The 112690-nt window shown below is 59.5% G+C and carries 122 protein-coding genes and 4 pseudogenes (1 of these 126 cut by a window edge); 67 read left to right on the top strand and 59 right to left on the bottom strand.

Going from position 1 to position 112690, the window contains the following annotated elements:
• A protein-coding gene (locus tag B4F27_RS13665; protein ID WP_037941732.1) for a DUF305 domain-containing protein crosses the window boundary here: on the top strand, nt 1-559 show its 3' portion. The gene continues 314 nt to the left of window position 1, outside the view; 559 of the gene's 873 nt are visible here — the last part of the coding sequence; its start codon lies off the left edge, out of view; its stop codon occupies nt 557-559.
• 22 nt (nt 560-581) lie between these two features.
• Nucleotides 582-1346, top strand: a complete 765-nt coding sequence (locus tag B4F27_RS13660; RefSeq protein ID WP_184583059.1) for a MauE/DoxX family redox-associated membrane protein — start codon at nt 582-584, stop codon at nt 1344-1346.
• A 103-nt stretch (nt 1347-1449) separates the two neighbouring features.
• Here B4F27_RS13660 and B4F27_RS13655 read toward each other — a convergent pair whose 3' ends face one another.
• The 17 genes from B4F27_RS13655 to B4F27_RS13575 all read right to left on the bottom strand — a co-directional run bounded on the left by B4F27_RS13655 (nt 1450) and on the right by B4F27_RS13575 (nt 11844).
• Nucleotides 1450-2190 (bottom strand): cytochrome c biogenesis CcdA family protein, encoded by a 741-nt coding sequence (locus B4F27_RS13655; protein WP_037941734.1) that lies wholly within the window; start codon nt 2188-2190, stop codon nt 1450-1452.
• Nucleotides 2187-2678 carry a hypothetical protein gene (locus B4F27_RS13650; protein ID WP_051843822.1) on the bottom strand — a complete coding sequence of 164 codons (492 nt, stop codon included), beginning with the start codon at nt 2676-2678 and terminating at the stop codon, nt 2187-2189. Before B4F27_RS13650 ends, B4F27_RS13655 begins: the two co-directional genes overlap by 4 nt.
• On the bottom strand, nt 2675-3370 hold the full coding sequence (locus B4F27_RS13645) for an SCO family protein (protein ID WP_235183688.1): 696 nt from the start codon (nt 3368-3370) through the stop codon (nt 2675-2677). Before B4F27_RS13645 ends, B4F27_RS13650 begins: the two co-directional genes overlap by 4 nt.
• A 61-nt stretch (nt 3371-3431) precedes the next feature.
• Nucleotides 3432-3704, bottom strand: coding sequence for a hypothetical protein (locus tag B4F27_RS13640; RefSeq protein ID WP_132998288.1), 273 nt, complete (start codon nt 3702-3704; stop codon nt 3432-3434).
• 44 nt (nt 3705-3748) lie between these two features.
• The gene (locus tag B4F27_RS13635) at nt 3749-4030 is read right to left on the bottom strand and encodes a hypothetical protein (protein ID WP_037941737.1); all 282 of its coding nucleotides are present in this window, start codon (nt 4028-4030) and stop codon (nt 3749-3751) included.
• 82 nt (nt 4031-4112) lie between these two features.
• On the bottom strand, nt 4113-4625 hold the full coding sequence (locus tag B4F27_RS13630) for a TlpA family protein disulfide reductase (protein WP_037941738.1): 513 nt from the start codon (nt 4623-4625) through the stop codon (nt 4113-4115).
• Nucleotides 4622-5218, bottom strand: a complete 597-nt coding sequence (locus tag B4F27_RS13625; RefSeq protein WP_037941739.1) for a DsbE family thiol:disulfide interchange protein — start codon at nt 5216-5218, stop codon at nt 4622-4624. Before B4F27_RS13625 ends, B4F27_RS13630 begins: the two co-directional genes overlap by 4 nt.
• Complete coding sequence (locus B4F27_RS13620; protein WP_240558221.1) at nt 5215-5592, bottom strand: c-type cytochrome; 378 nt, start codon at nt 5590-5592, stop codon at nt 5215-5217. Before B4F27_RS13620 ends, B4F27_RS13625 begins: the two co-directional genes overlap by 4 nt.
• Before the next feature lie 202 nt (nt 5593-5794).
• Nucleotides 5795-5929: a hypothetical protein gene (locus B4F27_RS13615; protein ID WP_268874242.1), complete on the bottom strand. Its 135-nt coding sequence runs from the start codon at nt 5927-5929 to the stop codon at nt 5795-5797.
• A 66-nt stretch (nt 5930-5995) separates the two neighbouring features.
• The gene (locus B4F27_RS13610; protein WP_235602561.1) at nt 5996-6469 is read right to left on the bottom strand and encodes a DUF411 domain-containing protein; all 474 of its coding nucleotides are present in this window, start codon (nt 6467-6469) and stop codon (nt 5996-5998) included.
• A gap of 19 nt (nt 6470-6488) precedes the next feature.
• On the bottom strand, nt 6489-7928 hold the full coding sequence (locus B4F27_RS13605) for a multicopper oxidase family protein (protein ID WP_081858738.1): 1440 nt from the start codon (nt 7926-7928) through the stop codon (nt 6489-6491).
• A gap of 90 nt (nt 7929-8018) precedes the next feature.
• Nucleotides 8019-8372 carry a hypothetical protein gene (locus tag B4F27_RS13600; protein ID WP_037941746.1) on the bottom strand — a complete coding sequence of 118 codons (354 nt, stop codon included), beginning with the start codon at nt 8370-8372 and terminating at the stop codon, nt 8019-8021.
• Between the two features lie 221 nt (nt 8373-8593).
• Nucleotides 8594-8956, bottom strand: coding sequence for an STAS/SEC14 domain-containing protein (locus B4F27_RS13595; RefSeq protein WP_037941747.1), 363 nt, complete (start codon nt 8954-8956; stop codon nt 8594-8596).
• Nucleotides 8928-9893: a cation diffusion facilitator family transporter gene (locus B4F27_RS13590; protein WP_037941750.1), complete on the bottom strand. Its 966-nt coding sequence runs from the start codon at nt 9891-9893 to the stop codon at nt 8928-8930. Before B4F27_RS13590 ends, B4F27_RS13595 begins: the two co-directional genes overlap by 29 nt.
• Entirely contained in the window at nt 9883-10638 is a 756-nt protein-coding gene (locus B4F27_RS13585) for a transglutaminase-like domain-containing protein (RefSeq protein ID WP_037941861.1), read from the bottom strand. Before B4F27_RS13585 ends, B4F27_RS13590 begins: the two co-directional genes overlap by 11 nt.
• A 95-nt stretch (nt 10639-10733) precedes the next feature.
• Complete coding sequence (locus tag B4F27_RS13580; protein ID WP_037941752.1) at nt 10734-11312, bottom strand: cation transporter; 579 nt, start codon at nt 11310-11312, stop codon at nt 10734-10736.
• A gap of 103 nt (nt 11313-11415) precedes the next feature.
• Entirely contained in the window at nt 11416-11844 is a 429-nt protein-coding gene (locus B4F27_RS13575) for a MerR family transcriptional regulator (RefSeq protein ID WP_037941862.1), read from the bottom strand.
• Between the two features lie 207 nt (nt 11845-12051).
• On the opposite strand from B4F27_RS13575, the gene B4F27_RS13570 reads away from it, so the two are divergent.
• From B4F27_RS13570 to B4F27_RS13510, 13 genes are read left to right on the top strand one after another with little or no spacing between them, the layout of a single operon-like run.
• A complete protein-coding gene (locus tag B4F27_RS13570; RefSeq protein WP_037941863.1) occupies nt 12052-12618 on the top strand; it encodes an SCO family protein in 567 nt (188 codons plus the stop codon).
• A 5-nt stretch (nt 12619-12623) separates the two neighbouring features.
• Entirely contained in the window at nt 12624-13046 is a 423-nt protein-coding gene (locus B4F27_RS13565) for a disulfide bond formation protein B (RefSeq protein ID WP_037941754.1), read from the top strand.
• Complete coding sequence (locus B4F27_RS13560; protein ID WP_037941756.1) at nt 13043-13702, top strand: DsbA family protein; 660 nt, start codon at nt 13043-13045, stop codon at nt 13700-13702. The genes B4F27_RS13565 and B4F27_RS13560 overlap by 4 nt, the downstream gene beginning before the upstream one ends.
• A gap of 23 nt (nt 13703-13725) precedes the next feature.
• The gene (locus tag B4F27_RS13555) at nt 13726-14193 is read left to right on the top strand and encodes a copper chaperone PCu(A)C (RefSeq protein ID WP_037941757.1); all 468 of its coding nucleotides are present in this window, start codon (nt 13726-13728) and stop codon (nt 14191-14193) included.
• Complete coding sequence (locus tag B4F27_RS13550) at nt 14193-14810, top strand: SCO family protein (protein ID WP_037941758.1); 618 nt, start codon at nt 14193-14195, stop codon at nt 14808-14810. Before B4F27_RS13555 ends, B4F27_RS13550 begins: the two co-directional genes overlap by 1 nt.
• Entirely contained in the window at nt 14807-16180 is a 1374-nt protein-coding gene (locus tag B4F27_RS13545) for a M23 family metallopeptidase (protein ID WP_037941759.1), read from the top strand. The genes B4F27_RS13550 and B4F27_RS13545 overlap by 4 nt, the downstream gene beginning before the upstream one ends.
• Nucleotides 16181-16183: 3 nt before the next feature.
• On the top strand, nt 16184-16639 hold the full coding sequence (locus B4F27_RS13540; protein ID WP_037941765.1) for a DUF411 domain-containing protein: 456 nt from the start codon (nt 16184-16186) through the stop codon (nt 16637-16639).
• A 12-nt stretch (nt 16640-16651) separates the two neighbouring features.
• Nucleotides 16652-17434 carry a ZIP family metal transporter gene (locus B4F27_RS13535; protein WP_037941766.1) on the top strand — a complete coding sequence of 261 codons (783 nt, stop codon included), beginning with the start codon at nt 16652-16654 and terminating at the stop codon, nt 17432-17434.
• 28 nt (nt 17435-17462) lie between these two features.
• Nucleotides 17463-17921 (top strand): signal peptidase II, encoded by a 459-nt coding sequence (gene lspA / locus B4F27_RS13530; protein WP_037941767.1) that lies wholly within the window; start codon nt 17463-17465, stop codon nt 17919-17921.
• A complete protein-coding gene (gene lnt, locus B4F27_RS13525; protein WP_037941768.1) occupies nt 17888-19501 on the top strand; it encodes an apolipoprotein N-acyltransferase in 1614 nt (537 codons plus the stop codon). Before lspA ends, lnt begins: the two co-directional genes overlap by 34 nt.
• Nucleotides 19492-19659, top strand: coding sequence for a hypothetical protein (locus B4F27_RS13520; protein WP_037941770.1), 168 nt, complete (start codon nt 19492-19494; stop codon nt 19657-19659). The genes lnt and B4F27_RS13520 overlap by 10 nt, the downstream gene beginning before the upstream one ends.
• A 24-nt stretch (nt 19660-19683) precedes the next feature.
• On the top strand, nt 19684-21621 hold the full coding sequence (locus tag B4F27_RS13515; RefSeq protein ID WP_037941771.1) for a penicillin acylase family protein: 1938 nt from the start codon (nt 19684-19686) through the stop codon (nt 21619-21621).
• Nucleotides 21618-22619, top strand: a complete 1002-nt coding sequence (locus tag B4F27_RS13510) for a cytochrome c oxidase assembly protein (RefSeq protein WP_037941772.1) — start codon at nt 21618-21620, stop codon at nt 22617-22619. The genes B4F27_RS13515 and B4F27_RS13510 overlap by 4 nt, the downstream gene beginning before the upstream one ends.
• Before the next feature lie 219 nt (nt 22620-22838).
• Here B4F27_RS13510 and B4F27_RS13505 read toward each other — a convergent pair whose 3' ends face one another.
• The 3 genes from B4F27_RS13505 to B4F27_RS13495 form a co-directional block, all read right to left on the bottom strand.
• Nucleotides 22839-23351: a L,D-transpeptidase family protein gene (locus tag B4F27_RS13505; RefSeq protein ID WP_035367119.1), complete on the bottom strand. Its 513-nt coding sequence runs from the start codon at nt 23349-23351 to the stop codon at nt 22839-22841.
• 181 nt (nt 23352-23532) lie between these two features.
• Nucleotides 23533-23820, bottom strand: coding sequence for a zf-TFIIB domain-containing protein (locus B4F27_RS13500; RefSeq protein ID WP_037941812.1), 288 nt, complete (start codon nt 23818-23820; stop codon nt 23533-23535).
• A 34-nt stretch (nt 23821-23854) separates the two neighbouring features.
• A complete protein-coding gene (locus B4F27_RS13495; RefSeq protein WP_037941813.1) occupies nt 23855-26209 on the bottom strand; it encodes a heavy metal translocating P-type ATPase in 2355 nt (784 codons plus the stop codon).
• Between the two features lie 182 nt (nt 26210-26391).
• On the opposite strand from B4F27_RS13495, the gene B4F27_RS13490 reads away from it, so the two are divergent.
• Nucleotides 26392-26676 (top strand): hypothetical protein, encoded by a 285-nt coding sequence (locus B4F27_RS13490; RefSeq protein ID WP_037941814.1) that lies wholly within the window; start codon nt 26392-26394, stop codon nt 26674-26676.
• Between the two features lie 25 nt (nt 26677-26701).
• Here B4F27_RS13490 and B4F27_RS13485 read toward each other — a convergent pair whose 3' ends face one another.
• The gene (locus tag B4F27_RS13485; RefSeq protein ID WP_037941815.1) at nt 26702-27367 is read right to left on the bottom strand and encodes a L,D-transpeptidase; all 666 of its coding nucleotides are present in this window, start codon (nt 27365-27367) and stop codon (nt 26702-26704) included.
• A gap of 248 nt (nt 27368-27615) precedes the next feature.
• Between B4F27_RS13485 and B4F27_RS13480 the strand changes: the two are divergent.
• Nucleotides 27616-27986 (top strand): annotated as a pseudogene (locus tag B4F27_RS13480) (IS5/IS1182 family transposase); the annotation flags it as partial.
• 122 nt (nt 27987-28108) lie between these two features.
• Here B4F27_RS13480 and mntR read toward each other — a convergent pair.
• A complete protein-coding gene (mntR, locus tag B4F27_RS13475) occupies nt 28109-28561 on the bottom strand; it encodes a manganese-binding transcriptional regulator MntR (protein WP_037941817.1) in 453 nt (150 codons plus the stop codon).
• Nucleotides 28562-28677: 116 nt separating this feature from the next.
• Between mntR and B4F27_RS13470 the strand changes: the two genes are divergently transcribed.
• Complete coding sequence (locus B4F27_RS13470; protein WP_235183691.1) at nt 28678-29886, top strand: multicopper oxidase domain-containing protein; 1209 nt, start codon at nt 28678-28680, stop codon at nt 29884-29886.
• Entirely contained in the window at nt 29883-31064 is a 1182-nt protein-coding gene (locus B4F27_RS13465) for a metal transporter (protein ID WP_037941822.1), read from the top strand. Before B4F27_RS13470 ends, B4F27_RS13465 begins: the two co-directional genes overlap by 4 nt.
• A 337-nt stretch (nt 31065-31401) precedes the next feature.
• On the opposite strand, the pseudogene B4F27_RS13460 reads toward B4F27_RS13465, so the two are convergent.
• From B4F27_RS13460 to B4F27_RS13440, 5 genes and pseudogenes are all read right to left on the bottom strand, one after another.
• Nucleotides 31402-31680 (bottom strand): annotated as a pseudogene (locus tag B4F27_RS13460) (hypothetical protein); the annotation flags it as partial.
• A gap of 442 nt (nt 31681-32122) precedes the next feature.
• Nucleotides 32123-32857: a DsbA family protein gene (locus tag B4F27_RS13455; RefSeq protein ID WP_235183692.1), complete on the bottom strand. Its 735-nt coding sequence runs from the start codon at nt 32855-32857 to the stop codon at nt 32123-32125.
• Between the two features lie 12 nt (nt 32858-32869).
• Complete coding sequence (locus tag B4F27_RS13450; protein WP_037941826.1) at nt 32870-33448, bottom strand: L,D-transpeptidase; 579 nt, start codon at nt 33446-33448, stop codon at nt 32870-32872.
• Between the two features lie 83 nt (nt 33449-33531).
• On the bottom strand, nt 33532-34122 hold the full coding sequence (locus B4F27_RS13445) for a L,D-transpeptidase (RefSeq protein WP_064217181.1): 591 nt from the start codon (nt 34120-34122) through the stop codon (nt 33532-33534).
• Nucleotides 34123-34337: 215 nt separating this feature from the next.
• Nucleotides 34338-35337: pseudogene (locus B4F27_RS13440) on the bottom strand (hypothetical protein).
• A gap of 228 nt (nt 35338-35565) precedes the next feature.
• Here B4F27_RS13440 and B4F27_RS13435 point away from each other — a divergent pair.
• The 4 genes from B4F27_RS13435 (at nt 35566) to repC (ending at nt 40277) form a co-directional block, all read left to right on the top strand.
• Nucleotides 35566-36474, top strand: coding sequence for a recombinase family protein (locus B4F27_RS13435; RefSeq protein WP_009824448.1), 909 nt, complete (start codon nt 35566-35568; stop codon nt 36472-36474).
• Nucleotides 36475-36815: 341 nt separating this feature from the next.
• On the top strand, nt 36816-38015 hold the full coding sequence (gene repA, locus B4F27_RS13430; protein ID WP_009807965.1) for a plasmid partitioning protein RepA: 1200 nt from the start codon (nt 36816-36818) through the stop codon (nt 38013-38015).
• Nucleotides 38015-38983, top strand: a complete 969-nt coding sequence (repB, locus tag B4F27_RS13425; protein WP_244269040.1) for a plasmid partitioning protein RepB — start codon at nt 38015-38017, stop codon at nt 38981-38983. Before repA ends, repB begins: the two co-directional genes overlap by 1 nt.
• Nucleotides 38984-39221: 238 nt before the next feature.
• Nucleotides 39222-40277, top strand: a complete 1056-nt coding sequence (gene repC / locus B4F27_RS13420; RefSeq protein WP_074637407.1) for a plasmid replication protein RepC — start codon at nt 39222-39224, stop codon at nt 40275-40277.
• A gap of 212 nt (nt 40278-40489) precedes the next feature.
• Here the strand turns inward: repC and B4F27_RS13415 are convergent, their stop codons facing one another.
• On the bottom strand, nt 40490-41692 hold the full coding sequence (locus tag B4F27_RS13415; protein ID WP_009824445.1) for a Fic family protein: 1203 nt from the start codon (nt 41690-41692) through the stop codon (nt 40490-40492).
• Nucleotides 41693-41971: 279 nt separating this feature from the next.
• Between B4F27_RS13415 and B4F27_RS13410 the strand changes: the two genes are divergently transcribed.
• The 9 genes from B4F27_RS13410 to B4F27_RS13370 all read left to right on the top strand — a co-directional run bounded on the left by B4F27_RS13410 (nt 41972) and on the right by B4F27_RS13370 (nt 48684).
• Complete coding sequence (locus B4F27_RS13410; protein ID WP_009824443.1) at nt 41972-42457, top strand: hypothetical protein; 486 nt, start codon at nt 41972-41974, stop codon at nt 42455-42457.
• A gap of 40 nt (nt 42458-42497) precedes the next feature.
• Nucleotides 42498-43439 carry an ArdC family protein gene (locus B4F27_RS13405; protein ID WP_074637405.1) on the top strand — a complete coding sequence of 314 codons (942 nt, stop codon included), beginning with the start codon at nt 42498-42500 and terminating at the stop codon, nt 43437-43439.
• Between the two features lie 23 nt (nt 43440-43462).
• The gene (locus B4F27_RS13400) at nt 43463-43672 is read left to right on the top strand and encodes a DUF6330 family protein (RefSeq protein ID WP_074637404.1); all 210 of its coding nucleotides are present in this window, start codon (nt 43463-43465) and stop codon (nt 43670-43672) included.
• 87 nt (nt 43673-43759) lie between these two features.
• Nucleotides 43760-44149 carry a DUF3768 domain-containing protein gene (locus B4F27_RS13395; RefSeq protein WP_074637402.1) on the top strand — a complete coding sequence of 130 codons (390 nt, stop codon included), beginning with the start codon at nt 43760-43762 and terminating at the stop codon, nt 44147-44149.
• Nucleotides 44150-44306: 157 nt separating this feature from the next.
• Nucleotides 44307-46289, top strand: a complete 1983-nt coding sequence (locus tag B4F27_RS13390) for a ParB/RepB/Spo0J family partition protein (RefSeq protein ID WP_074637400.1) — start codon at nt 44307-44309, stop codon at nt 46287-46289.
• Nucleotides 46290-46365: 76 nt separating this feature from the next.
• Nucleotides 46366-46959, top strand: coding sequence for a regulator (locus B4F27_RS13385; protein WP_074637398.1), 594 nt, complete (start codon nt 46366-46368; stop codon nt 46957-46959).
• A gap of 103 nt (nt 46960-47062) precedes the next feature.
• Complete coding sequence (locus tag B4F27_RS13380) at nt 47063-47716, top strand: DUF6927 domain-containing protein (RefSeq protein WP_074637396.1); 654 nt, start codon at nt 47063-47065, stop codon at nt 47714-47716.
• 126 nt (nt 47717-47842) lie between these two features.
• Complete coding sequence (locus B4F27_RS13375; RefSeq protein ID WP_074637394.1) at nt 47843-48169, top strand: type II toxin-antitoxin system PrlF family antitoxin; 327 nt, start codon at nt 47843-47845, stop codon at nt 48167-48169.
• The gene (locus B4F27_RS13370) at nt 48166-48684 is read left to right on the top strand and encodes a type II toxin-antitoxin system YhaV family toxin (RefSeq protein WP_286759898.1); all 519 of its coding nucleotides are present in this window, start codon (nt 48166-48168) and stop codon (nt 48682-48684) included. Before B4F27_RS13375 ends, B4F27_RS13370 begins: the two co-directional genes overlap by 4 nt.
• Before the next feature lie 290 nt (nt 48685-48974).
• On the opposite strand, the gene B4F27_RS13365 is transcribed toward B4F27_RS13370, so the two are convergent.
• The gene (locus B4F27_RS13365) at nt 48975-49325 is read right to left on the bottom strand and encodes an ArsR/SmtB family transcription factor (RefSeq protein ID WP_014132722.1); all 351 of its coding nucleotides are present in this window, start codon (nt 49323-49325) and stop codon (nt 48975-48977) included.
• 63 nt (nt 49326-49388) lie between these two features.
• Here B4F27_RS13365 and B4F27_RS13360 point away from each other — a divergent pair, with 63 nt between their 5' ends.
• The 5 genes from B4F27_RS13360 to B4F27_RS13340 all read left to right on the top strand — a co-directional run bounded on the left by B4F27_RS13360 (nt 49389) and on the right by B4F27_RS13340 (nt 57471).
• Nucleotides 49389-50240: a cation diffusion facilitator family transporter gene (locus B4F27_RS13360; RefSeq protein ID WP_038068544.1), complete on the top strand. Its 852-nt coding sequence runs from the start codon at nt 49389-49391 to the stop codon at nt 50238-50240.
• Between the two features lie 213 nt (nt 50241-50453).
• Entirely contained in the window at nt 50454-51596 is a 1143-nt protein-coding gene (locus B4F27_RS13355) for an HPP family protein (RefSeq protein ID WP_074637390.1), read from the top strand.
• 426 nt (nt 51597-52022) lie between these two features.
• A complete protein-coding gene (locus tag B4F27_RS13350) occupies nt 52023-56297 on the top strand; it encodes a strawberry notch family protein (RefSeq protein WP_074637388.1) in 4275 nt (1424 codons plus the stop codon).
• Nucleotides 56298-56311: 14 nt separating this feature from the next.
• Entirely contained in the window at nt 56312-56617 is a 306-nt protein-coding gene (locus B4F27_RS13345) for a hypothetical protein (protein ID WP_074637386.1), read from the top strand.
• 125 nt (nt 56618-56742) lie between these two features.
• Nucleotides 56743-57471, top strand: a complete 729-nt coding sequence (locus B4F27_RS13340; protein WP_074637384.1) for a DUF736 family protein — start codon at nt 56743-56745, stop codon at nt 57469-57471.
• Nucleotides 57472-57638: 167 nt separating this feature from the next.
• On the opposite strand, the gene B4F27_RS13335 is transcribed toward B4F27_RS13340, so the two are convergent.
• Nucleotides 57639-60104, bottom strand: a complete 2466-nt coding sequence (locus B4F27_RS13335) for a S8 family peptidase (protein WP_139283839.1) — start codon at nt 60102-60104, stop codon at nt 57639-57641.
• Complete coding sequence (locus B4F27_RS13330) at nt 60010-61092, bottom strand: AAA family ATPase (RefSeq protein ID WP_074637382.1); 1083 nt, start codon at nt 61090-61092, stop codon at nt 60010-60012. Before B4F27_RS13330 ends, B4F27_RS13335 begins: the two co-directional genes overlap by 95 nt.
• A gap of 680 nt (nt 61093-61772) precedes the next feature.
• On the opposite strand from B4F27_RS13330, the gene B4F27_RS13325 reads away from it, so the two are divergent.
• The 6 genes from B4F27_RS13325 (at nt 61773) to B4F27_RS13300 (ending at nt 70430) form a co-directional block, all read left to right on the top strand.
• Nucleotides 61773-62702 carry a DUF2493 domain-containing protein gene (locus B4F27_RS13325; protein WP_074637380.1) on the top strand — a complete coding sequence of 310 codons (930 nt, stop codon included), beginning with the start codon at nt 61773-61775 and terminating at the stop codon, nt 62700-62702.
• Between the two features lie 543 nt (nt 62703-63245).
• Nucleotides 63246-63452, top strand: a complete 207-nt coding sequence (locus B4F27_RS13320) for a hypothetical protein (protein WP_007120662.1) — start codon at nt 63246-63248, stop codon at nt 63450-63452.
• Nucleotides 63453-64012: 560 nt separating this feature from the next.
• Nucleotides 64013-64606: a helix-turn-helix domain-containing protein gene (locus tag B4F27_RS13315; protein ID WP_183530907.1), complete on the top strand. Its 594-nt coding sequence runs from the start codon at nt 64013-64015 to the stop codon at nt 64604-64606.
• Nucleotides 64593-66926 (top strand): relaxase/mobilization nuclease domain-containing protein, encoded by a 2334-nt coding sequence (locus tag B4F27_RS13310; RefSeq protein ID WP_286759897.1) that lies wholly within the window; start codon nt 64593-64595, stop codon nt 66924-66926. Before B4F27_RS13315 ends, B4F27_RS13310 begins: the two co-directional genes overlap by 14 nt.
• Nucleotides 66927-66934: 8 nt before the next feature.
• Complete coding sequence (locus B4F27_RS13305) at nt 66935-68935, top strand: type IV secretory system conjugative DNA transfer family protein (RefSeq protein ID WP_286759905.1); 2001 nt, start codon at nt 66935-66937, stop codon at nt 68933-68935.
• Nucleotides 68936-69044: 109 nt separating this feature from the next.
• Complete coding sequence (locus B4F27_RS13300) at nt 69045-70430, top strand: IS1182 family transposase (protein ID WP_286759896.1); 1386 nt, start codon at nt 69045-69047, stop codon at nt 70428-70430.
• 315 nt (nt 70431-70745) lie between these two features.
• Here B4F27_RS13300 and B4F27_RS13295 read toward each other — a convergent pair whose 3' ends face one another.
• Together B4F27_RS13295 and katG are read right to left on the bottom strand one after the other, a co-directional pair.
• On the bottom strand, nt 70746-71420 hold the full coding sequence (locus tag B4F27_RS13295; RefSeq protein WP_286759895.1) for a hypothetical protein: 675 nt from the start codon (nt 71418-71420) through the stop codon (nt 70746-70748).
• A 52-nt stretch (nt 71421-71472) separates the two neighbouring features.
• Nucleotides 71473-73650: a catalase/peroxidase HPI gene (gene katG / locus B4F27_RS13290; RefSeq protein WP_286759894.1), complete on the bottom strand. Its 2178-nt coding sequence runs from the start codon at nt 73648-73650 to the stop codon at nt 71473-71475.
• Nucleotides 73651-73757: 107 nt separating this feature from the next.
• Between katG and B4F27_RS13285 the strand changes: the two genes are divergently transcribed.
• Nucleotides 73758-74684, top strand: a complete 927-nt coding sequence (locus B4F27_RS13285; RefSeq protein ID WP_286759893.1) for a hydrogen peroxide-inducible genes activator — start codon at nt 73758-73760, stop codon at nt 74682-74684.
• A 221-nt stretch (nt 74685-74905) separates the two neighbouring features.
• Here the strand turns inward: B4F27_RS13285 and B4F27_RS13280 are convergent, their stop codons facing one another.
• The 5 genes from B4F27_RS13280 to B4F27_RS13260 are packed head-to-tail and all read right to left on the bottom strand — an operon-like array spanning nt 74906 to nt 78560.
• The gene (locus B4F27_RS13280) at nt 74906-75346 is read right to left on the bottom strand and encodes a hypothetical protein (RefSeq protein WP_286759892.1); all 441 of its coding nucleotides are present in this window, start codon (nt 75344-75346) and stop codon (nt 74906-74908) included.
• A 28-nt stretch (nt 75347-75374) separates the two neighbouring features.
• Nucleotides 75375-75485, bottom strand: coding sequence for a DUF2474 family protein (locus B4F27_RS13275; protein ID WP_286759891.1), 111 nt, complete (start codon nt 75483-75485; stop codon nt 75375-75377).
• Nucleotides 75485-76486 (bottom strand): cytochrome d ubiquinol oxidase subunit II, encoded by a 1002-nt coding sequence (gene cydB / locus B4F27_RS13270; protein ID WP_286759890.1) that lies wholly within the window; start codon nt 76484-76486, stop codon nt 75485-75487. The genes B4F27_RS13275 and cydB overlap by 1 nt, the downstream gene beginning before the upstream one ends.
• Nucleotides 76487-76496: 10 nt before the next feature.
• Nucleotides 76497-77906 (bottom strand): cytochrome ubiquinol oxidase subunit I, encoded by a 1410-nt coding sequence (locus B4F27_RS13265; protein ID WP_286759889.1) that lies wholly within the window; start codon nt 77904-77906, stop codon nt 76497-76499.
• Nucleotides 77907-77933: 27 nt separating this feature from the next.
• Nucleotides 77934-78560, bottom strand: coding sequence for a peroxiredoxin (locus B4F27_RS13260; protein ID WP_286759888.1), 627 nt, complete (start codon nt 78558-78560; stop codon nt 77934-77936).
• Between the two features lie 105 nt (nt 78561-78665).
• On the opposite strand from B4F27_RS13260, the gene B4F27_RS13255 reads away from it, so the two are divergent.
• From B4F27_RS13255 to B4F27_RS13200, 12 genes are all read left to right on the top strand, one after another.
• Nucleotides 78666-79130 carry an RrF2 family transcriptional regulator gene (locus B4F27_RS13255; protein ID WP_286759887.1) on the top strand — a complete coding sequence of 155 codons (465 nt, stop codon included), beginning with the start codon at nt 78666-78668 and terminating at the stop codon, nt 79128-79130.
• On the top strand, nt 79127-79798 hold the full coding sequence (locus B4F27_RS13250) for a Crp/Fnr family transcriptional regulator (RefSeq protein ID WP_286759886.1): 672 nt from the start codon (nt 79127-79129) through the stop codon (nt 79796-79798). Before B4F27_RS13255 ends, B4F27_RS13250 begins: the two co-directional genes overlap by 4 nt.
• An 85-nt stretch (nt 79799-79883) precedes the next feature.
• Nucleotides 79884-80096, top strand: a complete 213-nt coding sequence (locus B4F27_RS13245; RefSeq protein ID WP_286759885.1) for a YgaP family membrane protein — start codon at nt 79884-79886, stop codon at nt 80094-80096.
• Complete coding sequence (locus B4F27_RS13240; protein WP_286759904.1) at nt 80096-80530, top strand: YeeE/YedE family protein; 435 nt, start codon at nt 80096-80098, stop codon at nt 80528-80530. Before B4F27_RS13245 ends, B4F27_RS13240 begins: the two co-directional genes overlap by 1 nt.
• A gap of 3 nt (nt 80531-80533) precedes the next feature.
• Entirely contained in the window at nt 80534-80965 is a 432-nt protein-coding gene (locus B4F27_RS13235; protein WP_286759884.1) for a DUF6691 family protein, read from the top strand.
• On the top strand, nt 80962-81129 hold the full coding sequence (locus tag B4F27_RS13230; RefSeq protein ID WP_286759883.1) for a hypothetical protein: 168 nt from the start codon (nt 80962-80964) through the stop codon (nt 81127-81129). Before B4F27_RS13235 ends, B4F27_RS13230 begins: the two co-directional genes overlap by 4 nt.
• Before the next feature lie 38 nt (nt 81130-81167).
• Nucleotides 81168-82052 carry an MBL fold metallo-hydrolase gene (locus B4F27_RS13225; protein WP_286759882.1) on the top strand — a complete coding sequence of 295 codons (885 nt, stop codon included), beginning with the start codon at nt 81168-81170 and terminating at the stop codon, nt 82050-82052.
• A 33-nt stretch (nt 82053-82085) separates the two neighbouring features.
• Nucleotides 82086-82571: a bacterioferritin gene (locus tag B4F27_RS13220; protein WP_286759881.1), complete on the top strand. Its 486-nt coding sequence runs from the start codon at nt 82086-82088 to the stop codon at nt 82569-82571.
• Nucleotides 82572-82691: 120 nt separating this feature from the next.
• Complete coding sequence (locus B4F27_RS13215) at nt 82692-83579, top strand: MBL fold metallo-hydrolase (protein WP_286759880.1); 888 nt, start codon at nt 82692-82694, stop codon at nt 83577-83579.
• A 16-nt stretch (nt 83580-83595) separates the two neighbouring features.
• The gene (locus B4F27_RS13210) at nt 83596-85269 is read left to right on the top strand and encodes a bifunctional protein tyrosine phosphatase family protein/NAD(P)/FAD-dependent oxidoreductase (RefSeq protein ID WP_286759879.1); all 1674 of its coding nucleotides are present in this window, start codon (nt 83596-83598) and stop codon (nt 85267-85269) included.
• A 53-nt stretch (nt 85270-85322) separates the two neighbouring features.
• The gene (locus B4F27_RS13205; RefSeq protein ID WP_414717702.1) at nt 85323-87041 is read left to right on the top strand and encodes a SulP family inorganic anion transporter; all 1719 of its coding nucleotides are present in this window, start codon (nt 85323-85325) and stop codon (nt 87039-87041) included.
• 17 nt (nt 87042-87058) lie between these two features.
• Nucleotides 87059-87658, top strand: a complete 600-nt coding sequence (locus B4F27_RS13200) for an SAM-dependent methyltransferase (protein WP_286759878.1) — start codon at nt 87059-87061, stop codon at nt 87656-87658.
• Nucleotides 87659-88284: 626 nt separating this feature from the next.
• Here the strand turns inward: B4F27_RS13200 and B4F27_RS13195 are convergent.
• The 4 genes from B4F27_RS13195 to B4F27_RS13180 are packed head-to-tail and all read right to left on the bottom strand — an operon-like array spanning nt 88285 to nt 91183.
• Entirely contained in the window at nt 88285-89223 is a 939-nt protein-coding gene (locus B4F27_RS13195) for a glutathione S-transferase family protein (protein WP_271689133.1), read from the bottom strand.
• A gap of 10 nt (nt 89224-89233) precedes the next feature.
• A complete protein-coding gene (locus B4F27_RS13190; protein ID WP_166125640.1) occupies nt 89234-90097 on the bottom strand; it encodes a VOC family protein in 864 nt (287 codons plus the stop codon).
• 60 nt (nt 90098-90157) lie between these two features.
• On the bottom strand, nt 90158-90580 hold the full coding sequence (locus B4F27_RS13185; RefSeq protein ID WP_166125638.1) for a DoxX family protein: 423 nt from the start codon (nt 90578-90580) through the stop codon (nt 90158-90160).
• A gap of 27 nt (nt 90581-90607) precedes the next feature.
• On the bottom strand, nt 90608-91183 hold the full coding sequence (locus B4F27_RS13180) for an NADPH-dependent F420 reductase (RefSeq protein ID WP_166125636.1): 576 nt from the start codon (nt 91181-91183) through the stop codon (nt 90608-90610).
• Between the two features lie 131 nt (nt 91184-91314).
• Here B4F27_RS13180 and B4F27_RS13175 point away from each other — a divergent pair, with 131 nt between their 5' ends.
• Nucleotides 91315-92205 (top strand): LysR family transcriptional regulator, encoded by an 891-nt coding sequence (locus B4F27_RS13175; RefSeq protein WP_180828223.1) that lies wholly within the window; start codon nt 91315-91317, stop codon nt 92203-92205.
• Nucleotides 92206-92557: 352 nt separating this feature from the next.
• Here the strand turns inward: B4F27_RS13175 and B4F27_RS13170 are convergent, their stop codons facing one another.
• Nucleotides 92558-92944, bottom strand: coding sequence for a hypothetical protein (locus B4F27_RS13170; protein WP_286759877.1), 387 nt, complete (start codon nt 92942-92944; stop codon nt 92558-92560).
• Between the two features lie 386 nt (nt 92945-93330).
• Here B4F27_RS13170 and B4F27_RS13165 point away from each other — a divergent pair, with 386 nt between their 5' ends.
• Together B4F27_RS13165 and B4F27_RS13160 are read left to right on the top strand one after the other, a co-directional pair.
• Nucleotides 93331-93744: a c-type cytochrome gene (locus B4F27_RS13165; RefSeq protein ID WP_286759876.1), complete on the top strand. Its 414-nt coding sequence runs from the start codon at nt 93331-93333 to the stop codon at nt 93742-93744.
• A gap of 399 nt (nt 93745-94143) precedes the next feature.
• Complete coding sequence (locus B4F27_RS13160; protein ID WP_286759875.1) at nt 94144-94704, top strand: hypothetical protein; 561 nt, start codon at nt 94144-94146, stop codon at nt 94702-94704.
• A gap of 178 nt (nt 94705-94882) precedes the next feature.
• Here B4F27_RS13160 and B4F27_RS13155 read toward each other — a convergent pair whose 3' ends face one another.
• The 15 genes from B4F27_RS13155 to B4F27_RS13085 form a co-directional block, all read right to left on the bottom strand.
• Complete coding sequence (locus B4F27_RS13155; RefSeq protein ID WP_286759874.1) at nt 94883-95959, bottom strand: type IV secretion system protein; 1077 nt, start codon at nt 95957-95959, stop codon at nt 94883-94885.
• Between the two features lie 12 nt (nt 95960-95971).
• Nucleotides 95972-96385 carry a hypothetical protein gene (locus tag B4F27_RS13150; protein ID WP_132998428.1) on the bottom strand — a complete coding sequence of 138 codons (414 nt, stop codon included), beginning with the start codon at nt 96383-96385 and terminating at the stop codon, nt 95972-95974.
• Nucleotides 96382-96576, bottom strand: coding sequence for a DUF4177 domain-containing protein (locus B4F27_RS13145; protein ID WP_243252198.1), 195 nt, complete (start codon nt 96574-96576; stop codon nt 96382-96384). The genes B4F27_RS13150 and B4F27_RS13145 overlap by 4 nt, the downstream gene beginning before the upstream one ends.
• Nucleotides 96573-97559, bottom strand: a complete 987-nt coding sequence (locus B4F27_RS13140; RefSeq protein WP_243252208.1) for an ATPase, T2SS/T4P/T4SS family — start codon at nt 97557-97559, stop codon at nt 96573-96575. The genes B4F27_RS13145 and B4F27_RS13140 overlap by 4 nt, the downstream gene beginning before the upstream one ends.
• A gap of 4 nt (nt 97560-97563) precedes the next feature.
• Nucleotides 97564-98943, bottom strand: a complete 1380-nt coding sequence (locus tag B4F27_RS13135; RefSeq protein ID WP_243252209.1) for a TrbI/VirB10 family protein — start codon at nt 98941-98943, stop codon at nt 97564-97566.
• On the bottom strand, nt 98940-99635 hold the full coding sequence (locus B4F27_RS13130) for a TrbG/VirB9 family P-type conjugative transfer protein (RefSeq protein WP_132998441.1): 696 nt from the start codon (nt 99633-99635) through the stop codon (nt 98940-98942). The genes B4F27_RS13135 and B4F27_RS13130 overlap by 4 nt, the downstream gene beginning before the upstream one ends.
• Before the next feature lies 1 nt (nt 99636).
• Complete coding sequence (locus B4F27_RS13125; protein WP_243252210.1) at nt 99637-100290, bottom strand: virB8 family protein; 654 nt, start codon at nt 100288-100290, stop codon at nt 99637-99639.
• 17 nt (nt 100291-100307) lie between these two features.
• Complete coding sequence (locus tag B4F27_RS13120) at nt 100308-101117, bottom strand: type IV secretion system protein (RefSeq protein WP_286759902.1); 810 nt, start codon at nt 101115-101117, stop codon at nt 100308-100310.
• The gene (locus tag B4F27_RS13115; protein WP_286759873.1) at nt 101117-102205 is read right to left on the bottom strand and encodes a lytic transglycosylase domain-containing protein; all 1089 of its coding nucleotides are present in this window, start codon (nt 102203-102205) and stop codon (nt 101117-101119) included. The genes B4F27_RS13120 and B4F27_RS13115 overlap by 1 nt, the downstream gene beginning before the upstream one ends.
• Before the next feature lie 55 nt (nt 102206-102260).
• A complete protein-coding gene (locus B4F27_RS13110) occupies nt 102261-102428 on the bottom strand; it encodes a hypothetical protein (RefSeq protein ID WP_209227003.1) in 168 nt (55 codons plus the stop codon).
• The gene (locus B4F27_RS13105; protein WP_037941707.1) at nt 102425-104788 is read right to left on the bottom strand and encodes a type IV secretion system DNA-binding domain-containing protein; all 2364 of its coding nucleotides are present in this window, start codon (nt 104786-104788) and stop codon (nt 102425-102427) included. The genes B4F27_RS13110 and B4F27_RS13105 overlap by 4 nt, the downstream gene beginning before the upstream one ends.
• On the bottom strand, nt 104778-105056 hold the full coding sequence (locus B4F27_RS13100; RefSeq protein ID WP_008327373.1) for a type IV secretion system protein VirB3: 279 nt from the start codon (nt 105054-105056) through the stop codon (nt 104778-104780). Before B4F27_RS13100 ends, B4F27_RS13105 begins: the two co-directional genes overlap by 11 nt.
• The gene (locus B4F27_RS13095) at nt 105049-105333 is read right to left on the bottom strand and encodes a TrbC/VirB2 family protein (protein WP_037941840.1); all 285 of its coding nucleotides are present in this window, start codon (nt 105331-105333) and stop codon (nt 105049-105051) included. The genes B4F27_RS13100 and B4F27_RS13095 overlap by 8 nt, the downstream gene beginning before the upstream one ends.
• 107 nt (nt 105334-105440) lie before the next feature.
• Nucleotides 105441-106055, bottom strand: coding sequence for a lytic transglycosylase domain-containing protein (locus B4F27_RS13090; protein WP_037941841.1), 615 nt, complete (start codon nt 106053-106055; stop codon nt 105441-105443).
• A 43-nt stretch (nt 106056-106098) separates the two neighbouring features.
• Nucleotides 106099-106467 (bottom strand): hypothetical protein, encoded by a 369-nt coding sequence (locus tag B4F27_RS13085; protein WP_037941710.1) that lies wholly within the window; start codon nt 106465-106467, stop codon nt 106099-106101.
• 210 nt (nt 106468-106677) lie between these two features.
• Here B4F27_RS13085 and B4F27_RS13080 point away from each other — a divergent pair, with 210 nt between their 5' ends.
• From B4F27_RS13080 to B4F27_RS13065, 4 genes are all read left to right on the top strand, one after another.
• Nucleotides 106678-106929: a hypothetical protein gene (locus tag B4F27_RS13080; RefSeq protein ID WP_114865742.1), complete on the top strand. Its 252-nt coding sequence runs from the start codon at nt 106678-106680 to the stop codon at nt 106927-106929.
• 124 nt (nt 106930-107053) lie between these two features.
• Nucleotides 107054-107311 (top strand): helix-turn-helix domain-containing protein, encoded by a 258-nt coding sequence (locus B4F27_RS13075; protein WP_037941711.1) that lies wholly within the window; start codon nt 107054-107056, stop codon nt 107309-107311.
• A gap of 5 nt (nt 107312-107316) precedes the next feature.
• Entirely contained in the window at nt 107317-107475 is a 159-nt protein-coding gene (locus B4F27_RS13070) for a hypothetical protein (protein WP_160171645.1), read from the top strand.
• Nucleotides 107476-107478: 3 nt separating this feature from the next.
• Nucleotides 107479-107706, top strand: coding sequence for a hypothetical protein (locus B4F27_RS13065; protein ID WP_009503808.1), 228 nt, complete (start codon nt 107479-107481; stop codon nt 107704-107706).
• A gap of 119 nt (nt 107707-107825) precedes the next feature.
• Here B4F27_RS13065 and B4F27_RS13060 read toward each other — a convergent pair whose 3' ends face one another.
• Nucleotides 107826-108572: a hypothetical protein gene (locus tag B4F27_RS13060; RefSeq protein ID WP_235183684.1), complete on the bottom strand. Its 747-nt coding sequence runs from the start codon at nt 108570-108572 to the stop codon at nt 107826-107828.
• A gap of 202 nt (nt 108573-108774) precedes the next feature.
• Here B4F27_RS13060 and B4F27_RS13055 point away from each other — a divergent pair, with 202 nt between their 5' ends.
• The 4 genes and pseudogenes from B4F27_RS13055 to B4F27_RS13040 form a co-directional block, all read left to right on the top strand.
• Nucleotides 108775-111102, top strand: coding sequence for a heavy metal translocating P-type ATPase (locus tag B4F27_RS13055; RefSeq protein ID WP_037941712.1), 2328 nt, complete (start codon nt 108775-108777; stop codon nt 111100-111102).
• A gap of 12 nt (nt 111103-111114) precedes the next feature.
• Entirely contained in the window at nt 111115-111525 is a 411-nt protein-coding gene (locus tag B4F27_RS13050) for a hypothetical protein (RefSeq protein ID WP_132998294.1), read from the top strand.
• Between the two features lie 109 nt (nt 111526-111634).
• Nucleotides 111635-112033: a FixH family protein gene (locus B4F27_RS13045; protein WP_037941715.1), complete on the top strand. Its 399-nt coding sequence runs from the start codon at nt 111635-111637 to the stop codon at nt 112031-112033.
• A pseudogene (locus B4F27_RS13040) lies at nt 112030-112690 on the top strand (efflux transporter periplasmic adaptor subunit); the annotation flags it as partial. The gene B4F27_RS13045 and the pseudogene B4F27_RS13040, both read left to right, overlap by 4 nt.

The following is a 112690-nucleotide window of genomic DNA, read 5'->3' as shown; positions in this document are numbered from 1 at the left end:
CGCGATCATGACCTCCAGCCGCGCCGATATCTCGGACCCGCGCGTGCGCAAGCTGGCGGATGAGATCATCTATGCGCAGGACAAGGAAATCGCCGAGATGCGTTATCTGGTGAACGATATCGACGCCAACGGTGACAGTCTGGCACAGTCAGAAAGCGGACCGACGCAGATCATGAGCCTTGACGAGGCGCTATCAACCCCGGAAATCGCCATTCTCGACCTCGAATTTCTTACTACGGAGGACATTGCGCAGATGTTTCCCGGCGGCGCGGCGTGCACGTTCACCTACACCACCACAAGCAGGCCTGCGCTGGCGGTGGGCCGCATCGACGGTGGGAGTGTAGCTCTCGCCAAGATCAGCGGCGATCTGGTGCGGCTGGAGGCTGGCGACGCCGGAAGCACTTGGGGCACGGAAGGCATGACAGTGGCGTTGAGCGCGCCGAGCGGAACCGGCACATTGGACGCAAATAGTGGCGAAATGCAGGACGCCGATCTCGTTCTCGAACTTGGGTCCGGTCTGCGTGCAGGGTATCGCGGATATTACGGTTGCGGTGCCTGAACCAGAAACTGGAGGAAACACTATGCCGAATGACGCATCGAAATCAGCCCAACTCTACCGGATGGTCATGCCGGATCATCTTTGCCCCTATGGCCTGAAGTCCAAGGACCTGCTCGAACGCGAAGGGTACGAGGTTGAGGATCATCACCTGACGACACGCGAGGAAACCGATGCCTTCATGGAAAAGCACGGGGTCGAGACCACGCCGCAGACCTGGATCGGCGACAAGCGGATTGGCGGCTACGACGATCTGCGGGTCCATTTCGGCCTCGACGCGCCGGAAAGCGAGCGCTCGGACACCTCCTATCGGCCGGTGATCGCGATCTTTGCCGTCGCGTTTCTGATGGCGCTCGGCCTGTCATGGTACAGCTTTGGAACCATCCTCAGCCTGCGCGCGCTGGAATGGTTCGTCTCGATCTCGATGTGCTTGCTTGCAGTGCAGAAGCTTCAGGATGTCGAGAGCTTTTCGACCATGTTCCTGAATTACGACCTGCTGGCGCGCCGCTGGGTGCGCTACGGCTATCTCTATCCCTTCGGAGAGGCCTTCGCCGGTATCCTCATGGTCGCCGGGGCGCTCACCTGGCTGTCGGCACCCGTGGCCTTGTTCATCGGCACCGTCGGCGCGGTTTCGGTCTTCAAGGCCGTGTACATCGACAAGCGCGAGTTGAAATGCGCCTGCGTCGGGGGCGACAGCAACGTGCCACTAGGGTTCGTCTCGCTCACCGAGAACCTGATGATGATGGTCATGGGTATCTGGATGCCGATCCGGGTCTACCTGATCGGCTGACGGCCCCGCGACCTCTACAGAGGCGCGGCGTGTACGACCTTGCTGAGTGGTGGAGATGATCCTCACCTACCAGCCATCGCGCCAAGAGCTGGTTCGAGGTTCGTCAGCCGATCGTCGCGAGAAAGGGAAACGTCCCCAGCAACCAATAGGCAAACCGTGACAATTGCCCGGTCATGATGGCAATGCCCATGATGATCATGGCAACACCCGCGCCCTTGTAGAGCCAGCGACCGGCCTTGCCGATCTGCCTGACCCGCGCGGCGATGGCGTCGGTGAACAGCGCCGCCAACAGGAACGGCACCCCCAGCCCCGCGGAATAGATCGACAGCAGCCAGATGCCGTCCGACATGCCGCCGGACGTCGAACTGAGTGTCAGGATCGCGCCGAGGATCGGTCCTATACAGGGTGTCCAGCCAAAGGCGAAGGCCAGTCCCAGCACGTAGGCCCCAAACGGGCGACCGCCGGGAATGTCGAGATTGAAACGGGTATCGCGCGAGAACGTCTCCAGACGAAAGACACCCAGCATGACCAGTCCGAACAGAATGATGATCGCGCCGCCGAGAAAGTTGAGCTCGGAGCGCCATGTCAGCAGCAGGGATCCGAGCGCGCTGGCCCCGGCCCCGAGGGCGACGAAGACCGTCGAAAAGCCCAGGACAAAGCAGGCACTCAACCCGAGCGCCCCGGCGCGCGCCCGCAAGCCGACCGACCGCGTCGTGCGCAAATCCGGCTGACCCGCGATATAGGATACGTAGCCCGGCACCAGCGGCAGGACGCAGGGTGATAGGAAAGAGATGGCTCCCGCCAGGAATGCCGCGAAAATGCCGATGCCGGAAATATCCATCATACATCACGCTCGGTGCTGAAGGGCCACACGGCCCACCAGAACGCGACCAGCGGGACCACCATCCATTGCAAAACAGGTGACAGGCCCGCATCGAGGATCGGAATGATCGGCATCAGGTCCGAATAGGCCCATGCCTCACGGATCACGATGTTGAGCCATTCACTGAACAGCGTGTATCCCAGCCCGAACACCACCGTCAGGACGGTCACAGACCGCCGCGTGGAGGCGACCAGAGGCCAGCCCTGGCCCGTCAGCATAAGGGCAAGCATCAGCGCGCTCATGGCGATCAGGATATCACCACCCGTGCAATGGACGGCTGCGAAAACGATCTCACCCCAAGTGCCCTCGTTCCAGATCGTGTAGAGCGGCATATGCGCGAACTCCCAGAACAAGTTGGCCGGGATGATCACCGCAAAATACCGACGCAGAGCTGTCAGGGAAATTCCGTCTGTTAAGGACAGCCTGACGCCAGTCGCGACGACACTCATTGAAACACACCTGTCAGCCGGTCCCACCAGCTGAGCTCCCGGCGTCGATGCTGGGCATTGTTGATCAACTCGCTGACATAGAGGATCAGGTTCACGTTCTTGAACTCCATGCCATGGAATTTTGCGGCGAACCGCCCACCGATATCCAAGACATGAGTGACTGCCCCGTGCATCATCATGTCGCTGTCGGCGGTCATCGTGAACTCAAGCCCAAAGTCCCGCGCCAGAAGGCGCGTGGTGTCTTCAGCCTGATCGGGCTGCTTGGTCAAAATGACCCAGTTGCTTTGATCGAACCCATGCCGATCCGCGTAATCGCGCAGCACGTCCGGCGTGTCGTTCACCGGATCGGTCGTGATCGAGATGAACTGCACTAAATCCTTCATCGGCCCGTCGTTGATCGAGGCCTGTATGGCCGCGATCTTTTGGGAGTGGAGCGGGCAGACATCCGGGCAGTTGGCGTAGATGAAGTGCAGGATGACCACCTTGTCGCTAAAATCCGACAAGCGCACGGGATTCCCCTCGGAATCCTGCAGCTCGAAACCCGGAGCCTGCGCTGCATCGATGGCTTGGAAGTAGGGCTCCATCTCGAACATGCGCGCATCCAGGTTTTCACCCGGATGATCGGCGAAGGCCGGAGACGAAATCGTGGTCACAAGTATCGCCAAAGCGGCGCGTCGTGTTAGTGCTGTCAATTCTTGAATCCTTCAAAACTTTTGCCTGCCGATCCGTAGACCGACAGGCACTTTCGGCAATTTAGCCGTCAGAATTTGGCGAAGGCATCATGCCGCCGTCCATATTCTCGGTCATGGACGCCATCATCTCGGTGCAGGCTTCCATCATGGGTTTCATTTCGGTCATCATCTTCATCATGTCCATCATGTCGCCGTCCATCATGCCGCCTTGCATGGCCCCCTCATTCTGCATCATTTCGCCCGTTTCCGACGTGGTCTGTTCTTGGGCGCTGACGGCAAATGCACTTGCGGTAAGGGCTGTTGCGACGACGAAGGTTTTAAATGCTTTTCTCATGGTTTTCTCCTTGGGTTGGTTGGTCGTGTGGTTATTGAAAGAGCTCAGTCGGGAGACGCCCCCTCCGGCGATTTGGAGCAGCCCTTTCCAGACCCGCCCTTCATGCACAGACCCAAGCCGCACATCGCGGCACAGGGGGCCAGCGAGACCAGAACAGGCGCGAGCCCGATCGCGGTGAGCCATCCCCAGTTCAAGGCCATGCCGCCCCCCATCACAGTTGCCGCACCGACGAACAGCAATCGTCTGCGCGTCAACCACCGGGGCCAATTTCCTGCGCTTTCGATGTTGGCGGCACCCGCAATGTTGGAAGGTGATATTTCGGTCATCCGGAAAGTCCTTTCGATGATTAAAAGCTAGTCATTCCAGTAACTGGAAGGTCAAGGGTGAGCAGTGGACTTTTGCTGGAATTCATTCAATAAAGCTTCGCAAAAAGGACACCATCTCGGGATCATCCCATTCGGCCGGGCCGACCAGTCGCCCGAGCTCCCGCCCCTGCGCGTCGATCAGGATCGTCGTCGGCAGGCCAACGGTGCGCAGCGCGGTCATCGAAAGCATGGTCTGGTCGACATACATATTGAGATTGGTGACACCGATCTCGTCGTAGAAACGCCGAACGATTTGTGATCCGGCCCGGTCGATGGAAAGGGCAACCACTTCGAAGTCGTCGCCGCCAAGTTCCGCCTGAAGCGCATCGAGCGTCGGCATCTCTTCGCGGCAGGGGACGCACCAGGTTGCCCAGACATTCACGAGGATCACCTTGCCGCGAAAATCTTCCATGTCTCCGCGGCTGCCGTCATCTTTATCGTAGCGCACATTGGCGACAGGCTGCGGGGTGTCGTGAAGTGCAAACCCTTGCGGTGTCGCGAAAGCCGCGCCGACGGACAGTGCCCAGGCGATCAGCGCCGGTTTCAGATTTTTCATGGCGTTTTCTCCTTGGCGGATTGGGTTTTGTGGTCACGGACGATCGGCAGCAGCGTTTCCTGCAGGATTGCTCGTGTGATCGGACCAACATGGCGGTAGGCTATGGTGCCGTCAGGCGCGATGACGTAGGTTTCGGGCACGCCATAGACGCCCCATTCGATACCGGCGCGTCCGTTGATGTCGGCCCCGATGCGCGCGTAGGGATCACCCAACTCGTCGAGCCAGGCGCGCGCCTGATCGGGCGGGTCCTTGTAGTTGATTCCGTAGAGCGGCACCTCACCGGTTGCGCTCAACTCCATGAACAGCGGATGTTCGGCACGGCAGGGCACACACCACGAGGCAAAGACGTTCACCAGCGAGACATGGCCGATCAGGTCCTGCGTCGAAAGACCTTCTTCGCGGCCGAGCACCGGGGGCAGCGCGAAGTCGGGCACGGGTTTACCGAGAAGTGCCGACGGCAAGTCGTCGCCACCCCAAAAAAGCCCCCAACTGAACAGGACCATGAGGGCAAAAGCTATCAGCGGCACCAGCACGAACCCGGAGATTCTGCGTCGCGACACAGGGTCGGCATTTCTCTCGACCTCTTCCGTCATGGCTGCGCCTGCTCATCGGCAAGGGATCGGCTTTCCTGCGACGCGCGGATCCGGTTGGGCCATGTGCTCTTGATGTAGTCGATGATCGCCGTGATCTCATCGTCTGTCAGCACATCCTCATATCCGGGCATGTCGCTTTCGTACCCGTTCCCGACAATCGCCGCCGGTCCGCGTTTCACGATGTCGAACAATACGCGGTCGGGGTGATGCCAGGTATGGCCGGAGGCGTCGTGCGGTGGGGCAGGCAACCTTCCGTTCGGCAATCTGGAGCGCCAATCTAGCTGCCCCTCTAGGTTCGCCCCATGGCAACTGGCGCAATTCTCTTGATAGAGGCGCTCACCCATGCGCACGTCGCTCTGCGCCGCAACCGGCAAAACCGTTGTGGCGAGCAGGACAGCCGAGAGCCTAATCGTGTTTTTCACTAAGTTTCCGCCTTCTTGTTACGAGCCACCTACAGAGGACGATGAGTGCCGCGAGCGACGACAGGACAAGCAGGACGCAAAGCGCCCAGACCAACCCCATCGACAACAGGCTGTCGCCGCTGCTGGCACCCTCAATCCGCATTCTGGCACATTTCTATTTTCCGCTGTCCGAACGGATGTATTTGACCAAGGCGATCGCCGCGAGCACCAGCACACCCACGATCAGCAACCAGACGACGCCCATCGCAATCATCATGCCGCCGCCCATCATTCCACCGTCCATCATCATGCATTCCATCCTTTGTTTTCCCTTGAAACCGGTCTGGCACGGATTCGCACCAGACCGCGCGATTGATCATTCGACCGAATATACGGTCGGGCTCAGACCTTCCTCGACGGTGTAAATCTTGAAGGGCTCCTGTTTCGCGCCGCCCATACCCGGCGACCCCAATGGCATGCCGGGAAGAGTCACACCGGCAATTTCCGGGCGCTCTTCCAGCAGCCTGTTGACGACATCAATCGGCACGTGGCCGCTGATGACGTAATCGTCCAAAAAGCCTGTATGGCAGCCTTGGAAGTCATCCGGGATGCCCGCATCGCGGCTGATCTGCGCCAGATCGTGGGTCGGCTTCACCTCCACCGTGAAACCGTTCTCGCGCAGATAGTCCGCGTAACTCTCGCAACATCCGCATTGTGGGTTCTTGTAGAGCGTGACCTCCTGCGCCGCGGCAGGCGCGGCATTCAGGCTCATCGCAAGGACGGCGACGGCACCTGCCGTGCCGAGGCTGGCAAATCCAAGTATCTTCTTTATCGGTTCATTCATTTTCATGGTCCTAAGTGTGTGAGTTTCAGGTTTTGGTCGTGCCAGGTTCGACACGGATGACGCCCATCATGCCCGCCGCCTGGTGTTCCAGAATGTGGCAATGGAACATCCAGTCACCGGGATTGTCCGCGGCGAACGCGATCTCGACCCGTTCTTCGGGTGCCATCAGGACGGTGTCCTGCCATTCGCGATACCGAGTCGGTTGTCCGTTGCGGGCGATCACACGGAACGAATGCCCGTGAAAATGGATCGGATGGTGCCAGGCGGTGCGATTATCCATCTCGAACACGTGCGACGTGCCCTGCGGCAGGACCAGCAAGGGGTCCATCATATGACCCGTCGCGGCTTCTCCGTTGATGAACCACATGTTGCCCTCGCGCATCTGGTCCATCATCGACCCCATACCGCTGCCCATCATCATCTGCCCCATCATTCCGCCGTTGAAGACGATCTGGTGCCGCGCGGCCGACGCCATGTCCGGTTCGACCAGCGGGTTGGGCGGCAGGTCCATCGACCAGTCCGGTACCGCGTCCCGCAACCTGTCCGGTCCGTAGGCAAGATCGACCAGCCGGTATTCGAGCCCCTCGTAGAAGGTATCGATGACGGTCACGGCGTCTCCAGGCTTGCCGGTCATGTCGATCACCAGATCGACACGCATGGCCGGGCCGATCACAACGATGTTGCTATCAGGGACATGAGGCGTCACGGGCTGACCGTCCAAAGCGACTACGACAGGCTCAAGAGCCCCGAAATCCAGCCCAAAAATCCGCGCGTTCGCTGTGTTGATCAATCGCAGCCGGATACGTTCGCCGGACCGCACCGCAATGCGCTCCGGCATCTGACCGTTGATCGTCACGGAATTCCCGATACGACCGCCATGCATGGCGTCGTGGCGGCTGCCGAAGTCACCCGCAATCTGTCCGTCGCGGGTCATGCGCCAGTCGTCCAGCATCCAGGTCAGGTCCCGATCCACGCGGATCGGGTCCGCTTCCTCGACAATCAGCGGCCCGTAAAGGCCGCGTCCGACCTGTTCGGAACTGCGCTGGTGCGGATGGTACCAGAACGTGCCCGCATCCAGCGCATCGAATTCGTAAAGGAATTCGCCCGCGACGGGGATCGGGTCCTGCGTGAGGAACGGCACCCCGTCCATCGCATTGGGCGTGCGGATGCCATGCCAGTGGATTGTGGTCCCTTCATCCAACCCATTCTGAGCCAGAACCCGGATACGGTCGCCTTGCCGGACCCTGATTTCAGGACCGGGGACGGATCCGCTATAGCTCCAGACATTAGTCGGGCCGTATGGCAACGGTCGCAGGGCGGCCTGTCCGGATGCCGCGCGTAGGACGAATGGGTCCCCAGTTGGATCGGCCATCGCCATTCGTGCAGGTGACAGAGCGGATAGGGCTGTTAATGCGGCACCTGTGCGAAGCACGTGCCTTCGTGAAATCGGTCTGTGGAGGATCATCGCATTTGCCTTGATCTGAAAGGGCCGCACTCAGCCAGCTTCGGCCAAGGCAACAATCAGGCCTCGCAGCAGGCGAGGCCGGTATCAGGTTCAAACAGGCAGTTTGGGAGGGAACGGATCAAGCGACGGATTTGCGCCGACTGGGATCAAAGGTTCGGCACCCCGGATGGCAGTACCAAAGGGCATCGCGAGCCGCTCTGACGGCATCTTGGCAAGGAGGTCAGAAGTACCGCTGGAGCCGCAAGGAACAGGACACCCACCTTCACAGGCAGTACCGTCAGCAAATCCAGCGGGATCGCAACCATTGCAGAGGCCATCGGCGCTTTCGGCAGTTTCCATCTGCGCCATCGCCGTGTCCGACATACTTGCCGACGACGCATCCGGCGCAGTCACGGCGCCGAAAGTCAGCATGAGAATCAAAACAAGGCGAAAAACGCGGATCATGTGGCGCTTATGCCACCTTCCAGTAAGGGGAGGTCAAGCGATATTCTGTAACTTAGACGTGATGCCCCTGTAGCCTCACGATCTTGAGGCGGATCTCATTTCACTCGAATCGCACATTGGCACACAGTACCCGGTTAAAGTCGCTACGTAGTAGGTCCGGATCCGCCAGAAGCATTATTCCATATCCAATTCAGTTAGTCCTTTTCTTGCAGAATCGTTGGCTACCCGTCACGCGCCCACGCAAGTGCGGACTCGGTATCGCTGGATTCGAACCACTGCATCTCGGAGCCCGTCAGTAGGTTGACCACCCGTGCGCCCCATTCCATCCATCTACGTTCTCCGAAAACCGCTATGCGACGGAAATCGTTCACGTGGGCGGTGTCGATCTTCAGATCTTCCAAGATCGCCGAAGGCTCTTCGTAGCCCTCGAAACTTGTAAGGTCGAGAACCAGACCCGGATTATCGGTTGTTCCAAGACGTTCATGAAGCAGCGCGTGCATTTTCTTGAAGTCTGCCTCTGTCAACTTGCCTTCGCAGACGAGCCCGATGACATCATCATGCTCGGTCAGCGTTTCCTTGAACATTGGTCTTCTCCTTTTCACTTGCGTTGCCGTGACCGTAGAGATCGGCGTTCTGATGAGCGCGATCCTCGTGCTCAAATTCGAGACTGGAATGGCTGATGCCGAACTCTTCCTTCAGCCGCTTCTTGATCGCGCTCTTGATCTCTTCGATCTTCGACCACCCCTCGGCTGCCACGACGACATGACAATCGAGCGCAGCCTCGTGCTCTTGCATTTGCCAGAGATGGACGTGGTGGACGTCGGCGACGCCTTCGACTTTTCGCACCGCTTCGACGACGGCCTCGTTGTCGATGTCCGGCGGGCTCCCGAGCATCAGGGTTCGGATTGGGCCGCCTATTTCAGTGAAAGACAGATACAGGATGTAGAGCGCGATGCCGATGGTGATGGCAGGATCAACCCAACGCATGTCGTAAAGGATGATCAGTGATCCACCGACGATAACCGCGACCGAAGCAAGCGCGTCCGACAGGTTATGCAGAAAAAGCGCGCGGATGTTCACGCTGCCCTTCTGCATCGAATAGGTCAGCATTGCGGTCAGCGTGTCGACCACAAGCGCAATTCCACCGAGAATGACGACGGTCCAACCCATGACTTCGGGTGGATCAATCATGCGCATGCCGCCTTCGTAGATCAGATAGAAGCCGATCACGATGAGGGTGGTGTAGTTGATTAGGGCCGCGACGATTTCGACCCGGCCATAGCCGAAGGTCATGCGCTCATCGGCTGGGCGGCGCGCGATCTTGCGTGCGGCGAAGGCAATGACAAGCGAGGCCATATCGGAAAAGTTGTGCAGCGCATCGGCGATCAGTGCCAGACTGCCCGAGAATATGCCCCCAACGACTTGCGCAATGGTAAGTAGCCCGTTTGCCCAGATGGCGATGGCAACCCGCCGATCGCCAGAATCCGGATCGATATGCGCGTGCCCATGGTCATGCGGCATTGGCAGGCTCCTCATGCGCGTGTGTCGCGCGTCGGTCAGTCTTGAGGCGGCCGCTGCGGAAACCACGTACGCGCGCATTCATCCAGTGGCGTATGATATGACGGTAAAGGGCACCACGCAGCCATCCAAAGGATTGCTCATGGGACAAATAGAAGGCGTCCGGCGTATCAAACACGCCGAAATCTTGCAGGATGCCGGTTTTCTGAATGTAGGTATCTTCTCCGTTCCAGGCAACGGGAGGCGCGCCAAGGCAATCCGTGCCCGCGCCATAACCGCAGAGACTTTCTGTGTCCGAGAATGACGTTTGCAGGACATTGAGGAAAGCGTCATCCAAGATGAAGCCTTCAAGGTTGATCCAGGCACCTTGATATTCGATCTCTACCCATGAGTGGAGAATTTCCTGCGGAGCAAGCGGATACACCAGCTCAGGGACAACACCGCGCTGCAAGCCTTTGTGGATCTTAAACCCATGCAACCGGCAACGAATGCCGACACCACGCAGCAGCGCCATCAAGAGCGTGCCTTTGGTATTGCACTGCCCGTAGCCGTCGGAAAGCACTTCGGATGCGGGGATGTCGTCAGCTCGATTGTATCCGAACGCGATTTCATTCCGAACGAAATCATAGGCAGCTCCGATCTGATCGTATTCGGATAAGCCGCGCCAGCTGCGGTTCTCAATTAGATGCGCAAGAGGCGCGGCATCAAAATTCAGTAGTTTAGTGGGTACAAGTAGGGGGTCGGTCATCTGCAACGGGTCGCTCCTCGAATCGTCTTGGAATAAGACTAATTGCTATAGTCACTGTAGCTTCAATCCTTTCTTTCAGAAAGAATCTCCCGCATTTACTTTCCCGTATGAACTGCTTTGTGGTGTTCGCCGTGTGCGTCGCGCAGAATGTCGATACCTCCCCAGGCCGCGATCCCGGCGACAATCACGCCGACGACGAGGTCCGGCCAGTTGGTTCCTAGCCAGGCGACGAGGCCGCCAGCCACGACGATTCCGAGGTTCGCGGCGAAATCGTTGTAACTGAAGGTGTTGGCCGCGCGGATGTTGACGTCCGGATCCTTGAGCTTAGCGAGCAGCCAGACGCAGACTGCGTTGATGGCCGCAGCAATCAGGGCCATGGCGATCATGATCGTCCCGAGCGGATCTGACCCGCCGATGTAGCGGCGCCACGCATCGTAGAGGATGCCTGCAGCGAACAGGATCAGCAGCCCACCGGAAACATTCGCCGCCCCGCGTTTCCATTTGTCGGATCGGGACAAAGCGAAAAGGCTGATCGCGTAGACGAAGCTGTCGGAGAGGTTATCGAGCCCGTTGGCGATCAGGGCACTTGAGTCGCCGAAGGCGCCTGTTGCGAAAAAGGCCACGGCCAAACCGATATTGAGCGCCAGAACGATCCAAAGCGTCCGTCTCTCCATTGAATCTTGTCTAGCGGCCATTTTGTGGTTCCAGCTTGTGTTGTACGACACATTAACTTCTGCGGCTGATCTGCGTTCCAGCCGGAATGTTGGCTGAATTCCTTCAGGCCCCGATTTCCTCGTGCTCGGTCAGGCATTCCGAATGGTCCCGCAACACCTCAAGCACCTTGCAATCTCCCATCCGCCCGCCGCTGCATTCGTGAACCATGCGTTTCAGTTCCGTGCGCAGCGCCTTCAGGCGGGCCATGCGCTGCTCCACCTGTTTGAGCTGCCGGCGCGCGATCGCATCGGCTTCGTCACAGGGTCGGTTGGGATGGTCGCTGAGGTCGAGCAGCTCGCGGATCGCATCGAGCGAGAAACCGAGTTGTCGCGAATGGCGGATGAAGGATAGTCGGTCGAGCTGTGCATTGTCGTAGCGCCTCTGTCCGCCTTCGGTCCTGCCAGGTTCGGGCATGAGCCCAATCTGTTCGTAGTACCGGATGGTCTGCACCTTTGTGCCGGTCTTCTTTGACAGCGTACCGATCGTGAGCATTTTCGCCTCCATGAAAAAGATATAGTTTGTGTAGGTTTTGCCGTCGGAATAAACAAGTGCCGGATTCACAGACGCGTGAGTTCAAGCTATACCATGATTTCGTGCTTGAACCTCTAGCGGCTAGAGGATGTATCCGCACATGCAATAAGAATCACAAACAGGCGCACAGGATTGTCCCTTACATCGGCACAGAAATTTCTTTGGGTTTTGGCAGGCGTGGCAGCGCTTGCCTTCGTATGGCTTTTGCTCTGGTCTGACTATCGTGTCGACAGCGCCCGAACTGACGCCGAGCCGCTTTTTTTCGCTGAATTCGAACTGACAGATCACCGGGGTATGGTTCAAACCGAGGAGGACTTTGCGGGGCGCTGGATGCTGGTGTTTTTCGGCTTTACCAACTGCCCCGATGTCTGCCCGACGACCCTATCTGAGGTCGCGGCGGTGATGGACGGTCTGGGCGACGATGCCGCCGAGGTCCAGCCGATTTTCATAACAATCGACCCTGAACGAGACACGCCCCCAGCACTCGCCAAATACGTCCCGCTGTTCGATGCGGGCATCATTGGGCTGACGGGCACGCCGGAACAGATCGCCGCCACGTCCGAGACGTTTCCAATCTTCTTTGAGCGCGTCGAAGAGGCCGCAGCGCCGGATGGGTACACCATGGGCCACACGTCGCATCTGTTCCTCTTCGACCCCGAGGCAGGCTTCGCCGACTCGTGGCCCTACGGCACCTCCGCCAAAGAGATCCTCGCCGATCTGGAAGAGAGGATTTGACCGAAATGAACCGCATATCCGGAGAAACAGCCCTCGGGCTGGCGTGGATCATCGCGCTCGTCGCCTCGCTTGCCGTGCTTTTTATCGGCGAGGTGCTGGGGCAGACGCCCTGTGTGCTGTGCTGGTTCCAGCGCGCCTTCATGTTCCCCTTGGCCATTATCCTCGGGCTGGGCCTGTGGTGGCGGGACGGCCGTGTGGGGCGCTACGGCATCGCATTGGCGCTTGGCGGCGGCGCAGTCGCCCTGTGGCACATGGGGCTGTACGTCGGTCTTGTTCCCGAACGCATCCAGCCCTGCACGGCCACCGGCCCCTCTTGCACCGATGACAACCAACTGGTCTTCGGCGTCCCTATCCCGCTGATGGCGCTCGTCGCCTTCGCGCTGATCGGGGCGCTGTCGGCCCTTTCATTGAAGGACACACGAACATGAACCGACGCGGCCTGATCCTGTCCGTTCTCGCCCTCGGCGTCGCCGGTTTCGGCGGAGCCACCTGGTTTGCAACCCGCCCCGGCCCGGTGGCCGAAGCGGAGCCTGTTGCTCCGGAACTTGCTGAGGCGATGATCCGCCCCTACTCGCCCATCCTCGGACCTGCGGAGGCGCCCGTCACGATCGTCGAATTCTTCGATCCGGCCTGCGAGGCCTGTCGCGCCTTTCATCCCATCGTGAAGGACATCATGGCCGAGCATGGGGATGCTGTCCGCGTCGTGATCCGCTACACGCCCTTCCACGGCGCGGCATCCGAGGAAGCGATCCGCGTGCTCGAGGCGGCGCGCATGCAGGACGTTTACGTGCCGGTGCTTGAGGCCGTTCTGCGGGAACAGCCGAGATGGGCGTCGCACGGTGCCCCGGCGCCTGGCTTGATCCTTCAGATCGCCGCCACGGCCGGACTCGATGCCGAGGCCGCGCGCACGCAAATGCTGGCACCCGATGTCGTGGCGATCCTGAACCAGGATCGTGCTGACGTCGAGACCGTGGGAATTCGCCAGACGCCCACATTCTTCGTGAACGGCAAGCCGCTCGATCCATTCGGGGAGGCAGAATTGCGTCGTCTGGTGGCCGCCGAAGTCGCTGCCGCGCAAAGCTGAATACAACGGGCAGGATCAGAACGATGAAAAAGTATATTTTGACCAGCACACTGGCGGCGCTTTTGACCCTTGGAGGGCTCTCGGTGCCCGCGCTGGCCGGACCCGAGGATGTGGTCGTCGAGAACGCGTGGTCCCGCGCGTCCATCGGGATGAACCGTCCCGGGGCCGCTTACATGACGATCCGCAACACTGGCGACGAGCCAGTGACGCTGACCGGCCTTGCCACACCGCTCGCGATGATGCCCGAAATCCACGAGACGAAGACAAATGCCGAAGGTGTAAGTTCCATGAGCCCGGCGGGGGAGATCGCGATCGCCCCGGGCGAGAGCGTCGCGCTCGAACCGGGGGGCCTGCACGCAATGCTGATGCGGCTACAAGAACCGATGACGGAAGGGGACACCTTTCCGCTGACCCTGCTTTTCGACGACGGAGGCGAAGTGACGGTCGAGGTGCCGATCCTCGGAATAGCCGCGCGGGGGCCAGAGGACTGATGCGGCGACGGGCGATCTTGGGGTACGGCGCGGCTGGTGTCGGGGCGGTCGCCCTGATGCTCTTCGTCGGTTGGTGGCAGGTCGATGGACCGGAACCTGTCGGGCAGCGGCCTGTCGCCCTGACCGAGATGGATTTCCGTCTGACGGATCATGAGGGCAACGCGGTCGGGCCAGAAACCCTGATCGGTCGCCCGACGATGGCGTTCTTCGGCTTCACCTACTGTCCCGATGTCTGCCCGACCACGCTCTCGGACATTTCGGGATGGCTCGACGATCTGGGAGGCGAGGCCGACGAGATGAACGTGGTTTTCATCACGGTCGATCCCGAGCGCGACACTGTCGAAACGATGGCCGAATATGTCGGCTACTTCCATCCTGGGATACGTGGCTGGACGGGACCGGAAGAGCAGATCGCGCGCGTCGCGGACGGCTTCCGCGCCACCTACGTGCGGGTGCCGATGGAAAGCGGCGATTACACGATGAACCACACCGCGAGCGTCTTCCTATTCGCAGCCTCTGGGCGGTTCGTCACCATGATCGACTATCACGAACCCAGAGAATTCGCGGTGCCGAAAATTCGCCGCGCGCTGGCAGAAGAAATGGAGGGGGCGACATGAGGCTCAGAACTTTGGCGGCTTGTGTCGCAATTGCGGGGACGGTTTCGGGAGCGGCTATCGCCATCTCTGATTTCATGTCGAAAGAACCCGCGCCACCGGAACTTGCTCAGGCAGGTGGCTGGATGCCCCAAGGTCCTGAAGCCTTTAGAAACGTTGACATCCTCGTGACGCCGCCCGCGACGGCATGGGCAGAGGATGCACCCGACCTCGGCCCCCTACCCCTTCTGCAGGTCGCGTTTGCCGACAGGCCGGTAAGGGCGATCGAGCCACCGTTGTCGACGTGGTCGCGCGACATTGCACCTGGCGAGACGCTCGATTTCTTGCTGTCCGAAGCTGGACTTGCGGCACCTGACAGAGCCGAAGTTGCCCTCGCGCTTGGCGCGGAATACGATCTGCGACGGCTGCGGCCTGGGCACTCGGTCACTGTCGCTTCGACCGTGGACGGCAGCCCCCGCATCGTCTCACTCGCCGTCGAGGACGGAGTGCGGATCGAGGTGGTTTTCGGCGAGCAGTTGTCCACGCAGGTCGTGGCTCCGGATCCGGAGATCTTAACCCTTGCCGGCGAAGCCGTGATCGACAGCTCGATCTTCGCGGCACTCGACGAAGCCGGCATACCCGCCCGTTTTTCGGTGGACCTTGCGCAGATGCTGGGTGGGACCGTGGATTTCCGCCGCGAGATGGCCGGTGGCGAGACACTAAGGCTTCTCTGGCGCGAGGCGCGGGTCGGCGAGGACAGGATCGGACAACCCGATCTTGCCTTCGCGGCATTGGAGATCGGCGGTTCGCTCTATGAGATCGTATGGCCTGACGACGGAAGCGGTCAGGCGACGATCTACGTCGATGGCGAGGTGCTGCGCGTCTTCGCACAGCCGGTCGAGGGTGCGCGCCTCAGCTCGGTGTTCGGGCGCCGAACGCATCCGGTCTTTGGCAACGTCCGGATGCACACCGGCGTCGATTTCGCAGCGGCACGTGGGACACCGGTTCAAGCGACGGCACCGGGGCGGGTCAATTTCATCGGCTGGCGCGGCGGATATGGTCGCGTGGTTGAAATCTTGCACGGCTCCGACACCATGACGCGCTACGCGCATCTGAGCGCCGTGCCGGAAGACCTGGCACAAGGCCAACGCGTTGCGGCGGGAGATGTGATCGGCCGCGTCGGCGCGACTGGCACGGCGACAGGTCCGAACCTGCACTACGAAGTTCTCGTGGATGGGCGCCCGACTGACCCCCTCTCTGACAACCGGCTCGCCGAAGCAGCAGAGAGCGAAGCGGATGATACCGCCGCGCTCTACCGCCTGGCCGAGGCGCGCGCGCTTCTGAATGAAAACCTCGGCAGCGAGATTGCCAAAACGACAACCGAAAGGCTCTGACCCATGAAACGTATGACCCAAGCTCTTGCCATCACGCTCGCCCTGTTCCCGGCGGCACAGGCCCTCGCAGAGGCAACGGCGATCGACGTCCGCAAGACGAACGGTTGCGGCTGCTGCCTCTCGTGGATGAACCATCTCGAAGAAAACGGGTTTGCGCCGAAGGGCGAGAACATGTTCGGTGGGGCGCTGGTTCGCTTCAAGCTCGACAACGGCGTGCCGCAGCGCATGGTCTCCTGCCACACCGCGCTCATTGATGGCTACGTGATCGAAGGCCATGTCCCAGCCGCTGACATCCGCCGCCTTCGCGAGGAGCGCCCGGACGCCGTCGGCCTCGCCGTTCCGGGGATGCCCTACGGCTCGCCCGGCATGGGGCCAGAAGACGACCGCGAGGCCTATGATGTCTTCCTCATCCGCAAGGACGGGTCGACGGAAGTCTTTTCGAGCTACGCCGAAGGATAATCTGGCCCGCCCATGGAAAATCTGTCTCCGATAACGCTCGGCTTTCTCGGAAGTCTCGCCGCCGGTTCGCTCACAGCAGTCGGAGCAGCTCCCGTGCTGTTCGGGCGCATCCCGTCTCGGGCCACGCGCGATCTGTCGCTCGGCTTCGCCGCCGGTGTCATGCTGTCAGCCTCGTTCTTTTCGCTGATCATCCCGGCATTGGATGCGGCAGAGCCAATATTCGAAAACGGCGCGATGCCTGCGGCCATCGTATGCGTCTCGATCCTTCTGGGCATGGGGGCTGTCGCGCTGATGAACGAAAAGCTGCCGCACGAGCACTTCAAGACAGGACGCGAAGGACCCGAAGCGGCGTCTCTGCGGCGGGTCTGGCTGTTCATCATCGCGATCACGATCCACAACTTCCCCGAAGGCCTCGCGGTCGGGGTCGGCTTCGGATCCGGAGGTATAGAGGGCGGTCTGCCGCTTGCTGTCGGCATCGGGCTTCAGAATGCGCCCGAAGGATTGGCCGTTGCTGTATCTCTGCTGGGCGAGGGATATCCGAAGCTGCGCGCCTGGAGCATCGCGGCGCTAACGGGCATGGTCGAGCCGATTGGCGGCCTGTTCGGGGCCGGGATCATCACACTGTCGGAACCGCTGCTTCCATGGGGACTGGCCTTTGCCGCGGGAGCGATGCTCTACGTCATCAGCCACGAAATCATCCCCGAAACCCATCGCAGCGGCCATCAGAACAGGGCGACGCTCGGTCTCGCAGTCGGGCTCGTTCTGATGCTGTTCCTTGATGTCTGGTTGGGATGAGGCAATGTCACTAAACAAGGTATCTCCGATGATCGGCGTCTTCGCAGCACTTGCTGCGTTCGCGATTGATCAGATCACCAAAGCCATTGTTGTTGCGAATGCCGCCACTTTAAGCGCCGGGATTTCCGTGTTTCCGGGATTCAACCTCGTCTTTTATCGTAATGACGGCGTGACTTTCGGGATGCTGGGCGGCGCTCCGTGGTGGAGCCTCATCGCTCTCGCTCTTGCCATCTGTGTTTGGCTAGGGGTTATGCTGTTTCGCGCCGAAAATGCGGTCGAAACACTTGCCTATGGCGCGATCATTGGCGGAGCCCTGGGCAATGTCATCGATCGTGTGCGGTATCGGGCTGTAACAGACTTTCTCGATTTCTACATTGGCACAACACATTGGCCTGCCTTCAACTTGGCCGATGTATTTGTCGTCAGTGGCGTGGGGCTCTTGCTCGCCGCGGCATGGATCAGCGCGCGGCGTTCGATCAAGTCGTGAAGCCGGAAATTCTGAACCGCATCGCTCTGCGCCACCGTTTTCTTTCGCGGATGACGCTTGGTTTCGTCGCCGGGGCGCTGACCGTTCTGACTTTCCCGCCTTTCTCGCTTCTCTTGCTTGTTCCCATTGCCTATTCCGCGTTGTTTGTCGGTCTTCGCGATCTCTCCTTCGGGCGCGCTTTCCTCGTCGGCTGGGCGTTTGGTCTTGGCCAGTTCGGTTTCGGGATTTCGTGGATCGCGGAAAGTTTCTACGTCGAGGCCGAGCGGTTTGGGACGATGGCGATCCCGGCGGTCGCGGGATTGTCCGCAGGTCTCGCGATTTTCCCAGCCATTGCCGCCGCGCTTTTTGCCGAAATCGCGCGGCGCGGAGCCATGGGCAGTCTCTTGGCCTGCCTCCTGTTCGCGACCTCCTGGACCGCTGCCGAGTGGTTGCGAGGTCACGTTTTGACAGGACTTCCGTGGAACCTCGCCAGCTACGCTCTGGTCGATTACGCCGCTTTTCGCCAGCCCACCGCCTGGGTCGGAAGCTATGGGTTAAGCTTTCTCACCGTGTTCGTTGCGGTACTCCCCGGCGCGGCTGCCATGGCGTCCGGGCGGCAACGATTGACCATTTCGCTCATGGCGCTGGCCGGCATAGCGACGATGTGGGCTGTCGGCACGCTTCGCCTCCAGTCGGATGCACAACAGCCACCCGGTGTCGATTTGCGCATCGTCCAGGGCAACATTCCACAAGAGGAGAAATGGGCGCCCGAGAACCGCGAGGCGACCTTCGCGCGCTATCTTGAGCTTTCAACCCGGCGCGGCGATTTCGACGTTCTTCTCTGGCCGGAAACCGCCTTTCCGGGTTTCCTCGATGAGGATACGGAGGCGCAGGCCCGCATTGCCGCTGCGCTACCGGAAGGCAGCGTGCTGCTCACCGGGGTGCCGGACCGTGTACGGAGTGAGGATGGGATCCAATATTTCAACACGGTTCAGGCATTTGACGAGACCGGCGAGATCCTGACCGGATACGCGAAACACCATCTCGTACCCTTCGGCGAATATGTGCCATTCCGCAGCTGGTTGCCCATCGAGCGGCTCACGGCGGGTCTGGGCGATTTTACGCCCGGACCGGGCCCGAGAACGCTTGCGCTTCCGGGTGTGCCGCTGGTCGCCGTGGCGATCTGCTATGAGATCATCTTCCCAGGCCATGTGGTCGACGACCTGTTCCGGCCGGACTGGATTTTCAATGCGACCAATGATGCTTGGTTCGGAACCAGCATTGGACCGGAGCAGCACCTCGCCTCAGCACGCATGCGCGCTGTCGAGGAAGGGCTTCCCATCGTCCGGGCCGCAAACACAGGGATCTCCGCGATCATCGACGCAAACGGTGACCTCGTCGCGCGGCTCGGCAATGGAGAAACCGGTGTCATAGATGCGGCTCTGCCCTCTGCTCATCCGCCAACGCTCTATGCGCGCTTCGGCGACTGGGCGCTGCTGGCTCTCATCTTCACTACTTGGACCGTGGGACTGGCTGCAGGTCTGATTGGCACACACCGGTGCAACAAGAGAACAAGAACGGAGAAAAAGTCATGCTGTTAATCGCGGGCATTGTCGCGGGTGCGATCTGGGGTGGATATCTGGCGCGACGCCGAAAAGGAAACCGGCTGGATATCCTCCAGTATGCGGCGAGTTCGGCGATCGCCTTCGGTCTTCTCACCTATTTCATATCGGTGGTCCTCTTGCGCATCTTTTTTTAAGAAGGGTTTCGAAACAGCACCGACATGAGACGGCTTTTCAACATATTGCTGTACGGGTTTCTGGCAATCTGCATCACGGTATCGGTTGGTTCCGGGTTGGTCTATTTTCTGCTGAGCGCATCCGTTCCCGACTACGACGAGGACTTCACGGTCGCAGGCTTAGGCGGACCGGTCGACATTCTGCGAGATTCTTCGGCAGTCCCGCACATCTCCGCAACTTCCGCTGCAGATGTCTACTTCGCGATCGGCTTCGTTCACGCCCAAGACAGGCTCGGTCAACTGTTAAGGGCAAGGCGAAAAGCGGAAGCTTCGTGGCCATCCGATGAGACATTGTCCGTTGCGCCAGCGGTCTCAGACGCGCTCGCGTCCTATGCCGCGGGCGTCAATGCGTGGCTCGAGCTTGTGTCGGAAGGCGGGCGTGGCAGAGGCTCTCCGGAGCTGCTGATCGCAGACGAACGGTCGATCGCGGCCTGGACACCCGGCGATAGCCTGAGGATTGCCCGGTCTTTCCTGAATGGCCTGCGACCGGGAAGCGCACGGGAAGGAATGCCGAGTATATCAGGTGCCATTATACCGACGGATCGCCCGAGAGTGCCCGAACTACTTGCGACTGATCCGCAGCAGCGACTCAATGCGTGGGCGATGGACGGTGACCGAACCGCTACCGGGACGCCAATTCTCGCCGCCGAAATCAGCGGTTCCCTGTCGCTTCCCTCGAAATGGTATCTCGCCGATCTTCAATTTTCGACGGGGCCGGCCATAGGGGCCACAATGCCGGGCGTACCTTTCGCTATTGTTGGCCGCAACGCGCGCGTCGCCTGGGCCTTCCGGTCACTTCCCGTGCCAGACGAGGAGGCGCCAGGGGGGCCATCATCCATGCAGACGGCAGGTTTCCTGACGATGCTGGAGCTGTTTGCGCGTTCAGCCGACGCGAACGATGCCACTAGAGTTGCCGCAGACATGTTGCCGAAGGGCATGGAGGCATTGGTAATTGATCGAGAGACCGTTGACCGTTGGCCAAAAGAGGAAGCCGTACGGGCGTCGTCATTTCGCGACATTCGACTGGCGGAGCTTGAAACGCGGCAATCGATCTTCTCGACAGAAGGCGTCATGGGTGTTCAAAGGGACACCGTAAGTTCCGTGGCGCGAACCCTCCTGCCCCTGATGGCGAAAGAGCTTTGGTTCGTGCAGTCCAGAGACAGCATCGAAGGCACCGATACAGACGACCTTCGTCGTGAGCTACTGGACAGGCTTGCGTCGTGGAATGGCGAAATGGATCGATATTCGCCGGAACCTCTGCTGTTTTGGACCTGGGTCTGGGCTCTGCAGCAGCGCATTTTGAAAGACGAGTTTCCGATAGCGAAGCAACTCTGGACCCGTCCGAACCCGGACTTTCTTTATGCGGTACTCAGCGATCGTCGCGGCAGCGCGATCTGGTGCGACATCCGTCCATCGTCACCTCGAGAGACATGTGAGAAGCAGGTTCGAGTGGCCTTGGATGATGCCCTTGGCTGGCTGGTCGATCGATATGGGCGCGATCTTTCGACCTGGACCTGGGGGGAGGAGCATACATTGGACATGCAGTGGTCGCCGATCAGTTCACGTGGGTTGCTGACCGACCTGCTGTCCCTTCAAGCGCCGATCTCAGGCGATCCCTTTACGCAATTCTTGACGTCATTTGGTGTTGAAGAAGACCGTCCATTCCTTGTGAGTGCCGGAAGCAATTTTCAGACGGTCATGTCGATATCGGAAGCAGCGGGATCATACTACATCTCGCCCGCCGGACAGTCGGGACATCCGCTATCTCGATTCTACGACAATCTCTTTCCCTCGTGGATACAAGGCGAATACCTCACCATGTCGACCGATCTGTCACTGGCCCGTGGCGGCGCTTCCGGGATATCGCGGCTCACACCGGCTACCTCCGACAACCCTCGGATGAGCGAGGGCCAGAGCGAATGATCACGAACTTCTTCTTCCTTTACGACCCTTTCGGCTATGTGCTGTCACCGGTGTCGCTCATTGTTGTCGGTCTTACAGCATGGCTGTTTTTGCGTGGGCTCAAAATACACGCTCGCTGTCTCGGAAGGGTTTCTGGTTGGCGTCGAACCGCCTTCTTTGTCGGCCTCGCGGCCGTCCTCGTCGCGACGAATGGGCCGCTCGCGCCATTGGGGCACAGTCTATTTTCCGTACATCAGGTCGAGCATCTTCTTCTGCGACTGGTAGGACCGCTTCTTATCGCGGTTTCTCAGCCCTGGCTTGGCCTTCAAGCCGGGTTGAAAAGGGAATGGCGCCGACGCCTTGCCGCGATTGGGCGTGCGCGCATCCCGCGATTCTTGGCGCTTCCTGCATCTGCCACCTCCTTGTTGATTGGTGCGCTTTTCGTCTGGCAAATCCCGATGATTTACGCCCTTACACAACGTATTGCAGCGATGGAAGCGCTGGCACATCTGTCTATGGTGCTGGCTGGGCTTTGGTACTTTGCTTTGCTGTTCGATCTGCGCGATCCACCTGAAGGAGCGCGGCGCGGTGCTCGGCTGATGTCAGGGTTCGTGGTGATCGTTTCCAACATCTTTCTAGGCTCCCTGACAACGCTCAAGGATGTGCCCCTCTATGGATCAGAAATCATCGCAGCGAGCGATGGTCGACTTCGCGCCCTGGCTGACGAGACAATCGGTGGCTACGTAATCTGGGTCCCGTCATCGATGGTTCTCATCGTGGCAATCATTCTGGTGCTGAACGGCTGGAACGCGGCGGAGGAACGGCGCTGGACGTCCCGCTACGACCTGATGCGCCAATCGAATGCGGCGGCGCTCGAGTTTCCGGAAACCGCGGAGGAACTGCGTCTGAAAGTAGAGAAGCCGAACCGGGACATGGGCCGTACGCTCGCACTTGGCGCATTCTCCATGTTCATGGTTGGCATGATTACCGTCGTGACCATCGTCTATGGCCTCGGATAGATTGAATTCGACATGAGACCAGACGTATTCTTCTCCGCTAGGGCCCGCCTGTTGCGCCACTGCCATGGCTGGACACATATTGTAGTGTCCTTACGCGTACCGGGTGCTTGCGCTGCCCCACGGCGGCGAGCGTCACTTTGGCCGTGATCGCCATCGAAGCGATCAACGTGGCCCTGTACCGACGATTTGCCTGATCTGACGGAAGATCATCTCCTCCCATCAGGCGTAGATGTCGATCGGTGTTCCGTCTTTCACCATTGCATAGATGTCCTCGATCTGCCGATCTGTGACCGCGATGCAGCCAGCTGTCCAGTCGCGGACGTCCGTTGGGTCGATGCCGGGGCGTGGACCACCATGGATGAAGATGTCGCCGCCGGGGGAAAGGCCCTGCGCTTCAGCAAAGGCGATGTCGGCCTCATTCGGATAGGAGATGCCAACCGAAAGATGATACGTACTGTCGGGGTTGCGCTTATCGACTACGTAAGCGCCCTCAGGGGTCCGGCCGTCTCCCTCGAATTGCTTGTGACCCTCAGGAGCGAAACCCAGCCCGACCGGATAGGTTTGCAATACGCGATCGGCTCCGTCCAGAACAAGCAAACGCTGCCCCTTGTAAAGCCGAACACGGGTCACCTCGGGTCCGCCATAGCTGCGGAACTTGCTGGCACAGCCAGACAAAAACGCTGCCAACCCGCCCAGCAGGACGGCGCGGCGGGGAAATCGGATGGTTTTCACTGCTCGATGCCTCTTTCGTGAGGGCTGATATGGACACTACATTACCTTGCAAATGCTGCGTGATCAATGTCCGTGGGCAAGCGCGGCCTTTGCCATCGCTGGACCAACCTGCTCACCGCTGAATGCCTTGCGGGCCTACCGCAGCGCCTTGAGGGCGACCGGCAGGGAGCCACGGCAGGCCTTAATCGAACAACTCGTGAAGCCAGGATTTGCGGCGATAGCCGTGCTTGCCGTCGCCGCCGCCGTGTTTTCCGCGCCGGTAGCCGCGATCATCGTTGTAGCCGCGCGGCTCAGGCACCCGCTGAGGCGCCACATCAGGTGCCGAACGCTCGATGATCTTGTCCAGTTCGCCTCGGTCGAGCCAGACACCCCGGCAATCGGGACAAAAGTCGATCTCGATCCCCTGGCGTTCTGTCATACTCAAGGGCACCTCGCAAACCGGACACATCATCCTGCCCTTCACGCTCATGTCCCGTCTCGGCTCCTTTCCGCGTTCTCCCAGTTCAATGACCATGTGCCAGCGCCCCTTTGGCCAAGCCTTCGCCAACCTGTTCACCGCCGGACGGCGGCGCCTTGGCCTCTTGGCTGTTAAGCAGGCGCAGGGCGTTGGCCACCACCAGCAATGACACTCCTACGTCGGCTGCAATAGCGCCCCACATCGATGCCAGTCCGAACGCGGTAGCGACAACGAAAACGCCCTTGGTCGCCAAGGAAATGCCGATGTTCTGATGGATAATCGACATTGTCCGGCGCGAATGACCGATCAGCCAAGGCACCTTCCCGAGGTCGTCTGTCATCAGGGCAATATCCGCCGTCTCGATTGCCGCGTCCGAACCAACGGCACCCATTGCGATGGCGTAATGCGCGCGCGCCATGGCCGGGGCGTCGTTGACCCCGTCGCCGATCATGGCCACCATGTCATGCGTTTCGACCAGTTCTTCGATAGCTGTCACCTTGTCTTCGGGCAGAAGCTCGGCACGGACCTCGTCGATGCCGACCTCGGCTGCAACAGCGCGCGCTGTCCGCTCGTTGTCGCCCGTCAGCATGACGATGGTCTTCACGCCCTGCGCGTGGAGCTGTGCCACGATGCCCTTGGCATCGGGGCGGATACGGTCGCGCAATTCCAGGATGCCGGTGACGCCGGTGTCGTCGCCCACGGCAACAAGGGTGCTGCCAGCCCCTTCGATGCGGTCGCGCAAATCCTTCGGAATGGCGTCGCCGAAACCCTTCTCCTCGGCAAACCGGTCCGACCCCAGCCAGATCGACCGGCCGTCTGTGCGTCCTTCAAGTCCCCTGCCCGGAACGGTTCGGGTATCTTCCGCGGCGAATACCTTGATGCCGTCGGCTTCTGCCCGCGCGAGAATGGCGCGCGCCAAGGGATGCGAGGAACGTGCCTCCAGCCCAGCGGCGAGGGCCATCAGATCTTGCGCCGATGCTTTGCCCAGCGGATGCACCGCCGCCACCTCGGGCTCGCCCATGGTGATCGTGCCGGTCTTGTCCATGGCCAGTGCAGTGGTCTTACCCGGTGCCTCGATATATGCACCGCCCTTGATCAGCACTCCGGCCCGCGCTGAGGCGGTGAGTGCGGCGACGATGGAGACCGGTGTCGAGATGACCAGAGCACACGGGCAGGCGATCACCAGCAGCACGAGTGCATTGTAGAACCAATAATCCCAGGCCCCACCGAAAATGAGCGGCGGCAGCAGGGCAATTGCAATGGCGAGAGCCATGACGATAGGCGTATAGATGCGGGCGAATTTCGCCACCCACTGCTCCACCGGCGCGCGGCGGGCATGGGCGTCGCCGACCATGCGGATAATCTTGGCCAACACGGTGTCCGAGGCGGCCTTCGTGGCGCGCACCGTAAGTGTGCCTTCGCCGTTGATCGTACCGGCATAGACTTCGTCGCCCCGTTCCTTTGGGACCAGCGCACTCTCTCCGGTGATTGGCGCCTGATCGACGGCCCCTGCCCCATCGACAACCTCACCATCCAATGGGATGCGGTCTCCGCCGCGCACGACGAAACGTGCGTTGATAGCAACCGCGGAAGCCGGTACGTCCGCTTCCGAACCGTCATCATAAAGAATTCTTGCCGTCGGCGGCGCCAGGTCCAGCAGAGCTGAAACCGCATTCCTCGCACGCCCGACGCTCCAGCTTTCGAGGAAAAGCGAGAGCGAGAAGAAGAACGCGACCGTCGCCGCCTCGAAAAATTCGCCGAGGCCAATTGCACCCGCGACTGCGACGACCATGAGCAGGTTCATGTCGGGCGACAGCCGCCGTGCGGACGACCATGCCTTGGGCGCCACGAGCCAAACACCGAACAGGATCGCAACCGCGAATAACCCTGCCTCGACCAGTGGCATCGGCGCTTCGCCGTGCCCTGCGAAGAGGCCGAGTGCCCCCCCCATGCCGGTCTCGATGATGTGCCACAGAAATCCCGCGGCCCAGAAGCCGCCACTGAGCGACGTAAACAGCCGCTGGCGTGCAAGATGGGCCGCCTGGTCGACCGACGCGTTTTCGGCATCCCAAGGCTTGGCGGTCATGCCGGTGCTTGCGACCAGTTCTGCAATTTCGCCGTCCGATACACTCTTGGCGCTGTCGAGAATAGTCATCCGTCCATTGATCACGTCGAACGCAAGATGTTCGGCCCCGCCGATCTTCGGGCCGACCACCTTGTTCAGGATTGCTACCTCCTCGGCGCAATCGAGGCCGGACACCTGAAAACTGCGCCCGCCCGCTGGCGCGGGGGTCGCCGGAACGGTGTCGCCGCACGTTCTGGCGCTCCCGCAGCAGCTGCCGCCGCTTGTCTGGGCATCTTCGGCGTGATCGTGGTCGTGACGATGGGTGTCGGACGGCATGAATGGACCTCTGGATTCGGGTGCTTTACCATGAAATAGCCCCTACAGTAGCTAGAGCTTCAAGAGCAAAATACGGTGGTATTTCAGTTTGATTTATTGCTAGAGGATGCGGTGACCGGCTCCATCACGCCTTGAGGCATGAACAGCCGCTGCAAAGAAAAACAGACATGAAAGGAAGCTTGATGCGGGTTTTGATTCTGAAGCAAAAAATGATGGTCGCAGTGGCGCTGTCGCTCACGGCCGGGTGCGCAGTCCAGCCGACTGGACCGGGCGACGCGGCAAAACGGGGGGGCAACGTTCCCGAAGCCGTGATTGCAATGGCTGCTCCGGATCAGGATGTTGCAACTGCGCGCTTGGTACCGGAAGACGGGTGCTACTGGTACGAACACAGCGGCCCCGTAGAAACAACCTTGCTGCCGCTGCGCACGGCGAACGGCAATCGTATCTGCACCCCTCGCGAAACTTAATTACGTTTGCCGACCGCTGCTTGGCTTAGCTGCGGGCAGTCACGCTGTCCTCCGCCGAGTAAAGATAGGCCGTAGAGCCGGTCTCGACGTTCGGGTAAAGGTCATTGATATGGGCCATAACCATCCGTACGCAGCCCGAACTTGCGCGGCCACCGATACTCCGTGGGCTCGGAGTGCCATGGATGCGCAGAAGGGTATCGCGATCCCCGACGTAAAGATACAGCGCCCTTGATCCAAGCGCGTTTTCCGGTCCCGGTTCCATGCCATCGGCAATGTCAGCATAAAGTTCGGGGTCGCGATTGATCATGCTCTGTGTCGGTTGCCAGTGCGGCCACCTGACCTTGCGCTTGATTGTATAGACACCCGGCTCGTAGAGGTTCCCCCGCGCGATCGCCACGCCGTAGCGCATCGCGGTTCCACCCTCTTCAATGTGGTAGAGATATCGTGCGACCGCGTCGACATGGATATCTCCCGGCACGAGACCGGCCTTCGCGACCACACGTTGCGGTAGGAACCGCGGGTGCAATCCCCATGGGTTGGAAGTCTCGGCAACATAATCCTGAGGCGTCACCTGTGCGTCCCATTCAGCCTTCTGAGCCTCGGTGGGCCAAGTGTCGGCAAAAGCCATACCGGGACCGGTCACCGAAAAAAGCGCCGTTGTTGTCTGAATGAAGTGTCGTCTTGTCAGCATTTTGTACCCTTTCGGTTCCCGCCGGCGATTGATGGCAAGAACGGTATGTGTTCTCATTGAATAGATAGGACTTCTAGTGGCTAGAGGTTCAAGGGCAAATTTTCGTGAGCAAACATGCGATCCTGGCAGTTTCCAGTTTGCTTGGGAGGAGAAAACTGCTCGCACGATACCTGGTCCGAAGTTGCGCAGCGACACTTCGTGAAATCGCAGATTGTCTGGAAATTTAGGCACAGCGGCTTCGATATCGCGACCATGAGATCGGGAGCGTCACGGCACACGGAACTTACGCCACTCGCAAATACTACGATGCCATCTCCGGCTCTCATTCCGTTATTTCGCCCCGTAAGAACGCAAAGCTTGGATGGAGATCATAGCTGTAGCGGCGGCTCGTAATTAGGCCATACGGGCATCGCAGTCTCTGGGCTGTGCGCTCTGGCGACAATGGAGCGGTTATCCCCGCCGAAGCCGCGCCGAGACGAAGATGCAATGTGTGAAACTGCTTGGTCAGCCGCTCATCGCGTCGGACTTTGGCCGCCATGGTGCGAAGCTTCAGTTCCGCTTAGCAGTCGTCAACAGCTACACCGCCCTTGGCATCCCCGTCACAGAAGCTTTGGAATAAGTCCGTCCGGAGAATGGTTAACACCGCCTATCAGCCTATTTGTAGAACATTGCATCGAGGACCCCTCGATTGGTAAGTTAAAGTCTAAGGTCAACCCGCTTACTTCAACGGCAACCACCCGACTATGACCGCTGGGAAAACGCCGCGAACAGCGCAAGCGTCCGTTCGCTGACATGGTGCTCGATGCCTTCGGCATCGCGTTCAGCCGTCTCGGGGTCGAGCCCGAGGCTCAGGAGAAACCGCAAGACGATCTCGTGGCGGTGCCTGCATTCCTTGGCGAGCGCCCGGCCTTCCTCGGTCAGAAATACCGAGCGATACTTCGCACGGGTGATCAAGCCGTCCCGCGCCAGACGGCCAAGTGTTTTTGCGACCGTCGGCGCAGTCACGCCCATCCGTGTCGCGATATCGACCGGCCGGGCCTCGCCGTTCTCGTGGATGAGTTCGGCGATCAGTTCGACATAATCTTCCGCCACTTCGCTGCGCCGCGCTTCGCGCACACCGATGAAGGCCTCGGCGCGGGATTCGACCGCACGTGCCTCTGCCTCGGTTGGATCAAGGTTCTCATCATCCGTCATGCCGTCACCCTCGCACGATCGGGATTGACTCGTAAAGCCTAAGCGATGATTATTAGCCGAAGCTAACTTTTTGCGCCGGGACTTTGGCCTGCGTGTCATCTGAGGGGACAACGTCCATGCCTGTCGATACCAGCAAGCGAGGGCGCGATGTGTCGTCCGCCGTGGAGACATCTCGGCCCACAGCGCCACCTGCGATGGTCACGGAGCCAGTATCGGCGTCGCGACGCGCGTTGTTGGTCGGCGGTCTGGTGGCTGCCGGCGGAGCGGCCGTGGCCGCGAGCCGCGCGCAATCCCAGGCAACGCCCGACCCGATGGCGGGGCATGCTATGCCCGGCGGGGCGGTCGATCCGTATTCGGCCCATGACAGTGGCATGGCGCATGGCAACATGACGATGGTCGGCCAGGTCGACCACGCCCGGAACGGGTTCGACCCGACGGCCATGCTGACCGACTGGGAGATCGGTCGCACCGAAGTCCTGCCGGATGGGCGCACGTTGCGAACGTTCGAGGTGGACGCCATCGACGTGGAGATCGAGATCGCTCCCGGCGTTTTCTTTCCCGCCTGGACGTTCAACGGCCGCGTGCCAGGCCCCGCCCTGCGAGCGAAGGAGGGCGAACGACTGAGGATCGTCTTTCGCAACCTCGGGTCACACCCGCATTCCATGCATTTTCACGGCATTCACTCGGCGCGAATGGACGGCGTTCAAGGCGCCGGGCTGATCGATCCGGGCGAGGAGTTCGTCTATGAGTTCGATGCCAAGCCCTTCGGCTGTCATCTCTATCATTGCCACGCGCTGCCGCTGAAACGGCACATGCACAAGGGCATGTACGGCCTGTTCGTGGTCGATCCAGATCCGGCGCGCCACCCCGAATTTGCGGCCGTTGCGGCGTCGCGTGTGCTGGGCAGCCCGGAAAACGCCGAATGGCAGGAACTGGCGATGGTGATGAACGGCTTTGACACCAATTTCGATGGTGAGAACGAGGTCTATGCGGTAAACACGGTCGGCCAAGCTTACATGAACGCGCCGATCCGGATCGACAAGTCGCGCCCGGTACGTATCTACCTCATGAATGCGACCGAGTTCGATCCGATCAACTCGTTCCACCTGCATGGGAATTTCTTCGACTATTACGACACCGGCACCCAGCTCACGCCGACCCTGCGCACGGTCGATGTGATTATGCAGTGTCAGGCGCAGCGCGGCATCCTCGAGTTCAGCTTCGCCGATCACGAGGATGGGTTGTACATGTTCCATGCCCACCAGGCCGAGTTCACCGAACTTGGCTGGATGGGCTTTTTCGACGTGCGGGAGGCCGGAGCATGACCGATCAGACCCAACACAGCCGCCCGCCGAAGACCCGCCTGCTTCTGGTGCTAGCGCCACTGGCTGCCATGCTGGGCGCCTTTGTCTGGATTGCGTCGCTCGATCCCCTTCGCGGCTTCAATAACGGCGCGCCCCCGGTTGAGGCGCTGACCGTCGAACGGACGATCCTTGACGGGTCGGGGATTTCGCTCAGGGTGCGCGCCGGCGGATCGGAAGCAATGGTGGTCGCGCAAGTCGCAGTGGACGACGCCTACTGGACCTTCACGCAGGAGCCCGCGGGGCCGATTGCCCGGGGCGAAGCGGTCTGGTTGCGAATTCCCTATCCGTGGGTTCTCGGCGAGGCCCATCACGTCAACCTGCTGACCAACACGGGCGCGACCTTCGGGCATGAGATCGGGGTCGCCGTCTCGACGCCAAGTCCCACCTGGGGGCAACTTCGGCTCCAGGCGGTGATCGGGGCGATCGTCGGCCTTTTGCCGGTAGCGCTTGGCCTGATGTTCTATCCGGCCATGAAGGGCGTCGGGCGAAGGGGAATGAACTTTCTGCTGGCGCTGACGGTCGGGTTGCTGGCCTTCCTGCTGATCGACACCATATCCGAGGCACTGGAGCTATCGGCAGAAGCGGCCGCGATATTCCAAGGTTCTGCCATGGTCTGGCTGTCGGCGCTTGCAAGCTTTCTTCTATTGATGGCTATCGGGCGATGGCGCGGCAATCCGGAAGGCATCGCGCTTGCGTTCTACATCGCCCTTGGGATCGGGCTTCACAACTTCGGCGAAGGGCTGGCAATCGGCGGCGCATTCGCCGCCGGATCGGCGGGGCTTGGAACTTTCCTCGTCCTAGGCTTTGCCTTACACAATGTCACCGAGGGCATCGGCATCGCCGCCCCGATGCTTCGTGCCCGGCCGAACCTTTGGACGTTTGCCGCCCTGACCCTGCTCGCCGGTGGCCCGGCCATCCTCGGAATGTGGGCGGGCAGCCTTGCCTATGCGCCGCAATGGTCGGCACTGGCACTCGCCGTCGGAGCGGGTGCGATCCTGCAAGTCATGGTCGAGGTCAGCGCCTACCTTGTCCGTCAAAACGCCGACAGGCAGGCAGCGCTGATGTCACCAGTCGTACTGGTCGGGTTTCTGGGCGGCATCGCATTCATGTACGCGACGGCAGCATTGATCAAAATCTGAGCGGTGATCGGCTGTTTCGGCCTCATGGGGCGGTCGCCCAGCTCGATAAACTGACCCCGTCTGTCCACGGGGAGATCGCTATTTTCGTGCCTCAGTTTGTGCGCCCAAGAGACTTATTCTTTCGTGATTTCAAAATGAAGAATTTGAGGCTAGAGGGACTAGAGGATCCACCTGGATATCACAGATAGGTGAAAACACTGCAAACCCATCTGACCACTATTGCTGAGCCGCACGTCGAAATGTACTGTCTCATATTTTTGTTCTGTCACAATTCTGGGCCTCCGTTAAACCAGCAACAGATGCTACACACCAAAACGAGTGCTTCTTTAGATGTGTTTCATGGCATGGCCCGCCACATGCGGAAACACTCCGTTCCGGTCACCTCGCAGATTAGACCTTGTGCTTCCATCCAAGCAAGGTTGCGCTGGACGGTGCCGCGGCTGGCACCGGTCAGGGTCTCGGCTATTGGAGCGGAGACGACGGGCCATTCGGTCAGCACCGCGCGCAATGCTGGTGGTGTCTTGCCAGAAAGCGGGGCCATCATGGTTTCCGCCCGCGCTGACCATGCCTGGATGTCGTCGAGTTGCCGCATCGCGGTCAGGCATGCTATTTCCATATCGGCGTTGCGACGTCAATCGCCAGCGCACCTCTTCATCACTATCGGCAACGGAGTCGACGCCATCATTTTCCATCGATATCTGCCGCACAAGTCTGTGAACTCTATCTTTAGATTAAGGGCAAGAATATCGGAGCTAAAAGCAAAATCTCATATTTAGTAGGGGCAAAGGACAGCCGTTGATCTCGTTGAATTTCTCATCTCACAAGTAAGGGCTACGTGACACCAGATTTACGTGCGTCTCAGAGAAACCCAATACCGAGCTCAAAGCCTTTTCCACATGGCCAATACAAGATGAACAATTCATCTTTTGAATGCCGGACGTGAATGACTTTTCGCTTTCGATATTGAGACCTCTTGCTCCGGACAACTACAGAGATAGAGGGTCCAGCAGGTGGAAGGTCAAGGAATTTAAGGTCCGATTTCACAATCGTCGTCCGTTTCACTCGGGGACGAGGGCTGCAATCTTTTCAAGAAGGGTGCCGCGCTCGATCACACCGGGGATTATTTCATCACCCAATACGAACGTCGGCGTTCCAGTTATACGCAAAGCTTCTGCCAGACGCAGAGAGGCAGCAATGTGATCGTTCACTAGGTCTGATTGCATATCTGTTTTCAAAACTTCGAGATCGAGCCCCACATCGCCTGCAACTTCCATAACGCTTGCTTCAAAGGCTTGTCCGTTCAATGCCATCATTGCCTCGTGAAACTGCTGATATTTACCTTGGTTTCTCGCGGCAAGTGACGCGCGCGCTGCAATTTCGGAACCGGGCCCTAGGATCGGGAATTCACGATAAACAATGCGGACATCCTTGCTTGTCTCCAGCACGGCTTTGACTTCAGGTGCTGCGCGGCGGCAATATCCACAGTTATAGTCAAAAAATTCGACTAGCGTGACGCTACCATCCAGATTTCCGAAGATAGGAGCGTTCTGTTCGAAGTCGTCGCGCAATTCAGTTAAAGCTGTAGACTGCGCTTCAACAAGTGCTGCATTTTCACGTTCTTGTAGGATTGAAAGCGCTTCGATCAGAATTTCGGGTTTTTCCAAGATCGCTTCAAGCGCCAGACGCTTAATATCTGCCTCATTGAGTTCTTGCGCGGCCACAGTAGTGAAAGAAAATGCTGCGAAGACTGTTGCAAGTATAATTTTTGACAGGTCGCGTCGCGCTAGTGACATCTTAAATTCTTCCTAGAAAGTTGCGGGGTACAGGATCACACGCGTGTCCAGCGGAACCATATCATAAAACTGGACAATCTGATCGTTCACCAATCTGGCGCATCCGTTTGAAACGGCACGGCCAATAGTGCTTGGGTCATTAGTGCCATGCACACGCAAAAAGGTATCCCCGCGTCCCGGTTGAAAGAGGTAGAGGGCCCGCGCGCCTAGAGGGTTGCTCAGACCGCCAGGCATTCCATTCCGAAACGGTCCATATTTCTTCGGTTCACGACGCAACATGCCCGGGGTCGGTGTCCAGCTGGGCCATTCTTTCTTTGCCCCCACATAGAATTCACCTGCCTCATAAAGACCCGGACGACCGATCCCGACGGTGTAGCGAATTGCAGTATTATCGGGTTGGGTCCAGAACAGGGCAAACTGGCTTGGAACAACATGGATTTCGTATGGAGCGGAGCCCTCTGGAATGCTCACTACTTGGGGTAAATACTCCGGCGGTAAATCATACTTTGGCAGCACTACATGGGCTGAAACTGGCTGACTGGTCAAAGCGCCAGCAGCCCCGGCGGCAAGGAGGAATTTTCTTCGATTCATGAAGCTGTGGCTTTCGAAAGGTGAACGTTGAATGAACGCCAGTACACGAGAAAAGACTTTAACAAGTCATGCTAAGTGCGCGATCAAAATAATTTCACTTGTGTTCCTACCTCAGCCAAAGCGAACAGTTCTTTGATATGTTCGTTGTAAAGGCCGATGCATCCGTTCGACGATTGGCGGCCAATTTTCCGCGTGTCCCCCGTTCCGTGGACGCGGTAATATTGCCATGAAAGGTAGAGGGCGTGTGTGCCCAAGGGGTTGTCAGGACCGGGTGGAAAATAGTCTGGCCAATCCGGGTTGCGGATCTTCATCGAAGGAGTTGGGCGCCAGCTTGGTCCTTCCACTTTCTTGATAACGCTAGTGTATCCGCGTTTTGTCAGTTCTTCGGATTCCGGAACGCTCGACGGATACAGCTTATAAACACTTTCATCCTCTGACCAATATTGCACCGCTCGGGAATCAATGTCGCACAGGATTGCACCGTGGTTTAGATTTTCGAAGTGATCCCGCCAGTTTGAGGTGCTGAAGGATGAAATATTGCGGCGCACTGGTGGTGTACCAAGTGGTGCTGTGGTTTGCGCGGTTGCAACGCCTGCTCCTAGGAACACCCCACTTGCGGCCGCACCGAGCAGCGCTCCGCGACGTGAGAAAGATGAGTCTTTAATTAGCTTCATGATCAACCCTTCGGTCATGCCTCTTTCGTCTGTTTACAACCTTCACCCACTGGAGCTTCAAGCGATCAATTGTCACAAAAACGTGAGACGAACAGCGAACGAACGCTTTGGGCTGGAAAAGCCTTGTCGCATTCGAACGGAAAGTGGCTTAAACGATCATCTGGGGCGGCGCTAAAGCGTGGCAGGTCAAGCCTGTGTCAGCCTCGACAAATGACCTATACTAAGTCAGCTTTCCACATGCGACATCTCCCGTGCCCCGCCACCTCGCGGATCAAACCGCTTGCCTCCATCCAGGCGAGATTGCGCTGAACGGCGGCGCGGCTGGCTCCGGTCATGGCCTCAGCCATCGGGGCGGAGACCAAGGGCCATTCCGTGAAAACCTTTCACAAGGCAACCGGTGTGCGGCCAGATAATTGCGCTGCTCATCCCATCCAACCAGCGGGCCAAACGTTCGGGTGGCAAGCCCGAAACGCGCACCCCCCCGGCCCCAGCCATAGCGAGCGGCGCGAAGATGGCACCGCTTCCATCGCTGGTCGCGACCCTGGACGCGGTGACGGTAGCTTCGATCTGGTCGCCGTGGCGTCCGAGGCCCGCCAAGCTCCACAGGTTATACCCCATGCACGCCCGTGTGATCGGGTGGAGACCCTTTGCGGCTGCCATGAGGTCCAGCCACCCACCCGCGCGATCCTCGAAACGCTCAGCGCTGTCTCCAGTGTTCTCGGGATCGCGACGGTCCAGGAAGGCGGCCAAGTCAGCTTTCGGCCCAGGACCGCCTGTTAGGCGCCGAACAGCCCATGCAACTCTTGCCAGTGCATTTAGGTCATCCTGTGCACCTGACAGCCGCATCGATATCCAGAGCGCCAGACGATCAGAACTCACCTGATCCCCTGCGAACCAGCTGAGGTCCGCTGCCTCAATAAGAGCGAGGCGATGCCGCCAGCCTTCCGGGCCACGCAGCAGCCAGTCATCCAGAGCTCCCAAGCGTCCAGCCACTCTTGCCAGTCGCGCAGCGTGAACGCCTTCTGCTTTTGCCCAGACTTCGACGACAGCAGTGTCGGGCGGTTCCGCCCGTGGCCCTGGAGGCAAATCATCCGGTTCTTCTTCAAGTAACCTACGCAGAAACCAGAGATCGTCTTCGTGAGCCTCTTCATCCTCCTGGATGGTGATAAGGGGTTCGTCGTAATCATCGGTAAAAGTAGAGGCTTGCGTCTTCATGTGCACAAAAAGACTGATTTCTTGCACATTACCCAAGCGTTTTTTTTGGCAGCTGCCTGCGCCCTTTATATAGTACGCGCACTCGACTGCCGGCGGAACCTCTCAGTTCGCGCACAGCGCAAGGAAACCAAGGGATTGTGGCCCAGCCCGACGAGAGAACGCTTGATTGCATTCGTTTACAAATGGTCGTTTAGTAGCGATAGATAAAACTGCAAAAGGCCTGTTTTGATGCCATTGATAGGCTACGCGCGCGTATCTACCGAGGATCAGACCCCCCTGCCCCAGTCGCAGGCCCTGAAATCTGCGGGTTGCGCCGAAATCTATGAAGAGCACGCCTCAGGCGGCAATCGCGCGCGGCCGGTGCTTGGGCGTGTGCTCGAACGCATCCAGAGTGGCGATACGCTGGTCGTCGTGCGGATCGACCGGCTTGCGCGGTCTCTGTCGCATCTGCTGGAAGTGATCGAGCGGCTGGAGGCCAGGGGTGCGTTCTTTCGCTCGATCCAGGACCCGATCGACACTGGATCCCCGCAGGGCAAGTTCACGCTGCAGGTCTTGGGCGCTGCGGCCGAGTTCGAGCGCGCCCTGATCCGAGAGCGCACCAAGGCCGGCCTCGCCAGCGCGCGCACAAAGGGCCGCGTGGGCGGAAACCCTGGACTGCGGGCCAAAGACCCTGCCGCTCTTCGCAAGGTGCGGCTAGCGCGACAGGACGGCTACATGGAGCGTCTGAACAAAACGGCACAAGATTGGGTGCCCCATGTGCGCCGGTTGCGCCCCGACTTGGCCTGGGAAGACGTGGTGCGCATCATCAACGGCCCCTTGCCCGAGGCGCGTCGCTGGACCCAAAGCCGTCTTTTGCGCGCTGTGAAGGCCTATGTCCGCGACGGCTTCCTGCCTACCGAGGTGTTGGCCCGCGCCGGGCGCCGCGAAACGGATGATCGCCTGCCCGCCATTATTGCTGGCATCAAGGGCGCAGATCCCGACATCACGCTTCAAGTGATCTGTGAACGGCTGGAATCTATGCGCGAACGCACGCCTCGTGGCCGAACAAGATGGCAGCCGTCTTCGGTGAAAATGCTGTTGGAGCGGGCGGAACGACTTGGCCTCATGCCGTACGAATCGAGCCAAGATCAGATGTAGCTTCTGACCCGAATCCAAAAAATTTCACCGTGAGAAAACTCCGCAGGAGGCAGAAAGTGCCATTAGTTGCTTGGGGTTAGCTGCTAATGTGCCAACTCAACAGAGTAGCGGCTCGATTCGGTTAGATCTGCATTTAATATATCTATATCAATGACTTGCTGAGTTTTTTACGTGGCAACACCTATAGGTGTTGTGGATAACTTTCACACTACATTTAGATTCTTCTTGCCGGACTCACTGGATCGTGGCATTCCCATTCTGACGGCAAAACGCGTCAGACACGCTGTACACCGTCAGAATGATTAAGAGCCTCAACAGAGGCCGAGAGTGGGCGGCAGGACATGGATGATCGTAACATTGGATACACGCAAGGCATAGGCTCTTCCGATATCGGAGCATTTGCCGACAATCTGGCTGAGTCTTTGGATCGCCAGATGAAGATCGCTTTCGAACCCGAAGAACGAAAGTCCCTACGCCGCTTCAGTTCCACCGAAGTCGCCGGCCTCCTGCGCGTAAGCACATCTAACCTGCGCAACCGGCACAAGGACGGCAGCTTTCCGGAAGTGCATACAGACAACCGCGGACACCGGTTCTACACAGCCCAAGAGATTGATGAGTTGCGCGATGTTCTTGGACGCACTGGAAAGAACGCAGAAAGCTACCGCCCAGGTCGACGTGATGGCGATCGTCTCCAGGTGATATCCGTCGTCAACTTCAAAGGCGGTTCATCAAAGACTACTGCAACGATTCATCTTGCGCAAAGGTATGCCTTGCGCGGTTACCGCGTGCTGGTCCTAGACCTCGATCCGCAAGCAAGTTTGACCACGTTTTTCGGCTTTCGGCCCGAGCTTGAGTTCGCCGATGGCGGCACAATCTATGATGCTTTGAGATATGAGGACCAAGTTCCTCTCTCGAACGTCATCCAAAAGACCTACTTCCATAAGCTCGACATGGTGCCCGCCGGTTTGATGCTCTCGGAGTACGAAACCGAGACCGCAAACGCTCTCGCCCGTCGCGTACAGCCCATCTTTGCAGAGCGCCTCGCCTTGGCGCTTGAAGAGGTTGAGGCAAACTACGACATCGTCCTGATCGACTGCCCGCCTCAGCTTGGGTTTCTAACACTGACTGCGCTGGCAGCCTCGACGGGGCTTTTGGTTACCGTGGTACCTGGCATGCTTGACATCGCATCCATGAGCCAATTCCTGAAGCTTGCTTCAGAAACGGTCAAGGCCGTGGAGGAAGCCATCGGTCGGCGTGTCACATGGGATTTTGTCAAGTTCCTGATTACCAGATATGAACCGTCGGACGGTCCGCAGACCCAAATGGCAGGCTACCTGAGATCAATTCTGGCAGGTCAGGTCATGACAGAGCCGATGCTGAAGTCTACGGCGATCTCCGACGCGGGGATGACCCAGCAGACCGTCTACGAAGTCGATCCAAGCCAATTCATCAGAAAGACAATTGATCGCGCCCTGACCAGCGTGAATGGCGTTGGCGATGAGCTAGAGCAGACGATCCAAATGGCATGGGGGCGTCGCTGATGGCCCGAAACATCTTCAACCAGCCTCCAAGGAATGAGACGGAGAGCGGAGCCCCCTCCCCTACCCCGCCAAAAGCGGCAAAGCTGCCGGGATCTGTTGGAGGATTGCGCGACTCTTTGCGCGAGATCACAGCAAACTCGATTCGCGATATCGAACCCGATCAGATTGACATGGATGGGCTGCGCGATCGGTTGGTGCTGGAAGATTCCAGTATCGATGAGTTGGCCGAGAGCATTCGCAAGCATGGCCAACAAGTGCCCATCATGGTCCGTCCATCAGCCCAACCGGACAGATACCGCATCATCTACGGCCGCCGCAGGCTTGCTGCGATCCGTAAGGTCGGTGGAACGGTCAAGGCAATTGTTCGAACCTTGGACGATGACGCATCTCTGATCGCTCAAGGCCAGGAGAACAACCTCAGGCTTGATCCGTCTTTTATAGAAAAGTCTTTTTTTATAAAAGAGATGCAAGAATCCGGGTACAAACCCGGTGTCATTCAAGATGCTCTAGGTCTGACCCGGCAAGGCGTATCCAACCACAGGGTCGTCATAGAACAACTGCCAGACGGTCTTGTTCAACTGATCGGGCCAGCACATGGGATCGGACGACGGCAGTGGGGTGATCTAGCTGCCTTGTCGGTGAAGGTAGATTTGGTGGACATCGCCAAAGAGGCGCTCGCCGCCCTGCCCGACGACACTCCTAGTTCCGAAAAGTTCCAAGCGGTCTATTCGGCTTGCTCGAGCAAAACACGTAGCGACAAGAAGCCGCCCAATCGTGGACTGACTTCGGTCATCAATGATGAGAACGGCAGTTCATTGGGCACGCTGACAATCGATGAGAAGGCGATCGCTCTCAAGGTCACCAAGAAGGACAATCCAGAATTCGGCCAATGGCTCGAAGAGCACGCGGAAGCTACGCTTTTGCAGCTCTTCGTACAGTGGCGGAATGAGAGAGGCTCTGGGTCCTAACCCAGGCCACACAGAGCAACACGAGCAGAGGAGAAAAGCGAAGACCCGAAAGAAAAGAGCCCCCCAAAGTTTCCCCTGGAGAGCCCTCATCATCTGATTAGCATCTTTGATGTAGCAACCTCCAGCATACCGGTCAAGAGTCACCGATTCGGTGGACTGATATTTTTTGCCTTTTTCCGCGAAAATTCGAGGAAAGAGACGGGGAAGTTGTGGGCCGAACGGTCGTCGTGAACAAGCCATGGCATTTACAAAACTCTCGATCGAAGCCGCAGGTGCTGATGCAACCCGCGGCTCATTTCCCCCATCTGAAACCGACGTCTGGACCATCTTCAGAGCCCTGAGAGATGCACGCAGCGTGTTTGGTCTACGTCCTGGCCACATACAGACACTTCAAGCAATGCTCAGTTTTCTGAAACCTGGCCATGGCGAAACGGTTTTTGCGTCTAACAATTCACTTTGCCAGCGCGTTGGCGGAATTGACGAACGGACACTCCGGAGGCACATCAACCGCTTCGTTGAACTCGGATTCATCAAGCGCAATGACAGCTCGAACCGAAAGCGCTACCGCGTTCGCTCATCCGGCGGGGAGTGCATCAGTTATGGATTGTCTCTCACCCCCCTGCTCCAACGTGCGAGCGAGCTTATAGCCATCGCGCAAGAGATGGAGAATAACCGGCGAGATCGGATATTTATCCGCAAACAGATCCTTACAAAGCTCGCCCATTTGGAAGAGCACGATCCTAGCAACGTATTCATCAACCACGCACGGAAAGCTCTACGCAGGAAGCTGAGCCTCCCCGAATACCACGCTCTGCTCGCCAATACAGATGCAGAATGCCAGAGTTTGTCTACCCCGGATGACCCGCCTGAAACTATGGAATTGCCCGCCAATGACGGACAAACTGTCCGGCATCAATCTAAGTCTGAAGAAGAAAAAAAAGATTTAGATAGCAACATAGGCCTTGAGGCCCTGAAACCAGACTTGCTGACCTCAGTCTGCGATCAGGCGACATCGTTCTCCACAGAGAGACTTAGAAACTGGTTGGACATTGAAAACCATGCTCGAACACTTACACCCATGATGGGCATTCACCCAGAGACTTTCGAGAAAGCCAAGAAAGCTGTAGGAGCTCAGAAAGCGTCATGCGCGATCTTCATCATGCTACAGCTTGGAAAACGCATCAGGGATTTTGGAGCGTATTTTCACAGTATCACCCTAGGTCAAAGGCAAAACCAATTTGATCCATTAGCTTTGATCAAGCGACTGTCCGAAAACAATGAGCGAACTGTCTAATGTCCACCGCGGTGGACTTCGAACGAGAAGCGGCGCTTGTGGCAACCAAAACTGTCCAAACGCACCTAGCGGCGCGTGGTGGTTCTTCAGTTTATCTCAGACCAGCAGATGTCCACCGCGGTGGACAAGTGACACACGAGCAAGACTTGATGAACATCTGGCCGCTCATGGAAGAAATCGGCGGCCAGGCAATACACCCTAAATGCCTAAAGTTATTGTGGGAGGCCACCGTCTCCAAAGAGGTTTGGAAAGAGCCGCTCTCGATAATCCAACGGAAACGCCAAACGAACGGGTGTCTTCGGCGAGGCGGAAGACAGGTATCCGGCGGCGGTCAGTTTACTCAGCGTGTTGCGAGCAGTACGCTCGGACGTCTTGAGCACAATCTGCGCGTCGCCTCGTTCCAGTGCGCCATGCCGAAGAACCGCCGAGATTAGTTCCGGCGCTCGCTTGTCATCGATGGTATCTGCAACAAGACGTCGATACCGCTGGTCCAACCCGCCGAGATCGAACAGCTTCGCAGAGAACGTGATCTGGTCGAGCGTCACTTTTAGGAACCATTCGCTGAACGCCTTCAGTGCCGCCTCTGACAGGTTGCCGCGCCCGTCTCGGTCTCCGCGGCGTGGGCTGTCGGCCAGATCCATCATCCGTTTGTACTCGCCCCGATCGGTTAGCCCCCGGGCCAGCCCACGTGATACGGACCAGAGGCCCTGCCCACCAATCCCCGCGGTGAGGGCCATGGCATGAGACATCAGTCTGCTGACGCGGCCGTTCCCATCCGGAAAAGGGTGGATGTAGTTCAGCCGGTGATGTGCAGACGCGATCGCTATGATCCGTCCGCTCGAAGACCGCGCCGCAATCTGAAACCGTTTGTCAAAGTGACCCATGAACGCCGCGACGCGCGACGATGATGGAGGTAGGTGGCGCCCGACCGCAACTTCTCGATCGTCGTCCTGGCGCATGCGTCCTGGAACGATGGACTCTTGTGTGCCGTCGGGATGTTCGATGACCCGAAACTCGTCAGGCATCTCGTCGTAGAAGCTCTTATGGACCCAAGTCAGGAATTCGACGGATGTGGGGCGGGGCAGGGTGCCTATGCGATGCATCTCATCGATGGTCCGTTGAACGATGACGTGCGCCCGGGCCTCAAGGGCGAGAGGGCGGGTTTCTTCCTCAAGCTCGGCACCAGCCAGCGCCCTTTCGATGTCGCGGGGGCGCGTGTTGTGTCCTTCGATCAGGTTGGAGTAATAGCAGTTCATCACGCGGACGAGATCGGCAAGCTCGGCTGCGCTGTCAGGATGCAGCCCTTGTCCCAGCCCGGCGGCTTCCCTCTGGATGTCGACCGAAAGGTCTGCCAATTCTGTAGGAATACGCTCCTCGAAGAAGCAGGGTTCGATTCTGGCGGGTGTTTCCAGCATTTTTGCCGATCTTCTATGTTTGCAAAGTAATTGAAAAACATACACATTTCGGAGACGTAGGCAAGGTTTTGCCGATATGCGTTGCCGATCTTGGTTGCCGATCTAGAATTACTGCATGAAATCAATGGCTTCGGCAGATGTGCCGGGCTTTTCGGTATTGTTGAGTGCCCAAAGGGGCCGGAAAAAGAGAAAGTGTTCTTCGGCTTTTGTGACTGACGGATGAGGGCCTTTTGGGGTCCCTCAGATGGGTCCGGGCCGGGTTCCGGTCTGTCTTTCCTGATGAAGGGCATTCCCATGCAAACAGGTGTCTTGCGCGTGTTACGCACGACCGCTGCCTCGTGGTGGCGGCATAGAGAGCTGCGCCGAATTGGCCAGACGTTGCTGGCACAGCGGCTCGAACGCCAGGCCGTCCTGCGTGATCTCGGTTATCTCAGGCAGGCGGCGACGCTGCCGAATGCCCATGTGATCAGCGGAGAGGGCGGCACGTTCATCCATCTCGGTTGGACCACCGTCTCGACCCTCGCGCCGATCGAGCGCTTTCCCTTGGCTGCCCTCGCGGTCGCACGAGGAACCCCGTTCATCGATATCCGACCCGTCACAGATGTCATCGCCTTCGCGACCCTGCCGCGGGTGGCGCGGGACGGATCGGGCGACCCTGACCCTTGCGGTCCTGGCAGGTCCGTCTCGCTGACCACCTACATCGACATGGTCGAAGCCCCCGGTGCCAGGATCGCCAACGATCCGCGCCCCCGCCAGTCAACCTGATCACCATTCCCTCTCACCAACACTCGAAAGGAGGCCAGCCATGGCCCGATCCCGCACGCCCAAATTCGATGCCTCCGAGATCATCACAAACGAAATCATCCGCATCATCGAGCGCGGCGTCCTGCCATGGCGCAAGCCATGGACGGCAGGTGGCAGCTGTCGCCCCCTGCGCGTGGGCGGGGAACCCTACCAGGGAGTGAACAACTTCCTGCTGACGATGCGGACCGTGATGGCGGGCCACAGCTCTCCCTTCTGGATGACGCTGCCGCAGGCCAATGCGTTGGACGCAAAGGTCCGCAAGGGCGAGAAGTCCTCTGTCGTCGTCTATTACGGTCAAAGCCGGAAAGACGCGGGCGGCGATGAGCATGACCGCAGCGACGGGGATGATCACTCCGAGGAAGCCCGCATCTTTCGCTTTCAGAAATCCTACCGCGTGTTCAATGCCTGCCAGATCGATGGCCTGCCCGACAGTTTCTTCCCCGACCCGGAGCCCGCGCCCGAGCATCCTCCGTCCGAGCCCATCCCGCACATGCAGGCGTTTTTCGATGCCATCGACATCACGACTGTCTTCACGGGGACGGAGGCGTACTATTTGCCGCCCGTGGACAAGGTCTACATGCCGTCCATCACGCGGTTCCAGGACCCGCGCAATTTCTACGGGGTCTGGGCCCATGAGCTGGCCCATGCCACGAAAGCCCCGCATCGGCTGAACCGTGATTTCGGGTTCTCGAAGTTTGGCAACACGTCCTATGCGCGCGAGGAGATCGTCGCGGAATTGACCTCGGTGTTCCTGGGTCAGACGCTCGGCTTCACGGCGCATACGCTCGAGATGAATGCCGCCTATCTCCACAACTGGTTGCGCGTTCTTCGGTCGGATAAGGGCGCGATCTTCCGGCACGCCGCGGACGCGCAGCGCGCCTGCGACTATCTGATCGCCAGATCGGAGACTGGCAGGGCAGGGCGCAGCGCCAAAGCGGCCTGACCACACGGAGAACGGAGACACCCATGTCACGTAAGGAACCCAAGACGCTGCGGGTGGCATGCTTCAAAGATGGCCGCCGCAAGATCATCACCTTCAAGCGCAGTGCCTATTGGTGGAGCGCGTCCGAGGGTGCCTATCCTCTCTCGGCAGCGCTCGGAACCATCAAAAAACAGGGTGGCTGGGTCGAAACCATCCCTAACCCGAATTACAGACCCAAGGGTCTGTTCGGGTAGGGCACCTTCTGCTTCGGTCCTGCCGCCAGGCGGAAAAGAAAAAGCGGGCTTTGGGAAGGGTGTTTCAACTTCTCAAAGGAGATCCCCATGTCCATGACCGTTCAACCCCAGCCAGACCGTCCGGATCCGAGTGTGATCGCGGCGCAGAACGACGCGTTTCGCAAGCTCGCATGCCTTGGGGTGCCGCCCGCGCAGCCCATCCAGGGCCGGATGCATGTCACCCGCGCGCTTATGGAGGCCGGTGACGGCTTCATGGCCGAGGCGGTGAAGGCGACCGGTGAGTTTGCCACATTCGAGCCTGAGAATGATCCCGAGGGATGGCATGATTTCGGGGCGGTCGAGATCCGGGGCGAAACCGTGTTCTGGAAAATTGATCTCTATGAAGCAGACTCGGATTTCCGCCACGGCGCTGAGACCCCGGACAATCCTGCCACAACCATGCGTGTGCTGACCATCATGCTGGCACGCGACTGGTAGAAGGGCAGGGGACTCCCATCCTGACACCCCAGGCGATGAAGGCCCACTGACCCCTCAAAGGGAGAGTGGGCCTTTTGTCGTGGTGATCCCTGAAGCCGGGGATTGGTCACGCGCAAGCGCGCGCGGGCCACACCTCACCCACCTGGAAGGATATCCCATGACCACAAGCTTTGCCCCTCTCACCCTCGCCATCGGCGATCTGGTCCCACACCCCGCCAATGTGCGCAGCAACTCTTCGGAAACCTATGACCCCGAGAACATCGCGCATCTGAAAGCCAGTATCGCTGTGCTGGGCCTGCTCCAGCCGCTCTTGGTCCAGAAGCTCGACGGCAAATATGCTGTCCTCGCCGGTGGCCGACGCCATGCCGCGCTGAAGGAGCTGATCGCCGACAAGGCCACCAAGGGGTTCACAGCGAAGACCAAGGTGGACTGCCGCCTCGTGCCGGAGGACTGCGACGTCACCACGGCACTGTCGCTCGCCGAGAACATCACCCAGGCTCCGATGAACGCAATCGACGAGTTCGAGGCTTTCGCGCGGATGATGGAGGTCGACGGCCAGACGCCCGAGACCATCGCAAAGACCTTCGGCACCACGGTGGCCGCCGTGAAAGGCCGGTTGCGCTATGGCCTGATCCACCCCGACATCCGCGCCGCGGCTCGGGGCAAGGTGATCACGCTCGATACGATGAAGGCCTTCGCCGAGCACCCGAGCCAGGAGGCGCAGCGCGAGATCTTCGAGGCGCTCACGAAGGACGGAGGCTATCTTCAGGCCTACACCGTCCGTCAGGCCCTTAAATCCCGCGGCCTGCAGGTCAGCGATGATATCGGGGCCTTCGTGCGCGCGGACTACGAGGCGCGGGGCGGTGCCGTCGCGGCTGACCTTCTGGAAGAGCATTCCGTGCTTGAGGATGCGGCGCTGGTCGAGACCATCCTGCTTGAGAAGCTCGGTGCAGCCGCCGAGGACGCCCGTATGAGGCTGGGCTTTGCTTGGGCCGATGCGATGGTGCGCTATGACTACGCGACCATGGCCGACTATGGCCGGGTCTATCCCGGCCCGATCGAGCCCGATGAGGCTGCCCAGAAGCGCATCGATGAGATCACCGCCGAGCTTGAGCAACTGCAACTCGAGATGGAAGATGAGGGGCTCGACGACGGTGCCTACAACGCCCTTTACGACCGCGTCGACGCTCTGGAAGAGGAAGCCCGTGACCTGCAGGAGGCCTACAGCACCGAGGATCTGGCGCGGTCCGGGGTGATAGCCTCGTGGCAGGGTGGGCAGATCACGCTCCATATTGGCCTCGTCCGCCCCGAGGACACCGCCAAAGAGGAAGGCGCGCGCGGCTCCTCGAGTAACCCGACCGGGGAGGAGGCCCCGGGCGCCGGCGAAATCACCTACCCGGCCTCGCTGGCTGAGTACCTCAAGACCGAGCGGGCCATGGCCCTCGGCGCCGCGATGGCGCTGCATCCGGAAGCCACGTTCGATCTCACGCTCTTCAAGCTGGTCAGTGATGTTCTGGCCAGCGGCATGAGTGTCACGCAGGCGATCAAGGTCGATGCCCGCAAGGAATATCGCAGCCATGCCAAGATGGACGAGATCGATGCAACCTCGCTCGAGCAGGTGGCGCTAGCGCATGATGCGCTTGATCTGTCCTGGCTCGATGACACCCGCGCGCCCGCCGATCAGTTCGCGGCGTTTCGCGCGCTGGAGGCAGGGGAGAAGGCCAAGCTTGTCGCCTATGCTACGGCCAGCACCACGCAGTCCTGCTTCGCACGGGACCGCCAGCGCGACAGCCTGATGCATGATTTCGAGATTGAGATCATGCCCGACATTCGCGCCCACTGGACGCCGAATGCGGCGCTCTTCAACCGCTTCAAGAAGGCCTGGCTCCTGAAGATCCTCGGCGAGGATTTGGGCCTGGCCCAGGAGGCTGTGACGCTCGCCTCGTCGAGCAAGAAGGAGATCGTCGCCTTCTGCGACAAGCTCTTCGCCGAGCCCTTCGCCACGCTCACGGACGCGCAGCGCGCCGCGGTGGCCGCCTGGTGCCCACCGATGATGCAGACCGCCGGTGTCGCCTTTGAGGAGGCGGAGCCCGCTGCGGAAACCCCGGAGCCTGACAGCGAGGTCGCGCAAGCGGCCTGAGCCATCACGCGACCCGCGCGTGGACCACGCCGCCCGCGCGGGTCGACCCTCCCACACCCAACGGAAAGACATCCCCATGGCTATTCTCAAGTTCTCTGCCTCCGCTGTCGCAGCGCAGATCGCCCACGCGCGTGCCTGCAAAACCTTCCTGCCCAACTGGAACGGGCCCGTGGACAGGCCCGCCCTGATCCTCATCGTCGGCAACGGCGTGCATCTGCGCTCGAACGGCATCGATGGCACGACCACCCGTATCGTCACCACCGAACAGGCCGATCCCTCCTTCGCCTTCGCCGACGGCATGAACCCGTTTCGGGACACCGACTGGATGGCGCAGCGCCGCATGGCGTTTCGCGATCTGACCGGCCAGTTCTACACCGACATCCTGGACGATGTGCAGGTGCTCATCGACCGAGGGCAGGGGGCGATCCGGCTCGCCACCGATGGCCACAGCATCCGCGTCTTCGTGCGCCGGGCCTCGGACTATCTCATCGGCGGGACCTACGAGGTGCCCTCGGGCCTCGGCGGCACCTTCCGGGTCATCCTCAAGGATGCCTGCGACACCTTCGCGATCGTGCAGAACTGCGGCAATTGCGAGGATTTCGACGCCATGCAGCCCTATCGCGTGCCGCTTGATGCGCTCATGGAGATCGACGATCGGAGGGTGGCGTAACCCGCCCTTTCTCAAACAAGCATCGCCAATACCCTGCCGGGCCTGCGGCCCTCTCGGGACATTGGCGACAACAATTTTCCCAAACGAGAGAAAGGACTCTGAAATGGGTTGGCTTTTCTACACCGACGGCCGCGTCCAGACCTACGCGGATGAGAAAGCGGAAATCGCCCGGCTCTGCACCTCTCATGGCGAAAGGCGCAAGACGGAACTGGTCAAAGCCTGCAAGGTGGGTTCGACTTGGTACGCGGCGGCAAAGGTCACAAATATCGACGGCACCCCTGTCGAAGACACGACCTATATGACCGATGCGGATGGCTCCATCACTTTCGCCGCCGTATTCCTTACCCGATATGATGACGGCTGCTGGGGCTACAAGGACATGGAGGAAAGCGCGGGACCGGTCGAATCCCGCGCGCCACTGAGCCTATTGGCCCTGCTGTCCGAGCTGAAAGACCCAGACAGCTATGCTCATGCCTGGCGCCAGCGCTGCCAGGACTGGGCTGCGATCCCGGACTACGAGGAAGGCGACAAGATCAAGCTCGCAGCACCTGTGACGCTCACCGATGGCAGTACATGTCAGATCGTCACCGCGACGCACTACAAGCGGGGGCGGCAAAATCGCCGCTGCTACCGCATCGAGGAAACCGGTGGGCTCGTACGCCTGTCGAAGGCCTCGCTTGCAGGCTCGGAGCTGCTCAGCTCCGCGAAAGGTGCGGCTAGCCCGGTGCTGGCGGAGTTCCTGGCGAGGCGAAATTAGGTCCTGCGCCGGACGGGTCATCGACCTGCCCGGCGACAGCAGATGCTGCGGCTTGTCTTGACAAGGCAATGCAAATGCATTACCCATCGCAGGTAGCAAATACCCCCTTTCTTTCAGGAGACTGCCATGACAGCGCTCGCACAAGACGTCTCGAAACTGACGGATCGGTATCAGACGACCGTGCCGGCGGGTGTGCGCAAACAGCTCAAGCTGGGCAAGGGCGACCAGATTCGCTACTGCACCGAGCCGAGTGGCAGGGTCTATATCGAGCCCGTGCGCAGCGAAGAGGAAGATCCCGTGCTCGGAGCATTTCTCGATTTTGTCGAGGCTGATATCAAGGCGCATCCGGACCGCATTCGGGCGTTCGATGGGGCTTTGCATGACCGTCTTGCAGCACTGGTCGGAGACGTTGACGTCGATCTCGATGCGCCGCTATCGCTCGAGGATGAATGAGCGGCGATAGCGTGCCCGCCCAAGCGCCCCTTGTCGTAAACGGATGGTCGATTTATGCGCATCCGCTCTTTCTGGACCAGCTCGAAGGGCTGACCCTGGAGGTCGAGGCGCATAAGGCACGCGATCCCAAGACCTGGCGCAAGAAAAATTCCACGAAACGGCTGGCCGCCATCTTCAAGCTGGTCACCGAGGCCATACCGACAGATCCGAGTACCGCCGCCTACCGGCAAGGCAGCACGCTCGGGGATCACCGCAAGCACTGGTTCCGGGCGAAATTCTTCCAGCAGTATCGGTTGTTCTACCGCTTCAACAGCGATGCGAGGGTCATCGTGGTGGCCTGGGTGAACGACGATAAGACCCTGCGCGCCTACGGCAGCAAGACGGATGCCTATGCGACGTTCAAAGGGATGCTGGAAGATGGAAATCCACCTGACAATTTCGACGCGCTCTTGAAAGAAGCTGCGGCGGCGGACAAACGGTTCGAGACGTCTCTCGAAGCGGTGCCCGATCGGTAAGTGGGGTCGAATGCCTGAAGGAGCCGAATCCCACGCTAAGGCTGCCAGTAAGGGGGTCGTTCTGCGTTTCAATCTCCCTTCACCATTCGGCCGAGTGAAATAGGCGACATTGGTTTATCACATGGCTGGTAGGTGAAATTCTCAGAAGTCCCTCCCTATCCGTACACCTGCCGTTCGCTGCATCGTGTACGAACTGGCATGATGCGGACAAAGCGCCATTTTGCTGCGGCTGCGCAAATGGCTGCTTTAGGCCTGGCGCACCAATAGAACATTGCAGCAGGACACGTCGGTTAATCCGTATAGCTTCGGCAGGCATCGACCCCTACGGCTGTCGAGGCAAGTAGTTGATCTGCGTCGCGGATGAGATCAGCGATCCGCCTGTCCGCAAGGCGATACCGGACGAACCGACCTTCGTTCCTGCGACTGACCAGACCGCAATCCAAAAGGCAGCGCAGATGGTTCGAGACATTGGGCTGACCAAGCCCTGTTTGGGTAACGATTTCCTGCACGCTGCGTTCGTCCGACAGTAGCGCATCGAGGATCGCAAGACGGCTGGGGTCGCCGAGACCCCGGAAGAGCTTTGCCCGCGGCTCAAGGGTGTCAGCTGCCGAAAGATCGTCTTGAATGTTTTGCAATGTCATATCATTATCCACTGATACGTTAGCGGCGACTTCTTTCGCACGCTACCTTCAAGAGGATCGCATATGAGCCGAGCAGATAACACCACATTGCCTACAACGTCTTTGCCGATCCGGATGCGGGTGCATGGCATGGACTGCGCCAAGGATGCCGCCGAGATCGAACGGGCCGCTCGGTCTGCGGGCGTGGCTGAAGGCGATGTGAAGGTGTCTGCCGCAACCCATGTCATGACATTGCGGATCGCCGAAGACGACTTGCCGAAAGTGCGTCCAGCACTGGACGCAACCGGCTATGGCTTTGAGCTGATCAAGAGCGGGGATACATCGTCCGATCCGGCTTACAAAGACCCGAGCTATCGCCGCGCGCTCTGGATCGTGGTCCTGCTCAATCTCGGCTACGGGGTGATCGAGATGTTCGGCGGGTTCCTGTCCGGATCGCAAGCTTTGAAAGCAGATGCCCTGGATTTTTTGGGCGACGGCGCAATCACCTTTCTGGGCCTGCTCGCTATCGGTTGGAGTCTGACATGGCGGGCGCGGTCGGCGATGATCCAGGGCGTGTTCTTGGGATTTCTGGGGCTTGGCGTTGTCGGCAGCACAATCTGGCGTGTCCTGAATCAGACGACACCAGAGGCCGGGTTAATGGGAGCCTTCGCCGTGGGCGCGCTGATCGTAAACATTCTTGCGGTGCTGCCGCTGCTAAAACACCGCAAGGGCGACGCCAACATGCGGGCCGTATGGCTGTTCTCCCGGAACGACGCCATCGGCAACCTCGCCGTGGTGATCGCTGCCGGACTGGTCGCCTGGCTCGGCAGTGCCTGGCCTGACCTCATCGTTGCTTTCGCCATCGCAGGGCTGTTCCTGCATTCGTCATGGATGATCATCCGGGATGCGCGGAGTGATCTGTCAGAAACCGAGTGATCTGGCGGAAAAGCTGACGTGCGAACCGGAAACCGACATTCGCCACTGCGCAGCGAGTCCGGAACTTTGGGCTCACAGCTGACCTTCGCCACAGCTGCAAATAGAGGATCAGACGTTATAGGGGTTTTAGGTTCGTAGTGCAGACTTAGCAGGCGTTGCCAATTTTCTTAATTTCTGAAAGAGCGAGCCTACCGCAAACTGAAAGTTCTTGCTCTGTCTCATCTTGGTTCATTTGGTCCTGCCGTCGCGAAAAGTTCGCCTGTCGAAGCCCTTCGAGCGGGCCTTGGTGCATTCGTCGGGCTTGCTTTGGCTGGAGCCTTTGTTCTCGCACCAACGATTGATTTGACGCTTGGCTTATATTTGGTCGCGCCGTTCGGAGCGAGTTCGGTTCTTCTTTTTGCCGTTCCGAACAGCCCGCTGGCTCAACCGTGGTCGGCGATTATCGGCAACGTTACCGCCGCCTTGGTCGGTGTTGCGGTATGTCTGGTCGTGCAGGACCCCGTTCTACGTATTGCTTTAGCTGTGGGCTTGGCAATTACCGTGACTATACTGTGTCGTGCGTTACACCCACCGGCTGGTGCCGTCGCGATGACAGTAGCAATGAGCCCTGACGCGGTGCAGGAGTTAGGGTTTTATTTTGCCCTTATGCCGATTGGGATCGGCACGGTCGTTTTGGTCCTCATTGCCATGGTATACGGACGCATGACAGGGCGACACTATCCATTCCGCCAGTTCGATGATCCTAACCGTTATGGGACGCAAGACCTTGAGCCAATGAAGCGTCTTGGATTAACTGAGGCAGAACTGTCCGACATTTTGGGCCGCTATAAACAATCTTTCAATCTTGGAGTCGAGGATCTGGCGCGCTTGCTTGGTGCTGCGGAAATGCAGGTGGCAGCCCAAAGGTCGGGGCCAACGGTCGCCGCTGATATCATGTCGCACAATCTGATTACGGTTCAGCCGGAAACGCCTTTAACAGAGATAGCAGATTTGTTCCGGCGTTACCGGTTTACAGCATTGCCGGTCGTAGGGGGTGCAGACCGATTTCTGGGGGTTATCTTTCAAATACATCTCATCGACCGGGCTCGTGAGGATAGTTTGCGCCTCAAGCGCGGCTTCGGGAAGGCATTACACCGACTGCTTGACCGCCGCCGTGAAATACCTGTGCAAGCAACTGATATCATGAGCGTCGGCGGACCACGTGCAACCGCAGACACCCCCTTGTCGGCGCTGCTTACCCAGATGGCTGACGGAGCTGTTGACGCCGTCCCCGTCTTAGAGCGCGGTCAACTAATAGGGATCGTCACACGCACGGATCTGATCAGCGCGTTGGCGCGGAAAAGTCTGGATAAATAATCTATAGAATTACGAAATTCTCGCATGAGTTATGAAATGCATTAACCAAGTAGATTTTCGCACGCCTCCCGAAAAAAAACATTGGAGAGCTCACAAATTCTTCGTTTGGCGCTTCAATAAACCCTGTTTAATATCCAAGGCGCTTTTGATCATCGTCGCCTCTCACCACGGTAACAGACTTTAGCTGCGCTGTCGAAAAGCGGCAAAGTGGGCTCCTGGCGGTCATTCGCCGCGCTCTGCCTCGATGTCGGCTTCTCGAGAGACAGGTTCAGCGGCTTGGCTGCGTGGCCTTTTCTTCGATGCTGAAGAGGGCTGCCCGCGTTGACGGCCCGTCCTTCTCCATAGCTATCGGGCCGGACCCGAGGAAAGGTGGAAAGTGGGCTTTTTGTCCTTTGGAACTCAGACTCTCATCCAAAGGAAATCCCCATGACCAAGCCCAACCCAGCGAACCCGACTCTCTCAATCTCCCGCCCTGACCTCGCCTCTGCGCTAGAGCAGATCGGCGCGGAGATCGAGCATCAACCCCTGCGCAGCTCAGCGCTCGCGCGTATCATGCGCGAGACGTTTCATGGCAGCGATGCTGGCGGCACCTGGGACTGGCGCATGGCCTACGACCTGATGCAGGCCACGGCTGTGCAGGCGCTGCTACGTGGCGACAACAGTGAGGATGATTACTACGCCGCAAAACTCCTTGCCTCACGGCTCCTCACGGAAACCCGCCGGTCGGAGCAGCAAATCCGGTTGCAGCAGTTCTCCACGCCGTTGCCTTTCGCGGCCCTGACGGTGCGGGCGGCAGCCATTCGCAAGGGTGAGACCGTGCTGGAGCCGTCGGCTGGTACGGGTGCCCCGGCTGCTTTCGCTGCACGGGCCGGTGCCACGCTTTTGCTCAATGAAATCGACCCCTTTCGCCAGCGCCTCCTGCGCGCGGTTTTCGGCGGCGAGGTCACAGGCCATGACGGGGAACATATCGACGATCTGTTGCAGACTCCTGTTCTGCCCGACGTCGTGGTGATGAATCCGCCCTTCGCCTCCTCGGTCGATCGGTCGCGGGACAAGCACATCGCCGCCAAACATCTCATTGCGGCTGCAAAGCGCCTGGCACCAGGTGGGCGCCTGGTGGCGATCATGCCGCCGGGGTTCACGCCCGAACGCGATGCCGCGCATTGGTCCCGCGCCTGCGGTCTCCTGACGCCACGATTGGCGCTGACGATGCCGGGGCAGGTCTACCGCAAGCTCGGCACCTCTGTCGAAACCCAGCTGATGGTCTTTGACAAGGAGCAGGAGGACGGCGAAATGATCCGCGTCCCTGTGCGGGATCTGGATGAAGCCTTGGCATATGTCGATGCCGTGGCCGCAACCAGGACCAATATGCGCCGCGTACAACAGGCAGCGGCGATCCCTAACGGGCGGCCGACCGTTCCATCCTCTGCCCCGCGCAAGACCGCCGCTGCGCCTGTCGCCGCCTCCAAACCCCGAGCCAATGCCGTTGTCCCGCTAGTTTTCACGAGCCTTGATATCCCGCGCGACAACACGCCCATCTCGGACATCTATGCGCGCTACCGTCCGCAGCGGATCGAGATCGCGGGTGCGCAGGAACATCCCACCCCGCTCGTTGAAAGCATCGCCATGGCCTCGGTTGCCCCGCGCATGCCCTCAAACACGGGCCGTGATGACTTGCGCCTGCCTGCCAGGCTGATTGAGGAGGGACATCTCTCCGAGGCGCAGCTCGAGACCATCATCATGGCGCATGATGCCCATGGGCGTGATCTGCCCGGTCGGTTTACCATCGACGACGACCAGACCAAGCTAACGCGCACCGATGATGACCCGGATGCACGGGCCTATCGCCTCGGCTATTTCCTCGGAGATGGCACCGGTTGCGGCAAGGGGCGCGAATGCGCCGGGCTCATCCTTTTGAACTGGCTGGCCGGACGCAGAAAGGCGATCTGGGTCTCTAAGTCCGCCGCGCTCATCGAGGACGCGATCCGCGACTGGACCGATCTCGGCGGCTCGCCCGTCGACATCCAGCCGCTCTCCAAATGGAAACCGGACCAGCCCGTCCCGATGGGCGACGGTATCCTCTTCGTCACCTACGCCACGCTGCGGTCCGCGGGCAAATGCGGCACCACGCGACTGAGCCAGATCCTGGACTGGATGGGCGAAGACTTTGAAGGCGTGCTGGCCTTTGATGAGGCCCATGCCATGCAGAATGCGGCGGGGTCCGAGCAGGGCAGGGGGGCCAAACCCTCCCAGCAGGGCCTTGCAGGCCTGCGGCTGCAACTGGCAGCACCCCGCGCTCGCGTCTTCTACATTTCGGCCACGGGCGCCACGAGCGTGCACAACCTGGCCTATGCCGCGCGTCTCGGTCTCTGGGGGCAGGGGCAGGAATACCCCTTCCCGAGCCGCGAGAGTTTCGTGTCGGCGATGGAAGCCGATGGCGTTGCTGCCATGGAGGTGGTCGCGCGCGATCTCAAGACGCTCGGGCTCTACACGGCGCGTGCCCTCAGCTTTGATGGCGTGGAATATGATGTGCTGGAACATGCGCTGACCCCGGCCCAGATCGAGATCTACGACGCATACGCGACTTCGTTTCGGACGATCCACCACAATCTCGAAGCCGCGCTGACGGCGACCGGCGTCAACGACGCCTCGGGAGAGACTAATGCCTCGGCCGCACGCGCCTCGGCCAAGTCCCGCTTCGAGAGCACGAAACAGCGCTTCTTCAACCATCTCCTGATGGGCATGAAAGCCCCGACCATCATCCGCGCAATCAAGGACGATCTGGCGGCGGGCAGGGCTTGCGTCATCCAGGTGGTTTCGACAGGCGAGAGCCTGCTGAAGCGTCGGCTTGAGGCGATGGACCCGGAGGACGAGCTGGTCGAGGGCGCGCTGACGCCGCGCGACTACGTGCTGGGCTACCTCGAACAGGCCTTCCCGATTCATGCGCAAAAGCTCGTGGAGATCGACGGCAATATGGTGGCGGAACCTTTGCGGGATGAGACCGGCGCGCTCGTCGTCTCGCGCGAGGCGCTCGCTTTGCGTGACGCGGCCATGATGGAATTGATGACGCTGGCCCCGATCCCTTCGGCGCTGGATCAGATCCTCTGGGCCTTTGGCGACGATGCCGTGGCAGAAGTCACGGGGCGGTCCATCCGGCCCCTCAAAGCCGAGGATGGCCATCTCTTCATCGAAAAGCGCAGCGCCAGTAGCAATTCATCCGAGACCCAAGCCTTCATGGACGGCGAAAAGGATATCCTGATCTTCTCCGATGCAGGCGGCACGGGCCGGTCCTATCACGCGGCGCAAACGGCGAAGAACCAGAAACGGCGGCGGCACTACCTGCTGGAGCCCGGCTGGCGCGCGGATGCGGCCATCCAGGGGCTCGGCCGCACGCATCGCTCGGCCCAGGTCAGCGCGCCCTTCTTCCGGGTCTGCACCTCCGATGTGCATGGCGAGAAACGCTTCACCTCAACTATAGCCAAACGCCTCGACCAGCTGGGGGCCTTGACGAAGGGCCAGCGCGAGACCGGCTCGCAGGGCATGTTCCGCGAGGAGGATAATCTCGAAAGCCCGATCGCGCGAGCAGCGCTGCGTGGGTATTTCGCCGATCTTGCCGCCGGGCGCGCTGAGGCGATGAGCTGCGAGAGCTTCGCCGACTGGACAGCCCTGCGGCTGATCGACAAGGACGGGGTGCTCCTTGAGGAGCTTCCCCCGATCCAGCGGTTTCTCAACCGGATGCTTGCCCTTCCCATCCACATGCAGAACGCGCTCTTTGCCGAGTTCATGCGCCGGATTGCCGATCAGACTGAACGGGCGCGCGCGGCGGGCACGCTCGATCTCGGCGTGGAAACCCTGCGTGGCGAGAAGATCGAACAGGTCTCCACAGAGGATCTCTGGACCTGCCCGAAATCCGGCGCCGTGACGCGGATCATCGGACTTGAGGTGACGGACCCAGTGTATGTCCTGGGCGCCGAAGAGGCCATATCGCGCAATCCCGACAAGCTGCCGATGGTGAATCGCGCCTCCGGTCGCGCGGCGCTCATCTCGGCGCGCCCCATGCAGATGTATGACGAGGACATTGTCACGCTGATGCGCAAGGTGGTGCGGCCAAACGGGTCGAGCTATCTGGAGGAGACGCGGTTCGAGTCCTCGGCCTGGGAAGACATCGGAAGGCCTGAGTTCGCAAGGCTTTGGGATGAAGAGGCTGCGTCCCTGCCGAAAACCACCACGACCAAGCTCTACCTGCTGACGGGGATGCTGTTGCCGATCTGGAAGGACATCCCGACCACGAATGAGCGCATCTACCGCGTCACGCCGGACGGGGCGACCGCCATGATCGGGCGCACGCTGAGCGAGGAAGGGACGGCCGCGTTGCGCGCCCGCTTCCTCGTCTCCAACCCGCAAACACCGCAGGAGATGCTGACCGCCGCCCTCGGCACCACCGTACCTGTCGATCTGGGCCGGGGTCTCACCCTGACCCGTCGCCGGGTCGCAGGCGAGATGCGTCTCGAGCTGGGTGGTGCGGATCGGGGCATGATTGAAGGTCTCAAGGCCATGGGGTGTTTCACGGAGATCATCTCCTTCCAGCTGCGGGTGTTCCTGCCGCATGGAGACGGGATCGACACGGGCCGCATTCTGGCCCGGATCGTTGGAACCGAAACGTCAGCCGCGCAGAACGTGGCTTCAGTGGCAGCGGAATAGGCACGGAGGCGATCATGACACTCGAAGAGATCAAAGCCGCCATCGATGCCGGTCGGACCGTGCATTGGGCCAACACCGGCTACCGCGTGCAAAAGGACAGCCTCGGCCAATACCTGATTACGTTTGAGCCGAACGGCAGCACCATCGGGCTGACCGACCGGAGCGGGCAGCGGTTGAACGGGGAGGAAGCAGAGTTCTTTATCGCTGGACCGGAGGGTGGCGACGAGAAGCGCCAGGATAGCCAACTGAGACCAGACGGGCAGGGGAGGGGCGTCGTACCCGGCGGGGAGGTGGCACAGTCTCTCAGGCGCCAGCGCTGAACTGAAGGTTGGGAAGAAAGTAAAGCGAGCTTTCTAGTTTGTGATCCCAGGAGGGGTCGAAAAAGCAATCCCGGATGCGCTGGCAAGAACGTCAGGCACCGGCCAATCCAAGAAGGAACTATCCCATGTTCGCAGGAACCCTTACCCGCAACGCCGAGACCGCTGCCGCCGAATACACCGGCATGATCCATTCGACGCGCTTTGACATCGCCATCCAGCTCGAGGCACGGGCCAAGATGTCCGAACGCAGTCCGGATTTTGACGTCACGGCAATCAACAAGTCGGGCCGCAAGGTGCGCATCGGCACGGCCTGGAACGAGACCGGCAATACCAGCGGCAACCCCTACATCTCGATGCAGATCGATGTCGGCTTGGGCCCGTTCCGGGTCAACGCGGTGCAGACGAAAGAGGCGCGTGCGGCCCAACGCGGCGCGTTCGAGATCATCCCACTGGTCTCGAACGGCCTGATGAAATCCGGCTCGATCTCGGGCGAGCTCACCGCCATGGACGCCGACAACGCCTTCACCGGCTACATCGCCAACATGATGTTCGATCTGGAGTTCATGCTGATCGAGAACAGCTACAAATCCGAGGAGACCCACCCCGATTACCGGATCGAGGTCAGCTCGCCCCGGGGCACACCGATCCGCGTCGGCTCGGCCTGGATGGCCAAAAGCAGCCGCACGGGCAATGACTACCTGTCGCTGCTGATCAACACGCCTGATGGCGACCTGCGCGTCAACGCCGTGCAGAACGAAGAACAGCGCGGCGGGCAGACCTTCTCGATCATCCCGTTCATCGACAGCGGTGAGCAGCCGCAGGACGCGGGCGCGGGGCTCTCCTTGGTCGCCTAATCGGCCCGCGAGGGGGAGACGATCTGATCCGAAAGGGGAGCCGTGGGATCACGGTTCCCCTTTTTTCATGCCTGGGTCAGTCGAGCGATCGAATGGCGATTGCATGAGGCGGTCCGATGTAGACGCATTGTCTAGATTGGAAGCGCTGCACAGCGTCTCCAATAGAGTCAAACTTGCACAACCGCTTGAGCGGCAATTAGGGCTCCGACAGCTACTTGAACCTCGGCATAGAGTTCGGTGTCCAACCCTTCCGCATCGATTTCTACGATTAATGCATAGCGCACAGAAGGCAAACCTTCGGCGAGAAGCTTTTTGGATTTCCACCATCCAGTGACTGGGTGAACGGCCAACAAGTTTCGCCTTGCGAGATCTGATGCCTTGCAAGTCAGTTGATCGATGTGCAGCGATCCGACATGGCGCCGATTGCTACCGTAGTCCCAAAGATCATCCTCGTCGTTTGCGGGACCGTCGGGCTGTTCGGCCGCCTTGCTGATCCGAGCTAGGAATTGGGCTTCGTTCTCGCCGGCGCGATTGAGTTGGAACCGCAGATTGTGGGATGCGTAGCGATAACGAACGCCGCGTGAGGCTTCTGACGGGTTTGGAGCAATAAAGCTGCTTAGCGCCACCCGCAAGGTAACGTCGGCATTGCCGAGCGCGCGCAAAGCCTCAACGGGCCAGGGTAGGGCGAAGAGCTTCAACTCATTGTGGACATCACCGCCGGTCTTTTCGGAGATTCCGTAGGGTGTAATCGTGTCTTCCACGATGAGTGTCAGCGCGTTCGACGCGCTGCGGCGGGCACGGGCCATGTCCGGAACGCCAAATCCATAGCGCTGAAAAAGCGGCATGTATTGACCTTTGTTCGCTTGGGCCGGCAAATGTGCTCGCATCTGCTGAGTCCAACGCGCGGAAGACACATAGAGACCACGGACTGTCTCGGGCCAAAGTGTCGGATAATCCGACCAGAGTTCCGTTACATCCTTCGCTGCAAGCGCTGTCGCAGCGCTGGTGTCGAAGGTGAATGTGAAAGATCGGACCGGATAATTATGGTGCGTCGAAAGGAGCGACAACCATCCATGCCGCATTGGCGGAGGCATGGCACTTAGCGCCCAGTTTCCGCCCTCAAGGACAACGTCCGGCTTGTTCGGCCAATGGGACGACCACGATGCAGTTCTCGAAGCTGGCGATAGATCGCCGAATGGTGCAAGCGCTTGGGCCGGGTCTCCGTTTGGTAGTACAGTCTTCTCGGTAAAGGCTCCAACAGACAAAACATTCCACGCTTGGGCAGGCGACTCGATCTCGTTGTCTTCGTGATCGCATCGGTCGAGGTAGTTTCCGGCACCAAAGGTGAAGTTGTCGGTATTCCCTGCCGAAACCAGCACCAGGCGCTGCTGTCTGAGTCCACCTGAAACACCGGCGGCAAGCTGATCGACTTCCGTCGACCACGAGGTCGGGGCACCGTCGTGCGGCGTATCCTCACCCGTCGTCGTCGTCATGGTGAAAGTACGGCGTCGGGGACCAACCTGTTCGACCGCATTGATCGCCTGCCTGGTCACCGCGCCTAGGAGATGATGCGGGTTCATGCCGGCATCTGGCAGGAGTTTGACGGATTCCAGACGGTTCATGACCATAACTGGGTTCGCCTGATGAAGTTTTTGCGTCAGATCGCCAAAGAGCGCGAGTCCTCCCATCTGCGTTCCATGGCCCTTCACATCCTCCAATCCCCAAGCCGGATTTGCGGCATGTCGGTCATCCACGCTAAGCGCCGGCTGAATCAGAGGATGCGCCCGACTGATACCAGTATCCAGGAGCGTAACGTAGCCAGCATTGGGGTGATCCGAATAGGTGGTCCGGCCTGAAAGCTCATCGACCCACTGTGCCTGTTCGGCCACCGGCAAGCCGTCAAAGAAATCTGCAGTGATTGTCGGAGCGGCAAGTGCGCGTACGCCACCCAGTCGCCGGACGGCTTGGGCAAGCTGATTGCGATCGGCCTGGACGACCACCACTGTATCTTCGGGAAACTCCAGCCGATCCGCGCCCACAGTCACACCAAAGATAGGCGCTGCTGCAACGAAGGCCTCGGTCATTTGGGGCTCGAGCCAAGCCTCCCAGACGGTCGCAACATCCGCCGCGGGAAACTTGCCTGGAGGGCTGCGCCATAGGGCACGCAATCCCGCTTCCGTGATGGCAGCAACGCTTTGCACCAGGTCCGCGTTCTTCGGACGGCCCGGGACAATTTCACCATCTTTCTCGCGATCAGGCGTGTCTTCAGTCCGAAACTGCTCGACCTTCTTACGTAGCTTTTCGATACCCTTGGCTGTCGCAAACACCGTCGCGCGCTCTTGGGCGCCACCGGGAACTGGAGTATCTTCGATGCGAAGAAGCATCAGGCCGCTGGCGTCCAAGCTGTCCTTTTTCAGGCGCTCGTCGATGCGGGAGGCGACTTCCAGATAGACGCCGGGAAGTTCGGCTGCTGGAATATCCGGCAGCGCGTCGATTGCCTGAAGCAATGCTTGGGCGTGCGCAGCGCGATTGGGGACATCACTTGGTCTTTTGGACCCGCCCCCGCCCTTTGCCTGGAATGGGCGCGGCTGTCCTAGATTGCGAAGGTGAAAGTGTGCAAGCTCTCGTGCCATTGTCGTTGGTCCCTAAATCTTGGAGCGACCGTCGGCGTTCGAGGGCGTCAAGTAAATCCTGTGTCGCAATCTTGTCAGTATCATTCAAAACCGCACGTCTCGCGGCATCTTCCGCCGCTGCCACAATATCGGCTGTTGAGAGGCCAGTGGCGACATCCGTCACCCGCTTCCATCCTATTCGATTGAACGAGAAGCCGATCAGACGGCGTTCGAGCGCCTGCCGAATGGCCGGGCCATCGGGCATGACATAAGGCAACACAAGATCGAAGCGGCGCAGCACCGCGCGGTCAAGAATTCCCGGCAGGTTTGTGGTGGCAATGACGATCGAAGGCCCGGTATCCTCATCTAAGAACTGCAAGAATGAGTTCAAAACCCGCCGGGCTTCGCCGACGTCGTTCTCACCGCCCCGGGCGGCAGCCAAAGCGTCAATTTCGTCGAATAGATAAATACCGCGCGTCGTCTTAATGGCATCGAAGATCATCTTCAGCTTCTGCGCTGTTTCGCCCATGAACTTCGTTATTAGACCGTGGAGCATGACCGAAAATAAGGGGTACTGCAGCTCCCCGGCCAGTGCTGACGCACTCAGTGTCTTGCCGGTACCGGGAGGACCAGAGAGGAGAACGCGCCTCCGTGGCTTCAGGCCTTTTGCCTCGAGCTTTTCGCGCATACGCGTCTCGAAGACGAGATGCGACAGTTCACTCCTAATCCTATCCGGTAAGATTACATCGACGAGTCGCTCCGTCGGATAAGACGCGGCAAGAAACTCTGCAAGATCGCCGCGAGGCGTTGCGATAGGGGTGACTGCAGGGGTTCGCTTTGCTGGCGGCTTTTGCCCCGCTTCAGCCCACTGCCGCAACTGATCAGCCAGCCGGGTGTGTCCCTTCTGCTCTTCGGCCGCCGAGAGTTGCATCGCCAGATCGTAAAAACGATCAGCGTCCCCTTCTGCGTGGCTCTTGACGAGACCGATGATTTGTTGGGCGGAAGCCAAAGTCGAACTGCTCTTTCTGAATGATCATTTTCAGCGTTGATAGGGTCTTTTCTACATCCGAACCCTTTAATAGACCAGACAATTTGCACGGTTTGCATGCGGAGTGTGTCGGTTTTGTGCACTCGACCATCGACCTGAGTCCCAGCCTTGCGGCCTCCCTGCTCGGCTTCGCGTGTCGCAGGGGAGAACGGCCCTTCGGTCCGTCGCGCATTCGGCCATGCGGCCTCACCGCGGCGTCGCACCCGGCATCCCGGTTTGACCGCCTCGCGAGCACGTCCCTCCCCGGCCGCTCCGCCGGATTGCGCTCTGGTCTGTTTTGCGGGGCAAAACGATCCCGCCGCTTCATCCGTCTCCCGCGTCCGGTCGGGCCGTTTGCCTGCTCGGGTCGGGCAAACCTACTGTTAAAACACACACACATGAGCGCGGAAGCATATCCTCCGGATGGCCCCCAAATCAGCCCGCGTCAAGGATCGTAAAACTTTTCGGCGAGGGCGGGGCCTGAGGCTTGGGGCGGTCCAGTTCGTGAGGGCGCGCATGTGTCAGGTGTTGCGCGCGGAAAACTTTTGCGCCCGGCAAGCCGGCGGCTGCGCCGTCCCTGACCCGGGCAGATTCGGAAACCAGGCATTCGGCCATGCCACCACACTCACGTGGTGGTCGAACCCAATATCTGGAGAATGAACATGGCTTATGATCAAGCGAACACCTACGAGACCATCGAGCTTTTCGGACTGACCGAAAAGGACGCACAGCTGCCGATCCCGGAAGATCACATCCTGACCGACCGCATCATCCGCGAGAGCTTCGAGGCTTTGCTCGGTCAGCTGCGCGGGACCGGGCTTGAAGCAGAGATCGAACCGCTGGCCCATGGGCTCGCGACGATCCTGCAGCGGCGCAAGGTGGCGCTTGGCAAGGAGGTCGACCGCACCGCCGACAAGATCGGTGCGCTGGCAAAATCCCACGACGGGTCGGAGATCGCCGAGACCGCACTCGAAGAGGCGCAGGCGCGCTTTCTGCAGCTGCGCGAGATTGTCGGCGCGATCGAGGTGATGAGCGAGGCCGCAGCGGAATGCTACGAGATCGAAACGGGCCACGCCTTCATCCCGGCAGCCGGGTCGCGGGCGAGCGTCCGGGCGCAAGAGACCGGGGCGGTCTTCGAGGCCCGGCAGCTCCTCGAGCAGCATGATCGTGAAACCGCCGAGAAGTCGAAAGTCGAGGGGGTGCCCCTGATCGTCTCGGGCGCCACCGACTGGACCGATGTCGATGTGATCTTCAACACGCTCGACAAGGTTCGCGACCGGATCAAGCAGAACCGCAATCAGGAGATCTTCCTCTGCCACAAGGGTGGCAAGCACGGTGCGGAGATGATTGCGGCCCGGTGGGCCCGAGCACGCGGGGTCGCGCAAGCGCGCTTCGATCCGCGCTGGTCCGCGCACGGGCGGGCGGCACCGTTCAAGTGCAACGACGAGATGCTGGACGACAAGTTCGCGGCGACGGGGGTTGTTCTCTTCGGTGGCAACGGGGTCGCGCTGAACCTCGGGCAGAAAGCGGAAACGAAAGGCCTGACGGTCATGCGGGTTGCGGACCCGGCGAAGAATACTGCGCAAGATTGAAGAGAGGGGGTCGCGCTTGGCGCGGCCCTTTCGTCATGTCTCATGGCGCGTGCGATCGGTCACACTTGATCGGCAGCTCACGGCGTCCAGCACCGTCATCGTTCTACCCGGTCCGACAGTGTTCGGTCCATCCGCATCGGCATCGGTACGGGCTCGGGATGGAGCGCCCCTCACGCACGTCGTCAGCAGCGCAAGACCGAGGGGTCGAAACGTCGCACATGAGGCTGAGACCTGCACAACCCTCGGGGGGTGTTTCGGAACATCGCATCCACGCGGGCGGGCTCCATCAGCACCCCGGCCAGGATCGGCGAGACGAGGACGCGGAGGATGGCACCAACGTGATGGCAAGGATCATCCGGATCACTCCTTTTTGCTCATAGATGTGGATCGCACGGGGTCGGCCCAATCGTGCCCTCAGCTCACGCTTCGGCAAGCACAAATACGGCTTCCACGGCAGGGCCGCGGACCCTCCGCATTTGCACTTGCGACCGGGCCTCTTGCCCCCGTGCCGGGTGATCCCCATCGCAACAAGGAGTAACCCAAATGACCAACCACTACGTCGCCACCGTCCCAGTCAAGTTCACCGACACCGATGGCCAGGAGCGCACCCGTTTTCAGCGCGTGGGTGCGATGTTCCGCAACACCCGCAACGGGGACGGCTCGGAGTTCTTCAGCCTCAAGCTCGACTTCCCCGTCGCGGTCTCGGAGCTGGTGATGTTCCCGCCGAGCGCGAAGGATCCCCAGGACTGAATCCTCTGACGAGGATGGGTCGCCCCAGGACGATCTTGGGGCGGCCCGATCCCTGTTCCAGGGATGCCGTGTCCGGCGGTCAGATCGCCCGAGGCGACTTCACGAAGTTGCCGGTCGCTGCGCATTGATCAGACGCACCTCCCTCGGAATGATCAGGTAGCGACAGACCGGCCAGTCAGCCTCAAGGGGGCCATCCACAAAAACCTATCGGCCAGGGCCTCCCGGTTTTTGCGGCAGAGATTTGGGGACCCAAATCTGGCCCTCCTTGACCCTGCCTGTCCGCCCTGTCGGTGGGGTTTGCGCCCGCCCGCGGTTCCGTCCGAACACATGCGTGTTCGGCCAGACCCTCGGGGGTGCTGGGGAAGGGGACCCATTGGACAGGTGGGGCGCCCGGTGGTGAGGGCGGCAGAGCCGCGTCCCTGCGGGCCGCGGGGGAAGCGGACACCAATGCTGCCTGAGACTGAATGCGACGTAAGTATATAATTGACAGCTCGGTATAATATCGTAAGGTAGGGGCAGCCTTGGTGGAAGGTGGCAGGAAATAGGGGGTCTTTCTTCGCATGTCTCGCTCAAAACGCCTCATCGATGCGGAGCGCATGGAGATCGTTCGCGAAGCTGCGGAAGGCGTTTCCACTTCAGTGCTGGCGGAACGGTTTGGCGTGTCGGTGCGGGCGATTCAGTACACGCTCAAAGCAGATGCCGAGCGCCAGACGGATGCCGCAATTCCGGTCTCAGCGGTCAGTGTGAAGGTCACGGCTGCGGAGTTGTCGGCGCTCGACGAGGTGCTGGCGAAGGCGGGGATCGAGAGCCGGGCCGAGGGGCTGCGGCGGCTCATTCAGGCGGCGGGCGGGGTGTTCGTTCCGGACGCGCAGATGGCAGCAGAGATGGCGCGCTACAGGGCCTCTCTGCACGAGGTCGGCAATGGGGTCGCGCAGATCGCCAAGCAGATGACGCGGGCCAACCGGATGGGGCAGGGGGCCGTGGGGGGCGCGAGTGCCGAGTTCTCCGAATTGCGCCTCGCGCAGATGCGCGGGCTGGCGCGGTTCATTCTGGATTCCGCTGACGAGATCGATCTGCTTCTGCGCCGCCGTCGCGATGGGATGCAACTGCAGGCCACGGCCGCGCTGAGGGAGTTTGCCCATGCGGCTGAATGATGCCGTCCATGCCGTCACGGGCGAGGTCTTCCGGGATGGCTGGAGCCACGTCCGGGGCTCGATGCAGGGGCTGCATGTCGCCAAGCAGACCCAGCTTGTGCGCGCGGCAGCAGGGCATCGGCCAGCGGTTTTCAAGGCGATCCGGGGCGGGGGTACACATACGAAATCGCAGCTCGCAAACCAGCTCGATTACCTCACGACCAAGTCCACCCATATCGTGGACAGTAGCGGGTTCTTGGATGGCAAGGCGAAGCTCGAGGCGGGTGACATCAAGGACCTGACCGAGCGCTTTGCCAAGCGGTGGGATGCGGGCTTCAAGCCCAAGCTTGGGCAGACCACCCACATGCTCATGTCCTTCCCCATCGGCACGCGCGGGGAGGATGTGCGCGACATCGCGACGGACGTGGCCGAGCGATTCTTCCAGACCGACGCGGGGCATTTCGACTACATCATCGCGGTGCATGAGGACCGCGATCACCCCCATGCGCATCTGGTGCTGAACCGCCGCTCGCAGGAAGGCGAGTTCTTCTTCCTCGGCCGCAATCACCGCTTCAACTATGACGACTTCCGCCTCGCGGTGGTCGAGGAGGCCGAGAAGTATGGCGTGCGCCTGGAAGCCATGCGCCGGGTGGATCGCGGCGTGGTACATTACCCAGCCCGCACCAGCGAGGTTTATGCGGCGAAAGAAGAGGGTCGCGCGCCCCGCGAGCGGGAACGCGTGGGGCAGGACCTGACCCGGACGCTGGCGGAGATCGCCAACACCAGAACCGTCTACAATTCGCTTGCCGCAGAGGCCTCCCGGGAGGCCCGGGAAGACATCGCCGCGGCACTCTTCCGCGCGGGCGAGGTGCTGGCGCATGGCGGACAGATGGACCGAACAGGAGATGTGTATATGGCCGAGGATCAAAGCTTCGAGGATCTGAGAAGCCTCTATGCGGAAAAGCTCGCGCGGGTGCAGGGCATGATCGCCGAGAAGCCTGACGCGGAACGTCCTGTGCTGGAAAAACGCCTCATCGAGATCCAGACGCAGGTCCAGCACATGCAGCCTCTCGGTTTGCGATCATCCACGCTGTCAGAGGCTCCTTCGGAAGGCGGGGTCTATTCCAAGGCGAACATCCAGGAGAACCAGTTGGAGCGCCTCACTGAGCCGCGCCTGCGCTCACGGATCGATGCTGCTCTGCGGGGCACGGGTATCAGCACATCGGAAGTGGTGGCCCGGATCGAGACGGGCGCCTCAAATGCAGCGCTGGAGCATCAATGGATCGCCAATGATCTCTCCAAGGTGGCCGAGGCGCGGGATCTGAACCTCGAACGCCGCGCTGATCTGGAACAGGCGCGCGACATTCTCAACGATGTGCATGTGGAACTTGGCACGCTCTTGGAACGGGAGAACGTGCTGCGCCGGGACGGTGTTATGGAAGCGGAAGCGGTCAGCGAGCGGTTCCACTATCACGAGGGTGCGGTGCGGGAGATGGAAGGGACAATCCGTCAGGAGATGCGCGCCGAGGGTTTGACTACACAGCAGATCGAGGACCGGGATTGGGAGGTTGTCTCACGGGCGGAGCGCCGGATCGAGACCGAGCAGCGCGTGTATCTCGAGGCACATCCGGATCTGCTCGCACGCCCCGGCGATGTGATCGACCGGTCTGAGCCCTACAGGGAGACCATCACCGATGTGGCCCGCGCCAGCGAGATCACCAGCGAGGTCGACCGCATCATGGAGGGACGCGACCTCCGCACGCCCGTTGCAGATGCTGTCACGGATGACTTACGAGCGCGCTATCCGGACATCCCGTCCCACCTCGCCCGCGGGCTCGGCGCGACCTATGCGGCCGTCGTCGAGATACGCGACACGGAGGTCATCAATCAGGTCCGCCGCGAAAACGAGATGCGCGACGGGCTTGGGTTTGGCACGCGCGACGACATCGTCGCAACCCGCGATGAAACTGCTTCGCTGTCTGACCGTGCCGACCGCCTTGCAGACGAGATTGCGCGTGTCCTGGACCATGAGCGGGCGGGGGAGTTGTCCGCGCCCTTCGAGACCGAGGCGGAGCGGGACGCCTTTCGCGACGAGATCGCGCGGGCGCTGGACGTTCGCCAACTCGACCGGCTTACATCCGGCGATGCCGATGCGCTGGAAAAGGTTCTCGAGGACCGCCTCGACCGGCTCTATGTCGCCAAGGTCTATCTGCAATCGGATGCAGCGACGGCCAACACGGAGGCCTTGCGCCAGGTGGTCGATGATCTTGCCGACACCGAATACGAAAAACACCGCGCGACAGACGTGGATGGCGAGACCGAGCGGGGACAGGTCCATTGAGCGCCGCCATGGGAAAAGCGCGGATCGCCACGGGCGTCCTGCTGGTGACGCTTGTGACCGGGGCCATGGGCTATACCATCGCCTCGGCGGTGCTGACCTACCAGGATCTCGGCTTTGGGGCCGAGATCGACTTTGCCTATATCGCGCAGAACTATCTTGCGATCCTGGACCGCCGCCCGGAGGACGCGCAACTTATTCACCTGATCATCGGCAGCTTCGCCGCCGCCGGCCTGATGTTGAGCCTCGCCCTCTCGGGGTCCGCTCTGACACGCTTTGGCCAGACCCATTGGCAGACCGCGCGCGAGATGAAGGCCAATGGCTTCTTCGGGGCGCCGGGCACCGGGTTCATCCTCGGCAAGCTGGGGCCGCCGGGCTCCCGCGCCAACTACATCTGCTCCAAGGTCTTCCCCCATGCGCTGATCGTGGCCCCCACGGGCCGCGGCAAGACCACGGGCTTTGTCATTCCGAACCTGCTGACCTGGCAAGGCTCCGCCGTGACGCTCGATGTGAAGGGCGAATGTTTCGAGGCCACGGCCCGGCACCGCGCGGCCCAAGGCGACAAGGTCTATCGCTTTGCCCCCACCGATTGGGAGGGGAAGCGCACGCATCGCTACAACCCGCTCCTGCGCATCTTCGAGCTGAAAGATCCCGCCCGCCAGCAGATGGAATTACAGCTTCTGGCGACGCTCTTCCTGCAGAGTGACAACGACCGGGTGCAGGGCCTCCTCAAAGGCGGGATCGATCTCTTTGTGGCGGCAGGCCTGTTGGCCTTCCAGCGCAAGCGCCCCACCTTGGGCGAGATCTATCGCATCGCGGCCTCCGGTGGGAACAAGCAGAAGGAATACTTCGCGCGGGGCCATGAGGTCGATAACAGGGCCGCCAAACTGATCTTCACGCGCCTGGCCTCGACCAACAACGATACGCTGACCTCCTATGTCTCGCTCCTGATGACCTCGGGGCTCGATCAATGGCAGAACCCGGCCATCGATGAGGCGACGGCAGTCTCGGACTTTGATTTCCGCACGATCCGCAAGAAACCCTTTTCGGTCTATCTCGTGGTCCAGCCTCTGATGGTGAAGCCGCTTGCACCCCTGATCAGGCTGTTCTTTTCCGATCTCCTCTCCGCCATGCAGGAAAAGGACCCCGGGCCGGATGAGCCGTGGCCCGTAATGATCATGCTCGACGAGTTCAATCGCCTCGGCAAGATGCCCATCGTGGTCGAGAGCATCGAGACGCTGCGGACCTATCGTGGTCACCTCGCTGTGGTCACCCAAACCATCCCCGCCCTTGATGAAATCTACGGCGAAAACACCCGCCGCGCCTTGCAGGGGAATGCCGGGGTGAAGCTCTACCTCACGCCCTCTGACGAAAAGACCGTCGAAGAACTGAGCAAGGCGGTTGGCAAGACCACGAAGACCGTTGTCACGCGGTCGCAGTCCATCGGCAAGAACCCGTTTGAAGGGCGCAGCCAATCCACGCGGACCGAGGAAAGTTCGTTGTTGCCCGAAGATGAGGCGCGCCGCTTGCCGCTCGATGAGATCGTCATGGTGATCGATGCGCAGATGCCGGTCCGTGCAAAGCGGATTCAGTATTTTGACGACCGGCTGTTCAAGGCGATCCACGCGGCGCAGACGGGTGAATTGCCGTTTCCAGAGCCGGGGGGAGGGGGATCGCAAGGCACGCTGCCGCTGAGTGTGCGCGCCATGCCGATGACGCCGCCGTCGGATGGGCCAGGGGGAACAGAAGCCGTCGTGGAAAACTCAGCTCAGGCTTCTGGGGATCAACTGTCACGACACACTAGCGGCGTTCCAAAGAAAACCGCGCCTGTCGTTCAAGCCGTCATCGCCGAGGAACAGCGCCAGATGGAGATGGATTTTGGCAGCGGCGTCGTGGATTCTGAAGCTGCGAGCGTAGCTGATGAGGCGCAGATGCGCTCTGCAGTCGATGGCTTGGACGAAATGGAAGCGATGCTGCGAGAGGAGGATGGTGAAAGGCTGGTTGCGCGATAGGGTGGCGGACATCGCCTGTTTGTCGGGGAGGGCGTATTTTGTTGAAAAACTCTTCCTTGATCGAAGCCTAAGTCGCTGATTCAATGGGTCCTGCGGGGCGGGGCTGTTGATGATGGGACCGAAGCAAGAAGCGCAGGCAGCGCTGTTCTACGAGTTCTCCCTGGAGGATCATGTTCCCCAAGACCACCTGCTGCGGTCGATTGATCGGTTCGTCGACCTAAACGGCATCCCAGCCCATTTGGCGGACTTCTACAGCCACACCGGTCGCCCGTCCGTCGATCCCGAACTGCTGATCCGGATGCTGCTGGTGGGGTATTGCTTTGGCATCCGGTCCGAGCGGCGTCTGTGTGAGGAAGTGCATCTGAATCTGGCGTATCGGTGGTTTTGCCGTCTGGATTTGACCAACCGCGTGCCTGACCATTCTACCTTTTCGAAGAACCGGCACGGGCGTTTCAGGGAGAGCAAGTTACTGCGCCATCTGTTTGAGATGACCGTTGCAAGGTGCATCGAAGAAGGTCTGGTCAGTGGCCAGCGCCTGGCAATTGATGCCAGCCTGATTGAGGCGGACGCGAACAAGCAGAACTCAACGCCGAAGGAAGAGTGGGACACGACAACCATCGATCCGACAGATGCACCCCGCGCGGTTCGCGAGTATCTCGAAACGCTGGATGAAGCAGCGTTTGGCGCGGCGAGCGAGGTGCAGCCGAAGTTCACCTCCCATTCTGATCCGGCAAGCCAATGGACGGCGGCACGCAAAGGCCCTGCTTTCTTTAGCTATTCCGATAATTACCTGATCGACACGGATCACGGCGTCATTGTTGATGTCGAAGCAACCCGCTCAATCCGGCAGGCCGAGGTCGGATCAACAAAAACGATGCTGAAGCGTGTGAAGGACAAGTTTGATCTGCATCCCGAACGCCTGATCGCGGACACGGCCTACGGCACGGGGCCAATGTTGGGCTGGCTGGGAGACCGCAAGATCGCGCCGCACATTCCGGTCTTCGACAAGTCCGGACGAAATGATGGGACGTGGACCCGGGCAGACTTTGAATGGGATGCCGAGAACGATCAATACATTTGCCCCGAGGGGCAGGAACTCAAGCAGTTCCGTCGCAATTATTCCGACCCAAACAGAGGACCGACCGGAAAAGGGACCGCACGATACCGTGCTTTGAAAGAGGTCTGTCAGGTCTGTCCATCCAAGGCCAAATGCTGCCCCAATGCCGATGCGCGCAAGATCAACCGCGAAGAACACGAAGACGCCCGCCAGATTGCCCGCGACATCGCCAAGACCCGTCAGTACGACATCTCGATGAAGTTGCGCAAGAAGGTCGAAATGCTCTTCGCCCACCTCAAGCGCATCCTTGGCCTGGGACGGCTCCGATTACGTGGGCCATGCGGCGCAAACGACGAATTCCTCCTCGCCGCCACCGCCCAGAACCTCCGCAAACTCGCAAAGATCTTTCCTGCACCGCAGCAAACGCGCAAAGCCTGATCAGAAAGGCGCTTGCACCCCGTTCAACGAACTACTTTCTGCGCCAGCAACACGTTGTTTTTCCACAGAATGGGCGGATTGCGGACATTCGCTGCGCCTTGCACTAGGAGCGACTTTGAGGACAAAGCGTAAATACCCTGCGGCTGTGTAAATTTCCGGTTCACGACGGTTTGCGATCCTTCACGTCGGATGGAACGCGACTTCCACGCTGTCATCAATTCTGGCTTCGTTTTAGTAGAGCTGTCTGTGCATTCTGCCATCGAGCGGGGCCGTCAAGTTGGCGTCAGATTCCCAAGTAATTGACTGTGAACCGCCTCAATTTCCATATTGCGCCTTTGTTTCATCGAAGTGCATCGGTCGTAATTGTTTGCCATTTGTTGTACGCGGGTGGTTGGCATCGATGTATATTAAAGCTTTCCAGCTCAACTTTGCATTTGTTATGCGGCACAATAGCCATTCAAAGCTGCCATACGCGAAGAGCCTTCGACATATAACGAGCAACACCATGAGATCGGCGGTCACGCCGGTTGCGATTAGAACGGCCGTAAATCTGTCGAGGACACCCCAGAGCCAAGTCTTGAGGCGAAAACCAACTCGAGCGGCGCAAAAAGGCGCAGATAGTCTGGCATCAAGTCGCGCGATGGGCTCTTCACGGGCGTCTGAATACCGACCGTGCCATGTCATCATCTCGTAGATGCAGTCAGGGTCTTCGCCCGAAACACGTTGGGTTATGGCAAGTGCCAGTTGTTCGTCCAGATACATCGCGCCGACCTGGACCGACAGTGCGTCCGGCAATTCGCCAGCATCGGGGCCGCCCTGCAAAAGCTCCACGTAGGCGGTCTGTCCGGCGGCGTCGATTTCCTTGACGCGTGCCAACGCCTCGGGTCCGAGCTGGTGTTTTCCGGCACGCATCTTGTAGAACAGGCACCCGGTGTCCATGCGCGGGTCTGCAGCGGCAAAGTCAATCAGGCCTGCAAGCGTCTCCTGCAATCCTATGCTGCCGGTTCGGGCAGACCATTGCCTGCCCGAACCATCATTCTAGCTAAACTGCCAAGTCAAAGCGGTCTGCATTCATGACCTTGGTCCATGCAGCGACGAAGTCGCGGACAAATTTCGCTTCATTGTCGGCCTGCGCGTACACCTCTGCGAAGGCGCGCAGGATCGAATTTGACCCAAAGACAAGATCAGCACGTGTGGCCGTATACTTGACCTCACCTGTCGCACGGTCCTGCAATTCATAGGTGCCGCCAGTTTTTGCCGGAACCCACTTGTAGTCCATATCGGTGATCGTCTGGAAGAAGTCGGTCGTCAGCTGCCCTTCGCGCTGGGTGAAGACCCCGTGCTTGGACCCGCCATAGTTGACGCCCAGCATCCGCAATCCGCCAACCAGAACCGTCATTTCCGACCCTGTCAGACCCAGCAACTGCGCGCGGTCAAGCAGCAACTCTTCTGCGGGAACGTCATAGGCCTCTTTCTCCCAGTTGCGGAAACCATCCGCAAAGGGTTCCAGCACCGAGAAGCTGTCCACATCGGTCATCTCGTCGGTTGCATCGCCACGACCCGCCGCGAAAGGCACAGCCACATCATGACCTGCCGCCTTGATCGCCTTTTCCAGACCGACATTACCCGCAAGCACGATTACATCGGCAATAGACGCGTTTGTTTCGGCTGCAATCGGCTCCAGAATGCCCAGCACCTTGGCAAGACGCTCGGGTTCGTTACCGGTCCAGTCTTTTTGTGGCGCAAGACGGATGCGTGCGCCGTTGGCCCCCCCCCGCTTGTCAGAGCCGCGGTAGGTCCGGGCGCTGTCCCATGCGGTGGCGATCATCTCGGCGGCTGTGAGGCCGCTGTCGGCGATTTTTTTCTTGACGGCATTCACGTCGTAGTCAGTGTTGCCCGCTGGCACAGGATCCTGCCAGATCAGATCCTCTTGTGGGACAAACGGGCCGTGATAAAGGGCTTTCGGCCCCATGTCGCGATGGGTCAGTTTGAACCACGCCTTGGCAAAGGTCTCGGACAAATAGTCCAGATCGTTGTGGAACTTCTCGCAGATCTCACGGTAGATCGGATCAACCTTCATCGCCATGTCGGCATCGGTCATGATCGGGTTGTGCTTGATGGTCGGATCGGTCGCGTCAGGAACCTTGTCTTCCTCTGCGATATCAATGGGTTCCCATTGCCATGCACCGGCACGCGATTTAACGGCCTTCCATTCGTACTTGAACAGCAGGTCAAGATAGCCGTTGTCCCACTTGGTCGGGTTCGACGTCCACGCTCCTTCAAGTCCGGAGGTGTGAGCGGTGTTGGCATTGCCGTTAAAACCGGGGTCGCTCCAGCCAAAGCCTGCGTTGATGATATCACCGTCGGCGGGGCCACCAGCGACCTGATCGGCAGCGAGGCCACCGTGACATTTGCCGACGGTGTGACCGCCAACCGTCAGGGCTGCGGTTTCGACATCATCCATCGCCATGCGCGCGAAGGTCAGGCGCACATATTTCGCGGTTTCAGCCGGATCAGGATTACCATCGACGCCTTCGGGGTTCACATAGATCAGACCCATGTGTGACGCCGCCAGCGGGTTGTACATCGAATCCGCGTCGTCGATGTCTTTGACGCGCTCTTCGGTGGGCGCAAGCAGCTCGCTGTCGTTGCCCCAGTTGATGTCGATCTCCGGTCCCCAGATATCCTCGCGACCGAAGGCGAAACCGTAGACTTTCAGACCCATGTTCGAATAGGCGACCGTCCCTGCCAGAACAAGAAGGTCAGCCCAAGACAGAGCGTTTCCGTATTTCTTCTTTACAGGCCACAAAATGCGCCGCGCCTTGTCGAGGCTGGCATTGTCGGGCCACGAATTCAGCGGGTCGAAGCGGATGTTGCCGGTGCCTGCACCGCCGCGCCCGTCACCCAGCCGGTAGGACCCCGCAGAGTGCCACGAAAGACGAATGAAAAGACCGCCATAGTGGCCCCAGTCTGCAGGCCACCAGACCTGGCTGTCGGTCAACATCTTTTCGACATCGTCCCAGACCTCTTGGAAGGCCAGACCTTTCACCGCCTCCTGGTGATCGTAGTCGCGGTCCATCGGGTTCACGCGGGCATCACGCTGATGTAGGATGTCGATGTTCAGCGTTTTGGGCCACCACTTCGTTGGGTGGTTGCCAAGCTCTGTATTGCCGCCATGCATGACAGGGCAGCCGCCACTAAATACTTCGTTACCGTCCATGGATTCGTCCTTCCGTGTGGATTGAGGGGGCTTGTCACCGATACCCTTAACGCACCAAGATCATAGATACCAATTGTGTTTAATTACCTCTGTGATAATTAGTGGTTATGAACGGACTTACACTCAAACACCTTCGTTATTTCGATGCGCTTGCCCAACATTCCCATTTCGGCCGCGCAGCGGAATCGTGCGGCATCTCGCAGCCCGCTCTGTCGGTACAGATCAAGGAACTGGAGACAATGCTTGGCTCGCCGCTGGTGGAACGCGGCGCGCGGGTTGTCCGGCTGACGGGCCTTGGCGAGGCATTTTTGGAGCGGGCAAAGCAGATCCTGGTGCAGGCGGCGGAGCTGAACGATCTTGCCCGTTCAGCAAAAGGGGCATTGGCAGGACAGCTGCGTCTGGGTGTCATCCCGACTGTGGCCCCATATTTTCTGCCGCAGATCATGGCTGCACTGTCAGAACGGATGCCCGGGCTTGAGCTTCAACCGCGCGAGTCAGTTACATCGTCGTTGATATTGGATTTGCTCGAATCCAAGCTTGATGCGGCGATCGTGGCTCTCCCGATTTCGGAGCCTTCTTTGCAAGAATTTGTCTTATTCGACGAAGATTTCCTGTTGGTCCGACCGATGAGTGAAGCACATCTACCGGTACCCAATGCGAGAATGCTTCAGGAAATGCGGCTGCTTCTCCTCGAAGAAGGACACTGTTTTCGTGACCAGGCGCTTAGTTTCTGCAATGTTGCAAGCTCTAGACCGCGCTATCTTATGGAGGGAAGTTCACTCTCCACCCTGGTTCAGATGGTCGGTGCCGGTATGGGGTTGACGCTTATACCCGAGATGGCGATCCCGCTGGAGACCCGGATGGCGCGGGTATCCATCGCGCGCTTTGAACCGGAAGCGCCGTCCAGAAGGATTGGAATGGTCTGGCGCAAGACAAACCCGCTGGCAACAAAACTGATGGAAGTTGGCGCAATCGTTCGTCGCGTAGGGGAACGGAAGCAAGACCCGGGCTACAGTGACCAAAACGGCAGGTAATCTTCGCTTGGACCGCCGCGCGCCTTCGGATATTCGAACAAAATGCAGATAGGCAGGGCGCACGGGACAAGCTGGCCGAACATTGCAGACAGTTTGCCCGAGCTGCTGGTGCGGATACTGCAAATGCAGGCGGGGCACTGCAAAAATTTGAGTTGGCAGAGAATCCCTCTTTGATGAACCGCTCCGTCGATCAACGTACTTCGACGGAACGGTTCCTGTCCTCAAAAGCTCATCACTGTGGTATTGCTGCCGACAATTGCAGCCCCCATAGCATCTGGTGCGGCGGCGGTTACGCCTTCAAGCAATACTGAAGCATCCATCCTTTTGGCGGGAAGATAGATCGCGCAAACCTGAACCCGCAGGTTTTTCTGAGCCATCAGCAATTTTATCAAACCCTGAGGACTGGCATCTTTGGGTGGCTGACCTGTTGTTGCTGACGCCGGTGCATCGGCAAGCGCGATGTCACCTGCTGGTCCGCACAAGAGGACTTCTGCATCAGCGCCCGCATTCATAGCATTCATTGTAAGAACCATCGCCATGAGTTGCGTTTGTGGGTCTGCAGAGGTCAGGATCGTGATCAGCTTGGTGGGGTCCTCGGCATGAGCACCAGTTGCCATGCCAAGCGAAAGTGCCGCTGATGTGAACAATTTTGAAAAACGCATTTTTTACTCCTTAGTTGGGTTGAAGAATTCAAGTGTGGATGGCCAAGCGGATTGCGTATGCGACAAGCCCAAGCGCTACGACGCTCGCGACCCAAATCCCGATGAACCATCCAAATTTTTGCAAGGCTGCGTAAGTCATCAGTGATATCCTTCTGCGGGATCAATTTTGCCCCGAAATACCCAATATGCGTATGCGGTATAGGCAAGGATCATCGGCACCAGCACCACGGTTCCAACAAGCGCGAACAGAAGACTTTTATCGGGTGCGGCAGCCTCGGCGATAGTCAGTGTTGGTGGGATGATGTTTGGATAAAAACTGATCCCGATTCCGATGAAACACAGAACAAAGATGCTTAGCGTGGCGAGAAACGGCTGCGCGTCCTTGCCCCCGTTCAGGCCGGTAAACAAAGCCCAGCCAGCAGCAAGAACTGCACCGGGCATGATCACGCTGAATATGCTTCCGGGCAAGTTCAGCCAACGCTGAAAATATTCGGGATCCTGAAAGGGCGTCAGAATGCTGACCACGCCAATGAACACCAACGTTCCAGCGCCCAGATACCACGCATAGCTTTGCATTCTTCGTTGCAGTGTATTCTCGGTTTTGAGGATAAGCCACGTCGCCCCCAATAAGGCGTAGCCAACAACAACAGCAACGCCCGTCAGGATCGAGAACACGCTAAGCCAGTCCCACCAACCACCTGCATAGGCGCGATCTGAGACCTTGATGCCCTGAACCAATGCCCCGAGTGCTATTCCTTGCATGAAGGCGGCGACGATAGATCCACCAAAAAACGCGGCGTCCCAAATGTGTTTGCCGTCCTCTGTTCGCCAGCGGTATTCAAACGCCACGCCACGAAAGATCAGCGCAAGCAACATCAAGATGATTGGCATATAAAGCGCGGGCATTATGACCGCGTAGGCAAGCGGGAAGACCGCGAACAAGCCGCCGCCACCCAAGACCAACCACGTCTCATTGCCATCCCATATCGGCGCGATAGAGTTCATCATGGTAGCCTTCTCCCGCTCACCATCCGCCAGAGGGAAGAGGATGCCGACGCCCAGATCAAATCCGTCGAGGATCACGTAGGTCAGGACGGCAAAGGCGATGATGCCGGCCCAGATAAAGGAAAGTTCAAACATTGATTTACTCCTATTCGCCGGGGATGGCTTCGGGGTTGGTTTGGGCGATCGGGGTGGTGCCGGCGGTGCGGATCGGCCCGTCGCGCAGGCCCAGCCTTGGAGTCGCGGATGCCTTGTTCATCATCCGCAGCAGATAAACGGTCCCGGCACCAAAGACGAAAAAGTAGACAACGATGAAGGCGATAAGCGATGCGGCTACTGCTGGGGCGGAGACAGGTGCTAAACTATCGGAGGTACGCAGCACGCCATAGACAGTGAACGGCTGGCGACCGACTTCGGTGGTGATCCATCCTGCAAGGACGGCCACAAATCCCATCGGGCCCATCAGAACCGCAGCGCGGTGCAGCAGGGGTGTGGCGTATAGCCGTCCCCGAAACCGTCGCCACAAGGCCCATCCGCCAAGCCCAAGCATCCCAAAGCCAAGGCCGACCATGACGCGGAAGCTCCAGAACACGATAGCGACTGGCGGCTCGTCCTCGTCGGGAATTGTGTCCAGACCGTCCAATGGGGCGTCCCAATGGTGCTTGAGGATCATGCTGGACAGATAGGGAATCTGCACCGCGTAATCGATCCGCTTTTCTTCTGCGTTGGGTATCCCGAACAGGATCAGTGGCGCGCCGTCGGGGTGGCTGTCGTAATGGCCTTCCATCGCCATCACCTTGGCGGGCTGGTGTTCCAGCGTATTGATCCCGTGCATGTCACCCGCGAGGATCTGCAAGGGCGCCACGACGATCAGCATCCACATTGCCATCGAGAACATCCGCCGGGCAGGGGCGTCTTCACGGTTGCGCAGCAGGTGCAGACCGCCGACACCCCCCACAACCAGCGCGGTGGTAAGATAGGCCGCCAGCACCATGTGGGTCAGACGGTAAGGGAACGACGGGTTAAAAACGATTTTCCACCAGTCTTCGGGTTCGAATTGTCCCAACGCGTTGATGCCGTAGCCCGCTGGCGTCTGCATCCACGAATTCACCGAGAGAATCCATGTGGCTGACATCAGTGTGCCGAAGGCAACCATGGTTGTTGCAAACATATGCAGTTTGTCGCCGACACGTTCACGCCCAAACAGCATGATGCCAAGGAACCCAGCCTCCAGGAAGAAAGCGGAAAGCACTTCGTACGCCATCAACGGACCGAGCACCGGACCTGTCTTGTCCGAGAACACGGACCAGTTGGTCCCGAACTGGTAGGACATCACGATGCCGGACACGACGCCCATGCCGAAAGCGACGGCAAAAATTTTCTTCCAGTAGGTGAAAAGTATCAAATACGTTTCATCGCGCGTACGCAGCCAATTCGCATTCAGGACAGCAAGGTAGCTTGCCAGCCCGATGGAGAACGCGGGAAAGATAATGTGGAAAGACACGGTGAATGCGAATTGTATCCGGGCCAGTGTCTCTGCTGTGAAACCATCAAACATGGGCGTGCTCCATCGGGTTGGGCAGGGTTAGATTTTGACTTTGCGCAGGTACGGACGAAGTGTTTCAAAGCCCTGCGGGAAGGCGAGTTTTGCATCTGCGTCAGAGACTGACGGCGGAATGATGACCTCTTGGCCTGGCACCCAGTCCGCAGGTGTTGCGATCTTGTGCTTGTCGCCGGTTTGCAGTGCATCGATAACCCGCAGGATTTCATCGAAATTGCGACCGACACTCATCGGATAAGTCATCGTGAGGCGGATTTTCTTTTTGGGATCAATGATGAACACCGAACGCACGGCGGCTGTTTCGCTCTCGCTGGGATGGATCATGTCGTACTGTTTGGCGATGGTCAGATCCGCATCCGCAACAATCGGGAATCGCAGGTCCGTGTCTTGGGTATCGTTCACATCGTCGATCCATTTGACGTGTTCTTCCACTGTATCGGTCGACAGGCCGATGGGTTTCACACCACGCTTTGTGAATTGTTCAGACAACTGCGATGTGCGGCCCATTTCAGTTGTGCAAACGGGGGTAAAATCAGCCGGGTGGCTGAAGAAAAACGCCCAACCGTCACCAATCCAATCGTGGAAGTTGATCGGGCCGGTCGTTGTATCCGCTGCAAAATCGGGGGCGGTATCGCCGATTCTCAATGTCATCGCTCATTTCCTATATTTTGAATAGATCTTTGCGTGATTTACATCACGGTCTTTACATAAGCAATAGTTTGAATATATCTTTTAGTGCGACAACAGGATGCACCCATGAAACTGACCAGCTACACCAACTATGCGATGCGCTCGCTGCAACTTGCGGCTCTCAAGGCGCCTGACCTTGTGCGCATTGATGATGTCGCCCGGATCCACAATCTGTCACGGCCACACATCATGAAGATCGTGCATGAGTTGGGAAAAGCCGGGTACCTAGAGACCGTCCGCGGCCGCAATGGCGGCTTCCGTCTTGCCCGCCCGCCCGAAGAGATCATCGTCGGTGAAGTGGTCAGGATCACCGAAGGACCGCTTGATGTTGTCGAGTGTTTCAATCCGGAGAAAAACACCTGTCCGTTGATGGGCATCTGCATCCTGTCGCGCAAAATGAAGGAGGCGACAGCGGCCTTCATGGCCGTTCTGGACGATCTGACAATCGCGGATATCGCCGCCAATCGCGGTCAGCTGATGGACCGTATCGCCCCGCTTGAAACCCCACGCTCGGAAAGTGCTGCAACATGACCGGGGATGCCGACTGGGTCGAACGTTTTCCGGGGCTCTCGCGGCTTGATCTGCCGACGAAACAGCTGCTGACAACGCGCAGTACAATCGTCAGCGTTCCCAAGGACACAATGGTGTTCGGTCCCGGCAAGTCGCCGGAAAACATGCTGTTCCTGCTGGACGGGACAGTTCGGGTGCAGCAGGTCTCTGAAACGGGGCACCAGATTGTTCTGTACCGGATCGAAGCCGGGCAAAGCTGCGTGCTGACCACAGCCTGCTTGTTGGCATATGACGACTACTCGGCGGAAGGCGTCGCTGAATCGATGGTAAAGGCGGCCGCTGTGCCACGCTCGGTTTTTGACGATCTGGTCGCGGGCTCCAAACCGTTTCGTGATTTCGTGTTTGCCGCCTTTTCCAAGCGCATCACTGATCTGTTCCTGATGATAGACGAGGTCGCCTTTCAGCGGGTCGATGTGCGGCTCGCGGACAAACTGATCAAGCTTTCCAGCGGAACCGACAAGGTCGCAACCACCCATCAGAAACTGTCAGTCGAGCTGGGTACCGCGCGCGAAGTGATCTCGCGCCAATTGCAGGAATTCCAACGGCGCGGCTGGATAGAGCAAGCGCGCGGCAACGTGACGCTCAAAGACCGGCAGCAGCTTCAGACCCTCGCTGATCACAGCGCATAGATAAAGTCGAACGTTTGGTGACAATGTCACCGAACCATGTCGCCCAAAGGGCTATTGAGTTTATATCTTTTATGGAGACAGCGACATGACAACGAATCTAGGTAATTTTGACCGCATAGTCCGCGCCCTCTTGGGGATCGTGCTGCTGGCCGCACCCTTTGTGAGTGGTCTGGAAATTTTCAACGGAACTGCCGCGACCATTATCTCTGTCATTGCGGGCCTTGTGATGCTCGGGACATCGGCAGTGAAGTTCTGTCCGCTCTACCGCATCTTTGGCATCCGGACTTGCAAGCTATGATGTTCGAGACTGCATTCACACCGTTTCAATCGCTGGGGGGCGGGGCCTTGATCGGCCTTGCCGCTGTCTTGCTGATGTTTGGGCTCGGCCGGATATTTGGTGCGACAGGCATTCTGTCCGGGCTCGTCTTTTTTGAAAATCGCGAGGAACTGTCCTGGCGGGCCGCGCTGGTGATCGGGATGATCCTGGCCCCCATGCTGATTTTCGGGGTCACCGGTGCAATGCCGGCACTTACCATCCCGGTGAGCCCTGCCATGATCGTCATCGGCGGCATCATCGTGGGCCTGGGCGCAAGTCTCGGGTCCGGCTGTACATCAGGTCACGGCGTCTGCGGGCTGTCACGATTGTCAGTCCGGTCACTGGTTGCCGTTCCCACCTTCATGGCGACCGCGGCGATCACCGTTTTCGCGATCCGTCATGTGTTTGGAGGCTAGGACATGAAACTGATCTTTGCACTTGTCACCGGCCTGGTATTCGGCACGGGCATCGCAATTTCCGGCATGATGGACCCCGCCAAAGTCCTGAACTTCTTTGATCTTGCAGGCACATGGGATCCCAGTCTTGCCTTTGTCATGGGCGGTGCTTTGGTCGTGACCTACTTTGGCTATCGGCTGGCGTGGAGGCGCAGCGCGCCTATGTTCGGCGGGCGCTTTCAGGTTCCAACAGGCACGGATATCGACCTAAAGCTGGTCGGCGGCTCGGCGCTTTTTGGCATCGGCTGGGGCATCGCAGGATTCTGCCCCGGTGCAGCCATACCAGCGCTCGGGACGGGCCGTTGGGAAGTGGCGCTGTTCGTTGTCGCGGTCGTTGCCGGATTTTATGCACGTCGGCTTCTCTCAACCCGCAGTCCTGCAAAGGCTGCCCAATGAAAAACCTGCTCTCTCTTCGGCGTGGTGTATTCGTCGTCCAGACGTCTGATGACCCAGAGGTTGTGGCAGCCCTGCACACCCACGCTGTCGAAGTGACAGCCATGACCGAGCGCGGCATGGCTGCCGTACATGAGATGATGATGGAGCGCGGTACGGGCCATTGAGCCAAAGACCGCAGATCCCGAAAACCGGAGAAAATAAAATGACAGACTATCCCATCAACATGAGCGTCAAACCCGAGGTCGAAGCCTTTTTTGATGAGGCCACGAACACCATCAGCTATGTCGTCAAAGATCCCACATCTGATGCCTGTGCCATCATAGATAGCGTGATGGATATAGATTATGCCGCCGGTCGGATCACCTATGACCACGCGGACGCGATGATCGCCCGGATCACGCAGATGGGCGCCAAGCTGGAATGGATTATCGAGACCCATGTCCACGCCGATCATCTCAGCGCTGCCCCGTATATCCAGCAAAAGCTGGGCGGGAAAATCGGGGTAGGCGAGAAGATCCTGGTCGTCCAGGAAACCTTTGGAAAGGTGTTTAATGAAGGCACTGAATTCCAGCGTGACGGGTCGCAGTTTGATGCGCTGTTCAAGGACGGGGACACCTACAGGATCGGCAATATGCAAGCCTTTGCCATCTACACCCCCGGCCATACGCCCGCCTGCATGGTGCATGTAATCGGTGATACCGCCTTTGTCGGTGATACGCTGTTCATGCCCGATGGCGGCTCTGCGCGGTGTGATTTTCCGGGCGGATCGGCAGACGATCTTTACGAGAGCATCATGAAAGTCCTGTCCCTGCCTGATGAGACACGATTGTTCATGTGCCACGACTACGGCCCGAACGGCCGCGCGATCCAGTGGGAAACCACAGTGGCAGAACAGAAAGCCGAGAATATTCATGTAGGCGGCAACAGGACCCGTGAGGATTTCATCAAGTTCCGTACTGAACGGGATGCACAGCTGGCGATGCCCAGGCTCATCATCCCCTCGTTGCAGGTGAACATGCGCGCGGGCGAAGTGCCAACGGATGACAACGGCAACCCAATGCTCAAGGTGCCGATCAACAGCCTGTAACCGGACGAGATTCAATAAAAGCTGGAGAGAGTGATGAATAATACCAAGACGATCGAAAATCTGAACAAAGCCCTTCAGATGGAAATGAGCGCAGCTCATCAGTATCAACTGCATGCTCATGTTCTCGATGATTGGGGGTTGAATGTGATGGCTGACAAAATGCGCGGCGAACAGGCCGAGGAGTTGGGGCACTCCGATCTGTTCATCGAACGCATCCTGTTTCTCAAGGGCACACCCGAAATTGCTTTTGCCAAGGCTCCTAAAGCTGCAGCCACCTTGCAGCAAATGTTCGAGGCAGACCTGGCCGATGAAAAGGAAGCGATTGAATTCTACCTCAACGCGGCAAAGCTGGCCTATGACGCGGGCGACGTGGGATCCCGCAGCCTGTTCGAACGCATAGCTCTTGAAGAGGAAGGCCACCAAGGCTGGCTTGAGCTTCAGTTGGACCTGATCGAGCGCATTGGCGAAAGGGCATATAGCGCGAAACTTGTTTCAATCGCTCCAGGCGACGCCCAATAGCCGCCCCGCCAAGTAGATCCGGGGGTGCAATCACCAACTTTCCGTGATTGCACCACCGAAAGCCATACAAACCGAACACCACATCGAGCCAGCGAGGCGACCATGACCAACGATATTCTTATGAAAACTTCCCCCTCCAAGGGCGCAGGTAGCCCTGAAGTGGTAGGCATCTATGATGAAGCGACGGGAAGTGCCCAGTACATCTGCATCGACCCCGAGACGAAGAAAGCCGCGCTGATCGATATCGTCCAGACATTCGATCCCAAATCTTATGCCACCGGGCAAAGATATGCCGAATATGCGCTGGACTATCTGCGCGACCACGGGCTGGAGCTCGAATGGATCCTGGATACACACCCTCATGCCGATCACCTGATGGCATCCGACTGGCTCAAGTCGCAAACCGGCGTTCAGGCGGGTATCGGAGAGAAAGTGCGCGACATCGCGGTTCTCTGGCGTGACCTCTATAACCTCCCGGACGCCTTTGATGTCGATGCACGCTTTGACCGGCTGTTTGCTCACGGCGAAAAGTTCAGGCTCGGCAATATCGATGTATCGGTCATGCTGTCACCCGGTCACACGCTGGGATCCGTGACCTACGTGGTAGGCGATGCCATCTTCGCCCACGACACACTGATGCAACCGGATGCAGGCACATCGCGATGCGACTTTCCGGGCGGATCGGCAAGCGAGCTTTACGACAGTATTCAAGCCATTCTGGCCCATCCCGATGATCACCGCGTCTTCATTGGCCACGACTACGGCACCAAAACGCGCGATGAACCGAGTTGGGAAAGCACGGTTGGCGACCAAAAGGCCAGCAATATCCACATCGGTGGGGGCACGTCGAAAGCTGACTACATCGCGCTGCGCGAAGAGCGGGACGCGACGCTTTCCCTGCCACAGCGCATGCTGGCTGCCTTGCAGGTGAACCTGAACGGCGGGGCGTTGCCCGCGCCCGAAAGCGACGGCCATAGCTATTTCAAAATTCCAGCCAATAAATTCTGAACGGAAACGCATTCTCATGGATATCAAGACACTGACCGCAAACCTGTCGGTCACCCCGCAGATCACCGCATCCGACATGCAGGCGATCAAGGATGCCGGATTTCGTGCCATCATCTGCAATCGCCCCGACGGCGAAGGTGCGGATCAACCCAGCTTTGCCGAGATTGAAAAGGCGGCCAGCAAGGCAGGGATCGAAGCGACCTATCAGCCGATTGTATCAGGCAAGGTATCTGACGAGGATGCGGCTGCTTTTGAGACGGCAACCGCCAACCTGCCCGGTCCGGTGCTTGCCTATTGCCGGACGGGGACACGTTCAGCGACGCTTTGGTCGCTGTCGCAGGCAAAGACGCGCAGCGTTGCCGATATCCTCGCGGCAACCAAGGCGGCAGGCTATGACATGGGGGGCGTGGTGCGCCGGATCGTGAACGGCGGCAAGACACCGACCGATACGGGCGACGCGCAGTATGACATCGTGATCGTCGGTGCGGGTGCCGGTGGCATTGCCGTTGCGGCCAGCCTGAAATCCCGCAAACCGAGACTTGAGATCGCGATCATTGATCCCGCCGACATACATTACTACCAGCCGGGCTGGACCATGGTGGGCGGCGGCATCTTCGAGCCGGAACAGACTTCCCGCACCATGGGCTCGCTGATCCCGCGAGGTGTACATTGGATCAAGGCCGCCGTCGCAGCGTTCGAGCCGGAAAACAATGCAGTCATCCTGGATGGGTGCCGCGTCGTGAAATACAACCGTATGATCGTCTGTCCGGGGCTGAAGCTGGACTGGAACAAGGTCGAGGGCCTTGTCGATACCCTGGGCCAGAACGGCGTGACCTCGAACTATCGCTATGACCTTGCGCCTTATACTTGGGAACTCGTGCAGGGGATGCGCGAAGGCCGTGCGATCTTTACGCAGCCACCCATGCCAATCAAATGCGCGGGCGCGCCGCAAAAGGCGATGTATCTGTCGGGCGATGCGTGGCACCGGCGCGGTGTTCTGAAAAACATCGACATCCAGTTCAACAACGCGGGTGGCGTGTTGTTTGGCGTGAAGGACTATGTCCCGGCACTGATGGAGTATGTCAAAAAATACGACGCTGACCTCAACTTCTTTCACAACCTTGTCGCGGTGGACGGGCCTGCGAAAAAGGCGTGGTTCGATGTGGCCAAGCCGGACACCAAGGTTGAACGGGTCGAGATGGAATTTGACATGATGCATGTCTGCCCGCCCCAGACAGCACCGGATTTCATCCGTGTCTCCGCCCTTGCAGACGCCGCAGGCTGGGTCGATGTGGATCAAGCCACATTGCGCCACAAGACCTATGACAACATCTGGTCGCTGGGCGATGTGATGAATGCCCCGAATGCCAAGACCGCTGCTGCTGCACGTATTCAGGCCCCCGTTGTGGCCGAGAACATCGTCGCCGATATGCGCGGCGGGTCGGCCACGGCACAATATAACGGTTATGGCTCCTGTCCGCTGACAGTGGAACGCGGCAAGATCATCCTGGCCGAATTCGGCTATGGCGGGACAATGCTGCCGAGTTTCCCCAAGGCGTTCATCGACGGTACCAAGCCCACCCGCGCGGCGTGGTTCCTGAAGGAAAAGATGCTGCCGCCGATCTACTGGAAAGGCATGCTGAAAGGGCGCGAATGGATGGCGAAACCCGAAAAGATCGTTGCTGAATAATTTCTCGTCGTCTTGCCCAATGGGCGAGACGGCCAAACCTGTCTGAGATCCCCATGACCATGTCCCAATACCTGCCGATCCTTAGCTGGGGTCGGACCTATACCCGCACGGCCCTGTCCAACGATCTGACAGCCGCCCTGATCGTAACGATCATGCTGATCCCGCAATCGCTGGCCTACGCCCTGCTGGCCGGGCTTCCGGCAGAGGCGGGGCTTTATGCGTCAATTGTACCGATCCTGCTATACACCGTGTTCGGCACCAGCAATTCACTGGCCGTAGGACCGGTGGCGGTCGTGTCCCTGATGACTGCTGCCGCGCTCAGCAACATCGTGGATCAGGGGACGATGGGCTACGCCGTCGCAGCCCTTTCGCTGGCCGGCCTTTCGGGGGTGATGCTCTTGGCAATGGGTTTGTTCAGGCTCGGGTTTGTCGCGAATTTCCTGTCTCACCCGGTGATTGCCGGGTTCATCACCGCGTCAGGTGTCATCATTGCCGCGAGCCAGCTCAAACATATTCTTGGGATCGACGCTGAGGGGCACAACCTGCTTGACCTTGTGGTGTCGTTGCTCAGTCACCTATCCCAGATCAACTGGATCACCGCCGTCATCGGTGTTCTGGCGACGGGATTTCTGTTCTGGGTTCGCAAGGGCCTGAAGCCTTTGCTGACCGGGCTTGGCCTTGGTGCGGGTCTGACGGGGGTTCTTGTCAAGACCGGCCCGGTCTTCGTCGTCATCGCGACGACGCTGGCGGTCTGGGGCCTGGGGCTCGCGGAGATGGGGGTGAAGGTCGTGGGCGACGTCCCGCAAAGCTTGCCGCCCTTCACCTTGCCTTCGGTGTCGCCAGACCTCTTGGGGCAACTGCTGCTGCCGGCTTTCCTGATCTCGATCATCGGATTTGTGGAATCGATTTCAGTCGCGCAGACCCTGGCCGCGAAAAAGCGTCAGAGGATCGACCCCGATCAGGAACTCATTGGTCTTGGGGCTGCCAATATCGGCGCAGCGCTGACAGGTGGCTTCCCCGTCACTGGCGGGTTTTCGCGGTCGGTGGTAAACTATGACGCAGGCGCCGCAACACCAGCCGCGGGGGCCTTCACGGCTGTTGGCCTAGGGATCGCGGCACTTGCGCTTACCCCGCTGATCTATTTTCTGCCCAAGGCAACGCTGGCCGCTACGATCATCGTTGCCGTCCTGAGCCTGGTGGATTTTTCGATCCTCAGACGCAGTTGGGTCTATTCCAAGGCCGATTTTGCCGCTGTCCTCGCCACCATCCTGATCACGCTCGCCATCGGCGTCGAAGCCGGCGTTTCCGCTGGCGTCGGCCTGTCGATCCTGCTGCATCTCTACAAATCATCGAAACCGCATATCGCCGAGGTCGGCCAGGTCCCCGGCACCGAGCATTATCGCAATATCCTGCGCCATGATGTCATCACGGACCCAAGCATCGTCACACTGCGCGTCGACGAAAGCCTCTATTTCGCCAATGCCCGCTTTCTGGAAGACAAGATCCAGTCGCGCGTCGCCGGGGACACGGCCATCCGCCATGTCATCCTGCAATGTTCGGCCATAAATGAAATTGATTTCAGCGCGCTGGAATCCCTGGAGGCGATCAACGAACGCCTGCACGAGATGAACGTGAAGTTGCATCTTTCGGAAGTGAAGGGCCCGGTCATGGACCGTCTGCAACGGGCGCATTTCCTGTCAGAGTTGACCGGACAGGTCTTCCTGTCGCAGTTTGAAGGTGTCAGCTGCCTTCGGTCAAAGACAGCGATCTAGTCAGGGAAGGGCGTAACATGTGGGAAGAACGATTTGCCAAGGACGGCTATTTGTTCGGAACCGAACCCGTCCCGTTTCTGCTGAAGCACGAGGCGTATTTCAAGGCCGGCCAGTCCGTCCTGTCCATTGCCGAGGGAGAGGGTCGTAACGCTGTCTATCTGGCCAGGAGGGGCCTGAATGTCACAGGCGTCGAATTCGCACCCTCTGCGGTCGCCAAGGCAGAGAAACTGGCGCGCAAAAATGGCGTAGCACCCCGCTTTGTCCAGTCCGACCTGTTTGACTGGGATTGGCCGACAGAGGCGTTCGACATCACGCTTGGCGTTTTCTTCCAGTTCGTCGGCCCCGCTGAACGGGCTCTGCTTTGGCGCAAGATGCAAGATGCGACCCGTCCTGGTGGTCTGGTCATGATCCATGGGTACACACCAAAACAGCTGGAGTTCGGCACCGGTGGGCCACCCCATTTGGAAAACATGTATACCAGCGCAGATTTTGACGACGCGTTCGCGGGCTGGAAGATTTTGGTTTGCGAAGAATACGAAGCTGAACAGCGTTCCGGTTCGGCCCATGTCGGCATGTCTGCCCTGATCGATTTCGTAGCGCGAAAGCCGGATGAGTAGCTAGAATGCCTGCCTAAATTCACTGGTTGTTCCAAAAGAAGGTGGGACTATCCCCATGCTTTGCGCATCAAGATCAGCTAGATATTATAACCGGAATGAATATCCGGGTTTCCTATTACGCTGTAAAGTCTGGAACGATCACCTGCCGTTCTTGTGCCATCATCGGCAAACCTCCCCTCAACTACAGGAATTGAAACAAGAGTTCAGATCTCGACTGAGAAAGAGGTTATCAACAAAGTAGGCCGCAAGCACCAACCTTCATGCAGGGCGAAATGTGTTGAATTACTCGTGCGGCTTCAAACCTACACGAATTTCCAGAATGCTTGCTTTCACCAGTGAGGATAGCGTCCCCTTCGGGAGGCAGATTGGAGCTCCAGCAGAACAAAACTCTGGTCCAGCGCCTGCTGACGCGAAAAGAAGGAGTTCTTCAACACAATGGGCGGAGAGCTGACCTTTGCTGCAAGTGCGATACGGCGACGTCGGTGATCTAATAGCGGACATTCCTGGATTGCCGTCGCCGGTCTCATTGCGGCCTTCGCGATTCGAGTGATCAATGTCCGGCGCGGCGGAGCTGGCGCCCCCCCGCGCGCGCCAGGGGGCCTGATCCGGATGGCCGACCGAGGCCCTCAGCCCAGGGAACATTCCGGCCCGACAGGCACGATGCCGGTGGGGTTCAGCGCCTTGATCGAGTAGTAGCCGCGCTTGATGTGGTCAATGCTGACCGTATCGCGCACCCCGGGGATAGCGAGGATACGGGCCTGGTAGCGGCTTAGGGCAGGGTAGTCCGCGATGCGGCGCAGGTTACACTTGAAGAGGCCGTGATAAGCCACGTCGAAGCGCACCAGCGTCACGAAGAGTCGCACATCGGCCTCGGTGAAGCGACCTCCCAAAAGGAACCCGCGACCGTCGCCGAGGCGCTCCTCGAGTTCATCGAGCATTGCGAAAACCTCGCAGAATGCTTCCTCGTAGGCGACCTGCGTGGTGGCGAAGCCCGCGCGGTAAACGCCATTGTTCAAGCTCGGATAGATGCGGTCGTTGAGCGCCTCGATGTCCTCGCGGAGGTCCGCCGGATAGAGATCGATGCTATGGTCGGCCAGATCTCCGAAACCGGAGTTCAGCATCCGCAGAATGTCGGCGGACTCGTTGTTCACGATGGTCCCGCGCTTCTTGTCCCAGAGCACCGGCACCGTGGCCCGGCCCGAGATCGTCGGGTCGGCCCGGGTGTAGATTTCGTGCATGTAGGACGCGCCCTCGGCCTCGGTCGGATCGCCGAAGTGCCAGCCCTGGTCGGAGAGATCCGGTTCGACGACCGAGACCGAGATCACGTCCTCCAACCCCTTCAGCTTTCGGGCGATCAGCGTCCGCGACGCCCAGGGGCAGATCAGCGCGACATAGAGGTGGTAGCGGCCCGCCTCGGCCTTGAAGCCGCCCTCGCCGGTCGGCCCGGCGCTCCCGTCAGGCGTCACCCAGTGGCGGAAGCTGGAGGTCTGGCGGACGAAGCCACCCTTGTCGTCCTTGGCCTGGACCGGCTGCCAGTCGGCAACCCATTTCCCGTCTCGAAGCATGATCGTCTCCTTAATTCTTGAGCGTGATTGCGGTGCCCCAGGGATCGCGAACGGTCAGGCCGTTGGCATTCTTGATGCTTTCAAGCCCGGCGCTTTCAACCCGGCCAGCGATGGAGGCAATGTCCGCCGCATCACGGACAACAATCTCGATGGCATCGAGACCTGCCATACCCTCGGGGCGTTTGCTGGCCCGGCGGCTGTTCCAGATATTGCCGGCAAGCTGGTGGTGGTAGCCGCCGCTGCCGTAGAAGCTGGCCCCAGGATAGCGCGCCGCGATATCGAGGCCGAGCACGTCGCGGTAGAAGCGGTCGGCTTCGCCCGTGTCGCCCACCTGAAGGTGGACATGGCCGATGCTGCCGTTCTCGGGGAAACCCGACCATTCGGTGCCTGCGGCGCTTTGCAGCAGACCCTGAAGATCCAGCGGGTCGGTGCTCATCCGGATCTCGCCGCCCTCGCCGTGCCAGGCCGAGACCGGGCGGTCCGTATAGACCTCGATACCGTTGCCCTCGGGATCGGCGAGATAGAGCGCCTCGCTGACGATATGATCCGAGGCACCGTGAAGCGGCACACCCGCCTCGGCGATGTGAGCGACCCAGCGGGCCAGGTCGGATCGGGTCGGCATCAGGAAGGCGGTATGAAAGAGCCCGGCCTGCCGCGGGTCGAGTGGGGAAAGGCCTGGGTCGCCCTGAAGCTCCAGAAACGGCGTGTCGCCGGTGCCGAGGGTGACGCGATGCTCGCTGGTCGCGACCGGGCTGAGCCCCAGCGCCATCTGGTAGAAAGTGGAGACCGCATCGAGGTCCCGCACCTTGAGCCGGACCGCCCCGATACGCATCGGCGCGGTCGTCATGTCGAAGAAGTGGTCGACGGTGGTCATTGCAGGTCTCCTTGTGAAAGAGTGCGGCCGCGGGAGATGACCCGCGGCCAGCAAGGGAGGTCAGGCGAACTGGCCGAGGCGTTGGTCGAGCTGCGGCACGCGCAGCGCGAAGGCTCCGCGTCCCAGGACGGCGACGACGCCTTGCACGACCGCCCAGAACAGCGGGTATTCCCAGCCGCCGCCTTCGTTCGAGAAGCTCCAGCCGAAACCGGAATGCGCCCATGTCGCGCCCAGGAGGACGGGGATCAGCGCGATCGAGACGAGGCGTGTGCCGAGACCGAGGATCAGGGCGATACCGCCCGCCAGCTCTGCGAAGATCGTGAAGTAGGCGAGCACGCCGGGCAGGCCGAGGCCTTCGAAGAAGGCGACGGTGCCGGGGATGGTAAAGGCGCTCACCTTCATCCAGCCATGGGCGAGGAACAGGACGCCGGTCGAGATGCGAAGGGCGGCGGCGGCGTAGTCGGTATGGGTCTGCGTGGTCATGTCAGATGCTCCGTGGGGTTGGGGATGTCAGGAAAACTGCCAGCGCGGCGCGATCCCGGTGCCGTGACCGAAGACGTAGCCGAACTGGATGTTGAGGAAGCCGATGGGCTCGAGGTAGCGGGCGTTGGCGAGCGGGCCGGCATCGACCGGCTCGAGGCCGATCTCGGCGGCCAGCGCCTTGACCGTCTCGCGCGCGGCCTCGTCATCGCCAGCGACGAAGGTCTGGATGGGCTGGCCATTGACCTTGAGGCCCGTGCCGTAGTGCTGGGCGAAGACCGTGTTGAACGCCTTCACCACCGTCGCGCCGGACAGCCTGGAGGCGATCTCTTCGGCCGCCGAGGTCTTGTGCCCGACTTGAAGGCCGGAGAAGTCCTCGGTCACCGGGTTCGAGACGTCGATGACGGTCTTGCCGCTGAAGTCGGCCTTGCCGGCAAGATCCGCGATGGCCCCGTAGGGCGTGGCGACGACTACCACCTCCGCCTTGGCGACGGCGGTAGAGAGATCGTCGTTGCGGCCGATGGTTGTCACCTCGTGGCCGGCCTCGCCCAGAATCCGCGAGAGCCCTGAGCCGACATTTCCGTTGCCGATAACTGCGATACGCATGGCATTCTCCTTCGCTTTGCCGCCCTGCGGCGGCCTGTTGATCACTAAAGCGAAAGTAAGGCTTTCCCATATTCCATAAAATGACGATTTTATGGAATGACTATCGCGAATTTATTCTCAAAAGGGCGCTCATGGATATTGTCGACGAACTCAAGGCTTTCGTGGCCACCGCACGGACCGGCTCCTTCACCGCAGGGGCCGAGCAACTGGGGGTCTCGAACCGCCTGACCTCGAAATACGTGGCCGAACTGGAGGCGCGCCTCGGCGCGCGGCTGCTCCAGAGAACGACCCGGAAGGTGGGGCTGACGCCAGCCGGCGAGGATCTCCTCGCGCGGGCGCCAGCCGTCCTCGATGAGCTCGATGCTCTGCTGGGGTCTGTGTCAGAGGGGTCGCGCGGCCTGAGCGGGATCATCCGGGTCTCGGCGCCTGTGACCTTCGGCGAAGTCTACGTGGCCGGCATGTTGGCCCGGTTCGCCGAAGCGCACCCGGATCTGACTTTCGACCTCAGGTTGGACGATCGCTACGTCGACTTGGCCGCCGACGGCATCGATCTGGCGTTCCGGATGGGTGTGTCGGAGACGCTGTCACTCAAGACGCGCAAGCTCGGCACGTTTCACAGCTCACTGGTTGCGCATCCAGACTACGTGAATGAGCACGGGGCACCGAGAACACCGGATGATCTCTCTCAGCACGCCTGCATTGTCGATACCAACCGGCGCCAACCGCATCGGTGGACGTTTAGCAAAGACGGCACCGCGATCGTCGCCCAAGTGCGGGGCCGGTTCCATGTCAACTCGGCCCGGGCGGCAATCGAGTTGGCCTCGGCCGGCATGGGGATCGCCTATGCGCCGCGGTTCGCGACCGCCGACATGCTGGACACTGGCCGCCTCGTTCCATTGCTCGAGGATTTCGACATGGATGGGGGACCGGTTACCGTCGTTTATCTCGAAGGTCGGACCTTACCTCGAAAGATACGAACCCTCATCGACTTCGCTGCTGAGGATGTTCACGCCATGTCTTGACGAGCCATGAGAGGCAATCCTGGTCGGGTCAACAGCACCGGCATGAATGGCACCTTCGGGTAAGTTGCGACGCAGCGAAAACCTCCCTGACGAAGGTCTGGTCTGGGCCGTTCGTGTAGGTGCTCCCCTTCAGTAAGGAAGGGCGGAAACCAGACATTCGCTGCGATTGCGAAGTATTGGTCCACTATTCGAGAAAGCAGCCATTCGGCAGGGTAATCCCCCCACTTTTATCTGGGCTCAGCCGAAGAATTCACGCGGCTGTATATCGACTACCTCCAAGTTAGCCCAACTTGTCGTCCCCGCCCCCTCAGGTCAGTTCTCGGTTCCAATCATCCGCGAACAAATCGAACGGTTAGTTTTCGGCCAAGCTAACGAATTGTATCCTTTGTGAAACTAACTGCACCTTGCAGCTCCAGCTCGAGGCAAGAAGAGCTCCGAAGATGTTATGGCTGGTTACTTTTGCGTCGGCTGTGATCTCATTTCCGTAGCTTGTGATCTTCCAGACAAATTCTGAATCACGAATACTCGTTTCTTCTGTGGATCTCCTTGAGCCAGAAAGGCTGTTCAAAATCTTCTCCTCACAGACTTCTTTGGTCTGCTCCTGAAGCTTAGGCGCAGCTGAAACTGGAGATCGGTCTGGGAAGCTTTTCACAACCCAAAGGCCCAGTCCGCTGAAGATAGCGAGCACAACTACAACCAACGACGCTTCGACGGGGAATTTGAACTTGCCGATTTGCAATTTATTGCCCTTTTGATGGGAGAATAAGAACACATGCTACCAGGTGTTATGGGAGCACTCCGCGTCAACCTTTTGATTAGATAGTGCGAAACTTAGCCGCGGCCTGCCTGAAGCCCCAAAAAGCGTGCAAGCTTCGCGCAAGTAGATCATGGCTGTGGCAGGTGTTGCCACCGCTATGGGCGGCGAACTCTTGACGGGGCTCGCCGGTTCACGCGGCTTCTTTGTCATCTCGATCTCCCCATCGTCGAGATGAACCAGAAATCCTCCTATATTCAATTATCTCAAATCTGTCCCAGAGGTGCTGACGTCAGACCGGGCAGACAAGTGATTGACTTCACAGCTGGGCATAACGATGGTTAGTCACAAATTAAGGGGGGGCTATTTTAATGCAAATCCGTCTTTCAGCAATCGCCGGTTTATCGTGCTTTCTTCTATCAGGTTGTTCAGAAGGCTCCATCAAGGGGTCTGAAGAAATTCGTGAAGGGCAACTGATTTTTGCAAAAGAATGCTCAGCTTGTCATGGTGCGCGAGGCAAAGGCGCAGGGTCTGAATCATTGGCCGTGGGTGTCGTACCGCCTGACTTAACAGGGCTCAAACAACGCAATGACGGATACTTCCCTCGGGAATTTGTTAGTCGCTTCATCATGGGCCGCCTCGAAAAAGAAGATCCCTTTACTGCAATGCCCGATTTTTCGACGGTCGGACTTCGCCATGTTTACCCGAATGGGGGCGCAGATGGAGAGGTGCTGGAAACCGACTTTGCAAATCTACTCGACTACCTCGAAGCGATACAAGAGTAGTTGTGGAGGAATTCGCGCTACCCAGTGGCGGCTCCTCTCGTCCGGGCGGTGAAACCGCGCTGGACTATACCTTAGAGGTCCGATTAGGTCCGTGAGTGACGCCTACACAGTGGGCGAGATACGGATCTTCGCTGTAATTGTTCAGGCTTTGGTACGATCTGACTAAAGCAGCTGGACGATTTGAGGTCAAATCCACGAATGTCACAACCGAACTAATGGTGGCAATGAGTCCTATTCGCCAATAGCACGGGGCAGTTACGAATAGGGGTGAAATGCTGTGAAAAGGTAACTTGGGGCTTTTTAACAACTAAGTTTGCGAGAAAAATCACTCCGTACCCCATTGATCGGTCCGAGGTCATTTTTGATCAAGACAGATCGCAACATAATTGGGATAATTTGATGATCCGATCCGCTGTTTCTTCATTGGTTATTGGATTTCTGGCAGTCAGTGCACAAGCTGAAGATGCCCGAAGTGAACTTGCTCGCCAGATTGAGGAGGCGTCAGTCACATCAAACCAGCGATACTTAGATACAGGTGTAAGTGTCGGATGGCAGCTATATCCTCCTCTGATTTACCGTCGTGAAATGCAAATTAGTGATTGCGATGTCACAGCGTTAACTTTCAAAATCAGCGACGAGAATTCTGCGGAAGGGTCATTTATCGAAATTACATTCGACCTCAATCGCACGAAGATCCCTGATCCGTCTGTGCCGATTGGTGATGAGTATGCCTTCATGACTGGTAGCGGAGATGAGCCAAACGGCTCGGCGATGTTCGAGATGCTTTTTTTGCCCCCCTATGAACCGATAATCTGGTCAAAAACATCTGAAGCAGAGTTTGAGCAGCCAGCTATGTTTACTCGGTTTTTGATGGAGCCTATCGTAGATGAGACACAGCCCCGCCACTTACTTTCACTTTTGAATAATTACCAAGCTGCATATTGCACATTCTCGGGTTAGTCTCTTTGGATAGAAGTTCACTGCAGAATTTCGCCTCTAACCGTAACTGAATCGAATATCAGCAAGGTCCAAAGACCGACGATAACGCCGACAAAAATGCTGCGACACGCACGAATGGCCGCTTTGACGGGCTGCACCGCAGCATCTTGATTGTATAGCCAAGGTCTGGTTAGGGCCGTCACCGTCGCCCAAGCCGTCCCAGTCTCGCCAGCTGCGCCAGCATTTTTGATCCCGAGTCTGCGGATCCTGTGCCGCCTCCGGAACCCGTCTGTCCCATGCCTTGCCGCACTGGCATTTGCTGTACGCCAAAGAACTGCCGCGCCCTGAGGGCTGCGTATTCTGCTCCACTGGCCCCGCCGATGAGGTAGCGATTGTAGGCCTGCTGGCTTCCCATGGCGGCGCGAGCGAAGCTGTAGCTGCCGCCGAGGCCGCCGGAGAGGGCCGGCATCATGATGTTGCCGGAAATCGCGCGGACGATGAAGGGCGTGGCGATAATGAAGCCCTTGGCCATGAGCACCATCATGAAGAAGGGGATGAGCGCGCCGATGTTTGAGGCCCCTTCGGGATCGCCTAGTTCGCCGATGAGAGCGGAGGCCACCCCGGTGATGGTTGCGAAGACCCCTGCGACCACGATAGGGTAGATCGCGAAGGAGATAAGCGCGGATAACCAGCGCGCGAAATAATCCTTGGTGACCTCGAAGAGGGTCAGGAAAATCATCACCGGGGCGATTCCGATCAGAAGCGCGATCATCAGTCGGGAGGCCACGAGGATGAAGGCGGCCAGCCCTCCGAGGATCGAGAGCAAGAGGACCCCGACAATGTCGAGCATGGCGCCGGCCATCCAGTTCAGCTCGGACCCGGCAGCGTTCAGATAGTCGCCCAGCTCCGCGATCAGCCGGTCGAATTCTTCAGCGAAAGTTCCAGAAGGCCCCGGGCTGCCGCCGCCGACGGAGGCCACGAGCGCGCCCGCGATACTGTCGATCCCATAGAGAATAGCAGACGAGAACGCGTTGAACTGCATCCAATTGGTCGCGAATATCCCGATGAGCCCAATCTTGACCGCGAGCCAGAAGGCTGTGTGCCCATCCATGGCCCGGTATTGATAGATCATGTTGATTCCGACGAGGATCACCACCAGCGTTGTCCCCAAAACCAGGAGCGTGCCGACCGTTGCCGCAACCGCACCAAACTGGGTCTCAGCGGCGGTGTCGAGATAGGCTTGGGAGGTTTCAACGAAATAGGTGACGACGCTCATCGCGGGGCTTCCTTACCAATTGCCCGCGACGTCGCAGATGGCCTGGGCTTCGGGACGGGCGGCGTTGGCGTGGCGGTTGTAGGCGTCCGAGGCTTGCAGCATTTCCCATCGTTCGTCGCTCGCGTAGCTCTCATGAAACACGGCCTCGGCTGCGTCCCAAGAGGGGAACCGGGTCGCGCAGTCGCAGTTGCCGATCTCGACGACCCGCTCGAGATTCTGGGCGCGATAGATGTCCTGAACCAGAACCCGCTGATAGGCTTGGCGCAGGGGGATCTCCTGCATCCACAAGGGTTCAGCGGGCCGGTCCGGACAGACGTCAAAGCTGCGATCGAGGGTCGGCACGAGATCGCGCTCAGCGAAGGCGGGTGCCAACGTCAGGCCCAAGACCAGCGCAGTCAATACGAGGGTGCAGCCCGCCTGCCTCATGCCGTGGCTCCGGCGGGTGTGGTCTCACGCTTCAGGAAGACCGTGTGTCCCACATTGGCGAATTCCGAGGAGCTGATCGACACCACCTCCCAGCCTTCCGCACCTTTGGCATTCAGGCTGGCCTGCATGTCGGCAAGGCTGGTTTTTCGGGCCATGGGAAAGGACAGGATATCGTATTCAAAGGTCTTCATGGGGAAATTCCAATCTCAGTTGCGCCGGGGAGGTAGAATTCGGTGATGCCGCGTTTGCCGTCATGGCGACCGGCCTGGATGATCACGTCGATGGAATTCTCGATGTACTGGATCATGTCGGCATAGGTCATCGGGATCTCGGTCTTTAGTGCTGCGATCGCGAGGCGCTGCACGGCAAGTTGGGGAGTTTCGGCATGCAGCGTGGTCATCGAGCCGCCATGGCCGGTGTTGATGGCTTCCAGAAAGGTCATGGCCTCCTTGCCGCGCACCTCGCCCAGGATGATCCGGTCGGGGCGCATGCGCAGCGTGGCGGTGAGAAGCACATCGGCGGTCTGGAATTCTGCGTCGCGATTGGCGATGAGGGTCACGGCATTTGGCTGGGTCGGCAGAAGCTCGGCGGCTTCTTCGATGGTCACGATGCGTTCCTCGGCCGGTACGTGAGAGAGGATCTTGCGCGCGGCTACGGTCTTTCCGGTGGAGGTGCCACCGGAGACGATCATGTTCAGCTTGTTCTCGACGCAGAAGGTCAGAGCATCGTCGATGACGCCTGCAGCGACCACCTCGCGCAGTTCCCGGGTTTTCTCAATGCGGAGTTCTTCAAGCTTGCGTTCTTTGCCGTAGAGGAAATCGAGCGCGATCCCTTCGAGCGGCAGGCTCGAGAAGAACCGTAGGCTGATCGACATGGCGGAGAGCACGGCGGGCGGGGTGATGACCTGTGCGCGGATAGGGCGGCCCTTGTAGGTGATCGAGACCGAGACGATGGGGCGGTCCTTGCTCATTGTGGTATTGGCCGAGGAGGCGATCTGGTTGCCGAGGTCTTTGACTTCCGTCGTGGTCAACGCCTGGTCCAGCCTCCGCATGAAGTGATCGCCCCGGAATTCTCCCCAACAGCTACCGTCAGGGTTGATGCAGATCTCGATGACATCGTCGCGTGCGGCGGCATCGATCCGGTCGAGCGAGGTTTCGAGATAGCTCAGCGACATGGGCTCAGAATATCTCCAGATCGCGGTCGACCATCACCGTGACGCGCGCGCCCTGATCGACATAGATAATGGGGCCGATGGAGAGGTAGTCGCCAATCACAATGTCCGTGGCATCGGCGAGATCATCGCCCACGTCTTCGAGCACGTCCGCGGCGGTCTCATCCTGCACGTTTGCAGCGGCGGCGCTTGGGGCCGCTGAGATCAGAGAAATCAACGCCGCAGAGCCGAAGCGTTCATCGAAGCGGGTATCGACAAAGCCGGTCACACCTGAGCGACCCAGTTCATCGCCCCCGAAGGAGCTGATCTGGATCGTCTGGTTGTCGGGCAGGATGATCCGATCCCAGGCGATGGTGACCCGGCGCTGCGCGATATCGACGCCAGAGCGATAGCGCCCGATCAGGCGGGACCCGCGCGGAATGAGGAGGCGTGAGCCATCGAAACTGAACACGTCTTCGGAAACAAGGGCCCGGGTCTGGCCGGGCAGAGAGCTGTCGAGGGCGGTTTCCATGACGGCTTGGATCATGGTGCCCTGTAGAATCGTGTTGGAGGGATTGGCGATCACCTCGGCCTGCGTCACCGTCGAGGGCAGCGCCCCGTTCAGCACGAAATCCGTCACCTCGCCAAAAGTGCGTTCTGTCAGAGCCGTTTCATTCGCTCCGGAGGCACCGCCAAACGCGATGGTGGGCGAGGTGATGCGCCGCTCCTGGAAGGCGCGTTCCTCCGCGGCGCGGCGCTCCAGCTCGGCCATGCGCCGGGCTTCTTCCTCGCGGCGCAGTCGCTCTTGCTCGCGTGCGCGCAGCTCATCTTCCGTGGGGCCCACTGGCGCGGGTTGCGGTCGGCTGGCCTCGAGTTGGGCCAGTTCCAGATCCATGCGGAGTTGCTCAAGGCTGCGATCCCGCGCCGTCAGTTCGTCCTGAAATCGTTGCTGTGCGGCTTCCGAGGCGGCTTGTAGCGCCGCAATCTGAGCGGTCAGCGCGTCAATAGCCTCTGCGGCGGCGGTGTCTTCCTCGACAACTGGTTCAGGGGCGTTGCGCAACTCCTCGATCTGAGCCTGCAGGGCGCTGATCTGCGCCAGAAGCTCCGCGTTGGGCTCGACTGGATCCGGTCCGACAAACACAACCTCGGGCTCGGGCGGGGGCAAGGTCTCGATAGCGCCAAAGCCGTCCCCCTCGTTTTGGAAGACGTCCGGGGTGGCCGTCGGCAAGGCTTCCTCTTCGTCGGGCTGTGAGAGGAGATAGAGCAGGGCACCACCTGCGCCGATGACGAGGACCACGATCAGCGCGAGAAGGGGCGACCGGCGCTGCGACGCCGTGGGGGCGCGGGCACTGCCTTTCTCAAGGGCGGCGAGGCGTTTTTCCAGCTCGGTGTTCCCGGTATCGCTCATGAGGTGGCCTCCGCGGGCGGGATCGCCTCGATGCAGACCACCTCTTCGCCAAGTCGCAGGACCCATTGGCGGTTCACGCCGCTGACGCGGATCACGCCGTCTTCAGGAGTTTGCGTGTTGACCGTGCGCTCGCGGCCGCCCGCGTAGCGGAAGATTGCGGGCACAGGCGCGTTTCTTGGAAACGCGAAATACGTGAACGTCCCGTCATCCCAGATGCGGGTTGGCGTAAACTCGGTCCGCGCGCTGGCACCGTAATTGTAGTTTGGCGCTTGGGCGGCGATGGCTCGAGTCGGGCGCCCAGCGTCATCAGGATAGCGGAACTGCACCACATAGAAGGTCGGGCTGCGAACCTCCTCGACGTTGAGATAGTAGCTGCGCCTGTTCGTGTAGACGGTCACATTGGTATGGACCCCGCGCGCGACGGGCTTGATTGCAAATGCCTGGCCTCCGGGCACGCCATCGATCTCGAAGCCCTCGGTGTCGCCCGCGATGATCGAGCGGATGCTTTCACCCTCGCCGAATTCGACCGTGGTGACATGGGTAAGCGAGACGCTGAGACGGTAGACCTGACCTTCTTGATATGTTGCCAGCCGCACGCGGCTGTCATTTGGACCACCGCGCGGGATCGCTTCGGCAAAGGCAAGGGCAGGCAGCAAAACAAATATGGCAGCACCAAATAACTTATTGATCAAACTAATTCTCCAATCTGTCGGAACGGATGGAATATTCGAGGACCGTGAAGCCGAAAGGGTTGGTCCAGACCTCGTCGATGGAGCGGCGGGTCTCGGGGCGGAACTCGAAGAGAAGCGTGGCGGTGAAGAGCCCGGTCTGGACGCCATTGATGGATGTCAGACGTTTGCGCAGGCGGACCGTGGCGCGGTTGGTGCCGATGCGATTGATGCTGAGGATCTCCACATCGAGCCGGGCATTCGGGCCGTAGACTGTCGGCGGGTAGTTCTCGTTGGCGCTGTTCCAGATCTGGCGTAAGCCACTCTCGGCCGCCCGATCCGATCGGCGCAAGACGCTTCGGATGCGCAGATCGTTGTCGAGCTGGTTATAGACCTCCCGGTCGGTCACATAGCGGAAGACCTCCGCCTCGATGATCGCTTGGTTGGCGGTGACGGATGTGGCCCCAACGGACGCCTCGGGCAGGGCAAAACCAGTGGCGGGATCATACGGGACAACGACGGGGGGTGGGTCGACATCGAGGATCGAGACTGCTGCTGCGCTCAGACAGCCGATGATGCCGAAGACAAGACCTGTCAGACCAAGGCGTTGCCAGAGTCGTTCGCGGCGCAAGGCACCGTAGACCAGTTCTTCCTCGATGATTTCTTGTTCAGTCGCCACCCGTCATGCCCCCACGATCAGTCTGCCTGGAGGTCCGGTAGCGTGAAATCCATGAAGCGCTGTTCCTCGGCGATGGTGGCGGCGTCGATCACGCCGCCGGTGCCGTCACCCACGGTTTGAATCGCTTCCAGTTGCCACATCGCCACGAGGGCGATGGCCAATTCAGCGGTCACGCGCGTGTTGAGATCGATGCTTTCCTTGAGTTCGTCCATGTCGTCGATAAGCCCCACAAGACGGTCGACCCGCTCGAGCGATTGGCCGGCATCTTCATAGCTGTTCTGGGCGGCGGCTGAGACGAGCGCGCCGGTTGTTGCCTGCGTCGCCACGCGGTTGGCCCCGGAATTGCCGCTCGTGGCCATTTCCGAGAGCGTGTCTTCATCGAAGCCGAGATCGGCCAGCACCCGGTCCATCTGGGTTTCGATTTCGCTTGCGCCGGAGCCCGAGAGGCCCGAGAAATCCCCAGTCTTGATCGCCTCAATCGTGGCGAGGATGTCCCCGAACTCTTGGTCGAGCAGACCGTTCAACTCGTCTTCCATTTCCGTCCGGATGATTTCGGGAAGCTCGGCAAGGCGGGTGAGCGCTTCATAGGTTCTTTGCAGCTCTGCGAGTTGATCCGTGAGAAGGCCGAGCTGTTCGCGGAGCTGCGTCAGCTGCTCGTTTTGCAGGATCTCGTCTTCGATCATCTGCCGCAGCTGCTGGATGTTTTGCGCGATGTTCTGGGTGTCGACGACCGGTACACCTTGTGCTGCGGCAGGGGGTAGGGCGCTGAACTGCAAGCCAACGCCAAGTGTCGTGGCCAAAGCTGTCCTCAAGAGCAGATGTCCCATCATTCAATCTCCCTGATCGTAAAATCCATGAACGCGCCTTCGGCCATGCGGGCGCTGGCCTGGGCCAGCTCCTCGGCAGAAAGCACGCGGGTGCGGGCGGCCTGAAGCCGGATACGGGCAGCGACGAGGCGCACGAGTTCGGCGCGGGCATAGGTGTTGAGTGCGATGCTTTCCTGCACGTCTTCAGTCTCGGAAATCCGTTCGACAATATCCGCAATACGCAGGGCAGCTTGGCGGATCGCGGCTGGTGAGTTGCTGCCATAAAAGGCCGCCCCATGACCCGTGAGCGAGAGGTTGGCATTGGCGAGAAGCGCCGGATCGATCGTGCCAAGCGCATCGATCCCGCCGATACGGCTTAGATAGAGATTGTAGCGTTCAGGGATGATCGACACGTAGTGCTGGGTCTCGCGGAAGGGTGGCACGCCGCCATACTCGAAAACCCGGCCGGGTCCGGCGTTATAGGCCGCGAGGGCGTTGATGATGTTGCCATCGAATGTGTTGAGCTGGGTCGCGAGATAGCGCGCGCCGCCATGCACCTGAAGGTAGGGGCTGTCATAGTATTCCGGGTTGATGCCCAGATCGCTGGCCGTCCCAGGCATGATCTGGGTGAGACCATAGGCGCCGACGGGAGACCGTGCCCCAATCGTAAACCGGCTTTCCTGCCAGATCAGCGCTTGCAGCAACGCGCGCCACTGGACGGGCGAGAGCCCTGCGCGGCCAACTCCCGCAAAGCCGCTGGTCTCCTGGGCGACCCGGATGATGAGCTGCTCGATGGTCTCAGACGCATCCCCGAACATCTGCGCACCGCCGGGATTGGGATCGATTTCTCCCGTGCCATAGACGGCTTCCACGGCGCGGTCGGGATCGCCGCTGCCGCTTTCCAGCCCCGAGACCATGGCGGGCAGGCCCTGACCGCCGAAGCTGGTCTGGGCATCGAGGATGCGTCGGAGGGTTTCCAGCTGCTCCCGTTCGATCTCGGCGATGAGTTCGCGCACGGCAAGCTTGTCGGCCTGAACAGCCAAGTCTGCCTCGCGATCACCCGTTTCTACGATATCGCGTGCAGTCAGCCCGCTGTCATTGGTTGGCACGCCTTGGGACAGGGCGAGACCGGGCAACAGGCAAAGCGCCAGGATATGGGGCAGCCTAGACTTCAACGTCGCCCTCCGGGGTGCCAAGGGGCGTGAAGTCACAATCAGGCGCGACGGGTGCCGTGGACGCAAGGAATGTGAAGCAGTTCGCCTGCGGCTCCCGGTACTGGGTGCAGGAGGCCAGCGCGCCGAGCGCAGCCAAAGCGATAAGAATACGGATCATGAAAGTCTCCAGAAGTCCGGGCGGTTGCGGTAATCGGATCCGACGAGCGCCTCGCCTTTCTCCATGCCGCCGAGGATGGTGAGATTGGGCCCGAGGGCGCTAAGACCTGCATCGACGACGATGGAGCCCTGGTCATCACGGATCAGCGCAAGGCGGCTGTCGCTCCCGGTGTTGAGAAGCACATCGAGTTCCTTCTCATAGAGATTGAGCATCGCGTAATCGGCGGCATGGGCGCGGATGTTTGGGAGCAGGATCTGCGTCGGCACGGCCTCGATGATGGTCTTGCCCGTGCGCGTGCGCTCCAATTGGCTCGCGTATTGCGTCATCATCACCGCGACGGTGTTCTGCTTGCGCGCGGTCACCAGCCAGTTCGAGAGCCGTTCGGCGAAATACGCATTGTCAAGCGCCTTCCAGGCCTCGTCGATCACGATGATGGTGGGGCGGCGGTCCTCGATCTCGCGCTCGACCCGGCGGAAGAGATAGGAGAGGACGGCCATCCGTTCTTTCTCGGCCTCGCTGTCGAGAATGCCGGTGAGATCGAACCCGACGACATCGCCTTCGAGCGAGAACGTGTCTTCCAGCGTCTGCCCGAAGATCCAGCCATAGCGGCCCTCTTCGGTCCACTCGAGCAAACGCTGGTGCAGATCGCCGCCATCGTCGGTGGAGACAAAGAGCGATGCGAAATCCCGCCAGTTCCGTAGGGCCGGGTTTGTGGCCTGCGCGTTCTGGCGCACGACTTCCTGGATGCGGTTGGTCTGCGCAGGGGTCAGAGGCTTGTCGGCGCGGTAGAGCAGTGTGGTGAGCCAGTCCGAGAGCCACGCGGTGCCCCGCGCATCGGTCTCGGTCCAAAGTGGATTGAGACCGGTGGGCTGGCCTGCTTTCAGGGAGGCGTAGCGCCCGCCATTGGCGCGGACCGCCATCTCCATACCGAGACGGTAATCGAAGACGAAGATCCGCGCCCCTGCTCGACGGGCTTGCGTCATGAGAAAAGCGGAAAGCACCGACTTGCCCGATCCGGGCCGTCCCATGATCAAGGTATGCCCGCTGGTGGGTTCTTTCTTGGGGCTGCCTTGCTCGTGATAAGAAAACCGGTAAGCGCTCTGTTCGGGCGTGGGCAGATAGGTGATGACCTTCCCCCAAGGGGTTTTCTGAGCAGGTTTGCCGAGCTGCGTCCGATGAAACGCCGCGAAGTCGGCGAAATTACGGTTGGTGATCGCACTGGCACGCACGCGTTTCGGCTGGTTGCCGGGATGCTGACTGAGGTAGTGGGCTTTGGCCGCGACCCGCTCGCCGATCATCTTCACGCCTTCGGCGGCAGCGGCGTTGACGATCTCGGCGCTGAGCGTTTGCAACTCGTCCAGCGTATCGCAGAAGATCGTCACCACCATGTGGTGCTCGCCGAAGCTCTGGCGTTTGGCCTCCAGATCATCGGCGGCGATGTCGAGCGCTTCCATCAGCGACAGGGCCGCGTCCTGGGAGGCCTGCATCTGGCGCTTTTGCCGCTTGATGCGGCCTGCCATGAGGTTCGAATTGATCGGCGTGAAGGAATGGGTGACGATCATGTCGACCGGCAGGTTCAGCATGTCGAAAACGGTGCAGGAGGTGCCTTCCGAGTATTCCCCGATGGTGAAACTCTTGCCGTAGCGGTGTCCCACGACGCCTTCGGAGAGCTCGAAGTGATCGCCTTGAAACGTCACTCGCGTGTTGGCGACGTTGAAGGACAGGAAGCCATAGGTGTTCGCCGGATAGAGCGGCAGTTCCTGGCCAGTGTTGAGGGCCCCCAGAAAGCCGATCAACTCGCCGGACTTGGCCGAAAGCACACGTGGATTCAGCTCCGTCAGGCCAGACAGGAACACGTTCACGGCCTCGCCCAATCGGCGAAGGCGCTTCTCGGTCGCTTCCTTGAGGCGATCCGGCGCGCTGCGGTTCAGGAATGGCAGGACGCTTTTTGGAGGCGGGCGATGGATGATCGTAAGGGTGAGCGTCTTGTCGCGCAGCCCGCTGGTCTCTAGCTTCTTGCGCCAGAGCCGGTCGACTTCTCCCGCGAAACTGTCCTCGCGCAGCGGCTCGAGGTCCGGCGTGATCGCCTTCGAGACCTTATGGACGTAATAGCTGAACTCCGGCCCCAATTGCGCAATGATCCGGGCAAAGAGCGCGGTCACCTTGTCGAGATAGGCGTCATCGGTCGTGTAGCTATTGACCCCGTCGAGCCGGATGCACTGGAAAAGCTCGTTGACCCGGGTCCGCACGGTCTGGTCATCGACGAGGCTCACATAGGGCAGCATGTGCGCGAGGCGGGTCTCGTGCGCGTACCAGTCCGGCGTCATCGTGCGGAGATCAAGCGCGGCTTCACGGGGCATAGCTGTCCCCGCCGTGGATGGAGCGGTTCCGCGTGGGCGGCGTCTCTTGCAGCGCCGTCATCATCACGTCGATGAAGCGTGGGTCCCAATCCGCAGCCTTCCAGAGCACCGGGTAGAGCAGGGCCGCCACACCCAGCACCGCGATGTGCTGGACCCAGACGAACAAGAGCACCGAGCCGAAAAGCCAGACCATCGCGTACATGATGGGCAGGCCCAGAAGCTTGGGCGGGCGCACGAGGCCGAGAAAGAGAGGCGAGCGCTCAGCCACCGGCGAAAACTGCGGCAACGATAGTGGGAGCGGCGGCAACACCGGCAATGCCGACGAGAACCCAGAGGGCCTGTCGCAGATCGATGATATTGAAGAACCAGCTGAGGAACACGCCCAGAACGGCGAGTGTGGCGATCACGACGCCGAGCGGGCCGGTCAGCGCATCAACGATGCCCTGCAACAGGCTCTGAATCGGGGAAAGATCAATGCTTTGCGCAAGCGCAGGCTCAGCGAATACCAGAAAGAGCGCCAGCGAGGCGACAAAGAGGTGTGAAATCCAACTTGTTTGGAAAAAGCGGTATCGCCAATGCACTGCCGCGCTGCGCGCTCTCGTGACATTGCCGATAAGTGTTTTTAGGAATGATTTCCAAAAAGGCTGGGACATCATGAATTTGATCCTTCCAATCGGGCTACGACGGCCATGACGCGGGCCACGTGGTTCTGGGTTTCTCGGTAAGGGGGAATGCCGTCATACTGGCGGACCGCATCGGGTCCGGCGTTGTAGGCTGCGAGGGCGAGACGCGGATCGCCGAAGGCCCCCAGCATCATCGCGAGGTAGCGGGCGGAGCCGTCGAGGTTCTGCAGCGGATCACGCGGGTCGACGCCCAGATCACTGGCCGTGGCGGGCATTAACTGGCCAAGGCCAATGGCACCTGCACTTGAAATCGCATTCTGCCGATAGGCGCTCTCAACCTCGATATTGGCTCGATAGAGAGCCAGCCAATCCGTCACGGAAAGCCCCGCGCGACGCAGGCCGGGATGGCCGGCATAGCGCAAGGCCGTGGTCTGAATCCCAGAGAGAACATCGGCGCGGGGCAGGGGAGTCAGGCGGGCAAAGGCCGCAACTTGGACGCCCTCTTGCTCGGACTCTACCTCGCCGAGGATCGCGATCCCATCGGAGGCCGAACCCTGACCAATCCCGTCATTGTAGTTTCGAGCAAAGCTGCTTTGGGAGCGCGACGGGGTAAGAGAGCCGTCGCTATCCATGACCAGGACTATTTGCGCGGAGGCTGGCATGGCGACCAGCCAGAGGCAGACGAGGTTAGTTGTCAGCGCCCTTGTCTGATGGGGCTTTGTCTGGCGGGGCGAGTTTATGCGTGCGGCTTGTTCCCGCCTCAAGCGGCAGGTCGACATGCGCAAAACCAAGGCCAATGAAGAAAGACACCACGCCGGAGACCGTCTTGAACTCGCGGATCTTGATATCGTTGTAGGTCGTCCGCGTGCGGGCGGTGACGAGGAGCTTTTCCACCCCGTCATCAGAGACAACACGCATAATCCAGACCCCGTAATAGCTGGGGCCTTTCTTATGTGCCGTCTCCTGGCACAGGATTTCTGCACAATAGCCGCTTTCCACGAGTTCGCGGAACCTGGCTTCCGTAACCACATTTGGTGCTTCGATGTCCCAGTTCATGGCCCGGCTCACGCTTTCTTCAATGGCGCGACCCTAGGCATTTTCACTTGAAGCCCAGAGTTACGATAGTATACTTTCAACCGCAAGATGTAATATCATGCATCAGCTGTAGTTTAGTCACGCGGACACTAGTCACGGCTAGTGTCCGCGATCAAGGAGATAACAGGTTTGACAAACCCAAGGTTGACTGGACTGCTGCCATTGCAATCTGTGGTCCCTCTGATCTGCGTTCCCGGGCTGGTTTTGGCGGAATCCTGCTTCGCCCCAACCCGCCCTTTTCTACCAAGCGATTCGCTGGCGGCGCGGGAATATGCGGACATCATCCGTGGCGATTTCGAAGATTACATCCAGGATATCCAGAACTACTTCCGTTGCCTCGACGGTGAACGGGCCCGTGCCTTCGAGGAAGCGCGCGAAGTCAGCGAGGACTATGGCCGATTTCTGCAATTGGTAGGGGATTGATGGGCGACCTCGGGAGCATCAGACTTGCAGCCCATGGAAACCAGACGCCGATAACGCCCTCATATATCTACTTTTTAGATAACAGATTTCATCCGCTAGCGACGTTACAAAAGGTATGTGACGCGTGGCAAAGACAATCAGAAGCACGGGACAGGTGGCACTCTGCCAAGCGTTGGTCGACGCCCGAATCAAGGCAGGCCTTGGACAGGCTGAATTGGCGACTAAGCTCAGATGCCACCAATCCCTCATTGCCCGCCTTGAAAGCGGCCAGCGCCGGGTCGACGTCGTCGAGCTGGTTGTCCTCGCCCGCGCCATCGGCTTTGACCCCTATGAGGTTCTCGGGATCGTTGAAGCCGCCACGGAGCCCGACCATAGGATTTGAGAGCAATGCAAATTTGGGGCGTACCGCTTTGGATGTCCCTTCGTGAAATCCGCTACCTCAAGGAAGAGCAGTTAGCCAACATCCACCAATTGCGTCATGCTGTGCAGGCGAAGCCTGAGAACACGATGCCGCGATTGCAGCGCCAAAGTGCAGGAAGTCAGTAAACAGTGGACGATGATAATGGTGAAGGCGTCGCGATTGCCAATCTGATCGGGACCGACGGGCGCAGCGTTGTTGGTTGGGTTTATAGCTGGACTACAGGCGCGCACGCGGTGATGTGGGACGTCCATGGACCCCAGCCGGTATCAAAAATCCGGCCGGATATAAGTGACGAACAGAAGCAAGAAATCGACTTCGAGGCGCTCATGCGGATCGGAAGAGACGAGGGCGGGTGAGGAGGGCTACCCTGCGGCGTTTGCCGAAATGCCGAACCGTACTGCGACGACTAACGCGCGAGGTGGCATTGCACATGTCCGCGAAACCAATCTTACAGTCCGAGCCATTTCGCGTAAGTTCAGTAGTTCACCTGTTCAAAGCCGTAGTTGCCCTCGTAGTCACGCCAGTCGACGAAAACGGATTGATGATAGATACTGGGGCAATTCTGGCCCCATCGTTCGAGACCGGCATGGGCGGCTGGTAGGGCGGTTATGGAGGACCTCTGCCAGGCGAAGTCACCTTGCGTTCCATATGTGCCGAGGACCACGGTGGCACTACGGTTGCAATCGCCGTCGCGTCCGGATTCGTGCTGTCGCGCATACCGGACATCAAAGACGCGAATGGACTGCACGAAGTTGAACTCAGGTCCGCTGATATCGATGTCCGCGCGATCTTGAACGAGCCGGAGGGCCTGCTCGGCGGGAACAAGGTAGTCCGGGGCTTCTGAGGTGCGCCAAGCGGCCGCAATTGGGTCAGCGGTATCGCGCGCTGGATAGGATTGTCGCAGACCAGTGCTGTTGTACTGGAAGAACGCTTCAAAGATGCGGTCTGAACTGTTTGGTGCTGGAGCGGTCTCAAAGGAAGCGCCCATAGGGCAGCGCCAGATTTGAAGCGGAGGTTCCACCGGCCAAGGCGTAATTCGTCGGATGAATTCGGCGCGTGCTCGGGCGCAAGGAACGGAAGCAGGCCAGCCGCCAGACAAGCACAAGAGGATCGCGCAATCGATCGGGTATGTCTGCGCGCGAGCGGGCATCGGCAGCAAAGAACTTGTCACAGTCAAAGCGACTGCGACCGACGGGAGGAGCTTCTTAAATAGATGACGCATGCTGAGGGCCCTCTGTGACTAGGCTCAGCATATCTACGATAATATACTATCGCAACACTAAGATTTTGGACCGGTAAGAGTTATTATGTAATATATTGGCAGTATCAATCAGCTTTCCTTCGCTAATCAGCAATCCAAGCTTGACCTTCCCGTTGCTGGAAGCCCCATCTTAGGAGTTGGCATCATTTTGGAGGGCTAGAGCATGATACAGGTAACAGAACCGCACCCGCAAGAGCGGTCATCCGATCAGGCCAAGGATCCAGTTTGCGGCATGTCCGTCACTATGTCTCCGGAGGCCCGTCAGGCAAATTATGACGGTGAAACCTTCTACTTCTGCTCCGATAAGTGCCAGACCAGGTTCGAGGCCGATCCGATCTACTATGCCTCAGGTACGGCATCGGATCACAGCATGACCCCGAAAGCCGGGACTCAGTACACCTGCCCAATGCACCCCGAGATAGTTCGTGACGAGCCCGGCGCCTGTCCGATCTGCGGCATGGCGCTTGAACCGATGGTGCCGTCGGATGAACCCAGCGAAGAACTGACCGACTTTACCCGCCGAATGTGGATCAGTGCCGCCGCGGCCGTTCCTCTGGTTATCTTGACTATGGGAGAGCTGGTCGGTCTGCCGGTCCGGGACTGGATCGGGCATCAACTGGCGACATACCTCGAGTTCCTGTTGGCGACGCCGATCGTGCTGTGGGCGGCGAAGCCGTTTTTCGTGCGGGGTTGTGCGTCGATCGTGAACCGCTCACCCAACATGTGGACGCTGATCGCGATTGGTGTCGGCGCGGCATATCTCTATTCGCTGGTCGCCACGTTCCTTCCTGGTGTGTTTCCGGACGAGTACCGAATGGGCGCGGGTGTCGGCACCTATTTTGAAGCTGCCGTCGTCATCATCACTCTGATTTTCGTCGGGCAAGTACTGGAATTGCGGGCGCGGGAACGGACCGGCGATGCCATCCGGGCGCTGCTCGATCTGGCCCCGAAAACCGCGCGACGCATTCTGCCCGACGGTACGGAATACGACGCACCGCTGGAAAACATCGTTGAGGGAGATCGCCTGAGGGTTCGCCCAGGTGATGCGGTCCCCGTTGACGCCAAGGTTGTTGACGGAACGTCATCCATCGACGAGAGCATGATAACCGGCGAGCCGTTGCCGGTCGAAAAAGGTCCGGGCGATACGGTCACCGGCGGCACAATCAATAAGATCGGCTCCCTTGTCATAGAAGCCGCCCGTGTAGGTGCCGACACGATGCTGAGCCAGATCGTCGAGATGGTCTCGAACGCGCGGCGATCCCGTGCACCGATCCAGGGGCTCGCGGACCAGGTTTCTTCCTATTTCGTGCCGACCGTTGTCGTGGTCGCCATCCTTTCCTTCGCCGCTTGGCTCGGCTTCGGGCCCGAACCGGCACTCGTCTTTGCTATCGCCTCGGCGGTGTCAGTGCTGATCATCGCCTGCCCCTGTGCTCTGGGTCTGGCGACCCCGATTTCGATCACGACGGCCGCAGGTCGCGGTGCGCAGGCGGGTGTCCTGATCAAGGACGCCGAAGCGCTGGAACGCATGGCCAAGGTCGATACGCTGATCGTCGATAAGACCGGCACCCTGACCGAAGGCAAGCCGACGCTAACCGATGTGAACGCTTTGGACGACGAGTCCGAAGAAACCATTCTGACCCTCGCGGCTGCCTTGGAAAAAGGCTCCGAGCACCCGCTGGCGGAGGCCATCGTCGAAGGTGCGAAAGAGAGAGGTATCAAAGTCGGCAATGCCGAGAACTTCGAAGCCGTGACCGGCAAGGGTGTGAGCGGAACCGTCTCGGGCCGCGCCGTCGCGCTTGGTAACACCGCGATGATGCGCGACATGTCCCTCGACACCTCCGCAGCAGAGGAGGCAGCAGATGTTCTGCGAAGCGAAGGCAAGACGGCCATGTTCGTGGCCATAGAAGGAAAACTGTCCGGCATCGTCGCCGTCGCCGACCCGATCAAGGAAACGACGGCCGAGGCCATCAAGCAATTGCACGAGGCGGGCCTGCGGATAATCATGGCTACGGGTGATAACGAACGCACAGCAAGGGCCGTGGCGCAGCGTCTTGGCATCGACGAAGTACGAGCCGGCGTTCTCCCGGAAGACAAAAAGGCACTGGTGGACGAGCTCCACGCGAATGGCAAAAAGGTCGCCATGGCCGGCGATGGTGTCAACGACGCGCCTGCCCTCGCTGCAGCGGATGTCGGCCTTGCAATGGGTACGGGTGCGGACGTGGCGGTTGAAAGCGCGGGCATCACTCTCTTGCGCGGCGATTTGAACGGTATCGTCAAGGCACGGACGCTGGCCGTGGCGACGATCCGTAACATACGCCAGAACCTGTTCTGGGCCTTTGCCTACAACACGCTCGGTGTGCCCTTAGCTGCGGGCGTGCTCTACCCGGTATTCGGGCTGTTGATGTCGCCCATGTTCGCCGCCGCCGCAATGAGCCTCTCGTCGGTCTCGGTCATCGCGAACGCGCTCAGACTACGGCGATTGAGGCTTTAGACGATCCGCGTATTGAGCGTGAAGCTGGACGACACTTCTATTTCAGCAAAACGTGTATTGCTGATCTATGAGAACTTCAGCATAGTATGTTGCATGTTATTCAAAACGCGCCTTTTTCTGGTTGCTCTGTTGGTTGGCGCTGTTCTGGTGCAAATCAATCTTGCGTCCATTTCAAGCGTGGACCCAGCGCCTGAAATGGCCATGCAGAGCGATTGCTGCCCGAGTGATTGTCCGGATATGCCGGAATGCGATGCTGCCTGCATTTCCACGACGCAATGTCGTGTGGTCCCGATCGTGGCCGGGCTCGAACGGGTGATCCTGGCGAACCTGCCTCGCTCCGGACGTGCCGGGTTCTTGCGGACCGAGGCGACGGCGATCCTGCAACACGCGGACGGCGGATTGCAAAGACCGCCCAAGGCATAGCGGTTCTGGTGCTTGTCGCACCAAAAGCCGCGCGCCGATGTAACGTTTAGACCAGTTCCAGGTCGATACGATGGTCGGCGTTCCCGTTGCCCGTCAATACAGGCGTATCATGCCCCGTTATATTCACAGCGCCCTTGCTGCCCTCGTGGTCGCAGCCCAGCTTTCCGTGCCGGTGGCACAGGCCGCTGCATCTGATTACATTCTCGTTCTTGTCGAGACGACTTATGCCTTCGGAGACGATGCGGTTCTAGAAGTTCGTCTGATTGATACCCGCACCAATGCGCCCGTGGAGGGCGCCGTCATCTTTGCCACAAGGTTGGATATGGCGCCGGACGGGATGGAGACGATGACTTCACCGGTCTTGGCGTTACCCGGCGAAGAGCCGGGTCTCTATCGCTTCTCTGCCGATCTGACGATGGACGGAAACTGGCGCTTTTCCGTTGCGGCCAAGGTGCAGGGCGAGATGGAAACCGTTCAGGCACAGATCGTGATCGAGGTACAGCCATGAGCGCCTTTGGCAAACTGGTGCTGATCGCCGTCGTTGGCAGCGCGGCTGGATGGGTTGGCCTTGCGGCGGGCGGCAAAGGCTGGACGCCTGCGATGCTGACGGATGTGGCGCAGACGCAGCTCACAGCACTTTTGGGACGTAGAGCTGATGCGATGCCGGCCGAAATCCGATCGGCGATGGGCCCGATTATCTACTATCGACACCCTGACGGTCTTGCCGAGTGGTCCGCGGTGCCGACCGACACCGTCGATGGCAAGGCGTTTCTGCCGGTGCTGGCAAGCGAAGATGTGTCGTTTGACCCAGAGGCGCCCAACCCCCTAGAGGCGAAAATTGGCGAACGAACCGTTCTCTACTACCGGCATCCGATGGGCCTGCCCGATACGTCGCCGGTGCCTAAGCAGGATTCCATGGGCATGGACTACCTTCCCGTTTTTGCCGATGAGGCAAAAGATGCCGGATCGGTGACGGTATCGCCCGGCAAACTACAGCGCACCGGCGTACGTACGTCAGTTGCGGTGCTCAAGCCCATGGCAATGACGGTGCGAGCGCCGGGGATCGTCGCGCTGGATGAGCGTCGGGTAAGCGTCATTTCATTGCGTGCAGATGCTTTCATCGAAGAAGTTGAGGATGTAAGGCCCCATCGGAAGGTTTGTGCGT

Origin of the sequence: Sulfitobacter sp. UBA1132, assembly GCF_002311545.1 — a bacterium.
Lineage (GTDB): Bacteria > Pseudomonadota > Alphaproteobacteria > Rhodobacterales > Rhodobacteraceae > Sulfitobacter > Sulfitobacter pontiacus.
Note: the sequence above shows the minus strand (reverse complement) of the source record. Positions and strands in the feature narration are given on the sequence as shown.

Coding starts and splice junctions, on each gene's coding strand:
- B4F27_RS13400 (WP_074637404.1), top strand. CDS start 43,463: ATGTCACGTAAGGAACCCAAGACGCTGCGGGTGGCATGCTTCAAAGAT.
- B4F27_RS13600 (WP_037941746.1), bottom strand. CDS start 8,372: ATGATCCGCGTTTTTCGCCTTGTTTTGATTCTCATGCTGACTTTCGGC.
- B4F27_RS13250 (WP_286759886.1), top strand. CDS start 79,127: ATGACCGGGGATGCCGACTGGGTCGAACGTTTTCCGGGGCTCTCGCGG.
- B4F27_RS13165 (WP_286759876.1), top strand. CDS start 93,331: ATGCAAATCCGTCTTTCAGCAATCGCCGGTTTATCGTGCTTTCTTCTA.
- B4F27_RS13565 (WP_037941754.1), top strand. CDS start 12,624: ATGAACCGCATATCCGGAGAAACAGCCCTCGGGCTGGCGTGGATCATC.
- B4F27_RS13435 (WP_009824448.1), top strand. CDS start 35,566: ATGCCATTGATAGGCTACGCGCGCGTATCTACCGAGGATCAGACCCCC.
- B4F27_RS13350 (WP_074637388.1), top strand. CDS start 52,023: ATGACCAAGCCCAACCCAGCGAACCCGACTCTCTCAATCTCCCGCCCT.
- B4F27_RS13520 (WP_037941770.1), top strand. CDS start 19,492: ATGCTGTTAATCGCGGGCATTGTCGCGGGTGCGATCTGGGGTGGATAT.
- B4F27_RS13470 (WP_235183691.1), top strand. CDS start 28,678: ATGCCTGTCGATACCAGCAAGCGAGGGCGCGATGTGTCGTCCGCCGTG.
- B4F27_RS13410 (WP_009824443.1), top strand. CDS start 41,972: ATGAAGGGCATTCCCATGCAAACAGGTGTCTTGCGCGTGTTACGCACG.
- B4F27_RS13120 (WP_286759902.1), bottom strand. CDS start 101,117: ATGGGACATCTGCTCTTGAGGACAGCTTTGGCCACGACACTTGGCGTT.
- B4F27_RS13135 (WP_243252209.1), bottom strand. CDS start 98,943: ATGAGCGATACCGGGAACACCGAGCTGGAAAAACGCCTCGCCGCCCTT.
- repC (WP_074637407.1), top strand. CDS start 39,222: ATGGCATTTACAAAACTCTCGATCGAAGCCGCAGGTGCTGATGCAACC.
- B4F27_RS13370 (WP_286759898.1), top strand. CDS start 48,166: ATGAGCGGCGATAGCGTGCCCGCCCAAGCGCCCCTTGTCGTAAACGGA.
- B4F27_RS13650 (WP_051843822.1), bottom strand. CDS start 2,678: ATGAGTGTCGTCGCGACTGGCGTCAGGCTGTCCTTAACAGACGGAATT.
- B4F27_RS13300 (WP_286759896.1), top strand. CDS start 69,045: ATGATGGGACCGAAGCAAGAAGCGCAGGCAGCGCTGTTCTACGAGTTC.
- B4F27_RS13055 (WP_037941712.1), top strand. CDS start 108,775: ATGATACAGGTAACAGAACCGCACCCGCAAGAGCGGTCATCCGATCAG.
- B4F27_RS13265 (WP_286759889.1), bottom strand. CDS start 77,906: ATGTTTGATGGTTTCACAGCAGAGACACTGGCCCGGATACAATTCGCA.
- B4F27_RS13325 (WP_074637380.1), top strand. CDS start 61,773: ATGGCTTATGATCAAGCGAACACCTACGAGACCATCGAGCTTTTCGGA.
- B4F27_RS13640 (WP_132998288.1), bottom strand. CDS start 3,704: ATGAGAAAAGCATTTAAAACCTTCGTCGTCGCAACAGCCCTTACCGCA.
- katG (WP_286759894.1), bottom strand. CDS start 73,650: ATGGACGGTAACGAAGTATTTAGTGGCGGCTGCCCTGTCATGCATGGC.
- B4F27_RS13580 (WP_037941752.1), bottom strand. CDS start 11,312: ATGGAGAGACGGACGCTTTGGATCGTTCTGGCGCTCAATATCGGTTTG.
- B4F27_RS13555 (WP_037941757.1), top strand. CDS start 13,726: ATGAAAAAGTATATTTTGACCAGCACACTGGCGGCGCTTTTGACCCTT.
- B4F27_RS13660 (WP_184583059.1), top strand. CDS start 582: ATGCCGAATGACGCATCGAAATCAGCCCAACTCTACCGGATGGTCATG.
- B4F27_RS13445 (WP_064217181.1), bottom strand. CDS start 34,122: ATGAAGCTAATTAAAGACTCATCTTTCTCACGTCGCGGAGCGCTGCTC.
- B4F27_RS13225 (WP_286759882.1), top strand. CDS start 81,168: ATGACAGACTATCCCATCAACATGAGCGTCAAACCCGAGGTCGAAGCC.
- B4F27_RS13205 (WP_414717702.1), top strand. CDS start 85,323: ATGACCATGTCCCAATACCTGCCGATCCTTAGCTGGGGTCGGACCTAT.
- B4F27_RS13345 (WP_074637386.1), top strand. CDS start 56,312: ATGACACTCGAAGAGATCAAAGCCGCCATCGATGCCGGTCGGACCGTG.
- B4F27_RS13365 (WP_014132722.1), bottom strand. CDS start 49,325: ATGACATTGCAAAACATTCAAGACGATCTTTCGGCAGCTGACACCCTT.
- B4F27_RS13605 (WP_081858738.1), bottom strand. CDS start 7,928: ATGATCCTCCACAGACCGATTTCACGAAGGCACGTGCTTCGCACAGGT.
- B4F27_RS13395 (WP_074637402.1), top strand. CDS start 43,760: ATGTCCATGACCGTTCAACCCCAGCCAGACCGTCCGGATCCGAGTGTG.
- B4F27_RS13180 (WP_166125636.1), bottom strand. CDS start 91,183: ATGCGTATCGCAGTTATCGGCAACGGAAATGTCGGCTCAGGGCTCTCG.
- B4F27_RS13615 (WP_268874242.1), bottom strand. CDS start 5,929: ATGATGATGGACGGTGGAATGATGGGCGGCGGCATGATGATTGCGATG.
- B4F27_RS13145 (WP_243252198.1), bottom strand. CDS start 96,576: ATGAAGACCTTTGAATACGATATCCTGTCCTTTCCCATGGCCCGAAAA.
- B4F27_RS13175 (WP_180828223.1), top strand. CDS start 91,315: ATGGATATTGTCGACGAACTCAAGGCTTTCGTGGCCACCGCACGGACC.
- B4F27_RS13155 (WP_286759874.1), bottom strand. CDS start 95,959: ATGAGCGTCGTCACCTATTTCGTTGAAACCTCCCAAGCCTATCTCGAC.
- B4F27_RS13210 (WP_286759879.1), top strand. CDS start 83,596: ATGGATATCAAGACACTGACCGCAAACCTGTCGGTCACCCCGCAGATC.
- B4F27_RS13585 (WP_037941861.1), bottom strand. CDS start 10,638: ATGACCGACCCCCTACTTGTACCCACTAAACTACTGAATTTTGATGCC.
- lspA (WP_037941767.1), top strand. CDS start 17,463: ATGATCGGCGTCTTCGCAGCACTTGCTGCGTTCGCGATTGATCAGATC.
- B4F27_RS13335 (WP_139283839.1), bottom strand. CDS start 60,104: ATGGCACGAGAGCTTGCACACTTTCACCTTCGCAATCTAGGACAGCCG.
- B4F27_RS13230 (WP_286759883.1), top strand. CDS start 80,962: ATGAAAAACCTGCTCTCTCTTCGGCGTGGTGTATTCGTCGTCCAGACG.
- B4F27_RS13190 (WP_166125640.1), bottom strand. CDS start 90,097: ATGACCACCGTCGACCACTTCTTCGACATGACGACCGCGCCGATGCGT.
- B4F27_RS13285 (WP_286759893.1), top strand. CDS start 73,758: ATGAACGGACTTACACTCAAACACCTTCGTTATTTCGATGCGCTTGCC.
- B4F27_RS13105 (WP_037941707.1), bottom strand. CDS start 104,788: ATGCCCCGTGAAGCCGCGCTTGATCTCCGCACGATGACGCCGGACTGG.
- B4F27_RS13070 (WP_160171645.1), top strand. CDS start 107,317: ATGCAAATTTGGGGCGTACCGCTTTGGATGTCCCTTCGTGAAATCCGC.
- B4F27_RS13390 (WP_074637400.1), top strand. CDS start 44,307: ATGACCACAAGCTTTGCCCCTCTCACCCTCGCCATCGGCGATCTGGTC.
- B4F27_RS13635 (WP_037941737.1), bottom strand. CDS start 4,030: ATGACCGAAATATCACCTTCCAACATTGCGGGTGCCGCCAACATCGAA.
- B4F27_RS13550 (WP_037941758.1), top strand. CDS start 14,193: ATGCGGCGACGGGCGATCTTGGGGTACGGCGCGGCTGGTGTCGGGGCG.
- B4F27_RS13045 (WP_037941715.1), top strand. CDS start 111,635: ATGCCCCGTTATATTCACAGCGCCCTTGCTGCCCTCGTGGTCGCAGCC.
- B4F27_RS13465 (WP_037941822.1), top strand. CDS start 29,883: ATGACCGATCAGACCCAACACAGCCGCCCGCCGAAGACCCGCCTGCTT.
- B4F27_RS13535 (WP_037941766.1), top strand. CDS start 16,652: ATGGAAAATCTGTCTCCGATAACGCTCGGCTTTCTCGGAAGTCTCGCC.
- B4F27_RS13655 (WP_037941734.1), bottom strand. CDS start 2,190: ATGATGGATATTTCCGGCATCGGCATTTTCGCGGCATTCCTGGCGGGA.
- B4F27_RS13340 (WP_074637384.1), top strand. CDS start 56,743: ATGTTCGCAGGAACCCTTACCCGCAACGCCGAGACCGCTGCCGCCGAA.
- B4F27_RS13560 (WP_037941756.1), top strand. CDS start 13,043: ATGAACCGACGCGGCCTGATCCTGTCCGTTCTCGCCCTCGGCGTCGCC.
- B4F27_RS13455 (WP_235183692.1), bottom strand. CDS start 32,857: ATGTCACTAGCGCGACGCGACCTGTCAAAAATTATACTTGCAACAGTC.
- B4F27_RS13280 (WP_286759892.1), bottom strand. CDS start 75,346: ATGCGTTTTTCAAAATTGTTCACATCAGCGGCACTTTCGCTTGGCATG.
- lnt (WP_037941768.1), top strand. CDS start 17,888: ATGGATCAGCGCGCGGCGTTCGATCAAGTCGTGAAGCCGGAAATTCTG.
- B4F27_RS13360 (WP_038068544.1), top strand. CDS start 49,389: ATGAGCCGAGCAGATAACACCACATTGCCTACAACGTCTTTGCCGATC.
- B4F27_RS13625 (WP_037941739.1), bottom strand. CDS start 5,218: ATGACGGAAGAGGTCGAGAGAAATGCCGACCCTGTGTCGCGACGCAGA.
- B4F27_RS13545 (WP_037941759.1), top strand. CDS start 14,807: ATGAGGCTCAGAACTTTGGCGGCTTGTGTCGCAATTGCGGGGACGGTT.
- B4F27_RS13485 (WP_037941815.1), bottom strand. CDS start 27,367: ATGCTGACAAGACGACACTTCATTCAGACAACAACGGCGCTTTTTTCG.
- B4F27_RS13060 (WP_235183684.1), bottom strand. CDS start 108,572: ATGCGTCATCTATTTAAGAAGCTCCTCCCGTCGGTCGCAGTCGCTTTG.
- B4F27_RS13160 (WP_286759875.1), top strand. CDS start 94,144: ATGATCCGATCCGCTGTTTCTTCATTGGTTATTGGATTTCTGGCAGTC.
- B4F27_RS13510 (WP_037941772.1), top strand. CDS start 21,618: ATGATCACGAACTTCTTCTTCCTTTACGACCCTTTCGGCTATGTGCTG.
- B4F27_RS13140 (WP_243252208.1), bottom strand. CDS start 97,559: ATGTCGCTGAGCTATCTCGAAACCTCGCTCGACCGGATCGATGCCGCC.
- B4F27_RS13490 (WP_037941814.1), top strand. CDS start 26,392: ATGCGGGTTTTGATTCTGAAGCAAAAAATGATGGTCGCAGTGGCGCTG.
- B4F27_RS13610 (WP_235602561.1), bottom strand. CDS start 6,469: ATGAAAATGAATGAACCGATAAAGAAGATACTTGGATTTGCCAGCCTC.
- B4F27_RS13310 (WP_286759897.1), top strand. CDS start 64,593: ATGCGGCTGAATGATGCCGTCCATGCCGTCACGGGCGAGGTCTTCCGG.
- B4F27_RS13150 (WP_132998428.1), bottom strand. CDS start 96,385: ATGAGGCAGGCGGGCTGCACCCTCGTATTGACTGCGCTGGTCTTGGGC.
- B4F27_RS13110 (WP_209227003.1), bottom strand. CDS start 102,428: ATGATCCGTATTCTTATCGCTTTGGCTGCGCTCGGCGCGCTGGCCTCC.
- B4F27_RS13195 (WP_271689133.1), bottom strand. CDS start 89,223: ATGCTTCGAGACGGGAAATGGGTTGCCGACTGGCAGCCGGTCCAGGCC.
- B4F27_RS13540 (WP_037941765.1), top strand. CDS start 16,184: ATGAAACGTATGACCCAAGCTCTTGCCATCACGCTCGCCCTGTTCCCG.
- B4F27_RS13590 (WP_037941750.1), bottom strand. CDS start 9,893: ATGCCGCATGACCATGGGCACGCGCATATCGATCCGGATTCTGGCGAT.
- B4F27_RS13215 (WP_286759880.1), top strand. CDS start 82,692: ATGAAAACTTCCCCCTCCAAGGGCGCAGGTAGCCCTGAAGTGGTAGGC.
- B4F27_RS13595 (WP_037941747.1), bottom strand. CDS start 8,956: ATGTTCAAGGAAACGCTGACCGAGCATGATGATGTCATCGGGCTCGTC.
- B4F27_RS13405 (WP_074637405.1), top strand. CDS start 42,498: ATGGCCCGATCCCGCACGCCCAAATTCGATGCCTCCGAGATCATCACA.
- B4F27_RS13415 (WP_009824445.1), bottom strand. CDS start 41,692: ATGCTGGAAACACCCGCCAGAATCGAACCCTGCTTCTTCGAGGAGCGT.
- B4F27_RS13450 (WP_037941826.1), bottom strand. CDS start 33,448: ATGAATCGAAGAAAATTCCTCCTTGCCGCCGGGGCTGCTGGCGCTTTG.
- B4F27_RS13385 (WP_074637398.1), top strand. CDS start 46,366: ATGGCTATTCTCAAGTTCTCTGCCTCCGCTGTCGCAGCGCAGATCGCC.
- B4F27_RS13235 (WP_286759884.1), top strand. CDS start 80,534: ATGAAACTGATCTTTGCACTTGTCACCGGCCTGGTATTCGGCACGGGC.
- cydB (WP_286759890.1), bottom strand. CDS start 76,486: ATGTTTGAACTTTCCTTTATCTGGGCCGGCATCATCGCCTTTGCCGTC.
- B4F27_RS13085 (WP_037941710.1), bottom strand. CDS start 106,467: ATGAACTGGGACATCGAAGCACCAAATGTGGTTACGGAAGCCAGGTTC.
- B4F27_RS13200 (WP_286759878.1), top strand. CDS start 87,059: ATGTGGGAAGAACGATTTGCCAAGGACGGCTATTTGTTCGGAACCGAA.
- B4F27_RS13630 (WP_037941738.1), bottom strand. CDS start 4,625: ATGAAAAATCTGAAACCGGCGCTGATCGCCTGGGCACTGTCCGTCGGC.
- B4F27_RS13185 (WP_166125638.1), bottom strand. CDS start 90,580: ATGACCACGCAGACCCATACCGACTACGCCGCCGCCGCCCTTCGCATC.
- repB (WP_244269040.1), top strand. CDS start 38,015: ATGGCCCGAAACATCTTCAACCAGCCTCCAAGGAATGAGACGGAGAGC.
- B4F27_RS13315 (WP_183530907.1), top strand. CDS start 64,013: ATGTCTCGCTCAAAACGCCTCATCGATGCGGAGCGCATGGAGATCGTT.
- B4F27_RS13275 (WP_286759891.1), bottom strand. CDS start 75,485: ATGACTTACGCAGCCTTGCAAAAATTTGGATGGTTCATCGGGATTTGG.
- B4F27_RS13305 (WP_286759905.1), top strand. CDS start 66,935: ATGGGAAAAGCGCGGATCGCCACGGGCGTCCTGCTGGTGACGCTTGTG.
- B4F27_RS13380 (WP_074637396.1), top strand. CDS start 47,063: ATGGGTTGGCTTTTCTACACCGACGGCCGCGTCCAGACCTACGCGGAT.
- B4F27_RS13245 (WP_286759885.1), top strand. CDS start 79,884: ATGACAACGAATCTAGGTAATTTTGACCGCATAGTCCGCGCCCTCTTG.
- repA (WP_009807965.1), top strand. CDS start 36,816: ATGGATGATCGTAACATTGGATACACGCAAGGCATAGGCTCTTCCGAT.
- B4F27_RS13260 (WP_286759888.1), bottom strand. CDS start 78,560: ATGACATTGAGAATCGGCGATACCGCCCCCGATTTTGCAGCGGATACA.
- B4F27_RS13320 (WP_007120662.1), top strand. CDS start 63,246: ATGACCAACCACTACGTCGCCACCGTCCCAGTCAAGTTCACCGACACC.
- B4F27_RS13575 (WP_037941862.1), bottom strand. CDS start 11,844: ATGCTCACGATCGGTACGCTGTCAAAGAAGACCGGCACAAAGGTGCAG.
- B4F27_RS13240 (WP_286759904.1), top strand. CDS start 80,096: ATGTTCGAGACTGCATTCACACCGTTTCAATCGCTGGGGGGCGGGGCC.
- B4F27_RS13495 (WP_037941813.1), bottom strand. CDS start 26,209: ATGCCGTCCGACACCCATCGTCACGACCACGATCACGCCGAAGATGCC.
- B4F27_RS13515 (WP_037941771.1), top strand. CDS start 19,684: ATGAGACGGCTTTTCAACATATTGCTGTACGGGTTTCTGGCAATCTGC.
- B4F27_RS13500 (WP_037941812.1), bottom strand. CDS start 23,820: ATGAGCGTGAAGGGCAGGATGATGTGTCCGGTTTGCGAGGTGCCCTTG.
- mntR (WP_037941817.1), bottom strand. CDS start 28,561: ATGACGGATGATGAGAACCTTGATCCAACCGAGGCAGAGGCACGTGCG.
- B4F27_RS13220 (WP_286759881.1), top strand. CDS start 82,086: ATGAATAATACCAAGACGATCGAAAATCTGAACAAAGCCCTTCAGATG.
- B4F27_RS13255 (WP_286759887.1), top strand. CDS start 78,666: ATGAAACTGACCAGCTACACCAACTATGCGATGCGCTCGCTGCAACTT.
- B4F27_RS13375 (WP_074637394.1), top strand. CDS start 47,843: ATGACAGCGCTCGCACAAGACGTCTCGAAACTGACGGATCGGTATCAG.